Annotated in this window: 88 protein-coding genes and 3 pseudogenes (1 of these 91 only partly in view); 39 read left to right on the forward strand and 52 right to left on the reverse strand. The window is 69.7% G+C overall.

Features of this window, described 5'->3' with window-relative positions:
* The 21 genes from KBX34_RS07010 to KBX34_RS07110 all read right to left on the reverse strand — a co-directional run.
* Positions 1-3,753 carry the 5' portion of a sacsin N-terminal ATP-binding-like domain-containing protein gene (locus KBX34_RS07010; protein WP_210923898.1) on the reverse strand. Its footprint begins 714 nt before the window's first position, so 3,753 of the gene's 4,467 nt are visible here — the first part of the coding sequence; the start codon lies at positions 3,751-3,753; the stop codon falls past the left edge of the window.
* 824 nt (positions 3,754-4,577) lie between these two features.
* On the reverse strand, positions 4,578-5,804 hold the full coding sequence (locus tag KBX34_RS07015) for an HAD domain-containing protein (RefSeq protein WP_247671525.1): 1,227 nt from the start codon (positions 5,802-5,804) through the stop codon (positions 4,578-4,580).
* 246 nt (positions 5,805-6,050) lie between these two features.
* A complete protein-coding gene (locus KBX34_RS07020; RefSeq protein ID WP_247671526.1) occupies positions 6,051-7,682 on the reverse strand; it encodes a VWA domain-containing protein in 1,632 nt (543 codons plus the stop codon).
* 11 nt (positions 7,683-7,693) lie between these two features.
* Positions 7,694-8,842, reverse strand: a complete 1,149-nt coding sequence (locus tag KBX34_RS07025; RefSeq protein ID WP_307871342.1) for an AAA family ATPase — start codon at positions 8,840-8,842, stop codon at positions 7,694-7,696.
* Between the two features lie 418 nt (positions 8,843-9,260).
* Positions 9,261-10,430 (reverse strand): DUF4314 domain-containing protein, encoded by a 1,170-nt coding sequence (locus tag KBX34_RS07030; RefSeq protein ID WP_247671527.1) that lies wholly within the window; start codon positions 10,428-10,430, stop codon positions 9,261-9,263.
* The gene (locus KBX34_RS07035; RefSeq protein ID WP_210923900.1) at positions 10,427-11,098 is read right to left on the reverse strand and encodes a hypothetical protein; all 672 of its coding nucleotides are present in this window, start codon (positions 11,096-11,098) and stop codon (positions 10,427-10,429) included. Before KBX34_RS07035 ends, KBX34_RS07030 begins: the two co-directional genes overlap by 4 nt.
* A gap of 93 nt (positions 11,099-11,191) precedes the next feature.
* Positions 11,192-12,283 carry a M23 family metallopeptidase gene (locus KBX34_RS07040; RefSeq protein WP_210923902.1) on the reverse strand — a complete coding sequence of 364 codons (1,092 nt, stop codon included), beginning with the start codon at positions 12,281-12,283 and terminating at the stop codon, positions 11,192-11,194.
* Positions 12,284-12,397: 114 nt separating this feature from the next.
* Positions 12,398-12,811: a hypothetical protein gene (locus KBX34_RS07045; protein ID WP_210923903.1), complete on the reverse strand. Its 414-nt coding sequence runs from the start codon at positions 12,809-12,811 to the stop codon at positions 12,398-12,400.
* 749 nt (positions 12,812-13,560) lie between these two features.
* A complete protein-coding gene (locus KBX34_RS07050; protein ID WP_247671545.1) occupies positions 13,561-14,148 on the reverse strand; it encodes a hypothetical protein in 588 nt (195 codons plus the stop codon).
* Positions 14,149-14,255: 107 nt separating this feature from the next.
* The gene (locus KBX34_RS07055) at positions 14,256-14,933 is read right to left on the reverse strand and encodes a GGDEF domain-containing protein (protein WP_210923907.1); all 678 of its coding nucleotides are present in this window, start codon (positions 14,931-14,933) and stop codon (positions 14,256-14,258) included.
* A 93-nt stretch (positions 14,934-15,026) separates the two neighbouring features.
* The gene (locus KBX34_RS07060; protein ID WP_210923909.1) at positions 15,027-15,926 is read right to left on the reverse strand and encodes a MarR family transcriptional regulator; all 900 of its coding nucleotides are present in this window, start codon (positions 15,924-15,926) and stop codon (positions 15,027-15,029) included.
* Positions 15,927-16,082: 156 nt separating this feature from the next.
* Complete coding sequence (locus KBX34_RS07065) at positions 16,083-16,475, reverse strand: hypothetical protein (RefSeq protein WP_210923911.1); 393 nt, start codon at positions 16,473-16,475, stop codon at positions 16,083-16,085.
* Entirely contained in the window at positions 16,472-17,146 is a 675-nt protein-coding gene (locus KBX34_RS07070; RefSeq protein WP_210923913.1) for a hypothetical protein, read from the reverse strand. Before KBX34_RS07070 ends, KBX34_RS07065 begins: the two co-directional genes overlap by 4 nt.
* 413 nt (positions 17,147-17,559) lie before the next feature.
* Positions 17,560-18,276, reverse strand: coding sequence for a hypothetical protein (locus tag KBX34_RS07075; protein ID WP_210923915.1), 717 nt, complete (start codon positions 18,274-18,276; stop codon positions 17,560-17,562).
* 479 nt (positions 18,277-18,755) lie between these two features.
* Positions 18,756-19,631, reverse strand: coding sequence for a replication-relaxation family protein (locus tag KBX34_RS07080; RefSeq protein WP_210923917.1), 876 nt, complete (start codon positions 19,629-19,631; stop codon positions 18,756-18,758).
* Between the two features lie 211 nt (positions 19,632-19,842).
* On the reverse strand, positions 19,843-22,359 hold the full coding sequence (locus KBX34_RS07085; protein ID WP_374223662.1) for a helicase HerA domain-containing protein: 2,517 nt from the start codon (positions 22,357-22,359) through the stop codon (positions 19,843-19,845).
* Positions 22,356-24,146 carry a VirB4 family type IV secretion system protein gene (locus tag KBX34_RS07090; RefSeq protein ID WP_210923926.1) on the reverse strand — a complete coding sequence of 597 codons (1,791 nt, stop codon included), beginning with the start codon at positions 24,144-24,146 and terminating at the stop codon, positions 22,356-22,358. The genes KBX34_RS07085 and KBX34_RS07090 overlap by 4 nt, the downstream gene beginning before the upstream one ends.
* A complete protein-coding gene (locus KBX34_RS07095; RefSeq protein WP_210924055.1) occupies positions 24,143-25,066 on the reverse strand; it encodes a PrgI family protein in 924 nt (307 codons plus the stop codon). The genes KBX34_RS07090 and KBX34_RS07095 overlap by 4 nt, the downstream gene beginning before the upstream one ends.
* Before the next feature lie 35 nt (positions 25,067-25,101).
* A complete protein-coding gene (locus tag KBX34_RS07100; protein WP_210923928.1) occupies positions 25,102-26,016 on the reverse strand; it encodes a conjugal transfer protein TrbL family protein in 915 nt (304 codons plus the stop codon).
* 5 nt (positions 26,017-26,021) lie between these two features.
* Positions 26,022-26,402, reverse strand: a complete 381-nt coding sequence (locus tag KBX34_RS07105; protein ID WP_210923930.1) for a pilin — start codon at positions 26,400-26,402, stop codon at positions 26,022-26,024.
* A 723-nt stretch (positions 26,403-27,125) separates the two neighbouring features.
* Complete coding sequence (locus tag KBX34_RS07110) at positions 27,126-28,007, reverse strand: hypothetical protein (RefSeq protein ID WP_210923932.1); 882 nt, start codon at positions 28,005-28,007, stop codon at positions 27,126-27,128.
* Between the two features lie 837 nt (positions 28,008-28,844).
* Here KBX34_RS07110 and KBX34_RS07115 point away from each other — a divergent pair.
* From KBX34_RS07115 to KBX34_RS07130, 4 genes are read left to right on the forward strand one after another with little or no spacing between them, the layout of a single operon-like run.
* Positions 28,845-29,777 carry a hypothetical protein gene (locus KBX34_RS07115; protein WP_210923934.1) on the forward strand — a complete coding sequence of 311 codons (933 nt, stop codon included), beginning with the start codon at positions 28,845-28,847 and terminating at the stop codon, positions 29,775-29,777.
* Positions 29,761-30,753, forward strand: a complete 993-nt coding sequence (locus KBX34_RS07120; RefSeq protein ID WP_374223663.1) for a TRM11 family methyltransferase — start codon at positions 29,761-29,763, stop codon at positions 30,751-30,753. The genes KBX34_RS07115 and KBX34_RS07120 overlap by 17 nt, the downstream gene beginning before the upstream one ends.
* Entirely contained in the window at positions 30,750-31,616 is an 867-nt protein-coding gene (locus tag KBX34_RS07125; protein ID WP_210923937.1) for a hypothetical protein, read from the forward strand. The genes KBX34_RS07120 and KBX34_RS07125 overlap by 4 nt, the downstream gene beginning before the upstream one ends.
* The gene (locus tag KBX34_RS07130; protein WP_210923939.1) at positions 31,613-32,134 is read left to right on the forward strand and encodes a DNA cytosine methyltransferase; all 522 of its coding nucleotides are present in this window, start codon (positions 31,613-31,615) and stop codon (positions 32,132-32,134) included. The genes KBX34_RS07125 and KBX34_RS07130 overlap by 4 nt, the downstream gene beginning before the upstream one ends.
* A 59-nt stretch (positions 32,135-32,193) precedes the next feature.
* Here KBX34_RS07130 and KBX34_RS07135 read toward each other — a convergent pair whose 3' ends face one another.
* The 3 genes from KBX34_RS07135 to KBX34_RS07145 are packed head-to-tail and all read right to left on the reverse strand — an operon-like array spanning position 32,194 to position 36,142.
* Positions 32,194-32,892 (reverse strand): class I SAM-dependent methyltransferase, encoded by a 699-nt coding sequence (locus KBX34_RS07135; RefSeq protein WP_132396067.1) that lies wholly within the window; start codon positions 32,890-32,892, stop codon positions 32,194-32,196.
* A gap of 44 nt (positions 32,893-32,936) precedes the next feature.
* Positions 32,937-35,012, reverse strand: coding sequence for a tyrosine-type recombinase/integrase (locus KBX34_RS33400; RefSeq protein WP_247671528.1), 2,076 nt, complete (start codon positions 35,010-35,012; stop codon positions 32,937-32,939).
* Positions 35,009-36,142: a tyrosine-type recombinase/integrase gene (locus KBX34_RS07145; RefSeq protein WP_210923941.1), complete on the reverse strand. Its 1,134-nt coding sequence runs from the start codon at positions 36,140-36,142 to the stop codon at positions 35,009-35,011. The genes KBX34_RS33400 and KBX34_RS07145 overlap by 4 nt, the downstream gene beginning before the upstream one ends.
* Before the next feature lie 355 nt (positions 36,143-36,497).
* Here KBX34_RS07145 and KBX34_RS07150 point away from each other — a divergent pair, with 355 nt between their 5' ends.
* Together KBX34_RS07150 and KBX34_RS34385 are read left to right on the forward strand one after the other, a co-directional pair.
* Positions 36,498-36,980 (forward strand): hypothetical protein, encoded by a 483-nt coding sequence (locus KBX34_RS07150; RefSeq protein ID WP_247671529.1) that lies wholly within the window; start codon positions 36,498-36,500, stop codon positions 36,978-36,980.
* 419 nt (positions 36,981-37,399) lie between these two features.
* Positions 37,400-38,203, forward strand: a complete 804-nt coding sequence (locus KBX34_RS34385; RefSeq protein WP_374223664.1) for a hypothetical protein — start codon at positions 37,400-37,402, stop codon at positions 38,201-38,203.
* Between the two features lie 59 nt (positions 38,204-38,262).
* Here the strand turns inward: KBX34_RS34385 and KBX34_RS34390 are convergent.
* The 12 genes and pseudogenes from KBX34_RS34390 to KBX34_RS07215 all read right to left on the reverse strand — a co-directional run.
* A pseudogene (locus KBX34_RS34390) lies at positions 38,263-39,075 on the reverse strand (NAD-dependent epimerase/dehydratase family protein); the annotation flags it as partial.
* Positions 39,072-40,130: a Gfo/Idh/MocA family protein gene (locus KBX34_RS07165; protein WP_282102584.1), complete on the reverse strand. Its 1,059-nt coding sequence runs from the start codon at positions 40,128-40,130 to the stop codon at positions 39,072-39,074. The gene KBX34_RS07165 and the pseudogene KBX34_RS34390, both read right to left, overlap by 4 nt.
* Positions 40,131-40,611: 481 nt before the next feature.
* On the reverse strand, positions 40,612-42,096 hold the full coding sequence (locus KBX34_RS07170) for a thiamine pyrophosphate-dependent enzyme (RefSeq protein WP_210923950.1): 1,485 nt from the start codon (positions 42,094-42,096) through the stop codon (positions 40,612-40,614).
* Between the two features lie 181 nt (positions 42,097-42,277).
* Complete coding sequence (locus tag KBX34_RS07175) at positions 42,278-43,129, reverse strand: glycosyltransferase family 8 protein (RefSeq protein WP_210923957.1); 852 nt, start codon at positions 43,127-43,129, stop codon at positions 42,278-42,280.
* A gap of 33 nt (positions 43,130-43,162) precedes the next feature.
* The gene (locus tag KBX34_RS07180; protein ID WP_210923959.1) at positions 43,163-43,831 is read right to left on the reverse strand and encodes a hypothetical protein; all 669 of its coding nucleotides are present in this window, start codon (positions 43,829-43,831) and stop codon (positions 43,163-43,165) included.
* Positions 43,832-43,875: 44 nt separating this feature from the next.
* Positions 43,876-44,700, reverse strand: coding sequence for a ParB/RepB/Spo0J family partition protein (locus KBX34_RS07185; protein ID WP_210923961.1), 825 nt, complete (start codon positions 44,698-44,700; stop codon positions 43,876-43,878).
* A 366-nt stretch (positions 44,701-45,066) separates the two neighbouring features.
* Positions 45,067-47,055: a beta-galactosidase gene (locus KBX34_RS07190; protein ID WP_210923963.1), complete on the reverse strand. Its 1,989-nt coding sequence runs from the start codon at positions 47,053-47,055 to the stop codon at positions 45,067-45,069.
* Entirely contained in the window at positions 47,052-48,080 is a 1,029-nt protein-coding gene (locus KBX34_RS07195; RefSeq protein WP_210923965.1) for a zinc-binding dehydrogenase, read from the reverse strand. The genes KBX34_RS07190 and KBX34_RS07195 overlap by 4 nt, the downstream gene beginning before the upstream one ends.
* Before the next feature lie 37 nt (positions 48,081-48,117).
* The gene (locus KBX34_RS07200; protein ID WP_210923967.1) at positions 48,118-49,305 is read right to left on the reverse strand and encodes a phosphotransferase; all 1,188 of its coding nucleotides are present in this window, start codon (positions 49,303-49,305) and stop codon (positions 48,118-48,120) included.
* A complete protein-coding gene (locus KBX34_RS07205; protein ID WP_210923969.1) occupies positions 49,302-50,210 on the reverse strand; it encodes an inositol monophosphatase family protein in 909 nt (302 codons plus the stop codon). Before KBX34_RS07205 ends, KBX34_RS07200 begins: the two co-directional genes overlap by 4 nt.
* A gap of 5 nt (positions 50,211-50,215) precedes the next feature.
* Positions 50,216-51,508, reverse strand: coding sequence for an aspartate aminotransferase family protein (locus KBX34_RS07210; protein WP_210923970.1), 1,293 nt, complete (start codon positions 51,506-51,508; stop codon positions 50,216-50,218).
* Between the two features lie 17 nt (positions 51,509-51,525).
* Positions 51,526-52,218: an HAD family phosphatase gene (locus KBX34_RS07215; RefSeq protein WP_210923972.1), complete on the reverse strand. Its 693-nt coding sequence runs from the start codon at positions 52,216-52,218 to the stop codon at positions 51,526-51,528.
* Positions 52,219-52,392: 174 nt separating this feature from the next.
* Here KBX34_RS07215 and KBX34_RS07220 point away from each other — a divergent pair, with 174 nt between their 5' ends.
* The gene (locus KBX34_RS07220; protein WP_210923974.1) at positions 52,393-53,235 is read left to right on the forward strand and encodes a PfkB family carbohydrate kinase; all 843 of its coding nucleotides are present in this window, start codon (positions 52,393-52,395) and stop codon (positions 53,233-53,235) included.
* Between the two features lie 20 nt (positions 53,236-53,255).
* On the opposite strand, the gene KBX34_RS07225 is transcribed toward KBX34_RS07220, so the two are convergent.
* Positions 53,256-55,283, reverse strand: a complete 2,028-nt coding sequence (locus KBX34_RS07225) for a BTAD domain-containing putative transcriptional regulator (RefSeq protein WP_210923976.1) — start codon at positions 55,281-55,283, stop codon at positions 53,256-53,258.
* Positions 55,284-55,525: 242 nt separating this feature from the next.
* Here KBX34_RS07225 and KBX34_RS07230 point away from each other — a divergent pair, with 242 nt between their 5' ends.
* The 3 genes from KBX34_RS07230 to KBX34_RS07240 all read left to right on the forward strand — a co-directional run bounded on the left by KBX34_RS07230 (position 55,526) and on the right by KBX34_RS07240 (position 60,279).
* Positions 55,526-56,473, forward strand: coding sequence for an ROK family glucokinase (locus KBX34_RS07230; RefSeq protein ID WP_307871344.1), 948 nt, complete (start codon positions 55,526-55,528; stop codon positions 56,471-56,473).
* A gap of 288 nt (positions 56,474-56,761) precedes the next feature.
* The gene (locus KBX34_RS07235) at positions 56,762-58,474 is read left to right on the forward strand and encodes an ABC transporter ATP-binding protein (RefSeq protein ID WP_210923978.1); all 1,713 of its coding nucleotides are present in this window, start codon (positions 56,762-56,764) and stop codon (positions 58,472-58,474) included.
* Complete coding sequence (locus KBX34_RS07240; protein WP_210923980.1) at positions 58,474-60,279, forward strand: ABC transporter ATP-binding protein; 1,806 nt, start codon at positions 58,474-58,476, stop codon at positions 60,277-60,279. The genes KBX34_RS07235 and KBX34_RS07240 overlap by 1 nt, the downstream gene beginning before the upstream one ends.
* Positions 60,280-60,307: 28 nt before the next feature.
* Here KBX34_RS07240 and KBX34_RS07245 read toward each other — a convergent pair whose 3' ends face one another.
* On the reverse strand, positions 60,308-61,435 hold the full coding sequence (locus tag KBX34_RS07245) for a glycosyltransferase family 4 protein (RefSeq protein WP_210923982.1): 1,128 nt from the start codon (positions 61,433-61,435) through the stop codon (positions 60,308-60,310).
* A 268-nt stretch (positions 61,436-61,703) separates the two neighbouring features.
* On the opposite strand from KBX34_RS07245, the gene KBX34_RS07250 reads away from it, so the two are divergent.
* The gene (locus KBX34_RS07250; RefSeq protein ID WP_210923984.1) at positions 61,704-62,771 is read left to right on the forward strand and encodes a Gfo/Idh/MocA family protein; all 1,068 of its coding nucleotides are present in this window, start codon (positions 61,704-61,706) and stop codon (positions 62,769-62,771) included.
* On the opposite strand, the gene KBX34_RS07255 is transcribed toward KBX34_RS07250, so the two are convergent.
* A complete protein-coding gene (locus KBX34_RS07255; protein ID WP_210923986.1) occupies positions 62,740-63,429 on the reverse strand; it encodes a uridine kinase in 690 nt (229 codons plus the stop codon). The genes KBX34_RS07250 and KBX34_RS07255 overlap by 32 nt on opposite strands.
* Positions 63,430-63,622: 193 nt before the next feature.
* Here KBX34_RS07255 and KBX34_RS07260 point away from each other — a divergent pair.
* The 4 genes and pseudogenes from KBX34_RS07260 (at position 63,623) to KBX34_RS07275 (ending at position 68,570) form a co-directional block, all read left to right on the forward strand.
* Positions 63,623-64,917, forward strand: a pseudogene (locus KBX34_RS07260) (IS701 family transposase).
* Between the two features lie 303 nt (positions 64,918-65,220).
* The gene (locus KBX34_RS07265; RefSeq protein ID WP_210923990.1) at positions 65,221-66,108 is read left to right on the forward strand and encodes a glycosyltransferase family 8 protein; all 888 of its coding nucleotides are present in this window, start codon (positions 65,221-65,223) and stop codon (positions 66,106-66,108) included.
* A 47-nt stretch (positions 66,109-66,155) separates the two neighbouring features.
* Positions 66,156-67,517, forward strand: a complete 1,362-nt coding sequence (locus tag KBX34_RS07270; RefSeq protein ID WP_210923991.1) for an alkaline phosphatase PhoX — start codon at positions 66,156-66,158, stop codon at positions 67,515-67,517.
* 198 nt (positions 67,518-67,715) lie between these two features.
* Positions 67,716-68,570 (forward strand): sugar nucleotide-binding protein, encoded by an 855-nt coding sequence (locus KBX34_RS07275; RefSeq protein ID WP_210923992.1) that lies wholly within the window; start codon positions 67,716-67,718, stop codon positions 68,568-68,570.
* 113 nt (positions 68,571-68,683) lie between these two features.
* On the opposite strand, the gene KBX34_RS07280 is transcribed toward KBX34_RS07275, so the two are convergent.
* Together KBX34_RS07280 and KBX34_RS07285 are read right to left on the reverse strand one after the other, a co-directional pair.
* The gene (locus KBX34_RS07280) at positions 68,684-70,885 is read right to left on the reverse strand and encodes a glycosyltransferase (RefSeq protein WP_210923993.1); all 2,202 of its coding nucleotides are present in this window, start codon (positions 70,883-70,885) and stop codon (positions 68,684-68,686) included.
* 46 nt (positions 70,886-70,931) lie between these two features.
* On the reverse strand, positions 70,932-72,437 hold the full coding sequence (locus tag KBX34_RS07285) for a hypothetical protein (protein ID WP_210923994.1): 1,506 nt from the start codon (positions 72,435-72,437) through the stop codon (positions 70,932-70,934).
* A 1,500-nt stretch (positions 72,438-73,937) separates the two neighbouring features.
* Here KBX34_RS07285 and KBX34_RS07290 point away from each other — a divergent pair.
* The 16 genes from KBX34_RS07290 to KBX34_RS07365 all read left to right on the forward strand — a co-directional run bounded on the left by KBX34_RS07290 (position 73,938) and on the right by KBX34_RS07365 (position 90,309).
* The gene (locus tag KBX34_RS07290) at positions 73,938-75,128 is read left to right on the forward strand and encodes a sedoheptulose 7-phosphate cyclase (RefSeq protein ID WP_210923995.1); all 1,191 of its coding nucleotides are present in this window, start codon (positions 73,938-73,940) and stop codon (positions 75,126-75,128) included.
* Positions 75,125-75,487, forward strand: a complete 363-nt coding sequence (locus tag KBX34_RS07295; protein WP_210923996.1) for a cupin domain-containing protein — start codon at positions 75,125-75,127, stop codon at positions 75,485-75,487. The genes KBX34_RS07290 and KBX34_RS07295 overlap by 4 nt, the downstream gene beginning before the upstream one ends.
* Positions 75,484-76,785, forward strand: coding sequence for an aspartate aminotransferase family protein (locus tag KBX34_RS07300; RefSeq protein WP_210923997.1), 1,302 nt, complete (start codon positions 75,484-75,486; stop codon positions 76,783-76,785). Before KBX34_RS07295 ends, KBX34_RS07300 begins: the two co-directional genes overlap by 4 nt.
* Positions 76,782-77,810, forward strand: a complete 1,029-nt coding sequence (locus KBX34_RS07305; protein WP_210923998.1) for an ATP-binding cassette domain-containing protein — start codon at positions 76,782-76,784, stop codon at positions 77,808-77,810. The genes KBX34_RS07300 and KBX34_RS07305 overlap by 4 nt, the downstream gene beginning before the upstream one ends.
* On the forward strand, positions 77,807-78,610 hold the full coding sequence (locus tag KBX34_RS07310) for an ABC-2 family transporter protein (protein WP_210923999.1): 804 nt from the start codon (positions 77,807-77,809) through the stop codon (positions 78,608-78,610). Before KBX34_RS07305 ends, KBX34_RS07310 begins: the two co-directional genes overlap by 4 nt.
* Positions 78,607-79,410 (forward strand): ABC transporter permease, encoded by an 804-nt coding sequence (locus tag KBX34_RS07315; RefSeq protein ID WP_210924000.1) that lies wholly within the window; start codon positions 78,607-78,609, stop codon positions 79,408-79,410. The genes KBX34_RS07310 and KBX34_RS07315 overlap by 4 nt, the downstream gene beginning before the upstream one ends.
* 159 nt (positions 79,411-79,569) lie before the next feature.
* Positions 79,570-81,669, forward strand: a complete 2,100-nt coding sequence (locus tag KBX34_RS07320) for a glycosyltransferase (protein ID WP_210924001.1) — start codon at positions 79,570-79,572, stop codon at positions 81,667-81,669.
* Complete coding sequence (locus KBX34_RS07325; RefSeq protein WP_210924002.1) at positions 81,662-82,774, forward strand: sugar phosphate nucleotidyltransferase; 1,113 nt, start codon at positions 81,662-81,664, stop codon at positions 82,772-82,774. The genes KBX34_RS07320 and KBX34_RS07325 overlap by 8 nt, the downstream gene beginning before the upstream one ends.
* Complete coding sequence (locus KBX34_RS07330) at positions 82,771-83,799, forward strand: ROK family protein (RefSeq protein ID WP_210924004.1); 1,029 nt, start codon at positions 82,771-82,773, stop codon at positions 83,797-83,799. The genes KBX34_RS07325 and KBX34_RS07330 overlap by 4 nt, the downstream gene beginning before the upstream one ends.
* 17 nt (positions 83,800-83,816) lie before the next feature.
* Positions 83,817-84,695, forward strand: a complete 879-nt coding sequence (locus tag KBX34_RS07335; RefSeq protein ID WP_210924006.1) for a sugar nucleotide-binding protein — start codon at positions 83,817-83,819, stop codon at positions 84,693-84,695.
* A gap of 50 nt (positions 84,696-84,745) precedes the next feature.
* On the forward strand, positions 84,746-85,249 hold the full coding sequence (locus KBX34_RS07340; protein WP_247671530.1) for an NUDIX hydrolase: 504 nt from the start codon (positions 84,746-84,748) through the stop codon (positions 85,247-85,249).
* The gene (locus KBX34_RS07345; protein ID WP_307871345.1) at positions 85,246-86,103 is read left to right on the forward strand and encodes a Cof-type HAD-IIB family hydrolase; all 858 of its coding nucleotides are present in this window, start codon (positions 85,246-85,248) and stop codon (positions 86,101-86,103) included. Before KBX34_RS07340 ends, KBX34_RS07345 begins: the two co-directional genes overlap by 4 nt.
* 341 nt (positions 86,104-86,444) lie before the next feature.
* Positions 86,445-87,386, forward strand: a complete 942-nt coding sequence (locus tag KBX34_RS07350) for an adenosine kinase (protein ID WP_210924010.1) — start codon at positions 86,445-86,447, stop codon at positions 87,384-87,386.
* Entirely contained in the window at positions 87,383-88,876 is a 1,494-nt protein-coding gene (locus KBX34_RS07355; RefSeq protein WP_210924012.1) for a GMC family oxidoreductase, read from the forward strand. The genes KBX34_RS07350 and KBX34_RS07355 overlap by 4 nt, the downstream gene beginning before the upstream one ends.
* 34 nt (positions 88,877-88,910) lie before the next feature.
* Positions 88,911-89,855, forward strand: coding sequence for an aldo/keto reductase family oxidoreductase (locus tag KBX34_RS07360; protein WP_210924014.1), 945 nt, complete (start codon positions 88,911-88,913; stop codon positions 89,853-89,855).
* Positions 89,856-89,985: 130 nt separating this feature from the next.
* Positions 89,986-90,309: a hypothetical protein gene (locus tag KBX34_RS07365; RefSeq protein WP_210924017.1), complete on the forward strand. Its 324-nt coding sequence runs from the start codon at positions 89,986-89,988 to the stop codon at positions 90,307-90,309.
* 49 nt (positions 90,310-90,358) lie between these two features.
* Here the strand turns inward: KBX34_RS07365 and KBX34_RS34395 are convergent.
* Together KBX34_RS34395 and KBX34_RS07370 are read right to left on the reverse strand one after the other, a co-directional pair.
* Positions 90,359-90,592: pseudogene (locus tag KBX34_RS34395) on the reverse strand (zinc ribbon domain-containing protein); the annotation flags it as partial.
* A gap of 394 nt (positions 90,593-90,986) precedes the next feature.
* Entirely contained in the window at positions 90,987-91,199 is a 213-nt protein-coding gene (locus KBX34_RS07370; RefSeq protein ID WP_247671531.1) for a hypothetical protein, read from the reverse strand.
* A gap of 477 nt (positions 91,200-91,676) precedes the next feature.
* Between KBX34_RS07370 and KBX34_RS07375 the strand changes: the two genes are divergently transcribed.
* Complete coding sequence (locus KBX34_RS07375; protein ID WP_210924018.1) at positions 91,677-92,456, forward strand: transposase family protein; 780 nt, start codon at positions 91,677-91,679, stop codon at positions 92,454-92,456.
* Positions 92,457-93,641: 1,185 nt separating this feature from the next.
* Here KBX34_RS07375 and KBX34_RS07380 read toward each other — a convergent pair.
* Positions 93,642-94,175: a hypothetical protein gene (locus tag KBX34_RS07380; protein WP_210924020.1), complete on the reverse strand. Its 534-nt coding sequence runs from the start codon at positions 94,173-94,175 to the stop codon at positions 93,642-93,644.
* Positions 94,176-94,476: 301 nt separating this feature from the next.
* Between KBX34_RS07380 and KBX34_RS07385 the strand changes: the two genes are divergently transcribed.
* Entirely contained in the window at positions 94,477-95,127 is a 651-nt protein-coding gene (locus KBX34_RS07385; RefSeq protein ID WP_210924066.1) for a hypothetical protein, read from the forward strand.
* 266 nt (positions 95,128-95,393) lie between these two features.
* On the forward strand, positions 95,394-96,431 hold the full coding sequence (locus tag KBX34_RS07390) for a DUF808 domain-containing protein (protein ID WP_210924022.1): 1,038 nt from the start codon (positions 95,394-95,396) through the stop codon (positions 96,429-96,431).
* Between the two features lie 404 nt (positions 96,432-96,835).
* Here the strand turns inward: KBX34_RS07390 and KBX34_RS07395 are convergent, their stop codons facing one another.
* From KBX34_RS07395 to KBX34_RS07420, 6 genes are all read right to left on the reverse strand, one after another.
* Positions 96,836-97,699, reverse strand: coding sequence for a recombinase zinc beta ribbon domain-containing protein (locus KBX34_RS07395; protein ID WP_210924023.1), 864 nt, complete (start codon positions 97,697-97,699; stop codon positions 96,836-96,838).
* Positions 97,656-97,895, reverse strand: a complete 240-nt coding sequence (locus KBX34_RS07400; RefSeq protein WP_210924024.1) for a hypothetical protein — start codon at positions 97,893-97,895, stop codon at positions 97,656-97,658. The genes KBX34_RS07395 and KBX34_RS07400 overlap by 44 nt, the downstream gene beginning before the upstream one ends.
* A 357-nt stretch (positions 97,896-98,252) precedes the next feature.
* Entirely contained in the window at positions 98,253-99,437 is a 1,185-nt protein-coding gene (locus KBX34_RS07405) for a HEAT repeat domain-containing protein (RefSeq protein WP_210924028.1), read from the reverse strand.
* Positions 99,438-99,751: 314 nt separating this feature from the next.
* Entirely contained in the window at positions 99,752-100,204 is a 453-nt protein-coding gene (locus KBX34_RS07410) for an AEC family transporter (RefSeq protein ID WP_282102592.1), read from the reverse strand.
* Positions 100,167-101,255 (reverse strand): epoxide hydrolase family protein, encoded by a 1,089-nt coding sequence (locus KBX34_RS07415; protein WP_099855239.1) that lies wholly within the window; start codon positions 101,253-101,255, stop codon positions 100,167-100,169. Before KBX34_RS07415 ends, KBX34_RS07410 begins: the two co-directional genes overlap by 38 nt.
* Before the next feature lie 263 nt (positions 101,256-101,518).
* Positions 101,519-102,196 carry an HAD family phosphatase gene (locus KBX34_RS07420; RefSeq protein WP_210924030.1) on the reverse strand — a complete coding sequence of 226 codons (678 nt, stop codon included), beginning with the start codon at positions 102,194-102,196 and terminating at the stop codon, positions 101,519-101,521.
* A gap of 327 nt (positions 102,197-102,523) precedes the next feature.
* Between KBX34_RS07420 and KBX34_RS07425 the strand changes: the two genes are divergently transcribed.
* Entirely contained in the window at positions 102,524-103,207 is a 684-nt protein-coding gene (locus KBX34_RS07425; protein WP_210924032.1) for a response regulator transcription factor, read from the forward strand.
* A complete protein-coding gene (locus KBX34_RS07430; RefSeq protein WP_210924034.1) occupies positions 103,204-104,640 on the forward strand; it encodes a HAMP domain-containing sensor histidine kinase in 1,437 nt (478 codons plus the stop codon). The genes KBX34_RS07425 and KBX34_RS07430 overlap by 4 nt, the downstream gene beginning before the upstream one ends.
* 56 nt (positions 104,641-104,696) lie before the next feature.
* Here the strand turns inward: KBX34_RS07430 and KBX34_RS07435 are convergent, their stop codons facing one another.
* Positions 104,697-106,844 carry an MMPL family transporter gene (locus KBX34_RS07435; RefSeq protein ID WP_210924036.1) on the reverse strand — a complete coding sequence of 716 codons (2,148 nt, stop codon included), beginning with the start codon at positions 106,842-106,844 and terminating at the stop codon, positions 104,697-104,699.
* Positions 106,845-107,064: 220 nt separating this feature from the next.
* Here KBX34_RS07435 and KBX34_RS07440 point away from each other — a divergent pair, with 220 nt between their 5' ends.
* Complete coding sequence (locus KBX34_RS07440; RefSeq protein WP_210924039.1) at positions 107,065-107,736, forward strand: DNA polymerase beta superfamily protein; 672 nt, start codon at positions 107,065-107,067, stop codon at positions 107,734-107,736.
* A complete protein-coding gene (locus tag KBX34_RS07445; protein ID WP_210924041.1) occupies positions 107,736-108,515 on the forward strand; it encodes a DNA polymerase beta superfamily protein in 780 nt (259 codons plus the stop codon). The genes KBX34_RS07440 and KBX34_RS07445 overlap by 1 nt, the downstream gene beginning before the upstream one ends.
* Positions 108,516-108,577: 62 nt before the next feature.
* Here the strand turns inward: KBX34_RS07445 and KBX34_RS07450 are convergent, their stop codons facing one another.
* Positions 108,578-108,793: a hypothetical protein gene (locus KBX34_RS07450; protein WP_210924042.1), complete on the reverse strand. Its 216-nt coding sequence runs from the start codon at positions 108,791-108,793 to the stop codon at positions 108,578-108,580.
* A gap of 100 nt (positions 108,794-108,893) precedes the next feature.
* On the opposite strand from KBX34_RS07450, the gene KBX34_RS07455 reads away from it, so the two are divergent.
* Positions 108,894-109,970 carry a DUF808 domain-containing protein gene (locus KBX34_RS07455; RefSeq protein WP_247671535.1) on the forward strand — a complete coding sequence of 359 codons (1,077 nt, stop codon included), beginning with the start codon at positions 108,894-108,896 and terminating at the stop codon, positions 109,968-109,970.
* Positions 109,971-110,462: the final 492 nt, after the last annotated feature.

Genomic DNA, 110,462 nt, shown 5'->3' on the forward strand with positions numbered 1-110,462 from the left:
GTCTTTCTTGCGCTCGGTGTCCAAGCGCGCCGCCGTCGTGACTTCTTCCTCACGGTGCCCTTCGAGGGCGACCGACCAGGCGGCTACCCAGTCGTGTGCGATCCGACGGAGGTCGCCGTCGAAGACGGATGCGATGGCGTAGGCACCCGAGCTCGGGGAGCCGATCGCCCCTTCGTTAGCGACGTAGAATACGCCGGCGGATAGGTCGAACCAGGTGTCAAGCTCGACGGTTTCATCGAGGTCGTAGGTTGGCTCGACCAACCGGACCCGGAGCCGAGGCGACTGCTTGATGCTGACTGCCTCCAACTCGCCCCACGAGACGCGCAGGCTCTGCTCAGCCTTGGGGTCGCTCAGCGCAAGGTCGGCCCGGAGATTGGCGACAGCGCGGGAGAAGACTTGCGTGAGTTCCGCCTGGTAGGTCGCATCGTCCGGGTCGAGCACCTGCCCGTGGGGAGCGTCGAGGCGTGTCAGCCTGTATGCGTCAACCAGCGGATCAAGCTGGGTCAGCGACCCACCGGGGCTCCAGATCGGCACTCTACGCTTGAGCACCTGAGCGATCAGCGCGTTGCGCGTCGCGTAGACAGGTCGCTTTCGCTCCCACCGATCACCGACCCAGACAGCCGCCTTCCTGAGCTTGGCCAGTTCGCTCTCAGGCGCTCCGACTAGCAGCCGGAGCGCTTCGAGCATGATCAGCTTTTCGTTTGGCTTCAGCGACTTCTTGCGCGCGAGTTCACCGAGCACGCCGCGCGCGTCCTGAGGGGTTGGTCGCTGGATGGCAAGCAGCGTCCAGAGCGCGTCGGTGGCCGAGACTGATGGCACGAAGTCGCGCATGTCGCCGAAAATCGGCGGGCCAGCAAGCACCACGCTCGGTCGACGCCAACCGCCCCGGGTTGCGATCAGGCCGTCGCCGCGACCGAAGGCGTTCCGGGCTGCAGTTGCCGGCTGCCCGCCTAGACGCTGGCCGCGGACCTGGGCAGCGAGTGCCTGGTAGAGCGGTGCCGCGAGATCCTCAGCCGCGTTGGGTGCCGAGTTGGTCTCGGCTCGTACTTCCTCAAGCTTCTGGATCAGCTCGGTCGCCGTCGGGTCGCCGGCGACGCCGATGCGAGCGAGAACTTCGCGGTAGGCCTCGTTGTCGAGGGCTGGGTTCAGGTACCGCTCCGGGTCGTCGCCGTAGAGCGCTACGGTCGTCGCGCTCTTAATTCGGAGCTGGTCGGGCGCCGTTGCCTGGCCCTTCTCGGACGGCAGCCACGCGATTGAGGCCGCGCTGCTGATCCACCAAGAATCGACCGTTCCCTTGTCCACCCAACCGTAGTGAGGGATGGCCGCTTTGACGCGCGAATGTTCGCGCAGACGGTCCCAGGCTCGGGCGAGGGTGCCGAGCACAGCGCCCGCTCGCCGGCCCCGTTGGCCTGGGTCCTCCTCCTTCGCAATGCTCTTCAAGACCGCATCGAGATCCCGCGCAATCCAGTCCCCAAGGGTGTAGGTCGCCTGCAGCTGCCGCAGAGCCTCGCGGCGGCGCGCCGGTGACCCAGTAGCCGAGGCAGGTACGCCAGGGCTGTGGTTCGAGTAGCGCCGTTGGTTGGCCGGGTGGCGGTTGATGCGGGGCGCTACCTCGGCACCGAGCAGGCGGAACAAGCGCTGGGCGCCGATACCGTCACGGCCGCCGTCGGTCCGGATCTTGTCCGAGTAGCGCCGGTCGATCCAGATCAGGCCCGGCGTCTTCCCGGCAGCCACGAACCAGGTGTTGACCTCGCGCTCAATGACGTAGGCATCGCACGGACGGGCATGGGCACTGATCCGCTGACCGCTTGCGTCGTACATGACGGCATCGACCTTGACCGCCCGGCCGACGCCAGCGCCGAGTGCTGGACGTTCGGCCTCTGGGATCGCTTCGAGTGCCCGACGAAGCCCGTCGACCTGGGCATCGGACAAGGGACGTTCCAGCGGGGTTCCCGCCTTGCCAGCGTCCGCCAGAACGATCAGCGCGCCCGTGCTCGTCGCCGACGGCCGCAGCCACTTCCTCTCCTGGAGCCAGTCGCGGATCACGGTCCAGTTTGGTCGATCCATGAACGCGGGGTGTAGCCGTGCCCCGATTCCCAGCAGCTCCCAAACCGCGTCGGGATTCGCCGGAAGCAGGACCGCCAAACCCTTTCGGCTCCATGGTGGCACGCGGACGCCGCTGTCAAGCACCAGACAGGCTCGTGAATCGAGGGCGGTGCCAAGGCCCGCTTCGACCGCGACTGCCAGTAGATCGGCGACGAACTGTGGCGATCGCTGCTCGTCATCCAGCAGGGCGGTGGCGTCGGCCACGCTCACCCGGGTCGGCGTGGTGGCTCCTACGGCACGAAGGTCGTCAAGTACTCCGCGCCAGCGGCCGTCGCTCGATCGCGCTGGCTCGGCCAGCACGCCTGGCTGTCCCGACACCAAGCAAAGGTCCTCGAGGGAGAGGACTGGACTGAGCTCGGCCGCCTCGTAGGCGAGTTCGTCGAGCTGGTACGTGGTCCCTGCGTAGTGCAGGGTCAGGGCTGCGGCGAACTCGACGCGAGCCCGGCGCAGTAGATGCTCTTCGAGGCGGGCTCGGAGTCGACCGGTTGTGCGTTGGTCTGCCTCGAACTCGGCTGTCGTCGGGACGGTCGCCCAGCCCTGCGCTGGCGCTAGGCGGAAGACGTCGAGCGCCGCGTCGCGCCAGAGATCGCTGAGCAGTGGGACGAGATCCACGTTCCAGTCGGTATCGGCGATGTCGCGACGAGAAGGTTGGGGATCGAACTGCGCGAGAAGGCGGAAGGGCAGGCCGACTGGCCGAACTGGTAAGCCGACGTGGATGTGTCCGGTATCGCCTTCGAACATCGCGAACGCGAAGGCAATCGGTGTACGAGCGCCTTGCGCCTTCCCCACCCGCTCCACCTCGGCAGGTGAAGCGGCAGTGCGGCTGTAGACCAGCCACTGACGGCCGTCGGCAGCCGTGACTTGGCGCCGAGACGTGCGGCCACCGGGAAGCTCCAGTGCGTTTTCAGGGCCGTACTCGAGCTGCAGTCGGACGATCTCGCGCTCCGACTCGTCGACCAGCCGGACCGTCGAGAGGTGGCGGAGGAAGACCAAGCCCGCGTCATCCCAGTGCCTGAGCCACTCCGCGGCGTCGTCGCTGTCGACAGCGCCAGGGGGGAAGGGAATAGCGAACGTCGTCGACGAACCGTCGGCCCGCGGCCAAGCGATGTGCTCGTTCAGCGGCAGGATCGTGTCGGAACTGAACCGCACGCGGAAGTGGCCTTGATAAACCTCGAGGACGTCCGAGAGCGAGTGGAGCGTCTTCAGCCCGATGCCGAAGCGGCCTAGCTTCTCCTCGTCGGCGGCCTTGAGGCTGAGCCACGGGATAGCCAGCGCCCAGACGTCATGCAGGGTGAGCGCGGCCCCGTTGTGCGAGAACAGCAGCCGTGACCCGTGGCTATCGACCGCGATAATGGCCTCGGTAGCGCCGAGGTCATCCGCGTTCTGAATGAGCTCAGCCAGCCCTTGAAGACGGTCATCGCTGAGGTAGGCGGCACTGTCGCCCGCCCGCTTCAGGGCGGACCGGATCGACTTCGGCAGGCTGTGTAGCCGCTCGACCAGCGCGATGACGCCAGCGTCGGCCGCCGTCTCGTCCTCGGGTAGGAGGGCGACCGTGCGCGGCGTCTCAGGGTCATGATCGGCAACGAGGTGGGCGACCTCGGCTGCTTCGTCGGCGGTGAAGAATCGCGGCGTCAGCTCACTCGCCAAATCCACTCCCATTCACGTTTGATCCAGCGCTGCGTGCTCATCCTCTCGCGTCGCACCGACAAGAGAATCGGCCTTACGGGCACGGATGACTGAACCCATGATCCACATCGCCGCGTTCAAGAGCCAGAAGCTGGCCAAGCGCATAGCGGGCAATACCACACCGGCCTCGCGAGGAACCCATTAGGGCTAAAAGCAGCATCCTGCCTACACCAAGCTCTTCTGGCCTCGGTCTGTCCAATCATTAGTTCCAAAACCGCAGGTCATGGCCGCCATATTGACGTAATCAATGGACTCGACCATTATGGAGCGTCGCCTGCTCGCGTCTGGCCGAGCGCACCCAGAGAAAGGCCATCCTGTGGCGAAGGGTCACAAGTGTCCGAACTGTGGCAAGAACACACTTCAGCCGTACACCACCAACCAGTTGAGGTGCTCCAACTGCGCTACGACGGTGAAGAAGAGCCAACTCTTTTAAACTCTAAGCATCCGCTCTGCTTCATAACGCCCCCTGAGTAAGGCATGACCCCCGCCGCGCGCTCCGACCCAGCGGACGGACGGCCGACGCACTACTTTCGGCTCCGGAAGCTGAGCGGCTCTTTCGCCCAGGGCATCCGTTAGACACGGCTACTGGGCCGAGTGTCGGCGGATGGGCCGTCCTGACTCAGGGTCTGCACTTCAAGCCGTACTTTGCTTCGTAATCGCGCCGCTATGCCGACACCGACAGACGAGAAAAGGGGCACGCCTCTAACTCGTGAGCCCCTAGGTGGGCTGAGCGGCTGCCGCCCAGCTCACCCTCGGTTTCCGCAGGTCTACCTCGCCGAGCGAGGCTATGCCGTACCGGTGGTGTTGTCGTGCGGCGGCGCGCTGGCGTCGGTCCCGCTCGCGTCCTCGCCCGGTGGGTCAACCTCCACGAACCCAAAGAGTCGCTCGATGACCTGGAGCGACTGGGTCGAGTAGCGGTCGGCGAAACCCCGACAGATAGCCGGCTTGGCCTCCGGATACTGAGAGTAGGGAAGGGTGTCGTGACAGACGACGAACCCCTCGTCGCGCCGTGCCTCGGCTACCAGTTCACGGAGGCGGCCCTCGGAAAGGCGCATGAGGTTGCCGGGCCGGAAGATGCACGTGCGGCACTGCCTGGACAGCATCCGTGACTTCCGCAGCACCGGATCGCCGACGCTGAGGTCCTGGGCCGCCTCCAATGACGTGTCGTCTCCGTCAGACGCAGCCGGCGCGATCGCAGTATCGCCCGGTACGTGCGCCTTTTGCGCGTCGGTGGGGAGCTGATTGAGCCAGTGAATGATCTGATCGATGTGACCTCGTTGTAGGCCGGTGACGCTGTCGACGGGGACCAGCAGGGTTGTGCTGCCACGTGCGGTGCGGTCCATGGCCTCTGCGGCATCCCGGCCGCCGAACTCGTCGTCGAGAATGGCCAGCGGCCGTCCGCCGATGGCGCGGTACAGCGGGGCGAGCTTGAGCTGGCGCCCGAACCGCACGCCGCCATCGCTTACGTCGATGACCGGCAGGTCGGCCGGCAGACCGAGCCGGGGTGCGATCCAGGTCGCGGCGATCGCACCCCAACTTGTGCACCAGACGAGGTCGGCGTCGCGCGAGAGTTCTCGGAGCCAGGCGCCGTGGTCGGGGTGCAGCCACACCTCGCCGGAGACGTGCTGGCCGGTAGGACCGGGACCGTCGTAGTGGTGTCGGTGGTAGCCGAGCTGGCTGGCGGTGGGCTGGTGGCCGGGGTTGAGGACGCCGTCGACGTCGATCGCGACCACGGGTCGTACCCGGTGTGCTGCGGCGGTCCTGGCTCGGCGTCGGTGCTGTTGCAGCGGTAGTGCTGGCTCGCGCGGCTCGGGGATGGCTGCCAGGCGCTCGTTGACGCCCTGGTAGCACTTCTTGCAATAGAGGACGCCGTCATCGATGAAGATGGTGACGGCCGCGAGGCAGCAGGGTGAGAGGTACATCGGCCCCCAGGGGCGCTCGACGTACGGCAGATCGTGGCGGTCGACGAAGATTGGTTCGGGCGGCGACGGGGCAGGTTCAGCGGCAGACATGCTTGTTTTCCTCAGTCTGTGGGCGTGGGGTCGCCTTGGTGCACGGCGCGACAGCTGACCCGAAGGTCTCGGGCGAATTGACGCTCCATGCGGCGACGGCGAGAAGTCGTGCGCGGGGTTCGGCTGTGCGACGGGGGGCTGCGGGTCATGGACCTGCGGGTGGACAGCGGGGGCGGTCCTGACGATGTGGTCGGGTTCCATCCCCGCTGCGGCCTGTGTCGACGAGGCCCCGCGACGGGTGCGGGTTTAGGCCCTGGTCAGGGCTTCGATGGCTGCTTGGCCGATGAGGTTGATGCAGGTGGTGGGGTCGTCGACGGTGATGGTGGTGGTGTTGTCGTAGACCCTGGGTGGCCAGCCTTTGTTGTCGGGTGCGAGCCAGAGGATGGCGCAGCCGGTGTGGTGGAGGCGAGTGATGGTGGCTTGGCTTTCGTCGGGGTTGACGTAGTGGCCGTCGGAGACGACGACGAGCAGCCGTCCGGTGCCGGGGGTGGACAGGTGCAGGAGTCGGTCGGCTTCGGCGCAGGCTTCGACGAACCGTTCCGTGCCGGCGTCGGCTTGCATGTCGCGGACCGTGGTCGGGCGGCGGCCGGGTGGGACGAGCACGGTGATTCGGTCGCCGTAGGCGAGGGTCGCGGTGGTGGCTCCGGCGCGGGTGGCGGCGTGGGCGACGATCCACGCGGCGGAGGACATGGGTTTCGCGAAGTCCTCCATCGAGCCGGATGCGTCGATGAGGATGCCGACGGTTAGCTCGGGGTCGGGGACGGGGCGGCGTACGGTGCGCTGCCACGGTTGGGCGGTGGGGATGGCCCCGGCCGCACGTTGGGCGGCGAGGGTGACCGCGGCGCCGGTTCGCAGCCGTCCGGGCGGTGCGCTGCTGGGTTCGCGGGTGCGGGCGGGTTCGCGGTGGCGGGCGCGGCGCAGCAGGGCGGTGAGGCGGTTGGCGGCGTGGCGTTCGGCGTCGCGGGCGTCGCGTTCGGTCCAGGTGATCGGTGTGTCGGTGTCGACGTGGATGCCCGGTGGGTGGGGACGGCTGCTGTCGCTTGCGGGTTCGGGGGTGTCGGCGGGGTTGTGGAGGATGGTGTCGAGGGCGCCGGAGATGGCTGCCGCGATCGCGCTGGTGGCGGCGTCGTCGGCTGGCAGGCCCGGGTTGATGGTCGGGTCGATGCCGAGTAGGCGGCACCAGCGCTCACCGAGTTCGATCATGCGGGTGGTGTCGGTGTCGCCGATGGTGTGGGCTTCCCGCCAGATGGCGCGCAGGCCCCGGATCAGTTTGCGGCTGAGGACCGCGGTGATGGCGCGTCGTGCCTCGCGAACGTCGGCGGGGTAGAGGATTCGGGCGTCGACGCGGGCGAGGAGCAGTCCGGCGGCGTAGGCGGCGCTCCAGAGGGTGTCGGTGGGTGTGTCGGCGGGGTCGATGATGCTGGTGATGGCGCGGCGTAGCCATCGCCGGTCGCGGGGTCGGGTGTCGCGGTAGCGTCGTTCGATGCGGGACTCCTCGAGCAGGAGCGCGGCTTCCCGGACGACGGGCGCCACGGTGGGCGGTGGATCCCACTGGGAGTGGATGACGTGGGCGCATTCGTGCAGCAGGACGCCGTAGGCGACGGGAACCTTCGACCGGTGCCCGGGCCGGCGGGGGTCGGCGATCGCCGGGTCGGCGATGAGGTCGGCGTCGACCTGAATCTGGGCGGTGACGGGGTAGCTGAAGCCGGGTGGGCCGCCGTCGGCCGGGGTGACGGTCACGCTGGCGTCGAGTCGGCCGGTCAGTGTCGCGGCCTGCCTGGTCCAAGCCGCTGACCACCGGCGCCACGGTGAGGTGGCCGGGGTCGTGGAGGCGGGGCTGGCGCCGGAGGGGCGCAGGTGCGCGGAAACGCTGGTCATGACGGCCTGCCTTACTTCTGCTTGCCGAGCGTGAGGGGAGTGATGGTGGTGCCGCGGTAGGCCCGCTGCAGGGCCTCGACGATGGCTTGCCGGTCGGCCTCGGGTGCGACCGCGGCGAGGTTCGCCACGGCGGTGGCGAGGCCGAGGCTCTCGGCGACGCGCTTGAACGCCAGCAGCTCGCGCAGTTGCGGCGCCCAGTCGATGTCGTGCTTGCGCAACCGCGCGTTGAGGGCGATCGCCGCGTCGATCGCGCCGTTGGGTACGCCGAGTGAGCGGGCGAGCTGGAAGTCGGTGGTGACCTCGATGTGCACGGAGAACCGGGAGGCGAGGGCTTCGGTGAGGATCGCGCCGTGCACGCCGGGGTTGTGGCCGGCGCAGACAAAGAACCCGTCGGTGGCGGCGACGACTTCGTTGTGGTGGGCGGCGATGGTGATGATGGCCCGGCCGTCCATCGCCGGATACAGGGCGGCGAGCACGCGGGGTGGGATGAGGGTGGCGTCGTCGATGAACAGGGCGCGTCCGGCGCGCATGGCGCTCACGAGCGGCCCGTAGGCGAAGGCGAAGCCGCCGTCGGGAAGCGGGACGTAGTTGCCGACGAGGTCCTCGACGGTGGTGTCGCCGTGCCCGGCGACGGTGATCGCATCGGGGTAGGCGGCTTCGATGAGGCTGGTCTTGCCGGTGCCGGGTGGCCCGTAGAGCAGGACCGGGATGGTGTCGCGGCGCAGCTGGCGCAGCACCTCGACGTCGGTGCTGTCGCCGAGCTGGCGGGGCAGGTACCAGACCCCGTTGGGGCGCAGGACTGCGCCGGGACGCGGGGGAACCGGGCCGGTCGGGGCAGGTGCCGGCGCGGCGGTCGCCGTGGGCGTGCCGGGGGCGGCGGAGGGGGCGCTGCTGGTGCCGGCTCCGGCGGTGAACGCGTCGATGCCCTCGGCGGTGATGGTGTATCGGCGGGGCGATCCGGTGGACATGGTCGCCCATTCACGGTCGACGAGGCGGTTCAGGACGGATCCGATCGCCCCGGACGACCGGCCCGGCAGTTCCTTGCCCAGGTCGCCGATGGAGAAGGCGCGGTGCGGTTCGGCCGCGAGCAGGGCCAGGACCGGCCCGAACATGGGGCGGGGCTTGGCCTTGGGCTTGGCGGGTCGAGCGGGCGAGGTCACCGGGCACCTCCGACGATGGCTGCGGTCGGGGTGCAACTGATACCCGCGCTCCCGGAGGTGATCAAGTCGTACCCGCGCAGCTGCGGCGCTGGCGTGTGGCCGGTCAGAGACCGACAGATCGGCGTGCGGTTCAGGCGTGGCATGAGGTGCTCCTTGGCGAATAAGACCGCCGCGCGCCCCTTCCCGGGGCGCGCGGCGGCGTTGGTGAGCCACAGCGGGCGGGAAGAGCGCGCGTAGCCGTGCTCGGCTACGCGGAGCGCTGTTCAGGTCGAGCGCCTACCGGTGGGAAGGCGCGGTCCGACTTGGGAATCGCAGGCCGGCGCCCGGCCCGCGTACGGTGCTTCGACTGCTTGCGTGTCGGTGTCGCGTGTCTACGGCGGTTGTGCCGGTGCCAATATGGCCTTGGCCGGGCCTGGGCCTACGCCTGGTCGGGGTCGGGCAGGTCGCCGACGATCCGGTCGCAGGCGTACGGGTCGACGGCCTCCCAGCGCCAGTTGCGGCCCATCACCATGTACCGGCCGTCGCCGTCCGGGGCGATGCGTTCGATGGCGTCCGAGTCGTCGGCCAGGCTGCGCTGGTCGGCGACGATGCCGTCGCCGTCGAAGGACAGGTTGGCCAGTTCGGCGTTGACCCGGCTGTCCAGCTCGTCCTCCGGCACGCCCTCGTCCCGCAGGCTGTGGCGGTGCTGGTCGCGGTGCCGCTGCTGGTCGGTGACGATCGCCTCGGCCACTATTCGGTCGCAGGAGAACACCGCCCACCCGTTCCAGTGCTCGATCAGGGTGCCGACGAACCCGACCGCGAAACGGTCGCCGCCGTCCGGGCCGATGGTCAGTGCCCACTCGCCGGAGAACACGCCGACGTCGCCGACACGGACCCGGTCGGGGCGCAGGTGGGTTACATCGACGCCGGTGGGGCTGGCCGCGAGGCGACACAGGTCGGCGATCCGGTCGGTGGCGGCGGTGTCGAAGGCGTCGCGGTAGACGGTCATCGCCTCGTCGCGCTGCTGGATGCGCAGCCCGAACCAGCCGCAGACGTCGCCGGTGGCGTCGGCGAACAGCTCCCATCCGGCGGTGTCGACCGCCTCCCCGGCCAAGCTGAAGCGGGGCAGGGCGCCGAGGACGGCGCGATCCCCGTCCTTGATGCCGGCCAGGACCCGGCGGGCGGTCAGGCGGGTGTCGCCGGTGACCCGGGCGCCGATGGTGTCCTGTGCCCACGACTCGGCGGCGGTGTGGCCGGCCTCGGTGCCGGCGGCGCGCATCCGCTGCAGTGCGGCGGCCCATCCGGCGGCCTCGGCGACTGGCCCACCGGTGGGCGGCGGTGTGGTGGTGACCGGTTGGATGCGGTCGCCGGCGTCGAGGCACATCGACAGGATTGAGCCGCTGTCCCAGGTGACTTCGATAATGTTCTGCTGCTGGTCGTGGCGGCGGACGGTGCCGGTGTCGCCGGGCCGCAACTGGGTGTGTGGGTCGCTGGTGTGGACCAGGGCGACGCGCTGGCCGGGCCGGTAGGTCATGGTGCTCTCCGATCGGCGAGTGGACAGGCCGTCGCCAGCGGCGGGCGGCGGTGGCATCGGGTCGGGCGTGCTCATCGGGTGCCGCCTTCCGCGTCACCCGTGGTGGGGGCGTGCGGTGGCCAGGGCTTGCGGGTGAGGTGGGCGCCGAACATCGGGTCGGTGGCGACCGAGGAGCCGCAGCGGGTGCAGCTGGTGGCGGTGTCGTGGCCGTAGCCGGCCATGGACGGCACCTCGACGTGGTCGATCTCGTCGACCGCGCCGCAGACGGTGCAGACGGTCATCTCCGGGCCGCCGTCGGCGAGGGCGGGTGCGGTGACGAACAGGTCCTCGACCGGGTCGAGGTGGTGGACGCTGTGCCGCAGCCAGCGGCCGTGAACCGTCGCCTCGTACACCACCAGTAGCCGCTGGTCGGGGCGCAGCAAGTACATCCACTCGTCGAACCCGCCGAGGTCCTCCCACAGCGAGCCCTGCCGGATGGTGTCGTTCTCGGTGACGGCTGGGTAGCCCAGCCCCGCTACGGGCGGCTGCCGGTGCCATCGCCGAGGCCTGGGGTCGACCGCGAGGCTCCACCAGTTGCGGGCCAGCAGCGCGGCGGCCAAGGCGTCGGTGTCGCGGCCGAACGTGTCGGTCCAGATCCGGCGCAGCAGCGGCACCAGGACCCCCGGGTCCTCGCCGAGCTGAATGGAGCGGGCGGTGTACCTGCCGCGGAGTGCGGCGACACCGATGAGTACGGGTGTGCTCACGTGCCTTTCCTCCTTGTGGATGGGGGTTGCGGCGGTCGTCCGCGGGCGGGACGGCCGTCGAGTCGGGTGACTATGGGGCCGCTGGTATCGCCGCTAGGGCCTGGTGGCGAGTGGGGCGTCATGTGCGGCCATGAAGGGCACCGGGTCGATTGCGCCGTTCGGGCTGGCATCGCCGTTGTGGTGCACCTCGTAGTGCAGGTGCGGGCCGGAGCTGTGGCCGGTGGAGCCGACGACGCCGATGGGCTTGCCGGCGGCGACCGGCTGCCCGACCGTCACCATCGGGGGTTGGTCCATGTGGCAGTAGCGGGTGAGCAGGCCGCCGGCGTGGTCGATGTCGACGTACCAGCCGCACCCGCGCGTGAGAGCGGGGTCGCCGTCGCGGTCACAGCCCCAATCGGCGCCGGTGTCGGCGTGGACGGCGTTGCAGCGGACGGTGCGGACGGTTCCGCCGGACGCGGCGCGGATGATGGTGCCGCGCGAGGCGCTGAGGTCGACGCCGTCGTGACCGGGCCGGTCCGAGCTACGAAAGCCCGACCCGATAGGGGCGAGGACCGGCTGCGTCCACGGGCCGGTGACCCCGCACCCGGCCAGGCCGTCGGTGGGCAGGCCTGCGGTGTCGGCGATCGCGGTGACCAGCTGGGTGGCCGGTCCCTCCCATGTCGCGTAGGCGTCGGGGAAGGCGCTGACTTGCACGGCCTGGGCGGCCTCGGTGAGCGGCATCGCCTGCCAGCCGCTGATCGTGGCCAACGCCCCGAAAAACCTTTCCGACGCGTAGGCGGGGTCCTGAAGCTGGGCGGGGCTGCCCCACCCTTGGCTGGGGCGCTGCTGGAACAGCCCGACCGAGTCCCGGTCGCCGCCGGCCAGGTTCCGCAGGCTGCTCTCCTGCATGGCGGTGGCGACCGCGATCACCCAGCCGCGCGCTGGTAGGCCGAGGCGAGCACCGGTGGTGACGATCGCAGCAGCGTTGGCGACCTGGTCGCTGTCCCAGTCACCGATCGCCGGCCACAGGATCGGCGGCCCGGGTGGCGACGCCGTGCTGTCTGACGTGGACCCGGCAGTCGTGACCATGGGGACACATCGGGCGGTGGCCGAGCCGCCGGTGAGGAATCCGCCGAGCCCACCGGCGCAGAGGATGAACACGGCGACGAGCGCCACCGCGACTGACACCAGAGATCGGAGCTTCACGTCGGCCCCCAGCGGACGAGGGGATAGGTGAGGTAGGGAGCGCGGTAGGGCGTGGAGTGGCGCTGGACGAGGTGAGAGGCGTGGGCGGGCATGACTGGTCCTCCTGGGTGCCGGTTAGCCGAGGCTGTGGACACCGACCGGTTCGCCGTCGCCGGTGTGCACCGTGACGGTGTCGTCGGCCGGGTTGATCACGTAGATCCACGAGGCGTCGAGGTCGACCGCGCGGCTGAGCGGGAAGACGGTGGCGGGCTCCGGCTCGGTGTCGTCCAACGTCACGCCCACACCGCCGACGGGGTGCTGGTGGGGGAACGACCGGGTGGCTGGGGTGACGTCGGATCCGAGGTAGAACCAGTCGTGAGCGAGGACCGCGTCGATAAGGGCCTGAGTGTCGCGGCGAGCGGTGCTGGCCCAGATGCCGCGCAGGTGCGCGATGAACGCCAAGGGGTAGCCGTCGAAATGGACGTAACGGGCGTGGACGGTGCTCGGCTGGGCGGGATCGATGGCGCTGACGTAGCAGATGGTTCCCACGGGTCGTGTCTCCTCGTCGTGGTGGTGTGTTCGGGTACGACGACGACCGCGCGGCCGTGGTGGGGCCACGCGGTCGAAGGTGTGACGGCTCTTGGTCCGGGCCGGACGGCGTTGGTCGTTGCGTCTGGGCTGCGGCTACGCGGCGTAAGCGGCGGTCAAGGTCGCGCCGGGAACGCGGCGGGGCAGCCGCTGCGGGACCCGCGGCAGTAATTGCCGGGCAGCGGCGGCGAGACCGTTGGCGAACCAGCCGACGAATCCGAGGGAGTCGCGGGCCGGCCGTTGTGGTGTGGGTTCACGGGTGGGTGCCAGCTGTGGCGGTTGTGTGGCTCGCGCGGCGCGCATCGCCCGTTGTGCCTGCCCGGCGGCCGAACACGGCCCGGTCTGGTCGGCGCACTGCAGGTTGGCGCACCGGTTGCCGGGTCCGGGTTGGTGGGCGGTGAGGACGTCAACGGCCAGCCGCCACAGCAGGGGGTCGGTGACGTCACGGGGGACAAGGGCACGGTGGGACGGGCGGGTTCGGCTGCGGTCAGACATGGCGGGTGACCTTCCGTCGGAGTTGTGGGCAGGGGCCACCGTCCGGTCGGGGCGGTTGTGTTGTGCCTGATGGCAGCCCCGAACAATGACCTGGTTGATCGACGCTTCTCTCTCGATAAAGGTCAAGTCGTCTGCCGGGGTGGTGCCGTAGGGGGACGGTGTGCGGCGCGCGGGTGAGGTCGGGACCGGCGCTCCCGGCCGGGTGTCGGCGGCCGTCAGGAGGCCGTCGGCGTGATTCGACCGGGCCTGCTGGTGGTCTCGACGAGACGTGCCAGTGCGGAGCGAGTGGAGGGCGCGTTGTCGTGGTCGACGTGGTCGTCGACGCGGACCACGGGGTGCGGTTCGCCCCGCAGCCTCGTGATCCGGTAGCCGCGGCGGTCGGCGTCGACCGCGTCAACGCGGCGGATCTCGTGCAGGTCGTCGGACTCGACGAGGACGTCCTCGTAGCAGACGGCCCAGGCCAGCAGGCGGAGTCCGGGGGTGGGATCGGCGAGGAGGTCCGTGATCAGGCCGACGTCGACGCAGGCCGCGAGGGTGGGCCGGGCGACAGGCTGGTTGATGTCGAGCGCGGTGGCGAGGTCCGCCAGGAGGTCGGCGAGTCCGGCCCGGTAGCGGCCCATGCGGGCTTCGTTGAGCGGTAGGTGAACGGCGCGCATCTGGCGTCTCGTGCCGTGCGGTGCGGTTGGGGCCGGCCGGTCCTGGACGAGCAACAGGAGCGGCGGGCGGCCCCAGCCGACAAGCTCGGCGCTGGCCTCGACGTCCAGCAGGCACCCGGTCAGGGTGTGGACGGCGTGGAAGGACATCACGGGGATGGAGCTCCTTGACATACGCGAAGCCCCGCAGGCCGAATGGCCTGCGGGGCTTCTGGTGCGTGCGGGGACGTGGTGCGGTTGGCGCCAAGGGCCGCGTGTTACCGCAGGTCGCGGTAGCGGATGACGATTCCCGGCGGCGTGGCATGGTCCGGGTCGTGGGCGCGGACGCCGCAACGCTTGCGTTTGGCCAGGTACATGGCCTGGTCGGCCGCGTGCAGGAGATCGCGGGTCAGCATGCCCGGCTCGGCGAGCGCGTAACCGACGCTGGCGGCGACGATCACCTGCCGGCCGGCGATCTCGAACGGGAGCGCCGAGATGCGCCGGTGAGCGGCCTCGGCGGCAGCCTCGACCTCACCGTCGTCGCCGTGCACGACAAGGGCGAACTCGTCGCCAGCGAGATGCGCGGCCAGGGCGACCGACGGCCCGAGGGCCCTCAGTCGGCGACCGACCTCGCGCAGCAGGTCATTGCCGTGCTCGTGGCCGTAGGCGTCGTTGACCTGCTTGAACCGATCCAGGTCGATGAGGACGAGCCCGAGTGGTTCCCCGAGCGAGAACGTGGCCTCGAGGTGGGTCCACAGGGCCCGCCGGTTCGGCAGGTCGGTCGTGTCGTTGTGCGTGGCCAGCCGGTGCCAATGGGACCGGTCACGGTCGCGGGCGGCCAACGTTTGTCGCTGATGGTCGATGATTTGCCGCTGCCGGGCGAGCAGAGCCGCGGCGACGGCGAGACCGGCGAGGACTCCGCCGGCCGCCGCGAGGTACGAGCTCAGGTGACACACTTGACGTCGCTCCTTGTGCGTTAAGGAGCACCGGGGCGGGCGTGGTTCCGCCAAGTTCGACGCCCGCCCCGGGCTACCAGCGGTAACGGGTTGCTAGTTGATTGCCGGGGCGAGTTGGAAGGTCGCCGGCTTCTCGGCGACCTGAACGGCGACACCGTCGGTGACGAGCTTGTGCACGGCGTTGACGACCGCGCCCGCGCTGGCCTTGGCCGAGTCGGTGGCCTCGTTCGCCTGGTCGATGGCCCTGCACAGTTGACTGGTCTTGAACGGCTGCCCGGGATGGGCTTCGAGGACGTCGAGGATGGCCCCGCGCAGGCTGCCCTTGGACCGGCGCGGCGTCCCGCTACCTGACGCGCTCGGAGCCTCGGTCGGGCTGCTGGACGCAGCGGTGTCGTCGCTGCCCGCCGGGTCCAGACTGGGCCGGGAGTCTGCCTGACCAGACGCGTCGGCTGCGGCCGGATTCTCGGCGTCGGCCAGGGAAGCCTCGCCAGTCTCCGCCTGCGTTGTGGTCGGTGGGTCGGGGACGCTGTCCGGCTGGGCGGGTGGGTCCTGTAGGGCTTGCCTGCCGGCGTCGCCGTCGGGCGCTGGTCGGCGATCGCCGACCGGCTGGGGACCGGTCGACTCGTGGTTTGGTCTCGCCACCGACGCTGTGTTCGCCCCCTCTGCCGGTCCGTGAGCCTCGTCCGTGTCGTCGTCCGTCACTGCGGGGGGCGGGTCGCGCCTCGCGTCGGTTGTGGTCGCCGGCGGGTCGTCGCTGTCGGTGCTGGTCGCCGTGTGCGGCAGGTGCCGCCAGAGCGTGCGGCCGTCGTCGGCGCGCCACGATTCGGCCTGGCCTGCCTCTGCAAGGGTGCGAAGTCGTTTGGTGGCCGTCGAGTAGCCGACGCCGGCGCGCTGAGCGATCGCGGCGGCCGTGTCCGGGCCAAGTGCTGCCAGAGCGGCGGCGACCTTGTCGAGCGCGCTTGGCACTCCGGTCTGGCCGGTCGTGTTGTCCATGAGTCCTCCCTGTGGCTGCTGTTGCGTCTGCCGGGATGTGGCGTGCACTGATCCACGCTTCGACAGCGCCTCGTGATCAAGTGCGGTGACGAATCTTGGGATGCCGTCGACGCTCGGGGCGGAACCTGCCAAGCCCCGTGCTGGTAGGCGGTGCGGCTATGGCTGGCCGAAGACGTGGTCGCAGCGGCTCGGGTCGACCGGCAGCCACGGCAGGCCCCAGCCGATCCGATACCGCCCACCGGTCGGCTCCACGAGGTGGACGCCGCCGCCGAGGGACACCGGACGGGCGATGGTGAGCGTGTGCCCGTCGAAGCCGACCGTGCGCCAGTCACCGCCGACGTAGCTGGCCATCGCGGCGAACGTCTGGGTAAGGGCGGTCACAGCCTCGTGGTCGAGGGCGAGTTCGAAGCTGCCGTTCCACCAACCGGCCACCGTCGCGAGGTATCCCTCGTGGTAGCGGTGGAAGCCAGGGACCGGTTCGTAGCGCAGCCACCGACCGGAGAAAACGGCTGTACTGCCCTGACGCGGCGTGTAGTCAGGCGTCGTCACTGCTGGCCCTCCTGGCCGTCGGTGCCGCCGCCGGGGGTGGAGGAGGCGCCGAGGTGACTCGCGGCCGTGACCGTGCGGGCGCTGGACCAAGCGACCCCTGACGCCTGCGCCGACTGGGCGAGCCAGTCGGCCGCGTCCTGCAACCACGCGCGGATGTCGTCGACGGCGTCGATGACCTCGCTGCGCCCTTCGCTGTCATCGAGGCCGGTGAGGTGTGCCTGGCGGGCCTGGTCGAGGAGGTAGGAGCCGGTCTGTGCGTGCACCCGGGCGAGCAACCGGGTACTGCGGTGTAGGTGCCCGATCAGGGATGTGACGTCGGAGGGCGTCGGCAGGGTGAGCAGCGCGCTGAACGGTCCGGTGGCCGTGTGCAGCCAGCGGGTGAGGTGCTCGGCGGCGGTGATGGCGCTGCCCAGTCGGGCGGGGTCGTAGGGACCGTCGACGGCGAAGAGCCGGCTCATGTCGTCGAGCCAGGTGTTGGTCTGACTGTCGACCGGAAGCGGGTCGGCGACGAGGGTCGGCTGTGAGGGTTGGCCGTCGGCAGCCGCGCAGATGGGGCTGTTGTCCGTCAGATGCCACCACGGGATGCCGCCGCGGTAGGCGTTGGTCCAGTGCGTGGTGGGTTGGTCTGCCACCGGCTCGTTGCAGACGGGGCAGATCGGAAGTTGGATCATGGGGCGGTGTCCCTTCAGGCAGGGTGATGACGGCGACCAGGGCCTGGTCGCCGACGGCTCGGTGACGTGTCGAGGAGTTGGTGCCGGCGCTCGCCGGCTTATGCGCAAGAGGGAAAGGGCGGCCGTCTCGCTGGCCGGCAGCGCTGTCAGCGCCCCTGCGAGGGGCGACTGGCACGCCGGAGCCGAGATGCGGCGGCTCGCGGGATTTCTGCCGATACCGTGAGCCGGTCGCCAGGATGGTGAGCAGGGCGGTGCGCCAGTGCGTGCGGCGACCCGAAGCTGCGCGATGAGGTGCGCGTGGATGGCTAACGGTTCGCGGCGCTGCGGCGCGGGGCGCGGGGCGCGGACGCTGACCTTGTCGAGCAAGACCGATGACGGGCCCGTCGGCCGTGTCTCCCTCTTGGCCGGCTCTGTCAGAGCGCGACCGCGAGCAGTCGCTGGTCGGGGTCGATGGCGTCGAGCAGCCGGTTGGCCTGTTCGAGGTAGGTCACCCGGTCGGCCATGGCGTCGCTGGCCGGGGCCAGCTTCGCCCCTTCGGCGGTGATCAGCGCGTCGCCCGCGAGGGCGGTCAGGGCGCTGTGGTGCTGGTAGGCCATGCAGCCGGCCTGGTACATCTCCAGTTCGCTGAGGCGGATCTGCCCGGCGCCGTAGGTGGCGGCGTTGTGCATCCGGATGGCGTTGACCCGGGGTTGATGGGTGAAGTCCGCGACGGCCGCGTCCCACGGGTACTGCGGCGGGTCCGCCAGGTGGCGGGCTTCGTAGACGTGCCACGGGGTGGCGTTGCGGGTGCCGTGCACGGCGCGGCTGAACACCTGATGGCGGATGCCCGCCCCGACACCGGCGGCTTGGCGCATGGCGGTCAGGTCGAGCAGTCGCGCTGGTCCGCCGGCGCAGTAGGCCGGGCGGCCCTTGCGCAGTCCGAACATCTGGCTGCGCTGCCACAGGTGCAGGGCGGGGCTGGCCCAGAAGCGGGGCGACAGCGTGCCCTGCACGCCGAAGTTGCGGTCGAGCTGGTGTGCGGTCAGGGATTCGCGGGGCAGGTCGCCCGGCACGCAGACGATCATGGTGCGGATCGTCGCCGTCGGTGTGACAGCCGGCGAGGTTGCCTTCCGGGTCGAGTTCTTGGGCATGAATGTTCCTCCTTGCGGGTGGGCGCGTCAGGGCGCGCGGAGATGACCGGCCCACTGGGTGCGTGGGTCGGTTGCGGGAGAGGTGCGGTGCGGGTTGGTGCGGTGCGACCTGGGGTCGCCGCGCGGCGCGGCGCCGACCGGCCCCGGGAGGGGCGGGTGGGCGTGGCGCACCGGTAGGTGCGGCGGTGGTTCCGAGGTGGGATCGGACCGGGGTGGAGATTTATGAGGGGGTGTTAGTGCCGTGAACGGTAGCGGCCTGTTCTGTCAGGCCGATCCGACGAGTTGATCGCTGGAAAGTGGGGTTGACCTGCGATGTAAGGCATTCCGGCTTGTAGCGGAGTCCTCGTCGGCGCGGAAGCTGTGAGCCTTCACGACTCTCACAGATGGTCTCGTTTGCTGACAGACGTCGGCGACGGTAGTCGGCTTGCCGGCGGTGCTCACTCTGGCAGGTGTCGGCGCGCTGGCCTGCGGTGTGAGTTCTACGGGTGGTCGAAGCGCCGTGGGTTGGTGACCGTGTCGGGGCCGTGGTCGCAGGGCAGCTCGTGCAGGTACCGGCGGTGGGTGGGGTCCGAGACGAAAGTCCACACCCGACCGGCCGGGTCGGGGCCGTGAATGGCGGTGGCGATCGGGCTGGCGGTGCGCAGTCCGGCGAGCACTGCGAGGAGGCTGGCCTCGCGGCGCCGGCTGGGGACCCAGAACAGCACGGGGTAGCGGGGGCCGAAGGTGGTGAGGCGTTCGTAGCCGCGCAGCTTGGCCACGACCCGGGCGCGGTTCTCGGTGTCGTTGTCGTGCTCGAGGAAGAAGCCGGTCGAGGTGTCATCGACGGTCCAGACGCCGTGCCCGTCGGGGCGGATGCCGGCCTGGGCGTAGACGGTGGTGGCGTGCTGCTCGGACCACCAGCGCGACAGCCGGGCGCCGGTTGTGTGGCGGGCGGTGGCGATGAGGTCGGTGAAGAACTGGTTGACGCCGAGTAGGTGGTTGACCTGGCCGCTGGCGGCGATGCGCTTGGCGCGTTCCAGGGAGCTGCGCGGCGCTCTGCCGCTGGTGCCCGTGGGGTCGTGGTAGACGGTCGGGTGTAGCTGCAGTCCGACGGGCCCGAGGGTGTAGAGCAGCGACCCGTACCGGCCGTGGGCGCCGCTGCGGCCGAAGCGGTGCAGTACGTCGAGGCGGTGCAGGATCGTCAGCCGCCGTTGGGCGGTGCGGCGGGTGTCGAAGAGGGCGCTGGTGATTTGGTCGGTGGACAGCAGGTAGTGCTCGGCGAGCAGGGCCAGCAGGGCGTGGTCGCGGGGGACGATGCGACCGAAGACCGCTAGCGGATCGGGGTTGCGGGAGGTGGGGGGAACACGCGAGTACACGATGTCTGCTCCTGGGCAGGATGGGGTTCCCCTCCCGATCGGGAGGGGTGTCTGGGATGGGGAAGGTCGGTGCGGAGGGCCTGTCACGGGGTGTGTGCGGCACTGACAGCCCAGGTCAGCACTGTGCTGCGGATGTCTGACGGTCACCGGTGACGATCCCGATGGCGAGCCGGTGCGCGACCCGGGCGACGCCACCGTCTGACAGAGACAGTTAGCTCCGGTCGCTCCTCGGACGGGATCGACGGTCGTCGGGTCTGCGGCTGAGCCGTTCGACGAGGTCGTCGACGGCGCTGGTGTCCTGGCTCGGTACCGCCGCGGCGGCGGCCTGGCGGATGGCGGTCGCCTCCCCGACGACCGGCTTCGGCGGCCGGGTCTTCATCGTGAACGCCGGGGTCTGGCGGCCGTTGACGACCAGCCGTGCCGCGGCGGTGTACGCGTCGAGGTGGGCGAGGTCGTGCTCGCCCAGTTCCGGCAGGGTGTGCCGGGACAGGACCTTCGCGTCTTCCGGCGCCACCGTGAAGTAGATCTTGTTGCGGGCGTTGGCCGACGCCGCAGCGAGGAGGTCGCGGGGGAACTGGGCGAGGTCCTGGTGGGCGAGCACGAGTGACAGCCGGTACTTGCGGGCCTCGGCGAGCATCGTGTCGAGGGAGTTGGCCAGGGTCAGGAAGTTCTGTGCCTCGTCGATGATCAGGGTGGCGTCGCGGCGCCGGTCGGGTTCGACGCCGGCGCGGGCGGTGGTGGCTTGCCACACCTGCGCGAGGATCAGGGAGCCGAGCAGCCGGCTGGTGTCCTCGCCGAGCACGCCCTTGGGGATGCGGACGAGCAGCACTCCGCCGTCGAGGACGCGGCCCATGTCGAAGCTCGACTTCGGGTAGCGCATGGTGCGTTTTACGAAGTCGCGCAGCAGGAACGCGCGCAGCCGGGCGAGGACCGGTCCGATGACCTGCGAGCGGAGGCTGTCGTTGAGGCTGTCGTACCACTGCCAGAAGCCGCTGAGCCCGGCCGGGTCGTCCAGGTCCACCGTCATCGCCGAGCGGAACTGGGGGCTGTTGAGCAGCGGGGGGATGTGTTGCAGGGTGACGTTGTTGTGGCGCAGCAGGGTCAGGCAGGCCACCCGCATGACGTCGTCCATCCGCGGTCCCCACGCCTTGGCGAAGATGTTCCCGAAGATCGACACGAGGTTGTCGACGACCAGGTCGGGGTCGTCGCCTTCGAGGGGGTTCAGCGTCGGCGGGTTGTCCTGGTCGGGGTCGAAGAGGACGACGCGGTCGGCGACGGTGGCGGGGAGCCGGTCGAGGATGTCCAGGACGAGGTCGCCGTGCGGGTCGATGACGACGGTGCCCCGGCCGGCTTTGATGTCGTCGAGGGCCATGTTGACCAGCAGGGTGGTCTTGCCGGAGCCCGTGGAACCGATCACATGCATGTGATACCTCGCGTCCGCCACCGTCAGCCCGACGCTGTGGCCACCGATTTCGGCGTCGCCGAGCATCTTGACCCCACGGCCGCCGCCGGGGACGGCGACCGGTGCCGGCATGGACGCGGCCCGCGCCCGGTCGAGGCCGGGCACGGCGAGGTCGCGCGGCAGGGCGGCGAGGGCGGCGAGTTCCGGGGCGGAGGTGAGGAATCCGGGTCCGAGGCGGCGTGCGGCGAGGACGGCCACCGGGGCGGGCATCCGGGCGCGGTGGGTGAGCCGGTTGCGGCCGGTGTGGATGGCGAACGCCGAGGCGAGGGTGTCGGCGATGCCCCGCAGCCGGCCGGTCGGGTCTGTGCCAGGTCGCCGGTTGGTGGTGGCGACGGCGTAGCGGATGCCGGTCTGCCACAGCGGGTGCGCTGTCTTGTCCAGGATCGCCCGGACATCGCGCTCGACGGTGGGATCCCGACGGGACGCGGGCGCCGCAGCGCGGCCGGTGCCGCTGCCGGGCAGGAACGCGTCCAGCAGCCACCGCACCGGCGCGACCGGGTTGATCGCCGGGACGGCGGTCGTGCCGGCCCGCAGCCGCCCGGCCGCTCGGCGGGCCCGCGCCGCCCGCCGGGGTGTGGCCGGGCGGGCGAGGATCTGCACGCAGGCGTACTCGCGGGGTGTGAGCTGCGCGCCGGCGGCCATCAGCGGGCGCAGCGGGTCGGTGTCGTGGTCGGTGGCCAGCGGCAGCCACTCCGCGTACACGGGCAGCAGGTGCCCACCAGCCGTGGGATGGGCGTCCAGGGGGATCGGCGGCGGGGGGTTGTCGTCGGTGGTGGTGGCCGCGCTGGGCCACGCCCCCCGCACCGCGGCCTCGACCGCCCCCGCAGGGACGGTGCCGGGAACCCAGATCGAGATGAGCAGCTGCCGGCCGGACCACGTGTACTGCCACACAACGTGCGGGGCGCCGTGCAGCAGGCGCCGCCGCCGTGAGGGGGTCAGCACGCCGGCCAGGTTCGCCCACAACGCTGGTGCGCTGTGCGGGTCGACTTCCGGCGGCGGCGCGATCGTCACGAGGCGCGCGCCGAGGGCGTGGTGGCGGTGCCGCCCGATCTCGACGAGGTTGCGGGCCGCGATCCACACGATCAGCCCGCCAGCGGCGACCGCCGCCAGCCACGGCCGCTGTGTGGCCCACCCGGCGGCGTCGAGCAGCGCGCCCGCTGGTCCGGTAGGGGGTGGGATGGGGCCAGCGCCCGGCCCGATGGTGGGGCTGGGCGCCGGTGGCGGTGACGCGAGCGCTGCTCGGAAGGCTTCGGTCGGTGGTATCACAGGTCGTCGTCTTCCTCGTCGAGGTCGGCCAGGTCGGCCGGGTCAGTGGTGCACAGGGCGTGTTCCGCGTCGGAGGCGATCGACTCGAAGCTGGTCCTGCTCGCCCCGGAGATCAGCAGCCCTTGGCCGCGGCGGGTCGAGAGCAGTAGTCGCCGTTCACCGTCGGTGAGCCCGAACGCCTCGCCGACGGCGTCGATGGCCTGCGGCGCCTGCCGCAGCAGCACCTGGGTGGAGGCGTTGGACACCACCGCCTTGCCGAGGTCGGTGCCCAGCACGTCGGCGGCGTCCTGGGTGATGACGGTCAGCCCGGCGTTGCGCTTGCGTGCCGCCTTCGACATGCGGAACAGGAAGCGGGCGCCTTCGCCGTCGCGCATCAGCAGCCACGCCTCGTCGACCACCACGAGCCGCCGCCGCGAGGGGCGTTGTGGGGCGTCGACGGTGCGCCAGATCGAGTCCAGCGCGAGCAGGGTGCCGACGGTGCGCAGTTCGTCGGGCAGGTGCCGCAGCGACCACACGACCAGGTGTCCGACCGGTGCCTGGGTGGTGGGCGCGTCGAACAGGTCGGCGAAGCTGCCCTGCACCCACGGCGCGAGGCGGGCGGCCAGCGTCGCGGCGGCCGGGTCGTCGTCGGCGCGTAGCGTGGCGGCCAGGTCGCGCAGCAGCGGTGCCGGCCGGTGGTGCGTGGCCGGGTCGGCGGTGATCCCGGCGGCCCGGTAGACGGCGAGAATGGCCCGGTCCAGTGCGGCTCGCTCCGCCGGTGGTGGCTGGTGGCCGAGCAGCACGCTGATGAGCGTGTGCAGGAACAGGGCGCGGCGGGTCAGGGTGTCGGGACGCCGGTCGCCGACCGGCAGGTCCAGGGGGTTGATCTTCACGCCGGGCAGGCCCAACCGGACGATGCTGCCGCCGACCGCGTCGGCCAGTCGCAGGTACTCGTCCTCGGGGTCCACCACCGCGACCTGCACCCCCTGGTAGAGGTTGCGCAGGATCTCCAGCTTCACGAAGTACGACTTCCCGGCTCCGGAGCGGGCCAGGACGATCGAGTTGTGGTTCTCCTGCGTCCAGCGGTCCCACCAGACGATCCCCGAACTGGCGGGGTTGATCCCGTAGAGCACACCTCCGGTGCCCGGCGGGTCGCCGGGCAGCGGAGCGGGCAGGTCCGGGCTCGACAGCGGAAACGCGGCCGCGAGGGCCTGGGTGTCCATGGTGCGCAGCATCCGCAGCCCATCCGAGGCGAGAGGCAGGGTGGTGGTCCAGCCGGCAAGCTGCCGCCACGTCGCGGGCTGCACCTCCAGAAGGGTGGACGCGGCGGCGGCCCGGACCTGCGCGCACGCCTGCAGGAGGTCGTCTTCGGTGCGGGCGTGCACGGTCAGGTACAGGCCGACGCGGAACAGCTTCGCCGCCCCTCGGGCCAGCCGCTCGGCCAGGTCACCGGCGTCATCTGCGGCGGCATCGACGTAGGGGTCGGCCAGCTTGCCGCGCTCGGAGTCGGCCCGCCGCGACGACTCCAGCCGCGCCCGCTGTGTGCGCAGCCGGGACGCGGCGATCGGCGCCGGCAGCGGCTCGATGTGCAACGCGAGGTCGAGCCGGCCCGGCCAGGACAGCAGCGGCTCCAGCCACGCCGGACCAACCTCGGCCGGGTAGCCCGTCACGACGAGGGTGGCGGCGAAACCGTCGCCCACGCGCAGCCACCGGGGCGTGACCTCGACGGCAGCCGGCGCGACCGCCGACGCCAGCGAGCCCGGCCGCAGCGGTGCGCCATCGCCGCCGGAGCGTCTCTTCCTGATCATGGGCTTCTCCTTGTCCTGCGGGTGGGCGTGGCGGCGGTGATGACGGCGTCGGGTGCGGCCAGGCGGCCCGGCTGCGGCGGGCGGTACGGGTCGGCGGCGCCGGCCAGGGCGGCGGTGACCGCCGAGCCGTCCAGCACCCGCGGACTGACGCCGAGGCCAGCCAACGCCCGCACCGTGTCATCGGCTCGCCGCCGCGCGGCATGCGCGCGCTCGCCGGCCGCCGCGCGGGTGACGACCAGGACCTGCCGACGCAGCGGGTCCCGCCGGGCGGCCAGGTCGCCGAGGAACTCCGCGTGATCGGCGCACGCCGCGCCCAGCCGCGGATGCGGCTGGACGTCCACGGAGGCGGCGAGAGCCCGGCTGTGGGAGATCAGGTCAACCGGTTGCGCGGACACGACGATCTCCGTCGGCGTCGACAGGCTGTTGAGCCACCGACCCCACCCCTCGATCAGGGCCGCCTGCTCGCCGGGTGTGCGAAGCGCGAGGTTCACCGTGGTGGTGCCGACGATCACCGCCCGCGCGTCACCGAGGCTGATCTCCCCGTCGTCGCCGATAGCGTCGGCTGGCAGCCGCAACGGCGCTGGCAGCGGCATCCGGCCGCTGCTGGGGGTCTCGACCCAATCCGGCGTCCCGGTGTCCGCCGCGATGGTGGCGGTGGACAGTGACCGGGGGGCGCGCGTGTGGCGGATCGCGTGCACCAGCCACACATCCATGGACAGGCCGTCGCGGCGGCCCAGAGCCAGGCCGATGACCAGCCCGCCGAGCACCACACCAGCGCCGATGAACACCGGCGCCGGCACGACATCGTGCAGCGTGCGCCACCCGGTGTAGAACAGCAGCGCACTGGCGGCGACGATCGCCAGCTGGTGGAACGTCAGCCCGTAGGCCACCTTGTCGGGGGCGTCGACGTCGGCCGGCATCCGCGCCCTCATTGGCGCTTCGGGATCAGGTCGGGTCATTTGATGCTCCTCCGAAGGGTGTTCAGGCCAGGGACGGCGCGGGCGAGCTGCTGCACCACGACGACGCGGACCACCGCGCCGAGCATGGTGCTCGTGCCACGTCCGGCCTGGCCCGCCCAGCGGGCCAACAATGTGGGGATCTTGACGGTGGTCCACAGCAGCACCACCACGACCAGGAGATTCAGCGTGCCGCCCGGGTCGACGGGCAGCCCGAAGACGGGCAGCATCGTCGCCGGGTCGAGCAGTGTCTGCTGCCCCGCGGTGAGGAAGAACGCCTGCGCCACGGGGATCGCCAGGCATCCGGCGTAGGCGCGCCACCACAGCCGGGCGAGACCGTCGGTCTGCGGCAGCGCGTGGCAGGCCAGCGCCAGCGGCGCGATGCTCGTCATCACCAGCAGCGCCACGAACCGGCCGATCAGCTGGAACGCCGCCGTCACGACCAGAACGGTGATGAGCAGGATCAGGATCAGGAACAGCAGCGGGACGGTGTGGTCCTGTGCCGCAGCGAGGTGGGTGCGGATCGCGGTGAACGCGCCGTCGCCGTCGTAGCCGCCCTCGCTGATCGCCGCGGTCAGGGCGTTGGCCACATTGATGAGCTGGTCGCAGGCTAATTGGGAGAAGTGCGCGGCGGTGAAACCGACGACCAGCCGCGGTAGGAGGTCCTTGACCGTGTAGCGGGATTGTTCGTCGCCGCCGGCGATCATGACGAGCACGCCGGCGGCGACGAACGCCAACACGAAGACGGTGTCCACGATCCAAATCGACCGGCCGGTGAGCGCCTGCACCTGCGGCAGCACGGTGACCTTCGGGGTGGTGAGCAGAATGCCGGTGATGAGGTCGAAGATCGCGTTGAGGCAGGCCAGGATCGCCGTGGTGAGCCAATCAAGGACCTGGTCGAGGACCCATCCCATGACGATCAGCCCCCGACGATGCCCTGGACGACCTGCAGCAGGATCGGGGCGAGGACGGCCAGGCCGTAGCCGATCAGCGCGTTGCGCAGGGCGAGCTTGGCTTTCTCGACCTGCGACGGGTCACCACCGGCGGTGGCCCAGTACACGCCGGCCAGGACGAGGAAGAGGGTGGCGATGGCGGCCAGGATGCCCATGACCCAGGCCTGCAGGTTGGCGATCACCACCGGCAGCGAGTTCGCCGCCAGGTAGACGGCGGCGCCCGGATCGGCAGACGCGGTGGCCGGGGCGGCGAGTGACAGGCCGACGCCGACCAGCGGTACGGCGGCACGGAGTGCGAGACGAACGATTCGCGGGATTCGGAGAGTGTGCTGTGGGGTGCGGGACACTGCGGTTCACCTCCCGCCGCCCCCGATCACGAAGACGTGTGACCGGGGGCGGCGATTGCTCGAAGCGGTCCGATGGGACCGCCGCCGGGCGCAGGCGAGCAGCGCACGAACCGCGTGAGCCCCGGGAGGAGCTCGTCCTCCCTCAGGGGTGGGTTGCGGTCATCAATGTGGTGTCAGCGCATCAATTGGCGCGGCACCCGAGGCGCGCGGATCGCGGCTGCTCGTGTCGCCCGGCGGCGGGCGGGACCGGCGAGCGGTATGGCTCGCTGAAAGTCCCGCACCCCCAAACCGGGATTGGTGAGCCCTGGCGAACACTTGCCGCGCTCACCCCGGTCCAGGCAGGGCTCACAGGGCAGGTCAGGGCCTTTCACTGTCGCCGGCGTTGCCTGCGGGCGAGGACTCACAACCGGATCGGAACGGGCTGTGTTCGAGCGGTGTGAGTGCCGTTGGGGCTCACAGTTCTTGACAAGGCCGCATCGGTTCGCCCGTTCCAGGGTGCCTAGGACGATGGCGGAGAGGTTCTGATCGTCGGAGCGGAGGGGGACGGCTGAGCGGCGCCTGCGCCGCAAAACGTGCCGGCGGGGCAGGTCGGCTGGCAATTCTGCGCCGGTTCTCTTCTGCCAGCGCGCTGCCTCCGGATAGCTCTGCTGGGACGGGCGCTCGGTACGCGGAAACGGCTGTGGCCCGACGGGTATGTCGGGCCACAGCCGTGCCGGTTGGTTGTCAGGCGGCTGCTGCCGAAGCGTGCTGCCGGGCGGCTTCGCGGCGGCCGGCCGCGGCACGTCCTGCGCGACGCCCGCCGCGCTGCTCGGCCTGCTGCCGCAGCCGCGCCGTGGTCTCCGGCGACGCGACCCCGGTCAGCAGCCCGTCCGCGAGGGCCTCGGCGACGCGGCTGTCGATGCGGGACAGCCGCATGCGCAGGGCGTCGACGCTGACACCATTCCTCGCGGCGATGGGCTCGATCGCCCGGTGCCCGAGCCGCACGTCGATGTAGGGCTGCTCGTCCTCCGGGTCGAGGATCCCGAGGGTCACGGCGCGGCGGACCAGCAGGTCTGGATGCCCGTACGGCACCGGCGGAGTGCGGGAGCCGGAAACGAGGTGCTCGATGTCCTGCACCGGCAGGTACTCATGCTGCCGCAGCCGCAGGTCCCGCCCGGCTCGCCACGCCGCCTTGCACAGGCTCGCGTACGGCGCGGGTTTGGAAAGGTCGGCCCGGTCGCGGAGCGCGCTCAGGAACCCGGTCAGGATCTCGGCGTCGATATCCGCAGGGTCGCCGGTGTAGCCCTCGCACAAGTGGGCCGCGTACCGCTGTAGCGCCGGCATCGCCATGCCGACCGCGGCGATGACCCAGTGAGGCCCGTCGAGCCGGGCGCGTCGGATCAGCTCCCGCCACACCTCGTCACGCGCCGTGTAGGCGCGGGGGTGGCGCAACAGCCAGTCCCGCACTGCGGGCAGCGGCATCACCGGCTGCGGCAGACCCGCGTCGGAGAAGAACGCCGTGCAGTCAAGAGCCAGCGGCGCAGGCTCGCAGGTCAGCGCGGCGTAGGCGGTCGCCGCCGCGTCGAGGGCGGAAGTCGGCCAGTTCGTAGCGTCGGACGCGCTCATGTCAACACTCCTGTGCCACCGAAGGGATTCGAATGCCGTCGCCGGCGTTGTCACGGCGATCGGTGGCATCGATTGCGCCACAGAGGGCTCACAAGGTCCTGACAGAGCTGCTCAGGGCGCTGTTCGTCGCCCTCGAACCGGGCCTCTGTCAGTGGCCCGCCCGCACGGCGCGTCATCGCCGCTGATCGTTGGCAAGAGTCTGACAAAGGCTAGTTGACCTGCCCTGTGACACCCTGACAGAGCCTGTGACCCGCTGTTCGGAGGTGGTGACGCAGGCTCACGTCGTGACCCGCGAGACGGCGCGGACGACCTCACAGGGGACACGCGCGGCCGGCTGTGACAACCGGGTCGGCTCACAGCGCCACTGTCACCGCTCGCCGGGGACGGCCCGCGCGGGCTGCGGACGTACCTGTGACAGTCGGGGGCAGGCTGTCACCGCTGGACATTCCGCACCCTGTGACAGGCGGCGCCGCGCCGATGACAACGGCCCCGCACACACGACGCTCGGCGCGTCTCACAGTGCCGGTCAATGCTCATGTCTACGTCGACGCTCGAAGCGTTCTCCTTAACCGGCGCCGGCACCGTCAGCGCCTTCTGTCAGTGACCCAGCGTCAGTGACAGGGGTGAGTAGGGACGAGGCCGGTCCCGTCTCGGTAGGGCGAATGCCGATGGCGGCTGTTACGTCGCGCGCACCAGGCAGGACGAGGAAGACCGGGACAAGCCGCTGCCGGGTCGAGCGTTGTGAGCGGTTGTGGGTTCGGCAAGTGTTCGCCGGGGCTCACAAAACCCGGTTGGGGGATGTCAGCGCTTCACGGCGCGGCGCGGAGCCGACGGCACATGAGCGAGCACACGCCGCACCCACACCAGCAGGCCGACCACAGCGAGCCGGCCGACTCCACTCTCATTGACCTGATCGCCGGCGACCCGCCGGTACCGATCACGGTCTGGCGCACGGCCCGTACCGACGCCGACCCGCACACCAGCCTGCCCACCCGTCTGGCCTACCGCCTCGTCGCCGCCTACAGCCGGCCCGGGGAGGCGGTGGTCGACCTCACCACCGACCACGTCCTCGCACCGATCTGCGCCCGGGGCGGGCGCCAGCACCACCGCGCCTGGTTCACCGACAGCTCCCGCCTGATCATCGGACCCGCCACCGCCGGCCCGCTGGCGCCCACGACCGAGACCAACCCGCTGACCGCGCCCGGCGAGCCGGCGGCCGGCGACGCGCAGGACCCGCCCGAGCTGATCGACTGGTTCGGCGACGACCTCACCGACCCCGACCTGCCCGGCACCGACACGGCGGTCGTCCGGCCGCCCGACGACGGGCCGCTGGACGCGGCCATCAGCCTGGTGGTCGCCTGCTGGCCGCTGCACGAGGCCGGCGCGACGGCCCGGGTCCGCCTCGCCTGGCTCCTCGCTGCCTGCGCGCGGCTGCTGCGCCCCGGCGGCTGCCTCGTCCTCGTCGTCGGCGTCCCCGCCGGCACGCAGCCAACGCCGGAGGACTTCGGGCCGCTCGTGGCCGCCGCATCCGCAGTGGGACTGGGCTACCTGCAGCACATCGTCGCCGTCGAGGCCGATACCGACGGCGACCAGTTCGTCTACTTCGGCACGGATGAGGAGCTACTCACCCTGGCCCACGCCAACCCCGAGCAGTGGTCGGTCGCCCACTTGCGGGTGCACGCCGACCTGATGGTCTTCACCCCGCCCTCGACTCCAGCGGCTGGGGTGGGACGGCGCCGTGGCCGCGACGGCGGTGGGCGCCGTGGCTGAGCACAGCACTGCGGGATCGTCCGGCGCGAACGAACTGGACACCGATGGCCCTGCCGTCGGCAAGGATCACCAGGGTCGGCACCGCGAGTACGACGGCCGCCACCGCGCCGATCCTGGGGGTCTGTCCGTCTGGGCCACCGCCCAGTCGACCGGCCCCGTCCAGCGACGCGGCCGGTACGTGCCGGAATCGGTCAAGCATCCCGCCCGGATGCTGCCCGCGATCGCCGCCCACGCGATTGCCGCCTACACCCAGCCCGGCGATCTGGTCCTGGACCCGATGTGCGGCATCGGCACCACCCTGGTCGAGGCCGTCCACGCCGGCCGCGACGCCTTCGGCATCGAATACGAGCCGCAATGGTCGAACATCGCCGACGCCAACATCCGCCACGCCCACGACCAGGGCGCCAGCGGACGCGCGTCCGTCATCCGCGGCGACGCGACCCGGCTGATGTCCCTGGTGCCGAAGGCCCTCACCGGGCAGGTGGCGCTCGTGGTCACCTCACCGCCGTACGGTCCCACCGTCCACGGCCTCGTCCGCCCCGGCGAGCACGGCGTCGTCAAGTACGACGACCGGTACAACGACGGCGAGGACAAGGGCAACCTCGCCTACCGCGACCTGACCGGTCTCACCGACGGCTTCGCCGAGATTCTGCGCGGCTGCGCCACCCTGCTACGCCCCGGCGGCGCCGTCGTGGTCACCGCCCGCCCGTGGCGCAAGCGCGGCGAGCTGGTCGACCTGCCCAGCGCCGTCATCGCCGCCGGCCTGCGCGCCGGCCTCGTGCCGACCGAGCGGTGCGTTGCCCTCCTCGCCGCCGTCCGTCACGGGCAGCTCGTCGCCCGCCCGTCGTTCTTCCAACTCCAACAGGTCCGCAAGGCCCGCTCGTCCGGGGTGCCGATGCACCTCATCGCCCACGAAGACGTTCTGATCTTCACCAACACGCGCAGGCCTGAGGACGGGCCAGGGGTGGTCGCGTGAGCCCACCCACCCACCGCTACCTGTCCCTGGGCGCCGGCGTGCAGAGCTCGACGCTCCTGCTGCTCGCCGCCCAGGGGGCGATCCCCGGGTTCACCGCGGCGATCTTCGCCGACACCGGCTGGGAACCGGCAGCGGTCTACCGGCACCTGGACCGCCTGGCCGGCATCGCCGAACGGGCCGGAATCGAGGTGGTGCGCATCAGCGCCGGTGACATCCGAGCTGACGCGCTCGACCCACGCCACCGCTTCGCCTCCATGCCCCTGTTCACGCTCGGCCCGAACGGTGAACGGGGTATGGCCCGCCGGCAGTGCACTTCCGAATACAAGATCAAACCCATTAAGGCTGAAGTGCGGCGCCGACTGGGCTACCCACACCCAAGGCGCGTCCCGGCAGGGGTCCGGGCAGAGGTCGCGATCGGCATCAGCCTCGACGAGATCGGTCGGGCCCGCGACTCCGACGTCGCCTACATGCACAACGTGCACCCGCTGCTCGACGTCGGCTGGCGACGCACCGACTGCCTACGCTTCCTGGCCGAGCACGGCCTCGCGGACACCCCGAAGTCGTCGTGCGTGGGCTGCCCATTCCACGACGACGGCTTCTGGTTCGCCTTGCGCGAGCACAGCCCGCAGGAGTGGGCGGACGCCGTCGCCTTCGACCGGTCCATCCGCAACGGCTCCGCCCGGGCCAACGCGGACGGACACCCATTGCGCGGCCAGTTCTACCTGCACCGGCAGCGAGTGCCGCTCGACGAGGTACAGCTGCGGCCCCGTCCTCAACGCGGGGAAGCGTCTGGTTGTGGCCCCTGGTCCTGCCCACACGGCGAGCCGGTGACAGGCGACGCCGGGCGCGGGGAGGTGGCGTGAGCATTGCCCACACCACCGCCCCCCGCATCGGATCGCTGTGCACCGGCTACGGCGGCCTCGACATGGCCGTCGAGCTGGTGCTCGGCGGCAAGCTCACCTGGTACGCCGAAACCGACCGCCACGCCCGCACCGTCTGCGCCCACCATTGGCCCGGCGTACCCAACCTCGGCGAAATCCGCACCGTCGACTGGACCCACGTCGAGCCCGTCGACATCCTCACCGCCGGGTTCCCGTGCCAGGACATCTCCAACGCCGGCAAGCGCGCCGGCATCACTGGAGAGCACTCCAGCCTGTGGAGTTCGATCGCCGACGCCGTTCGCGTCCTTCGACCACCGCTCGTGTTCGTGGAGAACGTCGCCGCCCTCCTGCGGCGAGGATTCGACGTCGTCGAAGCCGACCTGGCCACGATCGGGTACGACACAAGCTGGCTATGCCTACGCGCGTCCGACATCGGCGCCGCCCACCGCCGCGACCGGCTGTTCCTGCTTTATCTGGACAAACAGTGGCGGCAGTGGTGAAGATCACAGCACCGCTGGTTCGTCGCCAGCATTGCGGTCCGACCGGGTTGTCGGCGTGGTCAGGGCTGGCGGACTGCGATGAGGATGGCCCCGGGAGCGTCAGTGTCGGGGCCGATCAGCAGGTGGGCCTTGATGGTGAATCCGGTGTCGCGTAGCCACGCTGCGACTCGGTCGGGCTGGCGACGGTGAACGTAGACATTCATGGGGTGGCCGCCGTAGCCCTGTGTCTTGAGCCTCGACTCGTCGCCCACGTGGAAGCCGAGTAGCAGCGGTCCGCCCGGACGCAGCACCCGGTGGAAGTGGCCCAAAACCGAAGGGACGGCGTCATCGGGTATGTGGATCAATGACCAGAAGGCAAGCAGGGCGGCAATCGAGGCGTCGGCGAGTTGCAAATCGGTCATCGAGCCCACTTCGAATCGCAGATCGGGGTGGTCGCGCCGAGCCAGGTCGATCATCGCGGGTGATAGGTCGATGCCGAAGGCGTCGACGCCCAGTTTGTGCAGGTGGGCGGTGACGTGTCCCGGCCCGCAGCCCACGTCCGCCACCGGCCCGTCGCCGGCGGCGTGGACCAGCTCAGCGAATAACGCCAGACTTGCACGAAGGTATGGCTCCGTGGCGAGGGCGTCGCGTACGAAGTTGGCGTAGCTGTCGGCGACCGTGTCGTAGGAGGTCCGGGCGTCTACCAACCAGTCGTCTGTGTTCCTGCTGGGTGACCCGGGCGCATTGCGGTCTTCCAGCGGTGACTCGGTTCGCGTCATCGGTCAATTCCTCCTGGTTGGGCTGGTAGGGACGGGAAGCTCGCTCACGGGCGAGACGTGTTGAGTTCCTGCAGCAGGCTGCGGATGCGGTCCGCGATGCAGCGGTGTCGTTCGATCTCTCGGGCCCAGCCACGTTCGGTGGCGTCGGCGATGAGTTGCTCTTCGGTGTGCAGCCGGTCTTCTAGCCGGGGGATGTACTGAGGTGTGGTGACGAACTTAGGGCAGCTCAGGTAGAGGTCACATTCGCACGGCCCTTCCTGAGGCAGGCGCAGGCAGCGTCCGAGTTCAAGTTCGGTCTTGTAGAAGTTGGTCTGGAGCCAGTCGAGTGCGGTCTGGTCGAGTTGGCCGCGGCGCAGAGTGTCCGCCAGAGGGCCGGCGATAGCCGCTCCAGGCTGCAGGACGGCCTGGTAGTCGGCCAGCACGACCGGGTCGGAGATCTGCGAGTAGGTCATGGACATGCCCGCGCTGAGGTGCCCGAGGATCTTCATGATCGTCTGGGTGCGGGCGCCTTTCTCGGCTAGTTGGGTGCCCAGCGTGTGCCGGAACCGGTGGGCGTGGATGGCGGGCTTGCCTTCGGCGTTGAGGATGCCGAGTTCGTCGCAGATGCGTCCGAGCGGCACCGCGAACAGGTATTCGACATCGGCGAGCCGACCGTTGTTGAGGAACAGGTAGCGCACATTCTTGCCGGTGTCTCTGTCGTGGATGCCGCGGTCCTGGTGTCCGGCGCGCAGTTCATGGAGACGGCGGATCGCTTCGGCAGCTTCGGGGTGGATCGGCACGGTGCGTTCTTTGAGCGATTTGCCGGCGGCGAGCCGCAGCCGCGGGGTGCCGTCGGGGTAGGTGTCGAGGCAGCCGAGGTGCAGCCGGCGGATCTCTCCGCGGCGTGCGCCGCTCCACCGGGCGACCAGCAGCGCACACCGTTGCAGCGGGCACTCGACGGTGCGGATCGCGGTCATCAGCGGTTCAAGTTGGTGGGCCGGGATGAACCGTGGGACGCGCTGGACCGCCCGTGGAACGTCCATTCGGGTCAGTACCGGGCGAGCGGGCATGTCGGTCCACTCGGCGTGGGCTCCGTAGCGGAAGAACACGGTGACTTCGGAGATAATGCTGCGGCGGTAGACGTCGCTGAGCGGCTGCTCGGGGTGCTTGACTTTGCGCTGCCCGCCCAGCCACGTCATGAAGTCCAGCAGGTCGGCGCGAGTCAGTTTGGCCAGGTTCTCCACAGCCGGGCGTTGCTGGGCCAGCCAGATGCCCAAGCGTCGCATCGCGGCCCGGGTCGAGCTCATGGAGTCGGGCCGCACGATGAGAGCTCGTTCGACCAGGTAACGGTCCATCACCGCGGCGATTCGCGGCTCCGGGCTCAGCGGCGGCAATGGTTTACGGTCCAGGCGTTGTGGCAGCCGGTCGGTGATCCCGGCGTGGAACAGCGCGATCCCGGTGCGGAACACGTTGGTGCCCCACGCGTTCTTGATCGTCGTGAGGTGCCGTGGGCTGAGGACCTCGTCGATGCCGGGGACCTGGTCAAGGGTGCGGATCGTCGCCCTCAGTTCCTCGACATCGTCGGCGGTGACCGCGTGCAGGTCCGGGTCGCCGCGGTGCAGCACCAATCGCATCACGGTCCAGGACACCCGGAACGTGCTGCTGTCGGGGTTGTGTCCCAGCGCGGTCACCTGCTCGCGTAGCTGGTCGACCTGGGCGGTCAGTGGCAGGCCGAGCTGGTCGGCGATCGACCACGGTTTGATCACACCGATGCCGAGCAGCCAGCCCCAGTCCAGCCGCAGCCGACCGGTTAAGGCTAGGTAGATCAGGTAGTCGCGGGCGTTGTAGTTAATCCAGCCGGCCGTGACATCGAAGTCATCCCCGGGGCCACGGCGCCGGGTTTGGGTGTCCTTGTTGCGCCACCCGAGCCGCTGCCGCAGCGGCTGGTCGAACCAGCTCTCCAGCTCGGGGACCTGGCGCAGGAAGCGGACATGCCGACGATGCAGCCGGACCTTGCGGTCAGGGCTGTAGATGCCGCTGTGCTCGACGAATGACGTGTACTCCTCGGCCGGACAATGTCGTGGTCCACCGACCAGGGTCGGTGGCGGTGACGCCGGCAGGCGCAGAACGGCTCCGCTCATGGTGCGGTGTCCCCGATCGCGGCCCGGTAGTCCTTGATCACGTCGGGATCACTGACCCGGGTGTAGATCTTCGTCGAGTCGGGACTGGCATGCCCAAGCCGGGTCATCAGGGTCAGATCCCGCATCCCGCCTTCGAACATGCGGGTCGCGTGCGTGTGGCGCAGCGCATGGGGTGTCAGCCAGGCGTCGCGGACGCCGGCACGCCGGGCGGCCCGGGCGAACATGCGCACCAGGCCGTCGTAGCTCAACGCCTCTAATCGTCGCTGGCCGCGACCGCCGACGAGGAACACATAGCCGGTGTCGGCGTCGGTGGGGCGTTCGTGCATGACGTAGTCGCTGACGGCCGGCAGCGCCCGGCCTTCCAGCAGGTCGACGGTCCGGTCCCGGCGGGATTTCTGCCGCACTCCTGCCGGGTGATCGGTCCGGTGGCGCACCACGATTCGCCGGCGTCCGTAGGAGATGTCCTCCAGCCGCAGGCCCAGGACCTCTCCTGGCCGCAGGCCGCCTTCCCACATCAGCTCCAGCAGAGCGCGGTCCCGCCGGGTGCGCAGCACGCCCAGCAAGGCGACATAGGTGTCGTCGGACATCGGTCTTGGCAGCGACTCCACCGTCTTGATCCGCAACGCCCGACGTACCGGCCGCTGCGGACGTGACGTCACTAGCGGCGCCCGAGGGCGGCCCGGAACTCGGGCCGCTGCCTGGTCAGGGATGGTCACGAGCGGATTGTCGGCACCGCCGTAGCGTTCGATGCTGATCAGGTACTCGAAGAACGACGACACCGCCGCCAGCACCCGGTTACAGGTCTTGGCCGCCAACAAGCGGCCGTTCCCGGAGGTCAACGTGAGGTCCAGCCGCTGGGCCTTGCGGCTCGACGAACGGGTTCGCAACCACTCGATGAAACTCACCGCCAGCGCAGGCCGGAACTCCTCGACCGTCAAGCCATGCTCGTGCAGAAACTGGTACAGCTTCTGCAAGTCGTACGCATAGGCACGGACCGTGTTCGGCGAATAGTCGCGCACCGTCAACAGGCGGAGGAACCCGGTCACATCGGCTACGGGCACGCCGGTGTCGTCTACCAGCTCCACCGCTGGCCGCCCGGGCCGGGCATCAACAGCCTTCGTCACACGCACGCTGGACAACGTAGGGGCTCAACGAGGTGTCCGCAGAATCGCCAGAACCTCAACTGTCCAGATAAGAAGGTGGCCGCACCCACCCGACAACGGGGCGGGGGTGCGGACGCTGCCGACACCGTGCGCCCGTGACGGCAAAGGACCCGGCCACCAGCACGGCCTACCCGACCTCATCGAACCGTCGGGCTCCACCCACGGCCTCCTACCCACCGCCACCGCAGAGCGCATCGCCCGCACCGGTAAGCACGGGCACACATGCACCGACGCCACACGGCTATTGCCCACCCGCAGGGCGAGCGACACCGGCACGCCCGGACGACGCGCGGGCTCCGGGTTCCGGCCCCCACTTTCTGAGGTGCTGCTGCCCACCCCGAGGGCCACCGACGGCGAGAAGGGCTGCCCAGGGCAGCGCGGCTCGCACGGCGACCTCACCCTCCCCTCCGCGGCGGTGCGGGTCCCGGCCCGGATCCTGCCCACCCCGCGCGCGTCCGACGGGCGCGGCCCCGGGCGCCACGGCGACGGCGGCGCGGACCTGCGCACCACCATCGCCGCACTCGGGCAGCCCGACGAGCAGCGATGGGGCGACTACGCCCCTGCGGTCGCCCGCTGGGAGCTGCTGCTCGGCCGCCCCGCCCCCGAACCCACGCAAACCGGCCGGCACGGCAAACCCGTCCTCGCGCCGCCGTACGTGGAGTGGCTCATGGGCCTGCCCGAGTACTGGGTCACCGACCCCACGCTCGGGCTGCCCCGCACTACCGCACTGCGGGTCCTCGGCAACGGCGTCGTCCCCGCCCAGGCGGCGACCGCCCTGCGACTTCTGCTCTGCCAGCACACCTAGCCACTGCCAGCGCACACGGTGGCTCGTCGCGGCGCATCCACACGGCGTCCGCGACGAGCCACCACCCCCGGGTGTCCAGCCGCCAGAACCTCCGACGTTCGGGAGTCCACCCATGCCTGCCAACCTGCCCCGCGCCCGACGGCACCCGACGGCGGCCGCCCCCACCCTCCAGCACACAACAGCGGGCCACGACGAGCAGGACCCGCAGCTCTACACCCCAGCCGAGGCCGCCGCCCGACTACGCGTACCGGAGTCATGGCTGCGCCGACGCGCCGGCCGCCGCCACCGACGCCCCACCGGCGACTTGCCTAACCCCGACAGCCACGCGTCAATCACCCCCGCACCCGACACCAACCGGACGGAGACCACACCATGGCCTGGGTAGAAAGCGCGGCGCCCGGTTCCGCGTACGCCTGCGCATGCCCGACGGCACCGTCACCACCGACTCATCCCACGAACTGCGCGTCGACGCCGCCCTACGGGCCAAGGAAATCGACGTCGAGGCGGCCCGCGACACCTACATCGACCCCCGCGGCGGACGCATCCCCCTCGCCGACTGGGTTCCGATCTGGGAAACGACTCACCAAGCGGGCCCTGCCACCTGGGCGGCCTATCGCAGTCACCTACGGCTGCACATCCTGCCCGCCCTCGGCCCGCTGCCCCTGGTCGACATCCGCCGCCAACACGTCAAAACCCTCGCCGTCGCCCTCGGCAAGCGCCTCTCACCACGATCCGTCGCCGACGTGATCATGGTCCTGTCGATGGTCCTGCAAGAGGCCGTCGAAGACCGACGCGTTCCGTTCAACCCGTGCCGGGGAGTCCGCATCCCGAAAGGCATCCGCGCTGAGCGACCGCATGCCACCGCCGAGCAGGTCGCCGCGATCGTCGCCCGCCAAGCCCGCCCCAGCGACGGGCTGCGCTTGGTCCGGGGGCCGGTTGTCAGCCACCCCGAACGGAGCGTCTCGACGACCTCGGCCTCCTCGGCCTGGCCGATGTCCGCCGTGGCCAGCGGCAGGAAGTGGCGCCGGACCGGCTCGCCGCCCTCCGCCGCCGGCTTGCGCGCCTGCGCCAGCAGAGTGCGGACGGTGTTGGCTCTCGTCACGTCGGCCGGGGTCAGACCGTCCTCGGTCGCCGAGTTCAAGATCTCCTGGATGCCTTCTGCGGGCTGGCGACCGGCGACGATGCCGGTGTCGCGGCGCAGCGCGGAGGCGTCGGCTGCGTAGTCTCGGGTGTCGAGGAGCGTGCCGGCGCTGGTCAGCTCCGCCCCGGGGACGCGCTCGGCCACCTCTTCGGCGATCTCCCGGACCGAGGCGTTGATGCTGACCATGTTGTAGACGGCGGCGTCGGCGGACACCGCGTCGGGATCGTTCACCAACCGGACGTAGGCGTCCGCTGCGTCCGCCACGTGCAGCAGCGGTCGACGCTGGCGGCCGTCGCCGTCCACGTGCACCTTCTGGTGCAGCACCGCGGAGGCGGTCATCGCGTTGATCATCAGGTCGTAGCGCATGCGTGGGGACGCACCGAACAGGGTGCCCATGCGCAGGGAGACGGTCCGAAACCTGGGTCCGGCCTCGGCGGCGATCGCCTGCTCCGCAGCGACCTTCGACCGGGCGTACGCCGTGAGCGGCGCGACCTCGGCGCCCTCGTTCAGAAACTTGGCGTCGTTCATCCCGTACACGCTGCACGAGGATGCGAACAGGAACAGGTGCGCTCCGTGTCCCTTGGCGAGCCGGGCGAACGCAACGGCAGCATCTACGTTCACCGACTCGGTCCACGATTCGTCGATGGCGCCGGCCGGGTCGTTGCTGAGCGCGGCGAGGCAGATCCCGACGTTCATGCCGGTCAGCGCGCTGTCCGGCAGGTCCCGGACGTCGCTCTCCACGATCCGCAGGTTATCGTTGCCCTCCACGGTGGCGAGGGCTTCGCGACCGAAGTAGAACCGGTCCACCGCCACCACCCGGTGGCTGGCGGACAGCAGCCGGGGTACCAGTACGGAGCCGAGGTAGCCGCCGGCTCCGGTGACGACGACTCGCCGAGGTTCGCGGGGCCCGCTCCGGGCCAGGTCGGTGCCGGGTGCGTGTTCCTGCACTGTCATGACGGTCTCCTTCGGTGCCGGTACCCGCTGGCGTTCATCGCCACCGCGCCGTCGGGGGCGGTGATCGCCGTCGTGCTGAGCCGCATGCCACCCTCGTCCGCCGACGCGGCGAGGAGGTGACACAGTTCGATGTCGATGAGGGCGTCCTCGGCCGGGTTGCGCACCCGGGCGGTTCCGCGGCAGGCCGCCACGAAGGCCGCTGCCTGTCGCGCGAAGGCGTCATTGGGGGCGAAGTCGCGGGTCACCGACGGGCCGCGCTGCGGATGGTGGCGCAGGCTGCCCGGCTCCAGATCACCGGGCCGTAGGTCCAGGGCCCCGTCGGTGCCGAGGATGCGGACATCCCAGGCTTCCATTCCCGGCGGCCGCACGTAGCCGGCGGTCATCGAGCAGACCACGTCGCCGGGGAAGGTGAGCAGGACGGCGCAGATCTCGTGTCGCACCGCGCCCGCCCGCGTCAACGCCTTGCGGTTGGCGATCGCCGCGACGGTCTCGGGTGTGTCGAGAATCCAGCGCAGCGGATTGAGGAACGCGTAGCTCAAATGCGTGACGAACATGCCACCGCTGGCTGCCTCGTCGTAGTACCAGGAGTGCGGATCCTGGTCCACCAACGCGATGGTCTGCACGGCGAGCAGCTCGCCGAGGGCGCCCGAGTGGATCATCTCCGCGGCGGCGTGCCAGACGCGCTTGTACCGGGCCTCGTAACCGGCCTCGACGACCAGCCCGTACTCGGCCGCGAGCGCGGCGATCTCCCGGGCGGCAGGACGGGTCGCCGCGAGACTGCCGCCGGCCAGCACGTGCATTCCCGACCGCAGCGCCCAGCGGACCACGTCGTCCTGCAGCCGGTGCGGCACCTCGGCGAGCAGCGCGTCCGGGGCGGTGGACGCCAGCTCACGGTAATCGTCGGTGCTGACGGGGATGCGGAAGCGGGCGGCGAACTCCTCGGCCCGGCTGCGGCGTCGGGCGGCGATCCCGCACAGCTCCACGCCGTCGATGGCGGCCAACGCGCCTGCGCGGATCTCCGCCATCCGTCCGGCTCCCACCACGGCGACGCGCATGGCCGGCGCCTACCAGCCCGCGACGGCCGGGACCGCCGCCGGTCCTGCGGTGAACCCGGCGCGCGTGACCACGGCGGCCGCCTTCCGCGCCTGTCCGGTAACCGGCGGAGCGTGCTCCGGCGGTGTCAGTGCCATTTCCGGCGGCTCTCCGAGCGGGCCGCTAATCGGCTCGAAAGAGCGTGCTCGCATCGAATCCCGATACCGATATCCCTGCAGCACAATTTCGTCGGCGCGGACGGCTTTTTCGGCGGACGTTATCCGGCGCAGCGTCACCCTGTTGCTCCAGGCTTTTCCCACGGTTTTCTGCCTTCTTTCAGAAGTGGCCCGACCGTCCGAGTCGAAACCGTCGGCCCGCGATGTCGCGCCATTTCTGGGCCGGAGGTGGACGGTATCAGTTCAGCAACCATCAATGTCAATGGCATTGATTGGCACGGTGGTTCGGCGTCTCGCGTCAACTGTCGAACAATCGGATGGCGATAGGTCAGGTGTGGGCGGGCGTGGACGCCCGGACCAAGACCACGCCGGGAGCGTCTGCCAGGCGGGAGTTGAGCTGCGCGACGGCGGCCGCCGTCGTGGTCGCCGCGCAGTCCAGTCGATCCACCGGCAGGTCCGGGCCGACCGCCCGGACCAGGCGAGCGACCAGCGCGTCCGCGGTGTCCGGGCGGTCCGCGCCGGGCGCCAAGGGCTGGCCTCCGGTCTTGTCCTGGGTGCCGTTGACCAGGACGACGACGACCACCGGAACGCGCCGCACCGCCACGTCGAGCAAGCCCTGCAGTCCGGTGTGGAGCAGAGCGTAGTCGCCGATGACCGCCACTGTGGCCGCCTCACCGCGGGCTGCGCCGCCAGCCACTGAGACCGCCGAGCCCAGGCAAACAGCGGCGTCCGAGGCCTCGTACGGTGCGTAGCAGAGGTTGACCGACGACCCGACGTCGGTTGCGACGAACACTCCGGTCCGGCGGAGATCGGCGATCGCCGCAAACACCGGGTGGAATGGTGGGTAAGTGGAGTCCTTGCGGTTTTTGGCCTGCACGGTCTGCCACTCGGCGGGGCCCTCGGCGAGCGCACGGGTGACAGCCCCCGCTCTGATCGGTCCCTCCGGCGGGAGGTGCCCGCTGATCCGTCCGATCGCCTGGTGACCGGCGGGGACCTGCTCACGGATTCGCCGTTCCAGATGCGGCAGCGGGCTCTCCAGGACGACGATGCGGGTGTGCTCCTCGATGAACCGCGTGATCTCTTTCTCGTTCCGGTCGCCACCGAGCCGGCGTAGCGTCAGTCGGCACGCGCCGTCCGGCACCTCGGCCTCCGAACGGCCGAAACAAATCAGTCCTACGTCGTGCGGCGCGGCGCAGGCGAGCACCGGTTCGGCGCCCGGCACGGGTGAGTTGGTGGAGTGCTGGCGCAGGCGGCGGTGCTGTGTCCGGCCCAGTTTGGTGAGCCGCTGGGCGACCGCCGGGTCGAGCGTCGGCCGATCGCCGGAGATAGTGTCGCCCACCGGCTCGGAGCCGCCGCCCGCGCCGGTCGGCACGGTGCCGGTCAACCGCAGGATGACCGGCACCGATTCGGCCTCGGAGAGGCGAACGGCGGTGCCGATACAGTGCTCCAGATCGCCGTCGAGGGTCGGTTCGATCAGCGGGATGCGCAGGATCTCCGCGAGGTCGCGGCTGTCCTGCATCGCGGTGGAACGGGAGCAGTCAAGATCATCGGCCACGATCAGCACGATCGCCGCTCCGATCGAGTGCACCGCCGCGTTCAGCAGCGGATCGAACGCCACGTTGAGGCCATTCTGTTTGCACATCACCACGCTGCGTCGGCCGACGAAGGACAGGCCCAGGGCGTTCTCCACCGCGACTTTTTCGTTCACCGACCATTCGAAGCCGAGCAATGCTTCCGCCGCGGTGTCGGCCACGTGTGTGATTGGCGCCCCCGGCACCGCGAAACAGTGTTCGACGCCGTGTTTCGCAAGCATCGCGGAAACCGATTTGCAATCGCAGGCACCTTGGCAATGGCTCACGTCGGCTCCCTACATAGTGATGTTCACCGACTTCCGACGCTACCACCGCTGCATTTGGCAGTGCGCATTCCGGGAGTGTGAAACTAGAGAAGTTCGACGCTCGAGAATGGAATTCACCGGGACCGACGGCCGGCGCTCACCGGCCGTCGTCCTCCCACCAGCCCGGATAGGCGCGGTCCGGCATGGTCGTGGCATCGAAAGCGGTCATCCGGGCGTACCCCTGGTAGAGCCGGAAGTAGTGGGGGAGGGCGCAGCGACCAAGCCAGGGCTTGCGGGCCCCGCCGTAGTGCAGGATCTGGGGCGCAAGTCCCCGGTACTCACGGACCACCGTCCGTGCGACCTGGAAATTCCACTCGTAGCTCAACTCCCGCCAATGATCACCGAGCGCGACGTTGAGCGAGTCCTGGTCAGGCAATAGGAGGTCGGTGCGGCTGCGGGCGAAGTCGAAGACGCGCCGGGTAGCGTCGATGGCGTTCCAGCGCTCCAGGTCGATGACCAGGACCCCCGCATTCAGTTGCCGTCCGGCGTGCCGCTTGCCAAATATCTGCGCCGGTGCCCCGAAGTCCCAGTCGCGCACCGCTCCGAACGCATGCTCCCCGAGTGGGGCCTCGGCGAGCGGCCGCACATCGCCGACCACAAGGGTGTCCGCGTCCAGGTAGAGCATCCGCCGGTGCCGCCCGGCCAACAGGCCGGGGGCGAGCAGGTACGCGAACACCGTCGGCGGGAACTCTCTGTTCTCGCACCGGGTAGAGGGCAGATCCCGCAGGAGCACCTCGTTCACCGGAAGGAACTCGACGGTGGCGGCGGACGACCACGAGGCGGCGATGAGCTCCCGCGACAGTGCGGAGATGCCAATGTCGACCACGTACATTGCGGGTCGCACGGTATCCGGGAGGTTCGCCAGCAGCGACCGGCCAGAGATCGCCGCAGGTAGGGCGTAGTTGTCGTCCGTGGCCCACACCAGGGCCACGCTGTCGGTTGTCGCCACGGGAATTCTCCCTGGTCCGCCGAACCGGAATGTTCAGAACGTGGGACCGCCGGCGGCGATGCACCGCCGGCGGTACTCGTCGTACATCACCCGCATGTCGGGTAGGTGGTGCGGGTCGCCGAAGCGGTAGACGACCGGTAGCGGCCCGTTCCATTCCCGGCGCAACACGTCGAGGACGGGGAAGTGCCACTCGAGACCAAGCCGCTTCCAGCGGGGCGGCACGCCGCGGCGGTCGAGCTGGTCCTCGGTGAGCGTCCTGGTGTCGATCACCAGCACGCCGGGGTCGATGCTCGGGATGTCGCCGGAGCCGGGTTGAGCGAAGCGTGGCGCGCCGGCCACCGGGCAGCCGTCCAGGTCGATCGAGATGAGCGGCGACAGATCGCCGACGACGAGGGTGGCGCAGGCCAGATGAATGATCCGGTGGTGCGCCTCCGCCAGCATCTCGGAGAGCAGGACGGCCACGCCCAGTTCCCCGGGCGGGAGCGGCGCACCGGCCGCGGGGTCAAGGAATTCCAGGCGGCCGTGGCCGAGCAACGCCGACAGGCTCTGCTTGGTCTCCGGCCGTAGCCCCAGATCGAGTACGGCGAAGTGGAAGTCGTCGGACGGGCTGTTCTCCAGGAGCGAGGTGGCGGACACCGCGGTGGGGCCGGCATCTGCTTCGGATACCGCGTACGTGACGACATGGCGGTTCGGTCGGTGCACCGGTGGCTGGCCTTCCTCGGGGGAGCGATCGCGGAGCAGCGGATCTAGGCGAAGTCCACTCCGGACCTATCGCGCTGCCGGGACAGGAAGGAACCGATGATCTGGGCCGCCGCCTGGTCCTGGGTCATCCCCTTGTTGCGCGCCCACGTACGCATCTGCCGATGATCCGCCGCTGGCAGCGTGACGACGACCTGCCGGACCCCCTCGGCTCCGCGCGCCGGCACGCCGATCGGGTGCAGACCGGTGCGTGGATTGCTCTTCAGCTGCTTCATCGATCGCAGCCGGTGGATCTGCTCGGCCCGGGTCAGCCCGGCGAGCTGAGAGGCGATCGCCTTGAGGTCCACCCGCTCCCGGGCCACGTCCTTGACCGCGTCTTCCACCCGCAGGGCGGTCTTCACATCGATGTCGCCCTGGTCGACCAGCGTCTTCAGTTCCGGGTCCAGCCGCTCGTACTTCACGTACGAGCGAACCTGGTGATACGGCAACCCGAGCTCGTCCGCTGCGGCCTTCATCGAGCCGTACTTGTGGTAGAGGGCGGTGCAGACGTCAATGAGATCCAGCTGGCTCATGTTGCGCCGGATCAGGTTCTCGCTGAGCGAGAGGACCTTGGCGGAAATCTCGTCGACCGCTCGCTCCAGGATGGCGGCGTTGATCGTCCGGCGGTTGAGACGTTGGTGGGCGAGGAAACGGCGTTGCCCGATGATGATCTCGTACCGATCCGTCATGCCGTCGATCGGTGCGACGACGATCGGCTCCAACTGGTTGTTCACCCGGATGCTCTCCACGAGATCATCCAGGCCCTCATCGACCGCCCGGGTGCGGGCCTGCCGAGTGCTGATCTCCAACCGCTCCAGTGGCAGGTCCTCCACCGAGCGAAACTTGACACCCACAATCATCCCCCCGTGTGCAGAAGTTCGTCTCAACCGATCGACCTTCATGGCATTTCTACAACCTGATGGTTTCGTTGGCCACGGCCGCGCGAGGAATGCGCGGTATGGATGGTTGTACATCCAATGCCAAGTTCGAGGGTTTAACGGGGTGGATGCCGTTGCTGAAGCACGGATGCGGGGTGCCGGTGGGCGGCGAGATCCCCAGGCCCGGCCCGGGCGCCGGTCGCCGCTCGCCGGTTGGGTGCGGCGTGCCGTCGGGTGCGCAGGGGGCCGGGATCGGACGGGATTGTGTGCCGCAGGGAAACTAGATTCGAAAGTGCGATCTTGGCAGGCCGAGAGCTGCTGTCATCGGTCGGACTTCCGGGGGTGCGCCACGAGATCACCGGCTTCACTCGACGTGAGCTGATCGTCGGCGAAGGTGACATCGACGGTGATCCTGATACCCGACAACTCGTTGTGACCCTTGACGTAGGCACCGGTCAGCCGCCCGTCGCGGCAGTGCACGACCGCGCAGCCGCCCGGCACCAGCGTGGTCCGCAGTGGCCTGCCCATGACTGTCGTCCTCACCGGCACCGGATCGTCGCCGGCGCCGGGAACGGGCCTGTGGAACAGGAAGACGAACACGTCACCGGCGGGGTTCACGCGGCGCAACTGGAGAACGCCGTCGCCAGGCCGGTCGGCCCGCGGCGCCGTGTGGGGCCAGGCAACCAGTGCCGTACGGGCGTCGGCGGCGACGGTGATCGGCAGCCCGGCGTGGGCCGCGTCGGCCAGGCGGGTGCAGCGGGCACCTCGCTCGTCGGCCTCCGGCAGCTCACCCAGCAGCAACACGGGGCTCCCACAGCGGGCGTACGTCACCAGGAATTCCTGGAGTTCGGCCGGCATGAGCGGCCCCGATGTGGTGATCAGCGGACGGCCCTGATCGATGTCGTCGTCCGTCTCGCCGAACGCGATCGAGAACGGCACCCCGTACCGCAGACAGTGCTGGACGAACGGCGTGATCGTCCGACCGGCGGGTGGTTCCGTCTCGTTGCCCCACGAGGTGATCGCCGCTTGGGCGGGGCGGACGAGGAGGACAACGTCGGCCTCCGGCCGGCTCGCGGCCAGGGCCGGCCCGGCCGCCCGCAGGAATCCGGTGAACTCCCGCAGCGCTGCCAGGCTGGGCCCGGGGGAGCCGTCGACGTTTATCGGCGCTGCCTCGCCGTACGGCGGGTCGAGCAGCGCCGGATCGCCGGCCACCATCCGCCGGTGCGCCGCGTCCATCATGAGGTGACCGCCCCATCCGGCAGTGGCGCAGGCGGTGTAGACGCTGATGCCGGTGGCGCCGCAGGCGAGGCCGAGCAGGGAGCGGTAAATCGGTACGCAGGCCGCGGAACAGGCGGGTCCGACCCACGTCAGCGACCAGTTCTCCTCCAGCACAGGACCGGGGGCGCGCTTGGCCGCCAGCACGTACCGGGTCAGCTCGTCGTCGTCGGCGGGGTCGCCGGTCCAATTAGTGAATCCATAGTGGACCGTGCGGGCCGTCGTCGGTCCACCGCGACTCAGCCAGGCATCCAGAGCGGGCGATCGCGCCCCCGGTGGCGGCGCGGCGTTCATCAGCAGCGGCACGTTCAGGCCGAGCCGCCCGCCGATGTCGTCCAGCCCGGCCGCCAGCGACTCGTTGAGCCAGGCCGCCCATTCGGCGTGGTCGCCCCCCGCGCTCGGGCGCGGCGGCTGGAGGCCGGGATGCCGCCGCGCGAAGGCCGCCAGTCCGGGCTCTGAGTAGTCCAGGGCGTCCGGCGCCAGCCCCGTCTCCCCGAACCACCCCTCGTTGCCCACCTGGACCGCAACCACCGGCCCGTGCGGATGGATCCGGGGTCGCAGTACGTCGCCGACCGCGCGCAGCCACTGCCCGGCGTCCGCCAGGAAGGCCGGATCATGCGGCGACGGCAGCGGGTAACCCTGCGCGGACAGCGGTTCGCCGGCGGCGGAGAGCGCGGCAACCCGACCGGTGCCCCCGGCTGGTCCGACCCGATCGGGCAGTCCGCCGAGGGGGAGTTCGGCGTGCACGTACGGGCCCGGCTTCGGCAGCGCCCACAGGCCGGCCGCGTGCACCAGGTCGAGGAACCCGACCAGGTCCCGGTTGCCCGGGCCGGTGAAAGTGAAACGACCCGGCGCCATCTCGTGGTGCCGCCACGGAACGTAGAAGCTGACAGTGGTGAGCCCGGCCGCCCGCAGCGCGCGCAGCTTGGCCGCCCACCGCCCGGCCGGGTCGCGGTAGTACGGGTAGTCGCCGGCCAGCAGCAGGTCCGGTCGGTCGTCGATGACCAGGACGCCGTTGCGGATCACGGAATTCATGCGTCCGCCGCCGACATGGTGAGCAGAATCTTGAGCGCGGCATACCCGTCGGCCGGGTCCGGGACGCCCAGCATGGTCATGGCCTCGCCGGCCCGATCCAGCGGGATCTCGTGGCTGACCAGGGATTCCAGTGGCAGGCCGGGGGCGAGCTTCAGCGCGGACCTGAAGTCGGCGGGCGCGTACGGGCCGGCGCCGACCAGCCGGATCGCGCCGGTCGCCAGCCGGTGCAGCGGAATCCGGGCGACGCTGCCCAGCCGCTCACCCATCACCAGGATGGTGCCGCCGTCGCCGACGAGGTCGATCCCGATCCCGGGCATAGTGCCGACGGTATCGATCACCAGGTCCGGCGGGCGGACGAGGTCGGCGACGGCGGTGACCTCGACCGAGCGCGGCAGCGCCTCCCGAACCAGGGCGGCCCGGCGCGGATCCGGTTCGGTCAGCTGAACCCGGAAACCCCGGCAGGTCAGGACCAGCGCGCAGAGGGCGCCGATCGGGCCGCCGCCGACGACGAGGATGGTGTCGTCCCAGCGGGGTGCCGCGCGGCGCAGGTTGTTCAGCACGCAGGCCAGCGGCTCGACCAGCGCGGCGCGCTGGTCCGGCAACTCGTCCGGGATCGGGTGTACGAAGCGTTCCGGCACGAGCGCGTACTGCGCCATGGTGCCGTCGCGGTCGACGCCGATCTCGTGACCGTCCTTGGCCCGGCAGAGCGCCATGCGTCCCCGTCGGCACATTGGGCAGGCCGTGCAGTAGTAGGTGGGGTTCACCACCACCCGGTCGCCGCCGCGCAGGCTGCGCACCGCCGCGCCGACCGCCGCGACCCGGCCGGCGGATTCGTGCCCCAGTACGACACCGGGGGCCGCCGCGGCCTCGCCCAACAAAATGGCGCGGTCGGTGCCGCAGATGCCGGTCATCGTGATCCTGACCAGCACGTCCTCGGGTTCGGTGATGATCGGCACCGGCCGCCGGGTGAGTGTCCCGTGGGAGGCGGCGCTGTGAAGCGTGTACGCGGGCATGGTGGCGGTCACGGCGAACTACCTTTCGTCGACTGGATCCGCACGACGGCTACGACGGCAGACCGGCGAGGTGCCGCTCCGCGTCCGGCTCGTCGGCGGTGGTGAGCTGGTCCACGAGGTCGTCGAGCAGCAGCGCGCCAACGAGGTAGTGGTAGGCGGCCAGCTCGACCGGCGTGACCGGCTGTCCGTCGGCGCCGCGCCGGAGCTTGTCGTCGGAGAGCCGGCACGCGGCCTCCGACAGCACGTGCAGGTCGTGGGTGAGCAGCAGCCGGGTGCGCCACCCCGGATCGTCGAGCAGGCCGCGCATAGCGGGCAGCTGGGTGAGGAAGGGCACGAAGGCGAGAACAGCGTCCCGGTACGGGTGCTCACCGCTGTCGCGCAGGCAGGCCTGGTACGACTGAGGCGTCCCGCCGAGCGACCGCACCACGCAGCCACGCCGTAGGGCGGGGTCCCACACGGAGAGGCTGAACAACGCCTTGGCGATGTCATAGATCGGATCCAGCGGTGCGGTCGAGCCGCGGGGATCGATCAGCCGGAAGTCTCGGCCGTCGGGGGCGACCAACACGTTGCGGGTGTTGGTGTCGCCGTGTGCGGGAAAGCCGAGCCGCCGGGGCGCGAGCCGAGCGAGCCGGTCGGCCTCCCGGTCGCGCAGCTCGGTCAGTACGCGGATCGGCGAACGGCAGCGGCGGCCGTTGACGATCAGCACCTCCGCGCCGGTCAGCTCCGGCAAGGCTCGCCGCAGTAACGGCAGCCGGCGGAAGAAGCGCTCGATGACCACCTGATTCAGGTAGTCCGCCGGTGCCGGTGCCGTCGCCGCGGCGTAACCGTGCTCGAGGAGCTCGGTGGCCACCATGCGGTAGGTCTCGAAGAAGGCGCCGTTGTCGCCGGCGCGCAGCGGCGCGGCAAGGTCCCGCGACGGAAAATACGGCGTGACCTGTGCCGCCCACTCGGGTCCGTGCACGCTGGCGGCGATCGGCTGATACCGCATGCCCAGCCGCGGCGCCTGCCGGCGGGCCAGGTCGATCTGCGACTCCTTCATCCGGAACGAGGCGAGGTCGTGGCCGTCGACGGTTTCGGGTCGCGCCGCCACGACCTTCAACACCATCGGCGTGCCGTCCGACCGGCGCGCATGGTAGACCCGGGCCGACGAGCCGCCCTCCAGGATCTCCGCGCCGACGGAGACGCCGAACCACTGCGCGGCGGTGTCGCGGCACGCCTCCGGCGCGTCGACGGTCACCACCGGATGCTCGCCAGGATGAGTTCGTGGAGGCGGGACGTGGACGCGGCGATGCAGGACTGTTGGTTGAGTGGGCCGATGTCCAGCAGCACCGTGTCATGCAGGGACTTGCCGTAGGCGTCGGTCACCACCACACCGGCCCGTTCGGCGATGAAGACGGCGGCCGCGATGTCGTACGGGAAGAGGTGCAGGATGTTGCCGTGCCCGACCCGGCGGAACTCGGTCTCCGACTCCGGGCGGTCGCGCAGGATGCGGTTGCCGATGTCGACGTACGCGTCCATCTGCCCGGTCACGATGCGGGAGAGCGAGAACGACGCTGAGTTGAAGACGTAGACCGCGCCGCGGTTGGCGGAGGCGTCGATGAGGTGCCCGTACGCGTCAACCATCATCCGGGCAGGATGCCCGTTGAATTCCAGCGACCAGAACATCCGCTCCAACTCGCTGGTGTCGCTCAACCGCGGCACCGGATCGGGGTACCCGCCGGACTCAACGGCGGTGCCGTTCTCGTCGGCGTACAACCAGTTGCCGCTCTTGACCTCGACGAGCACCGCGTGCGTGATGTCGCCGATGGTCGGAGTGCCGGGGTACGGCGCCGCGGCGATGGACACACACGCCATCTCCAGGTCGGCCGCCGCGGCGCGGGTGCCGTCGATCGGATCGATGATCAGCACATGCCGCGGCTCGTCCCCGATCACTGTCAGACCGGCGCTCTCGGTGTAGCAGGCGACCGGCTGTCCCGCGCGCCGCAGGAAGTCGGCGGCGGCCTGCTCGGCGACGACGTCGACGGGGAACTCCGCGTCACCACCCTGTGCCGCACCGCTCACGTAGTGTCGGCCGACTCTGCTGCGGCTGGCTACGACGGTGTCTCTGATGTGCTGCGCCAAACCCAGCAGCAGTTCACGCATGACGTTCACCGCACCGAGAGGAAGAGTTGGGTGAGGCGGTCGCACATCTCGTCGGCCTCGGCAAAGCTGATGATCAACGCGGGTCGGACCTTTAGCACGTTGCCGTACCCGTAGAGGGATGTGCGCAGCAGCAGCCCGTGCGCCATGCCCTCCTCGGCGAGGTGGTTGGTCAGTTTTGAGTCCGGCCGGCCGTCCGCGTCGGTGATCTCCATGCCCAGCATCAGGCCCAGCCCGCGTACCTCGCGGACGAAGCCGACCTTGGCCGCCAGATCCTCCAACCGGGCCCGGATGTGCGCGCCCACCGCGCGGACATGCTCCAGGAAGCCGGGTCGGCGGATGATCTGCAGCGTCCGCGCGGCCGCCGTCGCGGCCAGCACGTTACCGCCGAAGGTGGAGTTGATGTGATGGGCGGTGAGGCCGGAGAACCGCTCCTCGGTCAGGATCCCGGCGATCGGCATGCCCGATCCGCCGAGCCCTTTGCCGAAGGTCAGCATGTGTGGCGAGACGCCGAAGTGATCGGCCGCGAACATGTGACCGGTTCGACCGAAGCCGGTCTGGATCTCGTCGAAGATCAGCGCGATGCCGCGCTCGTCACAGAGCCGGCGCAGCACCTGGAGGTATCCGTCCGGCACCACGATGTTGCCGCCGTTGCCGGAGATCGGCTCGACGATGATCGCCGCCACCTTGCCGGAACTGGCGTAGTCGATGAAGTCGCTGATCCGCTCGGCGCACAGGAGGTTGCAGCTCGGATACTCCTGCTTGTAGAAGCAGCGGAGGCAGTACGGGTCCGGCACGTGCACCACGCCGGGCAGTTGGAAGGTGAACGGTGCCCGCCGGAACGCCGCGCCGGAGGCCGCTGTCATGGCAATGGTCTGTCCGAGGTGGCCGCGGAAGAGGCTGACCACGTCCGACTTGCCGGTCACGTGCTGTGCGATCTTGATCGCGCCCTCGTTGGCGTCCGAGCCGCTGGCCGACTTCAGGTGCACCTTCGCCAGCCCGGGCGGCGCCACCTCGGTCAGGCCGCGTACCAGGTCGTTCAACGCGTCGGTCTGGAACTTGGACGTGACGTGGATCAGGTTCGGCGCCTGTTCCTGGATCACCTGGACGATCTCCGGATGGGAGTAGCCGAGGGACAGGTTGAAGGTGCCCGCAGAGCAGTCGAGGAAGCGTTGCCCATCGTCGGTGTATGCCCACACGCCCTCACCGCGGACGAACTTGAGCCGGTCCGGGCGGTAGTAATAGCCCGACAGAGGGTCGTCGCCACCGAGCATGCTGGTCGGTTCCGCGTGGATGGTCATGTTTCCTCCGTCATGGGTCAGACGAGTATTTCCAGCACCCGCGTGAGGCGGAGCTGTTCGAACGACTCGAATCGCAGGTCCGCCGCGCTCAGGTCGAGCGACGAGGTGACCGGGTTGGGCACCGCGACGCACCTGATCCCGGCCGCCTTGGCGGCGTGCACGCCGCTCGGCGTGTCCTCGAAGGCGATCGCCTCCTCGGCCGCGACACCGAGGTCGTGGAGCGCCGCCAGGTAAAGCGCCGGTTCCGGCTTGGCGAGGCGTCGGTCGGCGTCGGCGCACCGGATCGTGCGCCAGCCGTCAGCGACGCCGCACTGCCGGCTGTAGCGCTCCACCCAGGCGCGCGGGCTGTTGCTGACGATCCCGCGCGGCAGGCCGAGCGCGTCCACCTCGGCGAGCATGTGCGGCACACCGGGCCGTGCCTGAATGGTCACCAGCAGTTGGTCGAGCCGGCGTTCGAGCCGCCGGTCCAGCGTCGCCCGGTCGATCGGCCCGCTGGTGAGGAGGTCGAGATGACTCCAGATGTCGGCGCCGATCCGGCCGACGGCCCGGGTCCACAGGTCGTGGCCGAGCGACGCACCGGCCTCGGCGAAGATCTCGGCGTGCGCCTGGAAGATGAGCCCCTCCGGGTCCCACAGCGTGCCGTCGAAGTCGAAGAAGACCGCTCGGGCACGGGTGCGGTGCGCTCGACGCTCCCGGGTGAGTAGTGCCACGCGGCTGGCTCCTTCTGTGTCTGCGGCGATCGCAGCGGTCGGCTGTCCAGGGCAGACAACCACCCCGGTCTGGCATCGGCCTGGCAGCGGGCTGGTTGCGCTGTCAGCCCGGTGCCAGGGGGGTCGTCGAGGGTGGGTGCCACGACGGTGGTGCCACGACGTGAGGAGTCAGCAATGCGGGTGGCAGTGATCGGCCATGTGGAATGGACGACGATCGCCGAGCTCGGCCGGGTGCCGCACCGCGGCGAGGTCGTGCACGCGGCCGTCACCTGGGAGGGACCGGCCGGCGGCGGCGCGGTCGCTGCGGTGCGGATGGCCGAGCTCACCGGCGGATGCGTCTTCTTCACCGCGCTCGGCGACGACGAGGCGGGCGAACGATCACGGTCGGCGCTGAAGGGCCGCGGCGTCGAGGTGCTGGCCGTGACCCGGACCGCGCCCACCCGTACGGCGGTCAGCCTCGTGGACGCGACGCGGGAGCGGACGACGGTGACGCTCGGGCCCCGGTTGCACCCTGAGGCGCAGGACCCGCTTCCCTGGGACGACCTGGCCGGATTCGACGCGGTCTTCTTTGCAGCGGGAGCGCCGGGCGTGCTCCGATCGGCCCGCGCCGCCCGGTCCCTTGTGGTGACCACTCGCGAGCTGGAGACGGTGGCCGCGGCCGGGGTCCGGCCCGACGCGATGGTCGGCAGCGCCCGCGACGGCGCCGAACGGTACCGGCCCGAGCTGCTGGCGGAGACGCCCGGGCTGGTGGTGGTGACGGACGGCGCGCATGGCGGCACCTTCACCCTGGCAGGTGAGCCGCCCGACGTCTATCCGCCGGTGCGGGTCGACGGGCCACTCCTGGACACCTACGGCGTTGGAGACACCTTCGCCGCGGCCCTCACCGTCGGCCTCGGCGCGAACCTCGACGTACCGGCGGCGTTGGAATTGGCCGCTCGCTGCGGTTCCGCCTGTCTCACCGGCACTGGGCCGTACGGCGCGGGCACGTCGGTGGCCGCCCTCCGGATGCGAGGATGAGTCCCGCCGGCGCCGGCCGGTCAGGCCACGGCGTAGTCACCGAAGCGGCGCGTGGGCGCGGCCGTGAGGTGTCGCTCGATCAGAGTCGTCAGCCGCCGGTCCTCCGCGTCGAGGCCGCCGTCGGCCGCGGCCCGAGCGGCGTACGGCAGGCAGTAGCGCTCCTGTTCGTACCACCGCGCCGCCGCCCCTCGGTCGGACGGCGACGGAGCCGGCCAGCCGGAATGGACGCCGTGGGGGGCGAGCATTCGGTCGGCCTGCTCGGCCGAGCGCAGGTACCACCGCACCAGCCGCTCGCACGCCTGCGTCCGAACGACGGCCGGGCGTCGCCACGCCAGCTCGGTGGCGCGGAGCCGCGGCAGTTCACGCAGCCCGTAGCGGCCCACCGGGTCGAGCTCCACCAGGTGCAGGTCGACCAGCAGGTCCAGCGCAGCCTCGGTGTCCTGGACACTCGCCCCGGCCAGGGCGCCGCAGGCGTCCGGGCCGAGGTCCGGCATCGCGACGGTCCCGAGCAGCGCGAAGAGGGTGCCCGGGTCGACCGGGCCGCCGCTGGGCAGGCGCGCCAGGCTGGCGTCGATCCGTGTGGCGACCCCGTCGTTGCCCGACCGGAGCTCGGTCAGGCGTTGCGATTCGTCGCGCAACCGCCGAGCGAGGGTGGCGATCCGACGGCCCGGATGACCGGTGATCCGCGCGCCGACCAGCCGCAGTGCGAGGGGGAGCCCGTCGCACGCCGCCACCACGGCGGCGGCGTCGCGCTGCTCCGCGTGCACCCGGTCCCGGCCCACGAGCCGCGTGAACAGGGCGCGGGACTCCTCGGGGTGCAGCGCGTCCAAGGCGAAATGGTGATCCCCGGGAACCCGGGTCAGCCGGCTCCGGGCGGTCACGATCACCGCGCACGTGCCGGCGCCGGGCAGCAGAGCACGGACCTGATCGGCGTCGGCGGCGTCATCGAGCAGGAGCAGGACCTGACGGCCGGCCAGCGCGCTCCGCAGCAGTGCGGCACATTCGTCCACCGCTTCGGGTACCGCGGACGCCGGTACGCCGACGGCACGCAGGAACCGGGCCAGCGCCTCACCCGTACCCAGCGGTCGGTCGCTGCTGCCGCCGAGGTCCACGAACAGTTGCCCGCCACCGAAGGCGCGACGCACCAGGTGCGCGACGCGCAGGGCGAGCGCGGTCTTGCCGGTGCCGGCCGCACCGGTGATCGTCACGACGGTGACCGTCTCCCGTCGCGCGCCGGCCGTCACCAGGGCGCGCAGTTCGGCGGCGGTGGACTCCCGGCCGGTGAAGTCGGGCAGGTCGGCGGGGAGCTGCGCCGGCGTCGGGGCGCGGGCCGGTGCCCGTACGAGGTCCCAGTCGCGGTCGGAATCCGACCACGAACCCAAGATCGCGTCGAGTCGGCTCTTGAGTTCCGGACCGGGCCCGAGGCCGATCTGACCGATCAGGTTGTGCCGGGCGGACTCGTAGACGACCACCGCCTCGGCCGGCCGACCGGCCTGCGACAGCGCGTGCATCATCTGCTCGGTGAACGGCTCACGCAGCGGGTGCTCGGCCACCAGCCCTCGCAGCCGCGCGATCACCTCGTCATGACGGCCCAGGCGAAGCTCAGCCTCGTTCTGCCACTCCCGGACGGTCAGCCACTGCTCGCGCAGCCGCTCGGCCTCGTCGCAGCGCAGCGCCTCGGCCGGCACGTCGGCGTACGGCTCACCCCGCCAGAGGCGCGCCGCGCCGGCGAACTCGGCGGCCGCGTCGGCCCAGCGCTGCTCGTCAAGAGCCCGCTTGCCGGCCGCCCGGTGCTGGTGGAACAGCCCGACGTCGACCTCCTCGGGGGCGACGGTCAGCAGGTAGCCGCCGGTGTTGGTGCGGATTCGCGCGCCCAGCGCAGAGCCGAGCGTGCGCCGCAGCCGCATCACGTAGCTGTAGACGGTGGAGGTGGCCCCGCTGGTCTGGCGTCCGTTCCAGAGCAGGTCGGCCAACTGGTCGATGGTGACCACGGTGTTGGCAGAGCGCAGCAGCGCGGCGAGCACGACCCGCTGGCGGGCCGAGGCCATGGCAATCTCCCCATGCGCGTGCCGGACCGCCATCTGTCCCAGAACGCCGAAGGTCGGCGACGGGATATCGGTCATGGTGCGGCCCCTGTCTCAATCGGAAGATTTGCGGGCCAGGTGATTTCCGCCGTCCCTGCACGGAACCTGTTGCATGGTATTCCGCCGGAGAACGCCGGCAAGTCAACGCGGTAAATGGTCAACGATGAGATCCACGAAATGGAGATCCGGAATTGAACACGATAGGCGTGGATGTTGGCGGGACCAAGATGGTCGCGGGCGTGGTCGACGCGGCCGGGCGTGTCGTGGCCCGCCGAACTGACCGCACTCCGGTGGAGACAGCCGACGTTCTTCCGGCGATGTGCCGCCTGATTCGTACGGTGCGCGGGGAGCACGAGATCGGTGCGGTCGGCGTCGGTGCCGCCGGTTTCGTCGACTTGCACGGCGCCACTGTCCTCTTCGCCAAGCACATCGGCTGGGCCGGGGAGCCGGTGCGGGAGACCCTGGCAGGAGTCCTCGGCCTTCCCGTGGTGGTGGAGAACGACGCCAACGCCGCGGCGTGGGGCGAGGCGCGCCACGGCGCGGGGCAGGGCGAGAGCAGCCTGGTGTGCGTGACCATCGGCACCGGGATCGGCGGCGGGCTGATCGTGGACGGGAAACTGTTCCGGGGCGGCCACGGGGTAGCCGCCGAACTGGGCCACCTGTGCGTGGTGCCGGACGGGCACCGCTGCGGGTGTGGCGCCTTCGGCTGCTGGGAGATGTACGGGTCCGGCGGAGCCCTGGTACGGGAGGGGCGTCGGCGCGGGGCGGTGGCGGCCGCAGGCGCGGACGCCCTCGCCGGTTCCGCCATCAGCCGGGCCGGACGCGCCGGGGATCCCGTCGCGCTCGATGTGCTGGCCTGGCTGGCGGACTGGATCGGGCGGGGCCTGGCTGGGCTGGCCGCCGTGCTCGACCCGCCCTGCTTCGTGCTCGGCGGCGGCGTTGTCGCCGAGGCGGGCGACCTGCTGCTTGAGCCGATTCGCACGTCCTTCCGCCGGCACCTGACCGGAGCCGAGCACCGGCCCGCGGCGCGGGTGGTGCCGGCGGCGCTTGGCCACGACGCCGGGCTGATCGGCGCCGCGGACCTGGCGCGCGCGGCCGCCGCTCGGATCACGGCGCGGAGTGTTTCTAGTGCACCAACGGGCCGGCGGCTCTAGGCGTGCTGTCCACGGAGGTTGATCGACGTGGTGTGACGACGTGCTCTGATGTCTGTCGGCCCGGCCGCCCGCGGTCACCGTGCCCGGGTGGATCTGACCCCCGTGCGGCCCTGCGGTGTGGTCTGCTGGCGTGCGTGCTCCTAGTGACAAACCGCGTACCGGGCGACGACCGGGTCATCGACTGGTTTCGACCTGAGAGCGCATTGCTGAGAGAACGTGTGGATACTGAGGGCGGCGTCGACCGCGAAGCCGATAACGTGGCGCCGGACACGAGGGCGGTTCTCAAAAGTGGATAAGTCCCGCGGGTCGGGTGCGCTGATCGCCCATTATCTGTGGCCTTATCGCGGCCGGGGGCTGTTCCTCGCCGTCCTGGTGATCGCCGACATCGCGATGCTCACGGCCAATCCGCTGATCGCCGCGCATTTCGTCAACGAAGCCGGGGCGGGAGCATCCGCGCAGGAGCTCCTCCGAATCGCCGTCGGGTTCCTGATCATCGCGTTGGCGAATCTGGCCGTCACCCTGATCTCCGGATGGCTGGCCGTGGGGCTGGCGCAGCACTCCACCAACGACCTTCGGATCGATCTGGTGGATCACGTCCTCCAGTTGGATCATGCCTTCCTGTCTCGCACACCCAGCGGTGACCTGCTGGAACGCATCGACGGCGATACCACGACGCTGGAGCAGTACCTGTCCTCGTTCATCTTCGACATGCTCGCGGCCTCACTGCTGACCATCAGCGTGGTGACGGTGGCGGTGATCAGCGACTGGCGGCTGGGCGGCGCGCTCGCGGTCAGCGCGGCGATCGCCTTCGTCATCGTGGTACGCGCGCAGGCCGTCGCACGTCCGTGGCTGCGCGCCGAACGCCGGGCTCGCTCGCAGCTCTCCGGCTTCATCTTCGAACGGCTCTCCCGACGAGAGGACATCCGCGCGGCTTCCGCCGAGAACTACACGCTCGACCGACTCGCCGAGCCGCTCACCGGCCTGCGTACGGCGATGGCCCGGGCCGGGGCGGGCCTGCGAGTCTCTTCCAGCGGGCTGGAACTCGGCGTGGCGATCGCCTCCGCGGCGGTCCTGGCGCTGGGCGGGTTCCTACTGGCCGGTGAGGACGTCGCGCTCGGCACGGTGTTCCTCGCCTATCAGTACATCGGAGTGCTGAGCCTCGCGCTCTACCGGGTCAGCCAGCGGCTCTCCGACCTGGCCGCGGCCTCGGGCAGTCTGAATCGCATCGCCGGCCTGCTCGCCCTGCCGGTCGCGGAGACGTCCGGTCCGCTCCGTGCCGCACCCGGCGCCGAGGTCGAGTTCCGCGATGTCAGCCTCAGCTACGACGGCGTCACCGTGGTGCTGCGGGAGGTGAGCTTCCGGGTGCCCGCCGGTGGGTCGCTGGCGCTGATCGGCCGCAGCGGGAGCGGCAAGAGCACGGCGTCCGGACTGATCTGGCGGGCGTACGACCCGGATGGGGGGACGGTGACCCTCGGCGGCGTCGCGACCACCGACCTGCCGGTTCGGACGGTCCGCGCCGCGGTGGGTGTCGTCACCCAGGAGACCTACCTGTTCCACGCCAGCCTGCGCGACAACGTCGCGGTCTTCGACCCGACCATCGAGGACGCGGCGATCTCGGACGCGCTCCGGGCGGTGGGGCTGTCGAGTTGGTTGGCCGCCCTGCCGGCCGGGCTGAACACGGTCATCACGGGTGACGGGTCGAGCCTGTCCATCGGCGAGCGGCACCTGCTGTCCATGGCTCGGGTGCTGGTGCGCGATCCGCGCATCGTGGTGATGGACGAGGTGACCTCGCACCTGGACCCGTCCACCGAGCAGGTGGTGCACGACGCCATGGCCCGGTTGATGACCGGTCGGACGACGGTGCTCGTCACCCACCGTGGTCAGGCTCTGGACTTGGTCGACCAGGTGGTCGTGCTGGAAGCCGGGGCGGTCACCTGGCAGGGACCGCGGAACGAAGTGCCGGCCCCCATCGCGTCATCGCTGCTGAAGGGCGCCGTCTGATGGCCATCCTGCGGTTGCTGTTCGCGGCGTTCCGCGTACATCCGAGGGCGTTCGCCCTCAATCTGGCCCTGCAACTCGGCCGCATGCTGATCCCGCTGGCGCCTCCGTTGCTGGTCAAGGCGATCTTTGCGCGCTATGAGGCCGGGGTCACGCTCACCACAGTCACCTGGGGGCTCATTCTGGGCATCCTCGGCATCTCCGTGATACGCATCGTGACGGTGGTCGTCGCGACCGCGGCGGACGGACAGTGCAAGGCGCTGATCATCGACGGTCTGACGCGCAGCGCCTTCCGCTCGGTCCTGCGCGAGCCGGCCGCCACTCCGCTGAGTCGGCCGCTCGGCGACGTGGTGAACCGGCTCAGCGCGGACACTCTCCGAGTGTCCGACCAGGCCGTGTCCGCCCTGCAGACCGCCGGCACCGCAGTGATGGGGTTCGTGGCGCTGTCGTTGATGATCGCGCTCGACTGGCGGTTGAGCCTCGCGGTCGTGGTGCCGGTCGCGGTCTGCGGCGGGGTGGTCTGGCTGTCCCGTTCCCGGGCCGGCGTCGCGTACCAAGCCGAGCGGAATGCCGCCGGCGAGGTCAGCCAGCAGATCAGCGACATGACCAGCGGGGCGGTCGCGATCCAGCTGGCCGGGACACGTGGGGAGGCGCTGCGGTTACTACGGGAGTCGTGCGAGCGGCGGCGCCGGGCGACCACCCGGTCGCGGATGTACTTCGAGGTGCTGCTGGGTTCGACGCTGGCCAACATCAGCGCGATCGGCGTGGGGCTGTTGCTGCTCATCGGAGCGGGCCAGGTCGGTACGGTCGCCACGGCCGCCGATCTGGCGTTGTTCATGGCCTACCTGCACTCGGTGGTGGCTTTCGTCGCGATGTTCGGTGGCCACCTGGCCGCGTACCGGATGTCGGAGGTGTCGGCGACCCGGCTGGATGCCGTCGTCCCGGGAACGGTGGACGGGTACGCGTCGGCCGGCGAGGCCGCCGTTCCGGCCACCGACGTGGCTGCGGCCGGCGGCTTCCGGGACCTTCGGGTCGAGCACCTCACGTTCATCCACGCGGAGAGCGGCCACGGAATCCGGGACGTGAGCTTCACCCTGCGGCGCGGCCAGCTCATGGTGGTGATCGGGACGGTGGGCGCGGGCAAGACGACGCTGCTGCGCGCGCTTCTCGGGCACCTGCCGCGGCAGGGCGGCCGGGTGCTGGTCAACGGCGAGGAGCAGGACGTGCTGCAGCTGCCGAACTTCGCGTACACGCCGCAACGACCCGGCCTGGTCTCCGACTCGGTGCGGGAGAACATCCTCGCCGGTGCGGAGGATGCACCCGAGCGGGTGGACGGTGCGGTGTGGGCGAGTGCGCTGGAACTTGACGTGGCGCGCATGCCGGCGGGGGTCGACACCGTCGTGGGCCCCGAGACCGGCCTGTCCGGAGGCCAGGTTCAGCGCGTCGGGCTGGCGCGCATGCTCGCGCAGGGTGCGGACGTTCAGGTCGTCGACGACCCGTCGAGTTCACTCGACGGTCGCACCGAGCGTGAGGTGTGGAACCGGATGTTGGGCCGACCGGACACCACCTGCATCGCGGTGACGCACCAGCGGTGGATTCTGGACCGCGCCGACCTGGTGCTGGCCCTGAACCACGGCACCGTCGAGGCGCTTGGCCCCTGGCGCGAGGTGCGCCGCACGTCAGCGGTGGCCCAACGGCTCTTCGCCCGCACTGGGCGGGCCCGCAGCGGCCCGGTCCGTGCGGATCAGGACCGGGCCGGTGAACCTCGGCGCTCCTGGCTACCCGCCGGGCCGCGCCGACGCGGTTGATTCGGTACGTCCGGTAGCGGTCCGTTGCTCAGCGACCCAGTACCTCTTCGTAGGCCACCAGGTGGTCCGGCATGCCCACAGCGGAGTCGTACTGCTGTGCCGTCTTCGCCCCACCGGTGCGCAGCTGCTCGACGAGCAGCGGCTCGGTCAACGCCCGGGTGAGTTGCCGGGCGAGTGACCGGGGATCCTTGGCGGTCCACAGCAGGGCGTTCTGCTCGTGTACGCAGAACTCGTCGAAACCAGTAACGTCGGTGGCGATCAGGCAGGTGCCGGAGGCGAGCGCCTCCAACGCGGACAATCCCAGCCCCTCGCGCCAGCTGGGCTGAACGACGATGTCGGCCGCCGCGTAGACGTCCGGCATCTCGTGGTAGGGCGTGTCGAAGATCAGCTTGATGCGGTCCTGGAGCCCGTGGTCGTCGATGAAGGTGGTCATCTCCTCGATGTAGCCGGGCGTACCACAGTTGGCGGAGCCGAGCAGTCGCAGCTCCAGGTCGAAGCCTTCGGTACGGCACTGGTGCACGGCCTTGAGCAGCTCCATCTGGCCCTTGTACCGGGCGAACCGGCTCGGGCAGATGAGGAGGGGGATACCGGGCGTGGCCTGCAGTGCTTTCCGTCCCCTTTCGCGGTCGCCGGAGGCGAATCTCGCCACGTCGATGCCTTGTCGGACCGGGCGGACGCGGCCCTGCGGGGACAGCCGGCGGACCACTCCCTCGTAGTGCCGACTGGTGGGCATGAAGCAGTCGATGGTGTTCAGTCCGTGGACGAACCTGCCTCGGGCGGCACCCGCCGGGGTTTCCAGCGCCGACATCTCGAAGAACGACGTCACGAGCTTCGCGTCGAGCTGGTCGTCGGCCAACGCCATGGAGGCCATCAGCGCTGTGCCGTGCGAGAAGACATGGACGATGTCCACCGGATGGTCCGTGAGGAAGGTGTGCAACTGCTGCCCGAGCCGGAACATCTGATGTTCCCAGACCAGCCGGTGACCGTCGTAGGAATTGTCCGGCACGAAGACCGATCCACCGGACGCGCGAACCGCGGATGCGATGGCGTCGGTCGTTTCGTTACCACAGACGAGGTGCGCCTGCACGCCCAGGCCGACCATTCCGTAGAGCAGATTCTGGACGCTTACCTCGCCACCACCTGTGACCGGAGGCATCGCTGCGGATACATAGCACACCCTCAGTTTCTCGTTCATTGCTCGCCTTTCTCGGCAGCGGCCTGATGACTGGAACGCAAGGAGATGAATCTGCGTCGGGCCGGTTGGGAAGGTAGCCGCCGGACTGCATTCTGCATCGGCTGGCATGTCGTGCGGACCGCTCCACTGTAGCCTTCGCCAGAAGCATTTCAGCGGCCCTGGTACGGGCGATCACATTGTTGCCCACTTATGTCGCAAACCGCATCCCTCCGAGCCGGAAAGGCATCCCATGCCTGATCAGGTCTTCAACATCGGCGTCGTCGGCGCCGGCCTCGTCGCTCAGACCGCCCACCTGGCGGGGGTGCGAAAATCCACGTCCGCAGAGCTCTACGCGATCTGCGACGCGGCGGAGGATCTGCTGCGCCGCGTGGCGGACATCCACCGGCCGGTCACCACCTTCGCCGATTACGACGCGATGCTGGCCGACGACAAGGTCGACGCCGTCATCGTCGCCGTCGCGGACGAGTTTCACGCCGCACTCACGGTCCGGGCGTTGGAGGCCGGCAAGCACGTCATCGTGGAGAAGCCGATGGCGACGACAGTGGAGGACGCGGAGGCGATGGCCGAGGCGGCCCGCCGCAACGATCGGATCGTCCTGGTCGGCCACGAGAAGCGTTACGACCCCGGTGTCGCCTTCGCGCGGGACTTCATTCGCGACGAGATCGGCGAACTCATCGCGCTGAAGCACTGGTACGGCGACTCCGCCTACCGCTACCAGATGACCGACACGCTGCAGCCGGTCATCGAGTCGAGCACGGCCTCGGTTCGCCCTCTCGGCGACCCGAAGGGTGATCGACAGCGGTATCTCGTGCTGGCACACGGCTCACACCTGTTCGACACGGCGCGCTACCTGGGCGGTCCGATCGACAGTGTGCGCGCCCGCCTGTCGACTAGGGCCGGATCACACTGCTGGTTCGCCGAGGTCGCCTTCGCCAACGGCTGTCTCGGCCATCTGGACCTCACCGTCGCGGTCCGGATGGACTGGTGGGAGGGCTTCCAGGTGTACGGGGCCGAGGGCAGCGTGGTCGGCAGGGTCTTCCACCCGTGGTATCGGCGCGCCGCCGAGGTGCAGGCATTCTCCACCCGGGACGCGCAGTTCCGGCAGCCGCTCGGTGCGGACGCTGAAGTCTTCCGACACCAGGTCGACGACCTCGTCTCGGCGGCCACCGCGGGAACGGCGCTACGCGGCGCCGACGCCGAGGACGGCCTGGCGTGCGTGCGGGGGATGGTTGCCATGACCCGATCGGTGCGGTCCGGCGAGTGGGTCAAGCTCGCTGACGTGAGCGGGGGTCAGTGACGCGGGCCGAGCTCCGCGTCGGCGGGGCGACGACCAACTCGGTCTCCGGGTCGTGGTCGAGGTGCGGCGGGCCGGCGACGACCATGGTGGCCCGGGCCCAGGGCTGTTCCCGCAGCATGAACGGGAGCTCCTCGCGCAGCCAGTTCGCTACGTGCTCCATCTGCTCGGGGGAGTCGCCGTCGCGGACGACCAGCAGGCGCTCCTGCTCGTCGAGGTCGCCCTGCAGGTACACCGAGGCGTCGAGCCACGGGGCGAGCTCCTCGCGGATGATACCGGTGCCCTCGATGTAGACGAAGTCGGTGTTGGCTGGGACGGTGATCGATCCGGGCCGGTCGCGGTCGATCCAGGGCTGCGGACGGAAGTCCACCGCCTCGCCGCGGTGCAGCGGGCGCAGGACGTTCTCGGCGAGCACGGTGCCCCAGTCGAAGTAGGCGTGGTGCCAGGCCACGTCGTCGGTGTGCACGATGGAGGAGTTCGGCACCGCCTCGCGCAGCCGCTCGGCCAGGGTCGTCTTACCGGCGCCGCCACGACCGTCGATCGCGATCACCCGAGGACGCCCGGTGACGCCGGGTGATGCGTCGCGTAGCTGCTGGATGGCGTCGAGGACCCGCACTGCCCGCCAGCCCACCGCCTCCGTCTCGCCTGGATGTAGTCGCATCGACAACCCTCTCCCGGAAAGGTGGTGGCACGGGACCGGCTGGGCGCCAGTCGCCCCAGCCTATCGACGCACGGGTCTGCGGACACCTCCATGCCGTGGCGGCGGCGCTCGGCGTACCGGCGCTGTCGCGTTGGAACTAGTACTGCAACGGCAGTAGGCGAATCGAGTTCGGCTCGTGTTCGTTGGTCCGACTGTGACGGACGATGATGTCGATCGTTGGCATGGGGAGTTGGACCGGTTGCATGCCCGGATCGGGCCTCGGTTTCGCCGTTCGGAGCCGCGGTTGAGGGCGCGTCAGTACCTGTGCGGCCTGATGTCGGGTCTGGGCCGTAAGAACGGCTGGACCCTGGCTGAGCAGGCCGGGGATGTGTCGCCGGACGGGATGCAGCGGCTGCTGCGGTGGGCGGACTGGGACGTCGACGCGGTCCGTGACGACGTGCGGGACTACGTGATCGAACACCTCGGCGATCCGGGCGGTGTGTTGATCGTCGACGACACCGGGTTCCTGAAGAAGGGCACCCGGTCGGCCGGGGTGCAGCGGCAGTATTCCGGCACCGCCGGGCGGACAGAGAACTGCCAGGTCGGGACGTTCCTGGCCTACCGCTCAGCGAAGGGCCACGCGCTGATCGACCGGCAGCTCTACCTGCCGGCGTCGTGGACCGATGACCGGGACCGGTGTCGGGCGGCGGGGATCCCGGACGAGGTGCAGTTCGCCACGAAGGTGCAGATGGCCCGGGAAATGCTAGGCCGCGCGTTGGACGCGGGGGTGCCGGTGGGGTGGGTGACGATGGACGAGGCCTACGGGCAGTCGAAAGCTCTGCGGGTGTGGTTGGAACAGCGGGATGTGGGTTATGTGGTCGCGACCCGCCGCAACGACGACATGATCACCACCACGATGGGCCGGTCACGCGCGGACGACCTGATCGCCGCTCTGCCTGCTCGGGCGTGGTGCCGGCTGTCCGCCGGCGCCGGTGCGTACGGCCCGCGCGAGTATTGGTGGGCGCGGGTGCCGGTGCGTGTCTGCTGGCAGCCCGGCCGTGGGCACTGGCTCCTGGCCCGGCGCAGCATGACGACCGGGGAGATCGCGTACTACGTCTGCTACGGACCACGCCGTACCCGACTGGTTGACCTGGCCCGCATCGCCGGGGCCCGGTGGGCGATCGAGGAGTGCTTCCAACAGGCCAAGAACGAAGCCGGCCTCGACGAGTACCAGGTCCGCGACTGGCGAGCCTGGTACGCCCACATCACCCTCGCGATGGCCGCTCACGCTTGGCTGTCTGTGGCGTGATCCCTTACCGCAAAAGGGGATCCAGTACCGGTGACTACATGATGATCGGCTACACGGTACCGGAGATCCGAAGACTGCTCACCGCACTCGTAGTGCGATCAACTCACCCACCTGAGCGCGTCTGGGCCTGGTCTCGATGGCGCCGACGACGCCAACACCAAGCCCGAACCTGCCACTACCGACGACACGGCTACCCCTAACCAACTGCCGTTGCAGTACTAGAACCACTCGTGGTTGACGGCGCCCACCGCGGGTTGCGATGGCATTGCGGCTATGGGACTGTCGACTCTCCGGAAGCCTCGTGCACCACCGAACGCTTCTCGTTGCGTCTCCGCGACCTCCGCTTCATCACCACGACTTTCTCGTTGGTGGTGCTGGGCGTCGTGGCGCCTCCACTATTCGAGCAACGTGCCGCCTGACGTGTTGCGGGCCAGCGATCTGCTTCAGCGGCGGTGCCGCCGGGAGGGCCGGTGACTAGCCGGAGAAAGAAAGAGGGTCGCCGCATGAATTCGGACCGACAGCCGTTCGCGGTCGTGCTCGCCGTGGACGACAGCTATGCGCTGCCAGCGGCAGTGACGATTCGGTCGTTGGTGGAGAATCTCGCGTCCGGCACGGCAGTGGAATTCGTCGTTCTCGATCTGGGTATTTCTGCGGCCGGCGCCGACCGGCTGCGGGCCGCCGCGGCGCCTCACCCACTGGCGGTCGAGCACTTCGACACCACGCGGCTCGCCGATCTGCCCGTCTCCACCGAGGGCCACTCCCGCCAGTTCAGCACGGTGATCTTCGGCTACCTCTACCTCCCCGTACTGCTGGCCGACCGCTACGAGCGCCTGCTCTATCTGGACGCCGACATCCTCGTCGTCGCTGACGTCTCACCGTTGCTGCGGCTCGACCTCGCCGGTCGACCGGTCGCGGGCGTGCCCGACTGGGGCGTCCCCACGATCTCCGACGCCCAGGGTGTCTCCGACTGGGCCGAACTGGGACTGGCACCCGACACCCGGTACCTCAACTCCGGCCTTCTGGTGATTGATGTCGACAGGTGGCTCGCCGCCGATCTCACCCGGTCCGCACTGGCCTACGCCGGCCGCCACTCGCAGCTTGACCTGCCGGACCAGCAGACCTTAAACGCGGTGCTGCACGGGGACTTCGTGACGCTAGGACGGGAATGGAACTTCATCGTCTGGCCACCCCTACTGGACACCTTCTCCGGGCCGGTCCCCAGGATCTGGCACTTCGCAGGCCGATTCAAGCCGTGGACGCGGGGCAGCCGGTCACACCACCACCAGTTGCTGTACCAGGCCTACGCCGAACTTGTGGGTTGGCGGCCGATGTGGCTCACCGCCGGGCGTTCGCGGCTGGCCGTACCCAAGCAGAACGAGCGAGTTGCGTAGATCAGCTTGACCAACCCGTCCGAGTCCGTTTCCGCAGGGAGATCATCTTGAGCCTCGATCGACGACAATTCCTGACCGTCAGCGGCGCGGGGGCACTGGGAGTCGCGCTGTCCGGCACCATCGACGCGCTCTTCAGCGGTGCGCCCGCCCTGGCGCACCACGGCAGCGGGTACGGCAACCTCCTGCCCGACCCCGCCGGGTTGCTCGACCTGCCTCGCGGGTTCCGCTACCGGGTCCTGTCCCGCGAGGGCGACCCGATGCGGGGCGGCACCGTGCCGGGCAACTTCGACGGCATGTGCACGTTCGAGAGCCGGCGTGGGGGCCGCCGGCTGGTGCGCAACCACGAGAATCGCCAAGACGCGGAGTCGCCGGTGCGGGCGTTGGCCGCACTGACCTTCGACCAGGCCGCGAGCGGTGGAACCACCACCCTCGCGATGCGACCGAACGGCGCCGTCGACGAGTACGTCAGCCTGGCCGGTACGGCCGTGAACTGTGCCGGTGGCGAGACCCCCTGGCAGACCTGGCTCTCCTGCGAGGAGACCGAGAGCCGCCGAGGCGAGGAGGGGTACGAGGCCGACCACGGTTGGATCTTCGAGGTCGATCCCTTCCACAACCTCCGCAACGAGCGACCGACTCCGCTGACCGCCATGGGGCGGTTTGCGCACGAGGCAGTCTGCGTCGACCCCGCCACCGGCGTGGTCTACGAGACCGAGGACGCCTGGGAGGAGAAGTTCGGCTGCTTCTACCGCTTCCGGCCCCACCGCCCGCTGGGCGGACACGGCAGTCTCCGCGCGGGCGGAACTCTCCAGGTGATGCGCGTGCCGGGCGTACCGGATCTGTCGGTGGTGCAGCAACCGGATGCCACGTTCGACAACATCGAGTGGATCGACGTGCCGGATCCCCGGGCGGTCACCACTCCGACCCGCTTCCAGGACTACGGCGCCGCAGGGGTCACCCATGCTCAGAAGCTCGAGGGCGCCTGGTGGGGCACCGACGGTGGCGCCTACTTCGTCTCGTCATACGCCAGTCGTGAGAACGGCTCCGCTGCCGCGCACAAAGGTCAGGTCTGGCGGTACGACCCACGTCGCCGAAGCCTCACCCTCGTGGTGGTCTTCCACGGGACCGGCACCGAGGAGCAGCTGTTTGAGACGCCGGACAACATCTGCATGACGCCGTTCGGCGGCCTCATGCTCTGTCAGGACGGCGACGGCGATAACTACCTGATGGGCGCGACGACAGCAGGCGAGCCGTACCTGTTCGCGCGCAACCGGCAGAACATCGGTACGGACTCGGCCCCGGCGTACGGCGAGTTCGCTGGGGTGTGCTTCTCCGCCGACGGGCGAACCCTCTACGTCAACTGCTACCGGCCGGGCACCACCTTCGCCGTCACAGGACCCTTCCGCGCCTGAGGGTCGCCGCAATCATCGAGGGCCCCGCGCCGACCCCTGTCCCGTCCGACGGGGGTCGGCATGCCGTTCGCCCGCAGGCCGCGACCTTCGCCGACCCACGCCCCGACAGGATCCAACCCACCCTCCGCACCATGCCTCCGTGCGGCGTTCAGCTTGCTGAGTGCCTCAGCGGGCCACGGTGTCTCCACGATTGCGATGATGAGCATGCGGATTCTGCTCCTAGGGGCGTCGGGGTACGTCGGCGGCGCGCTCTGGAGATCGTTCTCCGTCCGCCACCACGTCGTCGGCACCCGCGGTGCGCGCGACGTCGAGGGCCTCGTCCATGTCGACCTGACCGACGCGCGGGCGCTGAGCCGGCTTGCCCGGCACGACTTCGACCTCATCGTGCACACCGCCGGGCTGGTAGGGCTGGAAGAGGCGGAGGCTCATCCCGAGCGGGCGTGGCGGCTCAACGTCGAGTCGGTCCGAATTCTGCTGGAGGCGGTCCGCGACCGACCCACGCGCATCGTCTACCTGTCCAGCGACAACGTCTTCGACGGCTCCCAGGAGGCGTACGTCGAGTCCGACCCCACCGCGCCGGTGAATGCCTACGGACGCACCAAGGTCGCTGCAGAACGCCTACTGGACGGTCCCCACCTCGTGGTCCGGATTCCCCTCGTGTACGGCCGGAGCCCGGTCTCCGACCGGTTCCTCGCCCGGTTTCGGGGGGCGCGGACGCCGGCGCAGACCGACATCCTCTGTGCGCCGGTGTACCTGCCGAGCGTCGCCACGGCGATCGAGGCGCTGTGGACGGAGTCCGGCGTCGTTCATCTCGGTGGCCCGGAGGTACTCACCCGATTTGAGCTGATGTCGCGGGTCCGCGATGCCCTCGACCTTCCGACCGCCGTGGTGCCGGTGCGCAATGCCGATTCGTCAAACCCCTGGTTGCGTCCGAGTCGGCTGGTTCTCCGCAGTACCCGGCACGAGCCGTTGGGGCCGGACCTGCCGACGGCGCTCGACCACCTACGGGGGCACCGTGGCAGTTCTCGCCAGGAACGTCCGACGTTCGGGTGACGCCGTCGGTACCCGGTCGCGGCCACCAAAGCGCTGGCCGGTGTCACAGCGGTGCGTCGGCTCGATGCCTCAGGGCTGGGCCAGCCGCGTGAGCGGCGTTACCAGGATCGTGGTCATGATCGCCCTTCGGGCGTTTCAACCCGCTCCGGCTGCCGGTCGCCACCGGCCCCGCCGGGCGGCTCGACGTGCGGGTGGGGCGCGTCCCAGGTGATCCGGCCGCCCGACAGGGTCAGCAGGAAGACCAACCCGGCGGCGAGCGCCCCGTCGGGCAGCGGTGCGGTGAAGACCCGACCGCTGCGCCGCATCGGGTACGTGTACCGATTTCCGCTGCCGGCGTCGGGCCCGGTGAGCCACGGCAGGACCAGCTCCACCCGGTCGGCGTGCGGCAGGTGGTAGACCACGTGCGGGACGCCCTCCTGGACCTCGATCCGACAGCGCTGATGCACCAGCCGACGCCGGGCGTCACCGGTCGACGGCGCCAACTCGGCGCAGCGGTCGAAGTCGCCGCGCCGGTAGGCGGCGTCGAACAGGCGATCCAAAACGTCGCGCTGCACCGGGGCGCACCGCCGGTACGCCGCCAGGTCGCCCAGGGCGAGCGCCGCCTCCGCGATCCGGCCCCGGTGGCGGCGCCAGTCGTCCTCGGTCAGCTGGTCGAACCAGCCGTAGGTCAGCGCCAGCTCGACCGGGTCGCTGCCCGCGCCGCCGCCGGGGGCCAGCGCGAACTGGTGCAGCCGAGCCAGTGCGCTGCGTTGCCAGGTGAAGCTTCGCGCCAGCCGGCGGGCATTGTCCGACAGCCGCCGGTGCGTCGCCGGGTCCTCGCGGTACACGTGCAGTGCGTGCCGGATGGTCCCGGCCAGCGCCGCCGCCAGCACCGCGTCGTCGGTGCGGAACGACCGGGGGACGGCGTAGCCGGTGGCTGTCGGGTCGGTCAGCGGCCGGAGGTGGCCGTAATGGCTCAGCGTCTCCTGCGCGGTGGCCACCGGCACCGCCCCGCAGGCCATCGCCTCGCCGAGGGTTATGAGGAAGCCGTCCAACTCGAACTTGGACGGAAAGAGGCAGAAGTCGGCGACCGCCGCCTGCGCGAACAAGTCCTCCTCCGCGACCATCCGCCAGTCGAGGTACACGTTGCCGGGGTACCGGTCGGCAACCTCCCGGAAGTAGGGGTTGCCCACCGGATCGCCGGTCTCGCTGGTGCCGACCGCGCAGCGGATGAGGAAGTTGACGTCCCGGTCGTGACGCAGCACCGCGTCAACCGCCCGGAACAGCTCCAACTGGCCCTTGTGGTTCTGGTCGAAGCGGGCCGCGTGGTAGAAGGTCGGCCGGCGGGGGTCCAGGCCGAGCCTGCCGAGGACGGCGTCCCGGTTCACGTCGCGAGGGTTGCGGGCCAGCCACCAGTCGGGCAGCGCGCAGCCGCCCACGATCTGCTTGTGCGCCGTCTCCCGGACCACCCGGGCGACTGTGGACGCGGCGAACAGCCGCTCCGACGGGGCATCTCGGAACGTCGAGTAGTAGTCGCGTTGCCCCGCCGAGACGAAGTCGATCAGGTCGGTGTGCGCCGCGACCAGCGCGTGATAGCTGGTGTAGTCCTCGCCCTGCTCATGGCGCAGGTGCGAGGGGCGTAGGTAGCGGGCCATCCGGTCGCGCAGCGGGTCGTCCCCGGTGGGCTCGGCGAGACGGTCCAGATCCACCGTGACACCGAGGTGGGTCAGCAGCCTCTCCACCTGTGGCCGGTAGACCTTCCCGCTGATCGGCGGGTTCATCGCCACCGTGCTGACCACCACGCGGTCGTCGCGACCGGCGTACACCGGCGGCAGCAGGTAGTGGTACAACGGCTCGTACGCCTGCACGACGACCGGATCCGGGGCGAGGAACTGGTCGATGAAGCGGATCGCGTCGACCTGGAAGACCAGCGGCTTGAGGAAGGCCAGGTCGACGCCCTGCATCTCGTTCGGCGGGTAGAACTGCTCGGGCAGCAGGTCGAGGTAGGCGTCGGAGAGCAGGTAGAAGTCGACCCCCTCGCGTTCCAGCCGCAGGCCCCGGGTAACCAGCCGCAGCTGCAGTTCCCCCGGGTGGTCGGGCCAGAGCCGCTGGTCGAGCACCACCGGGACGGTGTGCTCGTCGGTCCACTCGAGGACAGTGGCACCGTGTCGACCGGTCAGGTGTGCGGCGCAGCCGTGCGCCGGGGTCACCACCGACACCCGGTGTCCTTCCCGGGCGTACTCGCGGGCGAGGTTCCAGACCACACTGGCGGTGCCGCCCCGCATCATTCGAGGGTCGAAGCCGAGCGCCTCGAAGGCGACCTTGACGATGTGCATGTTCTCCCCTCCACCGGCGTCGGCCCCCTGGGTCGGCCGGGTCGCGTCACAGGCTGTTCCGTCGCCCGGCGGTCACCGCGCAGCGCCGAGCGAGATGGATCGCGTGCCGCAGATCCATCGCGGCGAAGTAGGCCCGGTCGTGGTCGTAGTCGTACGCCAGCTCGTGCAGCAGCCGGCGGAGGTACAGCAGCCGGGAGACCGGGTGCGCGGCGGCGGTCGGGTCGTCGCAATAGCCGGCGAGCAGCAGGTCGCAGACCTGGCGCTGCCATTGGTCGGAGGCCCGGCTGAGCTGGCGGAGCCGCATCCGGCGCTCGGGGCTCCATCGCGGGTCCGAGGCGACGACGCCGGCGTCGAGCTCCAGGCCCGCCAGACAGGCCTGGTCGCGGGTGCCGCCGAACTCCTCGACGACCTGCTGTAAGACCTCCTCACCGGTGAAGTATTCGGTCGCCCGGTGCAACGAGACGACGTCCTGCCACGGCGATTGGGTGGCGAAGGCGGGGTCGGTGGGTTCCAGTGCCACCGGGGACAGGTCGATCAGCCGCAGGTCCCACTCTCCGCCCGGGGGGCGGCGGACCAGCACGTGACCGAGGTGCAGGTCACCGTGGCAGGGCGCAACCGGGGAGACGGGCATCAGGTCCGCCTCGGCGGCGGCCTCGCGCAGCTCGGCGGTGAGGCCGGCCGCCGCGGTGTCCCGGGCGGCTTCCGGAAAGCGCTGATCGGTGATGATGCGGGGCAGCAGGTCGGCCAGCCGGTCGTCGATGTCGTCGACGCACGCCGCGACGGGGAATGGGGCGCCGGTGGCGGGACCGGCGAGGGCGCGGTGGAAACCGCGGAGGCTCCGGCCGACCTTACGCAGCGGGGCCTCCAGTGGGCCCAGGTGGCCGCGGACGTCGTGCGGCCGATCGTCGGTGGGAACGTGCCGCCACATCTCGCGCAGGTTCTCCCGCAGGGGCACGTCCAGCGGGTCGCCGGACAGGTACTCGTAGAGCAAGCCGAGGGGCCACCGCCGTCGGGTGTACGGCTCGACGTACACGTAGTCACCCCGGTACGCCGCGGTGTATCCGGTGCCATCCATCCGGCGCACCGCCGCCGGTTCGTTGAGCCCCAGGTGCAGCCTGCGGTACGTCTTGTGCACGTGTGGGGTGCCGGCCAGGTCCACCAGGGACAGAGCGTTGGAGGACCAACCCGGGTCGAAGGGCAGTTGCCGCCGAAACTCGGGGGCGTCGCCCGAGAATTCGATGACACCGCCGCGCGCGGTGCTGATCCGCCGCCCGGCGGCGAGCGCCTCGGTGACCGCCCGGTCGAACGGCTCGGAGGGGTGCGCCTCGCGGGCCCGCCCGGCTGCGTCCCAGGTGACCACGGCGGCCCAGCGCAGGTCGAGGCGGTGCGGGGTGCCCAGCAGCAGCAGCCGGGCGGGCCCGGGCGCCCCGGCCAGGTCGGCGTGGTCGATGACGGTGAGCCGGTCGGCGTGCCGCCCGGCGGCGTCCATCCACGGGGCCTGGCGCAGGGTGCGTACAAGCTGGTCGAGGTCGTACGGATGCTCCGGCGCCATGTCACGCACCCGCCGGCTGGCTCGTCTGCGGCTGCGAGGCCCGCCGGTACAGGGGTGCCGCGTGCGCCAGGTCCCGTCCGTTCATCGTGGCGGCCGGTCGAGAGAAATGCGGCGGGGGCGCGAGTTCATTTCCCGGACAGAGGTGGTGCTGACGATTGTTGAACGCGGCCCAGTGGATATTTTTCTGTGCACGATGTGAACCCCTGTTGTTTTGTCGGGACGCGGCACGAAATGGCCATCAATTGATCACCAAGGCTACTCGTGGGCGTTTGAATGACGCAAGTGAGCGCGTGCCCGTCGGCGTGATTGGGCGCGGATTGATCGAGGTGGCCGGTGGCGGTAACTGTGCCGCTGGCGCAGGTGGCCGTGCAACGATAAGTGCCTCTGGGCTGCCGGAGCGAAGTCGGCGCGGCTGATCTCGAGTGTGTCGCGGGGGCTCGTCAATGGTGCCCGAGGGGGTGACCCTCGCTTGCGTTGGTCGGCGTCCGCTCTGCCCGTCGGGTGGCCGCCGCCGGCCTTCACCGGTTGGGCCGCAGGCAGGCGCGCTGGTGTGCAACCGGTCGCGCGTGCCGGGCGATCCTTCGTCGGAAGATCGAGCAGGAATCGAATTCAAGCAGTTCAGAGACGGTGCGGGACGGCCGGGCTGCCGGGTCGACGGGTAACGCGCGGTGGCCCGTCGGCAGCCGTCAGTCAGGTTTGTGGTTTTAGGAAACTTCATCGACTGCTTGCCAATGCAGCGATAATCATGATGGTGTGAGGGGCAGGTGGAGCGAGGGCCTGACGGACCACGTCCACCGCGACGCCGCGGGAGTCATGGTCCTGTCGGATGACAGTGGCCGCCGGATGTCCCGTGGACCAGATCTCACTCCGACAACCCGACTGGCACGGCGACCATTGGGGCGCTGGCCCGATTGGATGTGTCCCGATCCCACCTTTCAGAGTTTGACGAGGGTAAATCTAACTGCTCAGGAACCGCGCAACTGGAACTCTCGGACACATCACGCTACGGTCGACGAAGCCCGTTTAACCGTGATGGCTGATGCCGACCTGAATCAGCTCGGCAAATTGTTCGACAGGGTCCCGGCGAGGTTGGACACACTCCTCGCCTGGTGACCCGGTCCCCACCCGCCGGTACCGCGGTGCCGGCGTGCACCACGCCGCCCGGGCCAGCCCCGGCGCGGACCCGGCAGAGGAGTCCCACCGGATGGAGCGGACACGACGGTGGACCGGACCAGTCGGCGACTGGTGACCGAGCCGTGGGGCCATGGCCGCCACGAACGACACGGGGGAGAGGTAGTTGTTGCGGTATCCAGGTGGGCACCAGGACGGGTCCGAGGTCCACAGGCCGGACCGGTCAGCCCCTCGCGTCCTGGGGGCCGACGGCGCGCTGCCACCCGGACCTGCCCACGGTGCGGCTATGACAACTGCCGGAGCAGGGCGTCTCAGGACGCATCCGCGGCATCGAGATCTCGACCACGACATGCGGAAGTGGGGGGCACTGTGATCACGCCGAAGACGGCGGGCGAGCCCGGAGTCACTGCCGATGCCCGGGGGTTCGCGTTGCGCAGCCCGGAGGGCACCGCGTACCGGGTCGACATCGACACCGACGTGCTGTCCCCGGCGAACCCGATACTGGCCGACTACTTCGCCGGCCGGCGGGTGCTGGTGTTCGTGGGCCCCACCGTCGACCGGCTCTACGGCGCTCGTCTGCGGGCGTACCTGGAGGCGCGGCTGGCCAGGGGCAGCTGGAGCATGCACCGCATCCGCTCCGGTGAGCGGCACAAGACGCTCGCATCCGTCGAGGAGATCTGCGCGACGGCGAAGAAGCACCGCCTGGACCGGCAGGGCGTGATGCTTGCCGTCGGTGGGGGCATCACCGCGGACCTGGTCGGCTTCGCCGCCGCCATGTACGCCCGGGGCATCGACTACGTCAAGGTCAACACCACGCTGGTAGGGCAGGTGGACGTCGGCGTCGGGGTGAAGACCGGCGTCAACGCCTACGGCTCGAAGAACATGCTCGGCGCGTACCACCCGGCGGTCGGGTCGCTCAACGACCCGGGCTTCCTGCGGTCGCTGCCGGTACGCGAGATCCGCTGCGGCCTCGGAGAGATCGTCAAGATGGCCGTCATCAAGGACGCGGCGCTCTTCGGCACCCTGGCCGCGCACCCCCTGCTGTTCCAGGACACCGTGTCGAGCCGGCAGCGTGAGGATTACGTGCTGCGCACGGCGATGGAGTTGATGCTCGTCGAGCTCTGCGGCAACCTGCGGGAACGCAGCCTGGCCCGGCTGGTCGACTTTGGGCACACCTTCGGGCCCATCATCGAGGTGGCCAGCGGGCACCGGATCGCCCACGGGGAGTCGGTGGCCATCGACATGGCGATCTCCAGCCACGTCGCCCGGCTGCTGGGCATCCTCGATGTGGCGGAGTGCCAGCGCATCGTGAGCCTGCTGTGTGCTCTCGGCCTGCCGGTCTTCGACCCCGCGATCTGCACCCTCGACCTGATGCGGGCGGCGCTGCACTCCGCCTGGGACCGGCGCGGGCGGCGGCTGCACCTCGTGGTGCCCGACAGAGTCGGCTCGGCGGTCTTCATCGACGACCTGAAAGACCTGCCGGACGACCTGCTGGCGGCGGCGCTCGATTCGCTCGCCCGCGACGCGGTGGACCGGCCGATGACGGGAGTGGCGCAATGACGAACCTGGAGAGCCTGATGCGAACCTCGGTCGGCGACCACGACGGAGTGGGTGAGCTGCGGGTGTATCGCGCGTACGACAGGGCCGCCGCCCCCGCCGGCGTCGCCTTCATCGACCTGGTCGTGGTGCCTCCCGGCAGCTCGATCGGCCTGCACCGGCACGGCGACGACCAGGAGACCTACGTGCTGCTCCGCGGCGAGGCGACGATGCGCCGCGGCGCCGCGGAGTTTCGCGTCCGGGCCGGCGACCTGGTGGTCAACCCACCGCATGGCGTGCACGGGCTGGTCAACGACTCGTCGGATGACGTGCACCTGCTGGTGTTCGAAATCGCCCCGATCACCGGCGGGACGCCATCGTGACCGGCTCTCGCCAGCGGGATCTACTCACCCGGGAAGCAGCCCACCTGGCGCCCGGCGCCTCGGAGGAGGCAGCCGTCGGCGAGCGGGTCTTCACCTCCGGCGTCGGTACGGTACTGACCGATGCCGACGGCAACCGGTACCTGGACTTCGCCGCGGGCACCCTCACCCAGTCCCTCGGACACTGCCACCCCGAGGTGGTCGCCGCCCTCACCGAGCAGGCCCGCCGGCTGTGGAACGTGCACGACTTCGCCACCGCTGATCGAGCCGAGCTGTGCGAGCTGCTTGCGGCCCTGCTCCCGGCGGAGCTCGACACCTACGCGTACTTCTCCACCGGCGCCGAGGTGGTGGAGGCCGCGCTGCGGGCAGTCGCGGCCGTCGCCCCGCCGGGCCGCAACCGCCTCGGCGCGCTGCGGTACGGCTTCCACGGCAAGACCCAGGGCGCCAGGCTGCTGGTGCACTGGGACATCGGCTACCAGTCGCTGGCCGGCAACAGCGTGCTCGGCTACTCGCCCTACTGCTACCGCTGCCCGTTGGAGCTGACCTATCCGAGCTGCGGGGTGCGTTGCGCCGACCTCGTCCGCAAGCACATCGCCGACAAGCCCAACATCTCGGCGCTGGTCTTCGAGCCGGTCCTCGGCGCGGCCGGGGTGATCGTCCCGCCCCCGGGCTACTGGGAGCGGATCGGCGCCGCGTGCCGCGCCAACGGGGTGCTCCTCGTCGCGGACGAGGTACTCACCGGCGGGGGCCGCACCGGCACCTTCCTCGCCAGCGAGCAGCTCGGTATCGAACCGGACCTGGTCACCCTGGCCAAGGGGATGGCCTCCGGCTTCCCATTCGCGGTGCTCGCCGGGCGGCGGGAGGTGTTGCGCCATCCGGAGATAGACCGGGCCGGCTCCACCGCCTCCACCTTCGCGAGCAACCCGCTGGGCATCGCCGCCGCCCTGGCCACCCTGACCGTGCTGCGCCGCGACCAACTCCTCACGCAGGTCCGCGTCCTCGGTGACGTGCTGGCCGCCCGGCTGGCAACGCTGCACGATCGGCACCCAATGCTCGGGGACGTGCGAGGGCTCGGGTTGCTCTGGGGACTGGAGTTCGTCCGGGACCGAACCACCCGCACCCCGGCGCCAGAGCTGGCCCGCGCGGTCTACCGGCGCGCTCTTGACCTGGGCCTGCGTACCGCGCTCGGAGGAAACATCCTGCGGCTGGCCCCACCGTTCACCCTGGACGCCGCCGAGCTGGACCAAGGCCTCGACCTGCTCGACCAGGCGCTCACCGAGACGGCAGAGGTGACCCGGTGATCGTCGCAGACCACCTGAGCAAGCACTTCAAGCGTTTTCGGCGCGACCCCGGCCTGCGGGGCAGCCTGCGCACCCTGCTGACCCGCGACCACGAGCTGATCCGCGCCGTGGACGACGTTTCGTTCGAGGTGCCGGCCGGGGCGAAGGTGGCGTACATCGGTGCCAACGGCGCCGGAAAGTCCACCACAATCAAGTTGCTGACTGGAATCATGCGGCCCACCACCGGCCTGGCCCGGGTCGCCGGCTTCGACCCGCACACACAGCGCACCACCGTGGCGCGTCGCATCGGCGTCGTCTTCGGCCAGCGCAGCCAGCTCTGGTGGGACCTACCCGTGCTCGACTCGTTCCGCATCCTCCGCCACCTCTACGAGGTGCCGCCGGAGGTGTACCACCGCAACATGGCGCTCTTCCGCGACCGGCTCGATCTGGATGCCCTCGGCGCCACGCCGGTGCGCCAGCTCAGCCTCGGGCAGCGGATGCGGGCTGAAATCGCGGCGTGTCTCCTGCACGATCCGGCCGTGGTCTTCCTCGACGAGCCGACCATCGGTCTGGACCTCATGCTCAAGCAGGCAGTCCGTGACTTGATCAATCACGTCAACGCCGAACTGGGCACCACCGTCATGCTCACCAGCCACGACATCGGCGACATCACCGGCATCTGCGACCAGGCGTTGGTCGTCGATCGGGGTATCGTCGTGCACCAGGGGACGATGCGGGAACTGCTGCACTCGGTCGACACCCGGGCGGTGATTTTTGAGTACGTCCCGGGCACAGCCAGTGAGGCGGAGGTCGTCGGACGCATCGAGGCCGGGCTGCCGGAGGCGACCGCCACCCCGACCGAGGCGGGCCGGATCAGGGTGGTGTACCCGGTGCGGCGGTGGTCGGCCCGCCAGGTCATCTCGTTCCTGTTGGACACCTTCGAACTGACCGACGTCCTCATTCCCGACGCCGACCTGGAGACCGTGCTGCGACGCATCTACGGCAGCGACCCGGCCCAGGCGGCCCCCGTCGGCGGCGCCCGGTGACGCAGGCCCTGCGCAGGTACGCGCCGATCGCGCTCGCCGGGGTACATGCCGCCCTGCAGTACCGGGCGACGATCGTGCTCAGCGCGGTGACCGCGGCGACCGGCACCGCCCTGCAGGTGTTCCTCTGGCGGGCGGTGTACGCCCACACGTCCACCCCGCCCGGGCTGGCGTTGACCAGCCTGACGACGTACGTCGTGCTGGCGCAGGTGCTCGCCCTGCTCCACGCCAACAAAGTCGATGACGTCGTGGCCGGCGAGGTGTACCGCGGCGACATCGCCGTGTCGCTGCTACGACCAGCCAACTACGTGCTGACCTGCCTGGTGACCAACCTCCCGGCAGCGGTGGTCACCGCCGCCCTCGCAGGCGGGCCGGTGCTTCTGGCGTTCGCGCTGCTCACCCCGCTGCGCACGCCGACATTGGCCAACGTGCTGCTGTTCTCCGTCGCCGCCGCGCTGTCGGTGCTGCTCGCCTTCGAGGTCAACCTGCTCGTCGGGCTGGCCGCGTTCGTCAGCACCAACACCTGGGGCATCCGCATGATCAAGAATGCCGGGGTGGCCTTCCTGGCCGGCCAGATAGTGCCGCTGAGCCTGCTGCCGCAGGACGTGGCCCGGGTCATCCGTCTCCTGCCGTTCCAGGGGCTGATCGACGGGCCGTTACGGCTGCTGCTCGGCACGTACCGCAGCGCCGCGGAGGCCGGCGGCATTCTCGCCGTCCAGGCCGTGTGGGTGCTCGTCCTGCTCGGCGTGACAGCCCTGGCCTGGCGAGGCGCCCTGCGTCGGATCGAAGTGGTTGGCGGATGATCCTGTCGACGATCCGGCGGTACACCTGGCTGACCGTGGTGCTCTCCGGGGTGAGCATGCACCGGCTGACCGCGTATCGGTTGGATTTCTTCGTCGGCGTCGCAAGCTTTGCGATTCGGGTGGCCTGTCAGATCGCCCTGATCGGCGTGGTATTCCGACACGTCGACGGGCTGGCCGGCTGGAACTATCAGCAGGCGCTGTTCCTGCTCGGGTTCTCCCTGCTGCCGCGCGGTCTGGACCGGCTCTTCACCGACCAGCTGTGGATCCTGGCCTGGCAGCTGGTGCGGACCGGCGACTTCTACCGCTACCTGATCCGGCCGGTGAACCCGCTGTACATCATGCTGTCGGAGCGGTTCATGTACCCGGACGGCTTCGGTGAGCTGGTCCTGGGCATCGCCATCGTGGTGATCGCCGGAGAGTCGATGGACCTGCACCTCAGCGCGGTGCAGTGGCTGCTGTTCCTACCGCTGGTGCTCTGCGGCGCGGTCATCCAGGCAGCGGTGAAGGGATTTTTTGCCTCGCTGTCGTTCTGGACCACCTCCAGCCTCTCCGTGGTCACCGCCGTGCACCAGCTCGGCGACTTCGGGTCCTACCCGATGGGGCTCTACCACCCGGTGTTGCGGGCTCTGCTGACCTGGTTGCTCCCCTTCGCCTTCACCGCCTACGTCCCGGCCCGCTACCTGCTCTTCGGCGACATCGACGGGCTTGTCTGGATGCTTCCGGTGACCGTGCTGACCGCAGCCATTGCCTACGGCACGTTCCGGCGCGGCGTCGACCGCTTCGAGATGACGGGCAGCTGAGCGTGCCCCCGCTCTCCGGCTGCTGCCGTACCCGGTTCCGGTGGCCGTGGTGCGGGCCGCGACGGTCGCGCGGCGCCACGCGACCGGCTCGCCCGCCGCCCGGAACCGGGTCCGCCGCGCCCGTTCCGTCGTCCACTCCCGTCGGAGGGATCTGATCTGATGCACGTCATCGAGACCTACTTCGAATGCGGCGGTTTCGACCACCGCTTCATCCAGGGCGGCACGTCGGTCTACCTGTGGAATCTGGCCCGAGCCGTCGCCCGGGCGGGGCACCGTGTCTCCATCGTCACGCCCGCTCACGGCCGCCTGGCGGACTTGCGGGAGCTGACTGACGTTCGAGACCTGCCCTACCGCGACAGCTACGAACTGCCGCTGGTCCTGGACCCCCGCGTCTGGCGGGACGGCTTCCCGGACGAGGTTCGCGTGCCGCTGTCCACCACCGCACACCACCTCGCCCTGGACGGGGTGGACCTGTACTTCCTCTCCAACGAGCTGCTCGACAGCCTGCCGGACAGCTTCTACCCGTCGTACCACACGAAGGGGCGGGACCTGGTCTTCTTCAAGCCCATCGCGTACCAGGTGGACAGCGTCCGGTTCATCCGCCAGTTCTTCGCCGGGGAGCGGGCCGTGGTGCACGCCCACGAGCCGTACTACCACTACCTGATGCCCGCGGCATTCCGTGCCGATCCGGACAAGCAGGTGGTCAGCACCGTGCAGAGCAACATGCCGATCGGCAAGTCGGAGTACCAACCCCTCGTGAGTCGCCTGCTGGACTTCCTCGACACGAGGTTGGAGCTGCCTCCACCAGACCCGGCGCCCGACCGATCCCTGGCGCCCATGATCCAGTACCAGCAGCGCACCCACCTGCACTATGCGTACCCCGACGACCACGTCCGCATCTACGACCTGGTCGCCGAGCACGCCGACCGGATCGACTTCCTCTCCCCGGGGCACCGGCGGTTCTACAGCGACTTCGCCAACACCCCATTCGAGCAGGTCTTCGCCACGCTCCCGGCTGCGGAGACGGTCCAGCGACACGCGGCGAAGCAGGTGGTCGGTGGCTGCGCCATCGGCGAAGCCTGGACCGGAGCCCGGCCGGATGTCGACCGGACGTCGGTGCTGGCCGGCCTCGGCCTCGATCCGGCTCTGCCGACCTTCTTTCACAACGCCCGCTACGCGGTGCACCACAAGGGTCAGGTGGAGCTGATCCGGGCGGTGGACCGGGCGCTGACCGAAGGGCTTGCCGCCAACATCATCGTCCGCTGCATCAGTGACGCGGGCATCGACGATCCGCTGTTCCACGAGGTCGCCGCCCGGCACCCCGGCCGAATTCATCTGGAGTGGCACCGAGTCGACGACAAACGCATCGTCGAGTACGCCTCCAGCGCCGACTTCTGTCTCTTCCCGTCGAAGTTCGAGATGGACACCTTCCTCATCGCCATGGGGGAGGCGATGGCCTGCGGGGCGGTTCCCATCGCCACCGCCCAGGAGGGCATGGCGCATTTCGGGCACGTGCCGGACCCGCTGACCGGGCCGCTGCCGCCGGGCGCCACGGGCTTCGCCGTCAATCGGTCGTTCGCCGAGGACGACCCGCTGCTGGTCGACGCGCTGGTTGACCGGATGCATGCCGCCGTTCGGCTGCTCCGCGAGGATCCAGAACGCTACGCCGCGATGTCAGCGAACGCCGCCGCGACAGCCCGCGCGTTCACCTGGGACCGATGCGCCGAACGGCAGCTGGCCACCTTCACCGCCCTCCAGGGAGGTGTCCTGCCTGAGCTCCCCGTCGAACGGATCCTCGAGCACGGCTGGTTTGACCTGCTCCCGGAGACCGCGTGGACGGACCACCGGGAGGCCGTCGCGGAGGCTGCGCTGCGCCGCGGCAACATCGAGGCGTACGGGCGTTGCCGGCCGGTCGACGACGAGGCGGCGCGCCAGCTCTTCGAGGCCGCATGGGCGCGGGCCGACACCGCGGCCTGCGCGCGTACCGCCGAGGGCCGGCCCCACCTGTCGACCCGGCTCCGCGAACGCTACGAGCTGAGCGTGGGACGCCTGCGGCACCAGATGCCGCACGTGGTCCGCGCCGAACTGGTCCTACCTGGCGACCCCGACGACCTGCGCGCCCCGACCACCGTGCTGCCGATGGCCCGCTCCGACGACGGATTCGAGGTGGCCCTGCCGGCCGGGACGACGTCCCCGCTGCACGTGCTGCTCACCCTCGCCTCAGGTCGCGCTACGTGGGACGTGGTCGGCCATGCCTGACGAGGTACGCGCGGTGCTGCTCGCCGGCGGCGAGGGACGCCGGATGGGCCGGCTGGGCCAGGGCCGGCTCAAGCCGCTGATTCCGTTCGGCGGGTCCTGCCGCCTGATCGACTTCAGCCTGGCCAACGCCGCCGCGTCCAGCCTGCCGCTGGTGGTGCTGCTGTCGCAGTACGAGGAGCGGCGGCTCATGGACGACCTGCGCCGCACCTGGTGGCGGCGGGACTTCCGGGTGCACTTCGGTCCGTGGGACGAGTGGTACCGCGACGGTGTTCCCGGCCCGCTGCCCGGCTCGGACGCTCCGCCGGAGCGGGGAACGGCGGACGCCCTGATCCGTAAGGCCCGCTACATCTTCGAGCCGGGCGTACGGGACGTCCTGGTCCAGCACTCCGACCACGTGTATCGCTTTGACTACCGGCCAATGATCGCCCAACACCGGGCCAGCGGGGCCTCCCTGACCCTGGCCTACCAGCGGATCGACCCCCGCTACGTCCACCTGTTCGGCATGGTCGAGCTCGATTCGGTGGGCCGGCTCACCCGGTTCGTGGAGAAGCCGTCCATTGTCACCAGCGACCTCGTCTTCTCTGCGTTCTGCCTCTTCGACGCGGCCGTGCTGCACCGGTACCTGGAGCAACTCGACGGCACCGACTGGCAGCACGACATCAGCCGGGACGTGATCCCGGCGATGCTCGCGGCGGGGGAGCGGATCGAGGGTTACCCGGTGCAGGGCTACTGGGCGGACATCGGCACCGTGGAGCGGTACCACAGCGCCCACCTGGGAATGGTCGACCCGAGCGTGGCGGCCCGCCCTGACCTGGACACCATGCCCCGCACCGTCGCTCCGGCCGTGTCGCGTGCACTCGTCAGGGACGGTTCCGGGGTGCGGCGCAGCGTCGTCCCGGTTGGCCTGGTCAACGCCGGGCTGGTCGAGGAGAGTGTCGTCTTCCCCGGGGCGAGAGTGGGGGCCGGGGCGCACGTCACCCGCTCCGTGCTGCTGCCAGGTGCGCAGGTGGCCGCCGGCGCCCGGCTGGACTCGGTCATCGTCTGCGAGGACGGCTTCGTGCAGGGCGTCCCCCCGCCCCCGGTCGTGACGGGAGCCGGCCGTTGAGCGGGCCGTCGGTCGTGGTGCTCGATGTCGGCGGGACGACATTGCGGTCGGCATGCTTCGACCGGGTCACGAGGACGCTGCGCGGGATCAGCCGGGTGCCGACGGAGGGGATCGGTAGGTACCCGTTGGCGCCGGTCACCGATCTGCACGAGCGGGTGGTCACCCAGATTGTCGAGGTTGCCGGGGCTCAGCTGCGGGCACACGGGGCGGGCGCGGTGTCGGTGGCGTTCGCCGGGCCGATGACCACGACCGGCGCGGCACTCGCTGCCCCGACCATCTTCGGCGCGGGTGGACCGCCGATGCCGGTGGGCGAGCTGGTCAGGGCCCGGCTGGGCGTGCCGGTCTCCGTGGTCAACGACCTCACTGCGGCGTCCTGGCGCTACCGCGACACCATCCCCGCGCCGTTCTGCCTCATCACGGTCAGCTCGGGCATCGGCAACAAGGTCGTCTGGGGTGACAGGGTGCTTGTGGACCCCGACGGCCACGGCGGCGAGCTGGGCCACTGGCGGGTCGATCCCGCGTCAGACGCCCCGATCTGCGACTGTGGGCAGCGCGGACATCTCGGCGCACTGGCCTCGGGACGGGCGATGCAGGCAGCCGCTCGCCGGGCGGCGGCTGCGGACCCCTGCGCCTTCGCCACCTCCGTCCTGGCCCGGGTCGGTCCTGCGGAGGCCATCGACAACACCGCGCTGGTAGCCGCGATCCGTGCAGGAGATGCGTTCGCCCTCGAGGTGCTCCGGTCCGGGCTGCGTCACCTGGCGACCGCGATCACCGGAGTGTTCACCGCGATCGGGGTCCGCCGGTACGTGCTGATCGGCGGGTTCGCCCAAGCCGTTGGGGAGCCCTTCGTCGACCTGCTGCGTGAGGCACTCGCGGCGGCCGGTTGCTTCGGTCTCGATCGGGCCGCGATCGACCGGATGGTCCTGCTCGGTGAGCCGGACGACGACCATGGCCTGATCGGGGCGGGTCGGTTGATGGACGTCCAGCTCTCCGGGAGCACCCCGCTGGCGCTGGCGGGTCACTGATAGCGAAGGAGGAGAAGATGCGTGTTCTCGTCGTTGGCAGCGGATTCGTCGGCCGTACGGTGGCCGGGGCCGTCGTGGCCGGCGGTAACCAGGCCGTGTTGGCCTCTCGGCACCGCCCGGCCGGGGTGGCGGCCTGGGTCGAACTCGACGTCACCGACGCTGACGCCTGCGCCGCCGTGATGCGCGACATCCGTCCGGACGGCGTGGTAGCCGTGCACGGTCCCTCTGACGTCACCTGGTGCGAGGAGCATCCGGACGAGGCACGACAGGCGCACCTGGGCAGCACGGAAAATCTGGTGCGGACGGCGCGAGACGCCCGGCTGGTACAGATCTCCACCGACAACGTCTTCGACGGCGGGGTGCCCGGCTACGATGAGACGGCCCGGCCCGCCGCGGCCAACGCCTACGGCCGGGCGAAGTTGGCCGCCGAGCGGGCGTCGTGGGAGCACGGCGACAGCACCGTACTGCGAGTGAGCCTGATCTACGGCCCCGAGTCGCCCGCCCCCGGGCGGCGGCCAAACTTCGTCGCCCACTGCGCCCAGGCGCTGCGCGCCGGCCGATCCGTGACGGTGCCGGACCGGCAGTGGACCACCCCGGTGCACGTGGACGACGTCGCCGCGGTCACCGTCGCCGCGCTCGGTGGCGCACCGCCGCTGCTGCATCTGGGCGGACCGCGCCGGATCAGCCGCGTCGACTGGGCGTACGCGATAGCAGACCGGGTCGGCGCGACGGGGTCAATGGTGAAGGTGGAGCCGAAGGAGTCCAGCCGGTACGCCTGCCGTCCGGTGAACTCGTGCCTGACCAGCGTGCTCCTACCCGATCTGCTCGACAGATGGGGGCTTACGGTGCGCGACGTCGATGCGGGGTTGGTCGCGTCGGTGGGGGCGGCGGCGTGAGCGGCCGGGTCACCGGCACCGGCTCCCGTGTCGTGTACCGCAACCGATGGATGATCGTTCGGGAGGACGAGGTGCGACATGCCAACGGCAGCACGGGTTTCTACGGCGTGGTGGACAAGCCCGACTACGCGTTGATCGTCCCACGCGACGGGGATCGGCTGCACTTGGTAGAGCAGTACCGGTACCCAGTGGGCGGGCGGTACTGGGAGTTCCCACAGGGGTCGTGGCCCGAGGGCACCAACGGGCGGGCGGCGGTCGAGTTGGCCCACCACGAACTGCGAGAGGAGACCGGACTGTCCGCAACGACGCTTGTATCCCTCGGACGGGTGCACGTGGCATACGGCTACTCGACACAGAGCTGTCACGTGTTCCTCGCCGAGGGGTTGCGCGCGGGCGAGCCGGCCCGGGAAACCACCGAGTCCGACATGCGGCAGGACTGGTTCGACCGGAACGACTGTCAGGACCTCATCGCCGCGGGCCGGATCACCGACTCGGCGACCCTGGCGGCGTTGGCACTACTGGACCTGCACGATCGTAGGGGTGAGGGGCGGTGAGCCACCTGGGCCGCGAAGCCGCGGACCGACCGCACGGGTGGGTGGCAGGTGACCCCGGGGCACCACCGTTCCGGGTGGTCGCCACTGACCTCGACGGCACCCTGCTGCGCCGGGACCTCACCATCTCGCCGCGCACCCAGGCCGTGCTAGGCCGAATACGGGCCGCTGGCGTCCTGCACCTGGTGGTCACCGGCCGCTCGGCGGTGGGCTGCCGCCGGCTGCTGGGCGGGGTGACGTACGACGGCGTTGCGGTCTGCGGCCAGGGCGCCGAGTTGTACGACTTCGCGACCGCCCGAGTCCTCGCCTCACGCCTGCACGACACGGAGGTTCTGGTATCGGCGCTGCGCCGGCTACGAGAGGTGACCGGCCCGCTCGAGTTCGGCGTGGTGTCAGGGAAGCCGGACGGGCAATTCCTGGCCACACCGGGATTCGCTGCCAAGCCGGGGCGGGACTGGACGGTCGTGACCAACGAGCGCAAGCTGTGGGAGAGGCCGGTGGCGAAGGTGCTGTTGCGGCACCCTGACCTCGACGACGACACGTTGACCGCGTTGGCCGAGCGGGAGTGCGCTCCGCAGGTCGCCGTGACGCACTCCGGCACCGCGCTGGTCGAGGTGTTGCCGGCGGGGGTGAGCAAGGCCAGCGGACTGGCTGCGGCAGCCGATCACATCGGGTTCACCCAGGCCGAGACGATCGCCTTCGGGGACATGCCGAACGACATTCCGCTGCTGACCTGGGCGGGCTGGGGGGTGGCAATGGGCAATGCGCACCCCCGACTGCGCACCTACGCCGACGAGATCACCGTCGATCACGAGCAGGACGGTGTTGCGGTGGTCCTGGAACGGTTGTTCTTATGATGCCGACAGTGGATATTGAGCAACGTCAACCACGCAGCGCGCATCGGCTGCTGCTACCACCACTGGCGGGCGTACATCGACGACGCGCGCGGGCGTAGCTCGTAGGCCGCCATGGACCTCGCCCGACAGCGCGTGGCTGATCGCCTGCCAGTCACCGCGCGCCCCGAGGTGTCGCGGAGACACCCGGACAGCCGCGCCGCTGACCTCGGCCTCCACCCGGCCGTTCCGGTGGAGAGCAACAACGCCGAGATTCTGATTCGGGACAGCTCCCGCGCGTTCACCTCGACGCCCGGTGTGCCAACGCCACGTACCATCCCGCAATCGAGTTTCAAGGAGCACCGGTGAGCCCTGAGATTGACGTGCTGGTCCTGGGAGGGGCCGGCGTCGACACGATCGTCTACGTACCGCAACTGCCCCTACCCTTCGCCGACAGCTACATGGTGCCGGCGATCGAGACGCGGGCCGGTCAGACCGGCGACTTCGTTGCCCTGGGCCTGCACGCGCTGGGTCTGCGCACCCACCACATCGACGTCGTCGGCGACGACCACGAGGGTGACCTGGTCCGCGCCCTGCACCATGACCGGGGAATCCCCCTGACCGATGTGCCGCTGCCGGCCGGTACCCGCCGCGCGGTGAACCTTGTCGGGCCGGACGGACGGCGGCTATCGCTCTACGACAGCAGCCGGTCGGGCGAGGGCGACCGACTGCCTGCTGAGACGGTGGCAATGCTCGCCGCGGCCAGCCGCCACGCCCACGTGTCCATCACGTACCCGTGCGCCTTCGCCATACCCGCGCTGCGCGAGGCCGGGCTGACCATCTCCACCGACCTGCACAACTGGGACGGTGCCGAGCCCTATCACGAGGCCTTCGCCTACAGCGCCGATCTGGTGTTCGTCTCCGCCGCCGCGCTGACGGACCCGGAGAAGACCATGCGGCGGATCATGGAGCGGGGCCGGGCCCGTCTGGTCGTGGCCACCGCCGGAGCGGAAGGTACCTACCTGCTCGCGGACGGCGAGATCACCCACATCCCGGCGGTCACCCCGCCGGCCCCGGTGCTCGACTCGAACGGCGCCGGCGACGCCTTCGCCGCAGCGTTTCTCTTCGGTTGGCTCGCCGCCGAGCCGCCGCAGCAGTGCGGTCGGTACGGCGCGATCGCTGGGGCTTACGCCTGCACGGTGCCGGCGACACGTGCCGACGCGATCGATCGCGCCGCACTGCTTGCCCGAGCCGCCGAGTTGGCGACCCCGCCGGTCGGCGCGGACCACCATCGGCAGCCCCGGTGACCCGCCCGCCCGACAGCGCCTTCGACGTCGTCGTCCTCGGCGGCGGGGTGGCTGGGTGTGTGCTGGCCGCACGGTTGAGCGAGAACGTCGACCGCAGCGTCTGCCTCGTGGAGGCCGGCGCTGACCATGGCGCTCGCCAGGAGGCCTGGCCCGCACCGCTGCGCAATGCCCGCGCCCTGCCCCGTGAGCACGTGTGGGAGCGGCAAGCGGCATCCTTCCGCATCCGCGCCCGGGTCCTTGGCGGCTCCTCGTGCATCAACGGCTGCTGGAACACGTGGGGTTCCGACGCCGACCACGCCGAGTGGGCACGGGCGGGCGGCCCGAGTTGGTCGGCGTCTGGTTTGGACCGGTTCCGCCGCCGGGCGATCGCGCAGATGCAGTTGGCCCCCGTGCCTCAGCAGGAATTGTCGCCGTGGAGCCGTGCCGCACTCGCCGGCGCTGCCGACCTGGGCTGGCAAGAGGTGGACATGGCCGTCCCGGGTGGCCCCGGCTACGGCATGCCGCTGCTAAACGCCGCCGAAGGCCTGCGCCGCAACGTCGCCTTCGGCTACCTCGATCAGACAGTCAGGTCTCGGCCGAACCTGACGATCCTCGCCGGGAGCACGGTAAATCGGTTGGTCGTCCGCGCCGGCCGGGTCTGCGGCGCGGAGGTCGAGGTGAACGGACAGGGCGTCACGCTGGTAGCCGGCGAGTACCTGCTCGCCTGCGGTACCTTCGGCTCGCCGGCGGTGCTCATGCGCAGTGGAATCGGACCCGCGATCCACCTGTCCGAGGTGGGAGTGCGCGTGGAGGTCGACCTGCCAGGTGTCGGCGCGAACCTCACCGACCAGCCGGGGGTGTTCGTTCCGCTGCCGCCCACCCCGGAGCTGAACGCGGGACTGGCGGCCAAGGACAGGCCCGGCGACCTGTATGTCAGCCGGGTGCTGGTCCGCGCTGCGAGCCCGCGCTGCCCGGACGGGGCATGGGACCTGCACCTACTGCCAACGGCCGGGCCACCACTGTTCGGCAAGCTTCCACCATGGCAGTACGAGGCCGGCATCTCGGCCTTCCTGATGAAGCCGGTCAGTCGCGGCCGGGTGAAACTGCGGTCCGCTGATCCCGCCGACGAGCCGGAGATCAATCCTGCGTTCCTGTCCGACGAGGACGGCCACGACCTCAGGGCCCTGCGCCACGGGCTGGATCTGGTCGCGGATCTGGCCGCCACGGCACCGCTGAGCGCACTAGCGGGGCCGGTGATCGGCCGGCCCGGCCGGGACCTCACCGACGGCATGCTCCGGACCCTGGCGGGCACCTACTGGCACCCGGTGGGTACCTGCGCGATGGGCGGCCAGGACGACGTGACAACGGTGGTGACCCCCGACGCCCGGGTGCGGGGAGTCTCGAACCTGCGCGTGGTGGACGCCTCCATCATGCCGACCGTGCCGGCTGCCAACACCCAGTTGCCAGTGCTGGCCATCGCCGAGATGCTGGCCGACGAGCTGAGGAGCTGAGACGGTGTCCGATCCGATCCACGGGGGACCTGAAATGAACACCGACGTGCGTAACTTCCGCCTGCTCTACGGATGCATGGGCCTGGGCGGTGACTGGGACGATTCCCCGTACGGCCCGCGCGAGATCGAGGAGGCCGAGGCCGCGGTGGTCGCCGCGTTGGACGCTGGCATCACCGCCTTCGACCATGCCGACATCTACCGGCGCGGTAAGTCCGAGGCGGTCTTCGGTGAGGTCCTGGCCCGCACGCCCGGCCTGCGCGAGCGCGTCGTGCTGCAGAGCAAGTGCGGCATCCGCCTACCCGACGGTGGCCACCCTGGTCACTATGATCTGCGCGGCCCGCACATCGTGCGTTCGGTGGAGAAGAGCCTCACCCGGCTACGCACCGACGTGCTTGACGTTCTGCTGCTGCATCGGCCCGACCCGCTGGTCGATCCCGACGAGATCGCCGAGGCCTTCGGGTCGCTGCACGAACAGGGCTTGGTACGCCAGTTCGGGGTGTCCAACATGAGCGCCGCACAGATAGCTCACCTGCAGTCTCGGCTCGACCAACCGCTCGTCGTGAACCAACTGGAAATGAGCCTGCACAAGCGGAACTGGGTCGAGGCGGAGGTGTTGGTCAACACCACCACCGCCACTGGGTTCCCCCTGGGTACGGTGCAGTATTGCGTCTCCGAGCGGATCCGAGTGCAGGCATGGGGTGCCCTGGCGCAGGGACGCTTCACCGGGCGAGCCGAAACCGAGGCCGAGGGGAAGGCCACCCGGATGCTGGTCGAGCTCGCCGAGGCAAAGCGGACCACGCCGGAGGCCGTCCTGCTGTGGTGGTTGCAGGGTCACCCGGCCCGGGTCGCTCCGGTCGTCGGCACTACCCGCCCGGAGCGCATCGGCGCCTGCGCCGACGCCGTCAGGCGGGAGCCCGAACTCACCCACGAGGAGTGGTACCGGCTGTGGGTTACCGCTCGGGGAGCCGCACTGCCGTAGTCGGCGATCCATCCGGTTGCGGATGATCTATCGAAGTCGAAAGTGTACGGGGTTGGAATCCGTCAGCTCCAACCAACAGCGCCGGTTGGAAGCGTTATAGGACGTCCCATGGCGTCGTAGGATTCGTGGCATGCATAGCACCCTGACGGAGCATGCTCGGTGCCTCTATGGCGACGAGTATCGACCCACTTCGTCGCGATGCAGCGCTGATCACGAGGAGTCCTACTTCATCGAGGAACTCACCTTCGCGGACGCGGAGTCGATCCTCGCCATGCTGCGCGAGCTGTGCCCACACCTGATTGACGGCCTCTTGCCGGTCTGGGTGCGGAATCTAGCGTATCGACTGGTTCTTCTGCAGCGACCCGATGAGCCGGCGCTGTTGCGAGAAGCCGCGCAGAACCTCTGGATGCACGGACCCGATTGGGACGACATCGCGGACCCGCGAGTTGTGTGATCGCTTTGGCTTCGTGGATGTAGACGTTGCGCGGCCGGGGCGCGTCACCTGTTGAGGCGGTGCGGTGGCCGTGGCGGCAGCGGTAGGCGGCGTGCTTGTTGACCCAGTGGGCGTCGAGGATCCGTCCGCATTCCTGGCAGCGGATCAGCCCGGTGAGCAGGTAGCGTCCGCTCGAGCCGTCGGCCGGTGCGGGCAGGGCGTTGGCCTGTTGGGCGGCGACGAAGTCGTGCTCGCTGACCAGCGGCGGATGCGCGATGCCCCGGGAAATCACCCACTGTTGCATCAGGTTCCAGCGGCGTGCCTCCGACTGGCCGAGGAGATCATCGGCGGCGTCGAGTGGGCCGCGGTTGAACCAATCCTGGCCATGCCGTAACCTATGAGCATGCGCACCCACAATGGTGCACAAATGATGCGTACAAGAGTTCGAATCCCCCCTCGGACACCAGATATTTGCTCCACGGTGCGTGCTGAGATCGACTGCAGCGCGCACCGTTTGCGTTCCAGGCTGGTAGTTCAGCCGGAGACCGAGTTGCCGGTAGACCTCGGCCTTATCGGCCGGGTCAGCGTCGCGGAGCACGGCGCGATGAGGCAGTAGAACGGCGTCCGCACATGTCGAGTTGAGTCCGGCGACCCGGCAACCACCGACACACTGAACGGGCGTCTGCGCCGGCTCCCGCTCACCGGAAACTGCCGACGCGCCGGGCCAGTCCCGCCAGGACCGCGTCCAGGGACAGCTCCGCGGCACTGGGCAGCAGCAGCAGGTCCGCGGCCGTGAAGTGGGCGCCGTCCGCATGCGGGTTCGGCACTGCCACGCACCGCAGCCCGGCCGCGTGCGCCGCCGCCATGCCGTGCGCGGTGTCCTCGAATGCGACCGCCTCCTCCGCCGGCATGGAAAGCGAGGGGAGGAGCGGGATTCCACTGGAGAGGGCGTGAATTTCCAGGCACCCAGCTCGCAGGGAGCAGCTGCCGTGGGAGGAGCGATTGTAACATTAGGTGCTATCATCCTATGTGTTGTTGCCTGCTTCTTTAATCCCGCTTTATCTTGAGTGTTCGGACTGGCGAAAGGTGGGTCGGCGTGCCAGGGCAGCAGGGTGATTGGACATGCAAGTATTACTCGCTTGGTCTACCCGCGGGTGAGGGTCAAGGTGATGTCCCGAACCTTCTAAGGCATCTAGCGAATTCTTTAGAAGGCTTGCATGAAGGTGTCGGAGTGGAGATCCTTGGCATTACCTACAGTGACGACGAAGTGAATGATTACGGAACTTGGCCGAACATGACGGTCTATTACACCCCCAAATAAACAGGCTAAGGGATGTCTCGTAACCCTGGCGTCTATCCGTTAAGGATGGTCGGGCAGGATGCCGGGGGTGCAGGTGATCACGGCAGCTCGCTCGGAGTGGATCTTTCCGTTCACTGGGTTGCAGCCCGCGCAGTTCCGCAGGCTGGTCCGGCTGGTCGCCGAGCGTGGCGGTGACGGCGTCGCCGACGGCCGGCCGGGCCGGCAGTGGGCTCTCGACCTGCCGGATCGGGTGCTGCTGGTCGCCGCGTACTGGCGCACGAACCTGACGATGCGCCAGATCGGCCCGCTCTTCGGGGTGTCGCATTCCGCGGCGCACCGGGTCTTCGACACCCTTGCGCCGCTACTGGCCCTAGCGCCGGTGCGCAAACGGCCGGTCGAGCAGATCGCGATCGTCGACGGGACGCTGGTCCTGACCCGCGATCACCGGCTGGCCGCCCGGAGCAAAAACTACCGGTACTCGACGAACTTGCAGGTCGCCATCGGCGCCTCCACCCGCTTGGTGATCGCCGTCGGCGACCCGCAGCCCGGCAACCGCATCGACACGATCGTCTACCGCACCTCGGGTATCGCTGAGAAGTTGGACGGGCGGCCGGTGATGGCCGACGGCGGCTACCGCGGCAACCCGGAGGTGCTCATGCCGTATCGCAAGCCCGTCGACGGCAGCACCCTGCCCGCCTGGAATGAAGCCCTCAACGTCGAACACCGGACCGTCCGCCCGGGGGTTGAACATGCACTGGCCAGGATGAAGTGCTTCAAGATCCTGCGCGACTACCGCCGCGCCGCCCACACATTGACCGACGCCGCCTCCGGCATCGCCAACCTCCACAACATCATCCTCGCCGGCTGACCGCTGGTCCGCTACCGGGCAACGCCTTCACCCAGTTACGAGACATCCCTTAGCATCGCCCGATGGACGATCTAGACCTCCGACTGCGAAGGCTTGGTGCGGCGGATACGAGGCGACAACTCGTCGACGCTCTGTGGAACCTGCGTGATTCGGCCTACGACAGTCCTCAGCTATGGACTGCCCTGACACCGGAGACGCTCTTTCAAGCCCTAGCAGAAGAGTTGGAGCAGGTGCCGGATGACAGCGGCCAGCCCTCGGTTCACGTCTTGGCATCTGCTCTTGAGAAAGTACTCGGCCCTCGGCTACCCGCCTAGGCTCGGCTGCTGTGAGCGACAACGACGCCTGGGCTGTCGAGACGGTGCGTGCATCTGACCGCTGACAAGGCCCGTGAGTCTGCTCCCCGATCGACCGATGCGGCTGCGGGAGCCAGCGCTGGTGCCAGCCAAAGTACTGGGCCGCCGGCTCACGATCGCTTCGCATCCCGCTGCGAGCCCGGTTCAGGGGGAGCAGCAGGGTGCCCTGAACGGCCTTGAACTGCGTCCAACGGCATCGAACGGCGCTCAACTGCACCCACCCCTGCCTGCGGCTCCACGTTGCCGCAGGTCAGAGTCGGTGCGGCGTCCTGTTTCCCGCGGAGTGCTCTGCGGTTCTGCATAGCGGTCGACAAGGTTCTATGTTGCCTGGCAGGGGAGTGCGCGCAGGTCAAGGCGGTAAGGAGCTGTTGGTGGGCTGGCCTTGCAGCTGGGAGCAGATTGGGTGCAGGTTGGCGAAGAGGTCACCGCGACCGAAGTGCTCACCGACGCCGGACAGAGACGAGGGGCTTTGACCTGCGGTGAGGGAGATCGAGCGGTGCGGTGTGACCTCCCAGTGAGTGGCGAAGTGGTCAGGTGGCGCTGCTCACAGGACGGCTGGTGCCGGCCGGCGTCTCGGGTCGCCTAACGCTGTGCCTGTAGGTGCGCTGTGGATCGATGCAGAGCGTTGCGGGTGACCTCGGTGGAGTCCGCCGCGGTTCCGTCATCTGAGACCCCGATCCCACGGACAATGTCCTGACCAGGAGCTCCTGATTGATGACCTCTTCGGCGATCCCGAAGACCTCGGCCATGGTGTTCCCTGTTGGCGGTCGACCAGCATCCGCACAGTGATGTGGTACGCCGCCTGGTAACGACGTCCACCTTCGAACTTCGCTCACATGGCGGAGACCGCAGCCTCGATTTTCTTCGCCGCCGTGGGCTTCACCTTCCCGGACACCCGCACCAACACCCGGCGACTGTCCGCCCGGTAGTGGTATTCCGTTCCCAAGATGGGGGCGGACTTCAACGCCGTCTGGATGTACTCCGACCTGCGATCCGCGTCCGCTGCCGCCGCGAAGACCTCGACCACGAGTCCCCGGTCGATGCCGAACTTGTCGGCTTCCGGGTCGCCACCGGACAGGTCAGCGGACGCCCTGGACAGATACCCGTTGGGCCGCCCGAGCAGGTCGTTGGGGTCGGTGTCCTCGTCCTGGACAGCCCCCTTTGTCAGGCCGAGTTTCGCAGCGGTCAGGTTGGCCAGCACCTGCTCGGCGGTGAGCGGCTCCGCAGCGGCCGGCACCGGGGTCGCCGCAGGTGTGGTTGGGACGGCCTGCGGCGTGTTGCTCGCGGTGTCGGGGGTGTTGGCGCCGCAGCCGGCGATAAGGGCGAGCGCGACGACGAGGGCGACGGTTCCGTGTTGAAGGCGCATCGGACGATCCTCGGGCAACACAGGGGTTGGGGCGGTCCTGCACTCCGCAGGGCGGCTGTCCGGTTGATGACAACCCTGACAAGAGTCCACCCGACCGAGTTCAACATGGCACCTGCTTCACCCCAACTTCACACTGCTCGGGAGGCGAACTGATGACCGACCGCACCCGCCGTTTTGCCCATACCGATGGCGGAGCTTGAACCGTTCGGTGCCGGTGGTCGTCACCGAGATGGCACGCTAGGTAGTGGTGGCCTATGCTCGCGGCATGATGCGTTCGATCAGTTAAATTGCCGGCGTGGAGATGCAGATCCAGGTGTTGGAAGGTGCGCTCGTTGAGACGCCGACGGCCGACGTCACGGGCACGGGCCGGCGGGCGTTCGGCGAGTTCGTGGGGCCGGGTGGTGAGCTGGCGTCATACGCGTTCGGCTGGACCAGCGGCTCGGACCCACACGTCGGCCGTCTGTCCGTCGGGATTGGTGCCGGCAATCCTGGGGGTGGCACCTTCCACGCCGTCATCTTCGCGAACGACGATGGTCACGCGTTCTCCCTCGTCGACGAGCCGTTCGAGCGGGTCCCGCAGGGCGGTCCGGACCTGACCGCGGAGCAGTCGCGTGCCCATGAGGACCTGCCGTTCGTTTGGTGGGTCACCGACCAAATCATGCAGCGCGACCGGCGAGCCTGGTGGATGCGGCACTGGTTGCTGGGCACCGTCTGTATCCAGACCCCTGAGGTGTTCGAACGCCGTGAGCCTGTTCTGTTCGTCAGTCACGACGCGGACGACGGAGTCTGGCAATTGATCGGGGCCGCCGATGCGCGCGACAGCAACGGCAAAGTCGGGCACCTGCACCATGCCGTCGACGAGGACCCCAGCCTGATCGACGTTCTTGACCTACCACCAGGGCGTAGTGCGGTACGCGCCGGCGTTGGAAAATCCTGGACTGGGGACGTCTAACCGCGATCCGGCATCGCTTACCGACTTTTGGTCAGCCTCTGGACCGATGGACCCGTATCCGCATCTGGCCCCTGACAAGGCGCGTTGATCGTGAGCTGGCGCCAGGTGATGACCCGGGCGCGGTGGTGGCGGTCGTCGGCCGTGCGAGATAGTCGCTCACCTCGAGCTCTCGCCCGATATGCGACCGGGCGGTGGCGTGCCGCGCGCAGGGACCTGAGCGAGAATGGGCCAGTTCGAACTCTGCGCAACCCTGGAAGGACCCTCCCTTGGCCGGTGGACTCGTAGCCCTGCTGGATGACGTGGCGGTGCTGGCCCGTGCCGCTGCCGCGTCGATCGATGACATCGGGGCGGCCGCCGCGAAGGCCGGCGCCAAGGCCGCGGGCGTCGTCGTCGACGATGCTGCCGTCACGCCGCAGTACGTGCGGAGCCTGGCGGCCGAGCGCGAGTTGCCGATTATCAAGCGAATTGCCGTGGGGTCACTGCGCAACAAGTTCTTCATCATCCTGCCGGCGGTGCTGCTGCTCAGTCAGTTCGTGCCTTGGCTGCTCACTCCGATCCTCATGCTCGGCGGCGCCTACCTCTGTTATGAAGGCGCGGAGAAGGTGTGGGCCAAGATCGCCCATCACGGTGCCTCCGGCGCGGGCGAGGAGAAGGTGCAGGACGAGACGACACTGGTGTCCGGGGCGGTACGAACCGACCTGATCCTCTCGGCGGAGATCATGGTCATCAGCCTTAACGAGGTGATCGATGAGGCGTTCTGGTCCCGCCTGGCGATCCTGGCTGTCGTCGCCGTCGTCATAACCGTCCTGGTGTACGGCGTGGTGGCCCTGATCGTAAAGATGGACGACGCCGGGCTGCGCCTGTCGCAACGTTCCGGCGCCGTCGCGACGTTCGGCCGCGGTCTGGTGAGGGCGATGCCGGTTGTCCTCACCGTGCTGACGGTAGTCGGCACCGCGGCGATGCTGTGGGTGGGCGGGCACATCCTGCTGCTAGGCACGCACGAGCTGAACCTGCACTTCCTGTACGAGGCCGTGCACCACGTGGAGGTCACCGCCCACGACGCCACGGGTGTTCTCGGCGGGCTCGTCGGCTGGCTCGTCAACACGGTGGCCAGCGCGATCCTCGGGCTGATCGTCGGAGCGCTGGTCGTGCTTTTCATGACTCTCACGCTCCACCGCCGCAAATCCAAGGCTGCGGCCGCGACTGCGGCGGCCACGACTCGTACTGACGGCACCATCCCCGCACCGCCGAGCCGTGCAGCTCGGCGTCGCGACGCTCCTGCGGACCGAGCGCCGCGCGCTTGACCACAACATCATCGCAACTCGACCACGGGGTCATGCGTTCTGGTGCTGAACCGCGCTCGGTACTCCAGCCGCACCTGGTGGAGTCGGAGTCTTCGCTGGTAGTGGGCCGTTTTGGTGCGGTACTGGTGTCGTCGCCATCGGACCATCGATGGCCTCCACAACATCATCCTCGCCGGCTGACCACCGGTTCGTCGCCGGGCAACGCCTTCACCCAGTTACGAGACATCCCTTAGGACGCCGATCCCACGGGCAGCCCTGAACAGGGACTTTCGGTTGGTGACCTCTTCGGCTCCGCCAAAGAGGTCACCAGCACAGCTAGACTTGCGCGAGCTTCAGAGTTGCGCTGAGCGTCATCGGCGGTGGGGCAATGGGTCGTGTTGCCCCTCGGACACTAGATATTTGCTTCACGGTGCGTGCTGAGATCGACTGCAGCGCGCACCGTTTGCGTTTTCGGGCAGGTGGGTCAGCCGGAGACCGAGTTGCCGGTAGACGTCGGCCGGGTCGACGTCGCGGAGCACGGCGGTGATGTCGCCGAACGCGTCCACCAGGGCCGTGATCTCTGCTCGGCTCATCCGGCGCGGGGTGGTGTCCGCGTTCGCGTGCAGATTTGCTTCCGCGCGGGCGCGTTCGGCCTGTGTCTGGGCGATCCAGCCGGTGACCACCGCGGGGTGGGCACCAGCGTCGAGGGCGGCGCGGTAGCGCTCCAGCTTGGCGTCGCACTCGGTAATGATCGTCTGGGCTGCTCTGCTCGTTGCGGGCGGATGATCCAGGGGCTGGGCGTCGGCCATCGCGGTGATCGTTTGCTGGATGCGGTGGGGCGCGAAGGCGGAGGCCAGCCAGGTGTCGAGCGGGTCGGTGAGAGCGTCCTCCCGCAGGTACACGTTGCGGGGGTGGGGGACCTGGTTGGCGAGGGCGTACTCCTGGGGGAAGCGGCAGCGGTAGTAGGCGTCGCCGTGGTTGTACTGGCCCTGCATGCGTCGGTCGCAGGCGGCGCAGTAGATCATTCCCCGGAAGACGTACGGGTTGCGGGTGCGCTGCCGGACGTGTTGTCCGCCGGTTCCCCGTCCGCGTCGTTGCAGTATCGCTTGGGCCTGCTCGAAGGTCTCGTCGTCGATGAGTGGCTCATGGGTGATGTCCTTGGAGACCACCCATTTGTCGCGGGGGTTCCAGCGCATGACGCCGGTGTGGCCCATTGCCACGTCGTCAACGTCGAGCAGCACTTCGTCAGTGCGTTGCTTGTTCCAGACCCGGCGGCGGGTCTGCTGCACCGATAGGTGACAGTATTAAGCGCAACGGGCGCAGATCAAGGCCCGCCAGGTGTACCCCATCGATCGCCCGCTGCGTCTCTGGCGGAAGCGACTCCCAGGTGGCCTTGGCGGCACAGAGGTAGCAGCGCTCGTCGGCAGGTTCTGGGAGATAGGTCGTATAGCGCTGGCGGCAGCCCGAGCAACGGTAGTCGATCATGGTGCAATTGTCGTCCGACGGCTGCTGCCGCTAGCTCGATTCAGGACGTTCAAATGCCACCGGTCCGTCAGCACCCCGGCGCGCCTGATATGTGAGCCCGGCGGATCCCCCAACGTGCGGTAGCCGCAACAGACACACGGGTACGGGACGTCCATGCGATCAGTGTGCCCGACACCCGTGCCCCACCATTGGCAGCCGCAGCCCTTCAGTCTGCAGAGCGACCACAGAGACGCTGCGGGCGCCGACCGGGTCGGTCTTGCGGCCCTGGCCGGTGGCGAACACCGGGCCCGGGCGGACAGCCTCGCGGGAACGTCCACGACGGTCTCGCCAGCGGATCGCTGACTGCGGGCTGCCGGGTCAGCGAGCGGTGGGATTGGTCAGTCGGTCCAGTTCGGTGGCGGCAAGTCGACGCAGGGTCTGGTTAGGGTCGCGGGTATACCGGTGGAGGATGTCCGGGGCAGCGTCGGGCGCGAGGTGTCGTGCCACGACCGCGACGCGCTGACGGACCATTGGATCCGGGTCGTCCGCCAATTCGACCAGGAGTCGCCCCCGGTGGGATGGCCTGCCATCGGCGCTGGCGAGTCCGCTGAGGGTGGCCGCTCGTACTGCGGCCTCGCCGTCTCGTGCCAGCATCGTGAGTTGCGGTGCCACGCGGGGATCCGAGTCGGCCGCCGTCGCGAGCGCTTTGGCGGCTTGGACTCGCAGTTGTGGGTCTTGGTCGGCAGCCAGCACCAGTAGCGTATCGACCGCCGCCGGCCCGCCGACCGAGCCGAGGGCTTCTGCAGCGTTCTCGCGGACGGGCCGATCGGGGTCCTGGAGGAGCCGTTGCAGGGCCGGGGTCGCCTCGTGACTGCCGAGTCGCCCGAGTGCGTAGGCGACCATGGACCGTACTCGCGGTGTCGGGTCGGCGGCGAGGGCAACGAGCGGTGCGACCGCGTCAACCCGGCCGGTGTAGCCAAGCCTGCTCGCGGCCGACACCCGGACCTGCTCGTTCAGGTCACGCAACGCCAGAACGAGCGCGCCGAATGCCCAGTCGTCGCCGGCTGGGTCAGGGATCGAGCCCACCGCCATGGACCTGATCTCCGGGTCGGCGTCGGTCACGGCCGCAGCGAGCAGCTCGACATCCTGTGCTTCGACCACGAACCCGAGCGCCCACAGCCCAACACGGCGCAGCTCCGGCGTATCACCCGTGGCGGCATCACGCACCACACGCCGGCTGGTCGCCCGGTCTGCGTGCAGCAGCTCGATGATCTCGGCCTGGAGACTGTCTTGGTCGTCCCCGAGATCGCGCGCCGAAGCGCGCAGCAGTACCGGCAACGCCGCCACGCCCTCGATGCCAGCCAAGACACCGGCAATCAGATCTCGGCCGTAGAAGTTTCCCTCGTCGAGGAACCGGTCCAGCACCTCCCGCAGCCGGGGTACCAAGGTGGTGTCCCCGGATGTGGCCAGGGCCGTGACGGTCGGCGCGATGTCGTCGTAATCGTCCTCAAGCTCCATGGCGTGCCGGACCACAGCCTCCAACGCCCCATGGCTGTCGATCATCCGGTCACCATGCCATACCACCGCCCGGCGGTGGTACAGCGCACTGGCCCGAGCAACGAGAGTTGCCAGAAAGGGGATGTCTCCAGGTCGTGCGTCTGAGTGGCAATCTCAGACAATGGCAAGGAGTACCGCTTGGTTCTGGGCGGCGGCTGAGCGGTAGAAGCGGCAGAGGTCGACACCGGACAGAGACCAGGGACTTTGACCTGCAGTGATGAAGATCGAGCGGTGCGGCGTGACCTCCCAGCAAATACCGAAGTGGTCAGAGCTCGCTGCTCCCAGCATTGCTCGTGTCCCCGGTCACGGGTCGCTGATAGTCACAGTGGCAGGTCCGCTTTACATCGATGTCCGGTCGCGCACTCCCGCCGTGGCGGCGTCACCACCAGCAACTGCAGCAGCACCACCTCCGCCAGGAACGACACACTGCCGAGAACCTGCATTGCGATGGGGATGCCGAGGTTCGCCGAGTTTACGTACCCGGCGGCCATGCCCCAGATCGGCCGTTCGCCGGGCTTGCGACCGAACAGCCAGCTCGCGCCGGCCCAGCCGAACCCGACGACCGCGGCCGTGCTCACCCCAAAGGCGAGCAGGGGGCGGCCGGCGAACCCGGAGAGCGGCATGTGGGACAGGGCTAGGAACAGGGCGGACGGCATCGCGAGTTGGAACACGAATCGGCCGAGCACCGCCGTCGCCGCCTCGCCCAGCAGGCCCCAACGACGGGCCGCTCCTGGATTACCGCAGCGCGCTGAAGAAGGCGCGCAGGTCGGCAGCGAGCAGGTCGGGCTCCTCCTGGGCGAAGAAGTGGCCGCCGACCCTGGGCTCGTGCCAGTGGGTGAGGTTGGCGTAGGTGCGTTCGGCGAATGACCGGGGCAGGCCGGCGTCCTCCACGCTGACCGTGATACCGGCGGGTACGGCGACCATTGGCAGATGTGGGGCCAGGCGGTCGTCACGGTAGGGCCGGAAGGACGTGCCGATGCAGTTGGTGACCCAGTACAGCATCACGGTGGTCAGCAGTTCGTCGAAGCCGAACCGGCGGGAGATGTCACCGCCACAGTCGCTCCAGCGCTGGTACTTCTCGATGATCCAGGCGGCCAGTCCGGACGGCGAGTCGCTCAGCGCGGCCGCAAGGGTGTCGGGCCGTGTTTCCTGGAGGATTCCGTAGCCCCAGTCATCTTGGGCCTTCGCGTCGAGCATGGCGATGAACGCCTCCTCGGCTGGGCTGAGGTCGCCCCTGCGGTCCGCTGGCGGGAACTTGATGTGCTGCGAGAAGACCCCGATGACCCGATCTGGGTGGCGGGCGCCGAGCCACGTCGACACGCCGGACCCGATATCGCCACCGTAGGCGCCGAAGCGGTCGTAGCCCAAACGGGTCATCAGCTCAGCCCACACGTCCGCTACAGCCGCCTCGGTCGTCGGGCCCTCGGCGAGTGGACCGGAGAAGACGAAACCGGGCAGGCTCGGTATGACGAGGTCGAAGTCTGCGAGCCGGGACACCAGGGGCAGCATCTCCGTGTACGTGCTGGGCCAGCCATGGGTCAGGATCAGCGCCGTGGCGTCGGGCGATGCCGAGCGAACATGAACGAAGTGGACCGGCGTGCCTCGGACCGTGGTGACGAACTGAGGGTACCGATTGAGGGCACGCTCGACCGCACGCCAGTCGAATCCATCGAGCCAGTACCGCACCAGACCTGCCAGGTACCCAGGGTCGGTGCCGGCGGCCCACGGCTCTCCTGGGGCGGCTGGCGCGAGCCTTGTCCGCGAAAGCCGAGCTCGCAGGTCGTCCAGGACGGCTTCGGGCACATCGATGTGGAAGGGCGTCACCCGATCATGATTCCATCGCAAGGAGTCACTTGGCAGCCGCCCGAATGGGCAGGCTGGTGGCCTTTCTGCTTGTGTACAGCAACGGAGTCAGTGATCGAGTGAATCGCCGAGGCGTGCGGACGCTCGGGGGACCGTCACGGCTGGAGTGGGTCAGCCTTCCGGGTGCCCGTCGTAGACGCAGAATGGCGTCCACACATGTCGAGTTGAGTCCGGCGACCCGGCAACCACCGACACACTGAACGGGCGTCTGCGCCGGCTCCCGCTCACCAGAAACTGCCGACGCGCCGGGCCAGTCCCGCCAAGACCGCGTCCAGGGACAGCTCCGCGGCACTGGGCAGCAGCAGGTCCGCGGCCGTGAAGTGGGCGCCGTCCGCATGCGGGTTCGGCACTGCCACGCACCGTAGCCCGGCCGCGTGCGCCGCCGCCATGCCGTGCGCGGTGTCCTCGAATGCGACCGCCTCCTCCGCCGGCAGCCCGAGCCGGTCCAGGGCCAGCAGATACACGGCCGGATCCGGCTTGTGCGCGGCCACCTCCTCGCCGGTCGCCAGCACCTCGAACCGCGCTCGCAGCCCGGCCCGATCGAGCATCGTCCTCACGTGGGTGACCGGTGAACTGCTCGCCACCGCGAGCCGCAGCCCCAGCTCCGCAGCCCGGTCCAGCCAGCCGACGATGCCCGGTGCCGGCTCCAGCGCCGCGTTCAGTTCCGCCCGATACGCCATCCGCAGCGCGTGACTGGACCCGCGGTCGTAGGCCGGTCCGACCGTTGCGGCGAGCGCGGCGTAACGCGGCTCGTTCGCGTCGCCGCCATGGTCGGCGAAGAAGCCGGCCGGATCGAGTTCCAGGCCATGCCGCCGCCACTCCCAACGCCAGCTCTCCAGCAGCGTCGTCTCCGTGTCCATCAGCAGGCCGTCGAAGTCGAAGATGAGCGCCTTGACCGTCATCGCTGCAGTATCCCAATCCAGCCTCCGCGGCCAGCGCCTGCCGCAGTCAGGCAACGCGGTGAGCTCCAGTCAAAGCACATCACCGGCCCGGAGCACCGCATCCTCTGTGGCGACCTCTTCGGCACACCCGAAGGCATCGACCTTCGAACGTTCAGGTCATCACCCCCCGGGAGGCACGCTCGCTCAGCCGAGAACGGTGCACCTGATCATGGCGATGGGATGCTGCGGTCCACCGTGCGCCCGACCTTTTAATCCTGGCCTCAGGTTAATCGGGGACACTGAGCGGCAAAAGCATCGATTGGAAGGGGGCGCGTCGGCGTGCGGATCATGATCGCGGATGACGACGCGGCCATCCGTGAGTCGCTGGAGCGGGTTCTCCAGGTCGAGGGTTACGACACCAGCACCGTCGCCAACGGTCTCGCCGTGCTCGACGGGGTCGGTGGGGCCGGCGGTGACACGCTGGATCTGCTGATCCTCGACGTGATGATGCCCCGCCTCGGCGGGTTGGAGACCTGCCGGCGGTTGCGGGCGGCGGGTCGGGATCTGCCGGTGCTGATGCTGACCGCTCGTGACCAGGTCTCGGACCGGGTCGCAGGGCTGGACGCGGGCGCCGACGACTACCTGCCCAAGCCGTTCGCCACCGAGGAGTTGCTGGCCCGGGTGCGGGCCTTGCTGCGCCGGCGCACGCCGGGCGACGGGGAGTCGCAGGTCCTGTCGTTCGCCGACGTCCGGCTCGATCCCGACAGGTTCGAGGCGTGGCGAGGCGGGCGGCCGCTGCGCCTGACCCGGACCGAGTTCTCCCTCCTGGAGGTCCTCGTGCGTAACGCGACCCGGGTGTTGACCCGCGACGCGCTGTTCGAGGCGATCTGGGGCTTGGACATGAGCGCCACCGCCAACAACCTCCAGGTGTACGTGAGCTACCTGCGCCGCAAGATGGAGGCCGAGGGTGAGCCGCGATTGATCTACACGCTGCGCGGCCTGGGATACACGTTGCGGGAGAGTCCTCCGTGAGCAGGCCCGCCGGCCGGATACCGCGCCGGCTGACCCGATGGTGGCGCCGGCGGTCACTGCGGACCAGGCTGACGGTGATCGCGGCGACGGCCATCGCGGTCAGCGTGTTCATGGCCTTCCAGGTGGCCAGCGAGCTGCTGGACTGGGAGCTGCGCGACACCGCCGAGGATCAGTTGCGCGCCGACTCCCGCGTCCTGGCGACGGACGCGGAGCGCGCCGGTCTGGCGCAGGTCCAGCTACCGCCGTATCCCGGATCCGTTCGACTGATGCGGGTCATCCTGCCCGACGGATCGACCCGGACGCCGGCCGGCCAACCCGCGCTGCCCCCGGTCAGCGAGCACGCCGGGCGCGTGGCGCAGGGCGCGTCGGCCGACCTGATGGAGTCGAACGACATCGACGAGGACGGCTACCTCATCTACACGCTGCGGGCGGGCGAGGGCGCGGTCCAGGTGGCCCGCGTCGCCAACGACAGCCCGATCAACCGGTTCGGGTTCGGCATGCTGCTGATCGGGCTGCTCTGCGTGGTCGGCGGCGCCCTTGTCGGGCGGACCGTGGCGCGGACCGGGCTGGCACCGATCGACCGGCTGACCGCCGCCGCGGTACGCGTCGCGCACACCCAGGATCTCGACGCCGACATCCCGGATGAAGGCGGCGGGGAGATCCGGCGGCTGATCCAGTCGATCAACGACATGCTCGCCGCGCTCCGGGACTCCCGGCGGGCCCAGCGGCTGCTCGCCGAAGACGCCGCCCACGAGCTCAAGACCCCGCTCACCAGCCTGCGCCTCAACGCCGAACTGCTGATCCGGCTCGATCGGCGCGGCACCCTGGACAGCGCGCTGCCGGCGGAGAGCCGGACCCGGCTGCTCAACGACCTCGGCGCACAGGTAGCCGAGTTGAGCACCCTCGCCGCCGAACTGACCGACCTGGCGCGCGGTGACGTCACCGACGAGAGCACCGACCTGCTCGACCTCGCCGACGTGGTGGTGGCCGCCGCGACCCGGGCGCGTTCCCGCGTGCCCGACATCGAGGTCGCGCTCGACGTCACCTCCGTGTGGGTGAGCGGGCGACCCGCTGCGCTCCAACGGGCGGTGCTCAACCTCATCGACAACGCCGGCAAGTGGTCCCCCGCGGACCAGCCGGTCCAGGTCCGGCTCCGTGCCGAAGGCGCGTCGGCGGTGCTCGAGGTCGATGACGCCGGGCCGGGCATCGACGCCGTCGACGTACCGCGGGTGTTCGACCGGTTCTACCGTGCCGACAGCGCCCGGGCGTTGCCAGGATCCGGTCTGGGGCTGTCGATCGTTCAGCGGGTCGTCGACGCCCACGGCGGCCGGGCCACCGTCGCCCGCTCCGCACGCGGTGGCGCGCTGCTTCGGGTCGACCTTCCGGCCGCGGCCCCGCCCGGTCGAATCACGCGGCCCACCGCCGGATCATGAAAAAGATCCGGGACGGGCCTGAGGCTCCGTCCCGGATCTCGCCCGTGCCGCCGCGCTCACCGTTTCAGCGCGGGCTCCTCGTCGTCGGCGAGCGGCTGTTGCCCGTCCGGCGGCTCCACCGGTCGGGACAGCCGGCTCGGCCACCACATCCGCCGGCCGATCAGCAGGGTGAGGGCGGGCACCAGGACCGATCGCACCAGCAGGGCGTCGAGCAGCACGCCGAAGGCGACCAGGAACCCGACCTCGATCAGCATCACCAGCGGAAGTGAGACGAGGACCGCGAACGTGGCCGCCAGGACCAGGCCTGCCGAGGTGATGACGCCACCGGTGGCGGAGAGGGCTTTGAGCATGCCCTCTCTGGTACCGAGACGCACGGCCTCCTCCCGGGCACGGCTGGCCAGAAAGATGTTGTAGTCGACGCCGAGCGCCACCAGGAACAGGAATGCCAGCAGCGGCACCGAATAGTCGATGCCCTTGAACCCGAGGATCGTGTCGAAGACGAACACGCTGCCGCCGAAGGCTGCGGCGAATGAGACGACCACGGTGGCCATCAGGACCAACGGGGCCACGACCGCGCGCAGCAGCAGCCCGAGCACGATCAGGACGACGGCGAGCACCAGCGGGATCACCAGCTTCTCGTCGCGGCTGGTGGTCACCTCGGTGTCGAGGTTCTCCGCACTCGGCCCGCCGACGATCGCCTCCGCCCCGCTCACCGCGTGCACGGCGGTGCGCACCCGCTTGATCGTGTCGTACTCCGCGACGGTGTCCGGCGCGTCCGTCGGGAACACGGAGATGTCGGCCCAGCCACCCTTGGTCTGACCTGGGATGGCCATGGCCACACCTCGGGTGCCCTTGACGATGTCGAGCACCCGCTCCTGGTACGCCGGCCGCGTGAAGATCGTCATCGGCTGGCCGCCGAGCTCCGGGAAGTGCTGGCGGAGAACGGTGAAGCCGGTCACCGACTCCGGCGCGGACAGGAACTGGTCCTGCTCCCGCAGGGCGCCGGTATTGCCCGCCAGCCCGAGGGCGAGCACGCCGAGGACTCCGAGCGAGCCGAGCGTCGCCACCCACCGGCGGCGGCTGATGGCGGTGCCAAGCCGTCCCCACAGCCCCTGCTTCTGCTCCACGGTCGTGCTGAACCGCGGGATGGCCGGCCAGAAGATCCGCCTGCCGAGCACCACGAGCACCGCCGGGAACAGCGTCAGCATGGCCACCAGCGCGCACAGAATGCCGGCCGCACCGATCGGGCCCAACCCGCTGGTGCTGTTCAAGTCCGCGACGAGCAGGCAGAGCAGGCCGGCGACCACGGTGGCCGCGGACGCGACGATCGCCGGCGCCGCGCCGCGCAACGCGTGGACCATCGCAACCCGGACGTTCTCGTGGTGGTGCAGTGCCTCCCGATATCGAGCGATGAGCAACAGCGCGTAGTCCGTGCCGACGCCGAATACCAGGATCGTCAGCAGCGCCGAGTTCTGGTCGTTGACCACGATGCCGAAGCCTTTGACGAGCAGGTAGACGGTCGCCATCGCGGTCAGTGCGGCCGCGCTTACGACCACCAGCGGGATGAACCACAACACCGGGCTGCGGTAGGTGAGGATGAGTAGGAGCGTTACGACGACGACGGTGGTGAGGAAGACCTGCAGGTCGATGCCGTCGAAGACGGCGTCCATGTCGCCGTCGACCGCGGCCGGGCCGGTCACGTCGAGTTCCAGGCCGGCGGGGCGGTCCTTCGCGGCGTCACGCAACGGCCCGACGATGGCCTCCGGTGCGCCGTAGGTCGTGCTCACGTCGAGGGTGAACATCATCGCCTTGCCGTTGGTGGAGAGTCTTGTCGGTCGGCCCTCGTCGTCCTCGCCGGCCGGGGCCGCCACCTTCGGCGGGTACCGCTTGGCAAGGGTGTTGTAGTGGCGCTCGGCCGTCGCTCGGTCGGCGTCGGTCATGCCGCCGGCGCGGTGGTACACGAACACAAAAGTGTTGTCCTCACCGCCGGGGAGACTGTCCTCCAGCACCGCCACCTTGGTGGACTCGGCACCGGCCGGCAGGGTGTCCACGGCTCTGTCGGTAGTGACCGAGCTCAGCTTTCCGCTCAACGGCACCATCACCGCCGCCAGCGCCACCCACAGGCCAATCACCAACCACGGCACCCACCGGCCTGCCAACCGACCGGCCGGCGCTTCCCCAGACGGCGCTGCGTTGACTGCCATCACTAGCCTCCTACAGACGGGTCACATCGCTTATCTGATGCCGACTTCATACCGAGCGAATCTGAGGCGACTGTTAGAACGGCGCTCAGGCCGGTTGGCCGAACCAGGTGCCCAGCGCACGCATCACCGTGGTGGCGTCGTCGAAGAGCCGAACCTCACGGACGCGGAGTGCTCGAAAAGGGTGACGTGTGCAGGGCGGTGATTGGGTAGCGTCCCGGGCGTGATCGAGCTTGTCGAGCGGCATACGGTTCTCGCCGTTGTGGTTGGGTCGCGGGCGTACGGGCTGCATGACCTAGCCTCCGACTACGACCGGCGTGGTGTGTATGTGGCGCCCACACGGGCGTTCTGGCACCTCGACAAGCCGCCCACGCACCTCGACGGTCCGGCGGTGGAGCAGTTCTCCTGGGAGTTCGAACGCTTCTGCGTCCTGGCCCTGCAGGGCAACCCGACAGTGCTGGAGGTGCTCTGGTCTCCGCTGGTCGAGACGATCACCGTCGACGGGGAGTGGTTGCTGGCGGCACGGCAGGCGTTCCTGTCGAGGCGGGTGGCGGAGACCTACGGCAACTACGCCCGGGATCAGCTCAAACGAGTGGCGGCCCGCCGCGAGCGCACCGGCGAGACGAATCACAAGCAGGCCATGCATATGATCCGGCTGCTGGTCGCCGGGGCGCATGTGCTTCGGACCGGGGAGGTGCTGGTCGACGTTCGTCACCTGCGCGACCGGCTGCTCGCGGTGCGGCGCGGCGAGCTGCCCTGGGATGAGGTCGCCGCTTGGACGGCGGATCTACTGGTTGAGCTCGCCGACGCGACCGCAAGCACCGTGTTGCCTGATCAGCCCGACCGGGTTGACGTGGATCGGCTGCTCACGGCCGTACGGGAAAGGAACCTGTAGTGACCACCGAGGTGCCGCCGTGGGCCGCCGAGGCAGCCTGCACCCTGCCTCGTCCGCTGCTGTTCGCCACCGTCAGCGGTGCGCATCTGTACGGATTCGCATCCATCGACTCCGATCTGGATTTGCGGGCCGTGCACTTGCTCCCGGCTGAGGAGGTCGTCGGGTTGCGCACCGGTCCGCAGACGTTGCAGCACATGAGCGTGCGCGACGGTGTCGAGTTGGACGTGGTCAGCCACGATCTGCTGAAGTTCGTCAAGCTGTTCAACGGCCGCAACGGGTACGTCCTAGAGCAGTTGCTGTCACCGCTGGTGGTTGTGACCACCGCGGTGCACGCCGAACTCATTTCCTTGGCCCCGCGGCTGGTCACCCGTCACCATGCGCACCACTACCTCGGATTCGCGGCCACCCAGGAAAAGTTGTACGCCAAAACCGGGCAGCTCAAGCCTGCGCTGTACACGCTGCGGGTCCTGCTCACCGGGATCCACCTGATGCGCACCGGCCGCGTAGAGACGAACCTTGCCGTGCTCGGAACGAGGTTGTCGTACGTACCGGATCTCATTGCCGCCAAACGGGAGGCCGAGCATGGCCCGCTCCCCGCGGGCGTTGCAGGTTGGCTCGCCACCGACGTGTCGCGGCTGCGCGCCGAGTTGGAGGCGGCCCGGGACATCTCGGTGTTGCCCGAGCGCGTAGATCCGGCAGCCGTGGACGCCCTGCACGACCTGGTGGTGCGCACCCGACTGCACGGGCTCCCCAACCAGCGTCCTGAGTCAGCGGGCTGAGGTCCGCCGCAGGCCCGTCATTTCAGACACCGATCCCACGGGCAATGTCCTGAGCAGGCCCTTCAGGCTGGAGACCTCTTCGACAGATCCGAAGGCGTCAGCGCTGGCGCTCCCGCGGGCACGACGATCAGCCCGGTGATGTAGTAACCGATTTGATCGACGCGGGTGGCAACGTCGAGTTCGACGGTCGTCGCCGTGGTGCGTAAGCGGTGGACTTCCCAGTGGCGGTACCGCAAGTCGCGTAGCCAGGTTTCCTTGACCTCTCCCGCGACACGCATCGGTGATGCCGCCGGTTCGGTGATACAGGCAGCCCACCTCGAGCTCTCGCCCGATATACGACCGGGCGGTGGCGTGCCGCGCGCAGGGACCTGAGCGAGAATGGGCCAGATCGACCCGCAACCCTGGAAGGACCCTCCCTTGGCCGGTGGACTCGTAGCCCTGCTGGATGACGTGGCGGTGCTGGCCCGTGCCGCTGCCGCGTCGATCGATGACATCGGGGCGGCCGCCGCGAAGGCCGGCGCCAAGGCCGCGGGCGTCGTCGTCGACGATGCTGCCGTCACGCCGCAGTACGTGCGGAGCCTGGCGGCCGAGCGCGAGTTGCCGATTATCAAGCGAATTGCCGTGGGGTCACTGCGCAACAAGTTCTTCATCATCCTGCCGGCGGTGCTGCTGCTCAGTCAGTTCGTGCCTTGGCTGCTCACTCCGATCCTCATGCTCGGCGGCGCCTACCTCTGTTATGAAGGCGCGGAGAAGGTGTGGGCCAAGATCGCCCATCACGGTGCCTCCGGCGCGGGCGAGGAGAAGGTGCAGGACGAGACGACACTGGTGTCCGGGGCGGTACGAACCGACCTGATCCTCTCGGCGGAGATCATGGTCATCAGCCTTAACGAGGTGATCGATGAGGCGTTCTGGTCCCGCCTGGCGATCCTGGCTGTCGTCGCCGTCGTCATAACCGTCCTGGTGTACGGCGTGGTGGCCCTGATCGTAAAGATGGACGACGCCGGGCTGCGCCTGTCGCAACGTTCCGGCGCCGTCGCGACGTTCGGCCGCGGTCTGGTGAGGGCGATGCCGGTGGTCCTCACCGTGCTGACGGTAGTCGGCACCGCGGCGATGCTGTGGGTGGGCGGGCACATCCTGCTGCTAGGCACGAACGAGCTGAACCTGCACTTCCTGTACGAGGCCGTGCATGACGTGGAGGTCGCCGCCCACGACGCCACGGGTGTTCTCGGCGGGCTCGTCGGCTGGCTCGTCAACACGGTGGCCAGCGCGATCCTCGGGCTGATCGTCGGAGCGCTGGTCGTGCTGGTCATGACTCTCGCGCTCCACCGCCGCAAATCCAAGGCTGCGGCTGCGACTGCGGCGGCCACGACTCGTGCTGACGGCACCATCCCCGCACCGCCGAGCCGTGCAGCTCGGCGTCGCGACGCTCCTGCGGACCGAGCGCCGCGCGGTTGACCACAACATCATCGCAACTCGACCACGGGCAAGGCCCAGGCGACGTCGACGGCCTGCATTCCTTCCTCATGGACAGGTTCAGCGGACGCAGCGAGATCGTCGGGTTCCGCAGCTCCGTCATCTATCAACACGCCCGAGAGCAGGTCATCGAACCGCTTGACCCGTAACGCACGGCCGCAGGGTCGGGACAGTGCGGGTGTCGCCTTAGGGTTCGACCGGGTGGACGGGATACGCCACTTTTTGCGCAGGAACACGCCTTGCGGGCCGGCGGTACGCATCAACCGCCCGACCCGCTTCTGCCTGCTCGGCCCTGTGGCCGGAGGACTGGTGACCGGACCGGCGACGTTGGGTCAACGGGCGGGCCGCCTAGGCGGTGTCTTCAAAGGATTTTTGTTGTCGGATGATGTAGGGCGTGGGTCGTCGCTACGAGTTGTCTGACGTCGAGTGGGATGCGCTATCGCGGTATCTGCCGTCGGTGGTGACCGGTGGTCG

Origin of the sequence: Micromonospora sp. M61, assembly GCF_018070245.1 — a bacterium.
Taxonomy (GTDB): domain Bacteria; phylum Actinomycetota; class Actinomycetes; order Mycobacteriales; family Micromonosporaceae; genus Micromonospora; species Micromonospora zamorensis.

Coding starts and splice junctions, on each gene's coding strand:
- KBX34_RS07265 (WP_210923990.1), top strand. CDS start 65,221: ATGAATTCGGACCGACAGCCGTTCGCGGTCGTGCTCGCCGTGGACGAC.
- KBX34_RS07285 (WP_210923994.1), bottom strand. CDS start 72,437: ATGGCGCCGGAGCATCCGTACGACCTCGACCAGCTTGTACGCACCCTG.
- KBX34_RS07320 (WP_210924001.1), top strand. CDS start 79,570: ATGCACGTCATCGAGACCTACTTCGAATGCGGCGGTTTCGACCACCGC.
- KBX34_RS07205 (WP_210923969.1), bottom strand. CDS start 50,210: ATGCGTGAACTGCTGCTGGGTTTGGCGCAGCACATCAGAGACACCGTC.
- KBX34_RS07225 (WP_210923976.1), bottom strand. CDS start 55,283: ATGGCCTCGGCCCGCCAGCGGGTCGTGCTCGCCGCGCTGCTGCGCTCT.
- KBX34_RS07100 (WP_210923928.1), bottom strand. CDS start 26,016: ATGGGATGGGTCCTCGACCAGGTCCTTGATTGGCTCACCACGGCGATC.
- KBX34_RS07370 (WP_247671531.1), bottom strand. CDS start 91,199: ATGCCGGCGGAGGAGGCGGTCGCATTCGAGGACACCGCGCACGGCATG.
- KBX34_RS07070 (WP_210923913.1), bottom strand. CDS start 17,146: ATGATCCAACTTCCGATCTGCCCCGTCTGCAACGAGCCGGTGGCAGAC.
- KBX34_RS07110 (WP_210923932.1), bottom strand. CDS start 28,007: ATGAGCGCGTCCGACGCTACGAACTGGCCGACTTCCGCCCTCGACGCG.
- KBX34_RS07015 (WP_247671525.1), bottom strand. CDS start 5,804: ATGTCTGCCGCTGAACCTGCCCCGTCGCCGCCCGAACCAATCTTCGTC.
- KBX34_RS07450 (WP_210924042.1), bottom strand. CDS start 108,793: ATGCGTGTCGCGGGAGAGGTCAAGGAAACCTGGCTACGCGACTTGCGG.
- KBX34_RS07455 (WP_247671535.1), top strand. CDS start 108,894: ATGGGCCAGATCGACCCGCAACCCTGGAAGGACCCTCCCTTGGCCGGT.
- KBX34_RS07210 (WP_210923970.1), bottom strand. CDS start 51,508: ATGACCATCCACGCGGAACCGACCAGCATGCTCGGTGGCGACGACCCT.
- KBX34_RS33400 (WP_247671528.1), bottom strand. CDS start 35,012: ATGAGCGGAGCCGTTCTGCGCCTGCCGGCGTCACCGCCACCGACCCTG.
- KBX34_RS07255 (WP_210923986.1), bottom strand. CDS start 63,429: ATGCGACTACATCCAGGCGAGACGGAGGCGGTGGGCTGGCGGGCAGTG.
- KBX34_RS07280 (WP_210923993.1), bottom strand. CDS start 70,885: ATGCACATCGTCAAGGTCGCCTTCGAGGCGCTCGGCTTCGACCCTCGA.
- KBX34_RS07190 (WP_210923963.1), bottom strand. CDS start 47,055: ATGAATTCCGTGATCCGCAACGGCGTCCTGGTCATCGACGACCGACCG.
- KBX34_RS07400 (WP_210924024.1), bottom strand. CDS start 97,895: ATGATCGACTACCGTTGCTCGGGCTGCCGCCAGCGCTATACGACCTAT.
- KBX34_RS07075 (WP_210923915.1), bottom strand. CDS start 18,276: ATGCCCAAGAACTCGACCCGGAAGGCAACCTCGCCGGCTGTCACACCG.
- KBX34_RS07090 (WP_210923926.1), bottom strand. CDS start 24,146: ATGATCAGGAAGAGACGCTCCGGCGGCGATGGCGCACCGCTGCGGCCG.
- KBX34_RS07435 (WP_210924036.1), bottom strand. CDS start 106,844: ATGGCAGTCAACGCAGCGCCGTCTGGGGAAGCGCCGGCCGGTCGGTTG.
- KBX34_RS07425 (WP_210924032.1), top strand. CDS start 102,524: ATGATCGCGGATGACGACGCGGCCATCCGTGAGTCGCTGGAGCGGGTT.
- KBX34_RS07165 (WP_282102584.1), bottom strand. CDS start 40,130: ATGCGCGTCGCCGTGGTGGGAGCCGGACGGATGGCGGAGATCCGCGCA.
- KBX34_RS07360 (WP_210924014.1), top strand. CDS start 88,911: ATGAACACCGACGTGCGTAACTTCCGCCTGCTCTACGGATGCATGGGC.
- KBX34_RS07340 (WP_247671530.1), top strand. CDS start 84,746: ATGATCGTTCGGGAGGACGAGGTGCGACATGCCAACGGCAGCACGGGT.
- KBX34_RS07315 (WP_210924000.1), top strand. CDS start 78,607: ATGATCCTGTCGACGATCCGGCGGTACACCTGGCTGACCGTGGTGCTC.
- KBX34_RS07050 (WP_247671545.1), bottom strand. CDS start 14,148: ATGTCCTTCCACGCCGTCCACACCCTGACCGGGTGCCTGCTGGACGTC.
- KBX34_RS07295 (WP_210923996.1), top strand. CDS start 75,125: ATGACGAACCTGGAGAGCCTGATGCGAACCTCGGTCGGCGACCACGAC.
- KBX34_RS07020 (WP_247671526.1), bottom strand. CDS start 7,682: ATGACCAGCGTTTCCGCGCACCTGCGCCCCTCCGGCGCCAGCCCCGCC.
- KBX34_RS07135 (WP_132396067.1), bottom strand. CDS start 32,892: ATGACGCGAACCGAGTCACCGCTGGAAGACCGCAATGCGCCCGGGTCA.
- KBX34_RS07365 (WP_210924017.1), top strand. CDS start 89,986: ATGCATAGCACCCTGACGGAGCATGCTCGGTGCCTCTATGGCGACGAG.
- KBX34_RS07170 (WP_210923950.1), bottom strand. CDS start 42,096: ATGCTTGCGAAACACGGCGTCGAACACTGTTTCGCGGTGCCGGGGGCG.
- KBX34_RS07335 (WP_210924006.1), top strand. CDS start 83,817: ATGCGTGTTCTCGTCGTTGGCAGCGGATTCGTCGGCCGTACGGTGGCC.
- KBX34_RS07405 (WP_210924028.1), bottom strand. CDS start 99,437: ATGATCGACAGCCATGGGGCGTTGGAGGCTGTGGTCCGGCACGCCATG.
- KBX34_RS07385 (WP_210924066.1), top strand. CDS start 94,477: ATGCAGATCCAGGTGTTGGAAGGTGCGCTCGTTGAGACGCCGACGGCC.
- KBX34_RS07325 (WP_210924002.1), top strand. CDS start 81,662: ATGCCTGACGAGGTACGCGCGGTGCTGCTCGCCGGCGGCGAGGGACGC.
- KBX34_RS07420 (WP_210924030.1), bottom strand. CDS start 102,196: ATGACGGTCAAGGCGCTCATCTTCGACTTCGACGGCCTGCTGATGGAC.
- KBX34_RS07240 (WP_210923980.1), top strand. CDS start 58,474: ATGGCCATCCTGCGGTTGCTGTTCGCGGCGTTCCGCGTACATCCGAGG.
- KBX34_RS07220 (WP_210923974.1), top strand. CDS start 52,393: ATGCGGGTGGCAGTGATCGGCCATGTGGAATGGACGACGATCGCCGAG.
- KBX34_RS07275 (WP_210923992.1), top strand. CDS start 67,716: ATGAGCATGCGGATTCTGCTCCTAGGGGCGTCGGGGTACGTCGGCGGC.
- KBX34_RS07095 (WP_210924055.1), bottom strand. CDS start 25,066: ATGCCGGCCGACGTCGACGCCCCCGACAAGGTGGCCTACGGGCTGACG.
- KBX34_RS34385 (WP_374223664.1), top strand. CDS start 37,400: ATGCCCGACGGCACCGTCACCACCGACTCATCCCACGAACTGCGCGTC.
- KBX34_RS07115 (WP_210923934.1), top strand. CDS start 28,845: ATGAGCGAGCACACGCCGCACCCACACCAGCAGGCCGACCACAGCGAG.
- KBX34_RS07380 (WP_210924020.1), bottom strand. CDS start 94,175: ATGCGCCTTCAACACGGAACCGTCGCCCTCGTCGTCGCGCTCGCCCTT.
- KBX34_RS07250 (WP_210923984.1), top strand. CDS start 61,704: ATGCCTGATCAGGTCTTCAACATCGGCGTCGTCGGCGCCGGCCTCGTC.
- KBX34_RS07030 (WP_247671527.1), bottom strand. CDS start 10,430: ATGAGCACGCCCGACCCGATGCCACCGCCGCCCGCCGCTGGCGACGGC.
- KBX34_RS07245 (WP_210923982.1), bottom strand. CDS start 61,435: ATGCCTCCGGTCACAGGTGGTGGCGAGGTAAGCGTCCAGAATCTGCTC.
- KBX34_RS07060 (WP_210923909.1), bottom strand. CDS start 15,926: ATGGACAACACGACCGGCCAGACCGGAGTGCCAAGCGCGCTCGACAAG.